This is a genomic window from Sphingobacterium sp. GQ94, from assembly GCF_059758715.1.
In genome coordinates, this window is sequence record NZ_JCAXEC010000009.1 from 1 (window position 1) to 115,343 (window position 115,343).

Annotated in this window: 97 protein-coding genes and 5 tRNA genes (1 of these 102 running past the window's edge); 51 read left to right on the forward strand and 51 right to left on the reverse strand. The window is 36.4% G+C overall.

Features of this window, described 5'->3' with window-relative positions; translation table 11 throughout:
• From AC6CHH_RS09660 to AC6CHH_RS09670, 3 genes are all read right to left on the reverse strand, one after another.
• Positions 1–425 (reverse strand): hypothetical protein (locus tag AC6CHH_RS09660; protein ID WP_498282235.1); only part of this gene is annotated, 425 nt, incomplete at its 3' end.
• A 122-nt stretch (positions 426–547) separates the two neighbouring features.
• A complete protein-coding gene (locus tag AC6CHH_RS09665; RefSeq protein WP_498282237.1) occupies positions 548–1,273 on the reverse strand; it encodes a YebC/PmpR family DNA-binding transcriptional regulator in 726 nt (241 codons plus the stop codon).
• 1 nt (position 1,274) lies between these two features.
• Complete coding sequence (locus AC6CHH_RS09670; RefSeq protein WP_498282239.1) at positions 1,275–2,225, reverse strand: NAD-dependent epimerase/dehydratase family protein; 951 nt, start codon at positions 2,223–2,225, stop codon at positions 1,275–1,277.
• A 426-nt stretch (positions 2,226–2,651) separates the two neighbouring features.
• On the opposite strand from AC6CHH_RS09670, the gene AC6CHH_RS09675 reads away from it, so the two are divergent.
• Positions 2,652–3,641, forward strand: coding sequence for an aspartate-semialdehyde dehydrogenase (locus AC6CHH_RS09675; RefSeq protein ID WP_498282241.1), 990 nt, complete (start codon positions 2,652–2,654; stop codon positions 3,639–3,641).
• A 252-nt stretch (positions 3,642–3,893) separates the two neighbouring features.
• Here the strand turns inward: AC6CHH_RS09675 and AC6CHH_RS09680 are convergent, their stop codons facing one another.
• Both AC6CHH_RS09680 and AC6CHH_RS09685 read right to left on the reverse strand, forming a co-directional pair.
• Entirely contained in the window at positions 3,894–4,886 is a 993-nt protein-coding gene (locus tag AC6CHH_RS09680; protein ID WP_498282243.1) for a Kelch repeat-containing protein, read from the reverse strand.
• Positions 4,887–4,889: 3 nt separating this feature from the next.
• Entirely contained in the window at positions 4,890–6,251 is a 1,362-nt protein-coding gene (locus AC6CHH_RS09685; RefSeq protein WP_498282245.1) for a DUF4270 family protein, read from the reverse strand.
• A 272-nt stretch (positions 6,252–6,523) separates the two neighbouring features.
• Here AC6CHH_RS09685 and AC6CHH_RS09690 point away from each other — a divergent pair, with 272 nt between their 5' ends.
• The 3 genes from AC6CHH_RS09690 to pncA are packed head-to-tail and all read left to right on the forward strand — an operon-like array spanning position 6,524 to position 9,239.
• On the forward strand, positions 6,524–7,951 hold the full coding sequence (locus AC6CHH_RS09690) for a sensor histidine kinase (protein WP_498282247.1): 1,428 nt from the start codon (positions 6,524–6,526) through the stop codon (positions 7,949–7,951).
• Positions 7,948–8,646, forward strand: a complete 699-nt coding sequence (locus AC6CHH_RS09695) for a response regulator transcription factor (protein WP_498282249.1) — start codon at positions 7,948–7,950, stop codon at positions 8,644–8,646. Before AC6CHH_RS09690 ends, AC6CHH_RS09695 begins: the two co-directional genes overlap by 4 nt.
• Before the next feature lie 2 nt (positions 8,647–8,648).
• On the forward strand, positions 8,649–9,239 hold the full coding sequence (gene pncA, locus AC6CHH_RS09700) for a bifunctional nicotinamidase/pyrazinamidase (RefSeq protein ID WP_498282251.1): 591 nt from the start codon (positions 8,649–8,651) through the stop codon (positions 9,237–9,239).
• A 1-nt stretch (position 9,240) separates the two neighbouring features.
• Here the strand turns inward: pncA and AC6CHH_RS09705 are convergent, their stop codons facing one another.
• A complete protein-coding gene (locus AC6CHH_RS09705) occupies positions 9,241–12,018 on the reverse strand; it encodes an outer membrane beta-barrel protein (RefSeq protein WP_498282253.1) in 2,778 nt (925 codons plus the stop codon).
• A gap of 125 nt (positions 12,019–12,143) precedes the next feature.
• Between AC6CHH_RS09705 and AC6CHH_RS09710 the strand changes: the two genes are divergently transcribed.
• From AC6CHH_RS09710 to AC6CHH_RS09725, 4 genes are all read left to right on the forward strand, one after another.
• Entirely contained in the window at positions 12,144–12,686 is a 543-nt protein-coding gene (locus AC6CHH_RS09710; RefSeq protein ID WP_498282255.1) for a TetR/AcrR family transcriptional regulator, read from the forward strand.
• 90 nt (positions 12,687–12,776) lie between these two features.
• Complete coding sequence (locus AC6CHH_RS09715) at positions 12,777–14,486, forward strand: glycoside hydrolase family 3 protein (protein ID WP_498282257.1); 1,710 nt, start codon at positions 12,777–12,779, stop codon at positions 14,484–14,486.
• Positions 14,487–14,712: 226 nt separating this feature from the next.
• Positions 14,713–16,140, forward strand: coding sequence for an L-serine ammonia-lyase (locus tag AC6CHH_RS09720; protein WP_498282259.1), 1,428 nt, complete (start codon positions 14,713–14,715; stop codon positions 16,138–16,140).
• Position 16,141: 1 nt separating this feature from the next.
• A complete protein-coding gene (locus AC6CHH_RS09725) occupies positions 16,142–16,978 on the forward strand; it encodes an MBL fold metallo-hydrolase (RefSeq protein WP_498282261.1) in 837 nt (278 codons plus the stop codon).
• 19 nt (positions 16,979–16,997) lie between these two features.
• Here the strand turns inward: AC6CHH_RS09725 and lipB are convergent, their stop codons facing one another.
• The 5 genes from lipB to AC6CHH_RS09750 all read right to left on the reverse strand — a co-directional run bounded on the left by lipB (position 16,998) and on the right by AC6CHH_RS09750 (position 22,119).
• The gene (gene lipB / locus AC6CHH_RS09730) at positions 16,998–17,696 is read right to left on the reverse strand and encodes a lipoyl(octanoyl) transferase LipB (protein ID WP_498282263.1); all 699 of its coding nucleotides are present in this window, start codon (positions 17,694–17,696) and stop codon (positions 16,998–17,000) included.
• A 12-nt stretch (positions 17,697–17,708) separates the two neighbouring features.
• The gene (gene hflX / locus AC6CHH_RS09735; protein WP_498282265.1) at positions 17,709–18,899 is read right to left on the reverse strand and encodes a GTPase HflX; all 1,191 of its coding nucleotides are present in this window, start codon (positions 18,897–18,899) and stop codon (positions 17,709–17,711) included.
• Between the two features lie 85 nt (positions 18,900–18,984).
• Entirely contained in the window at positions 18,985–21,090 is a 2,106-nt protein-coding gene (gene recG, locus AC6CHH_RS09740) for an ATP-dependent DNA helicase RecG (protein WP_498282267.1), read from the reverse strand.
• A 94-nt stretch (positions 21,091–21,184) separates the two neighbouring features.
• A complete protein-coding gene (locus AC6CHH_RS09745) occupies positions 21,185–21,583 on the reverse strand; it encodes a hypothetical protein (RefSeq protein ID WP_498282269.1) in 399 nt (132 codons plus the stop codon).
• Between the two features lie 149 nt (positions 21,584–21,732).
• Complete coding sequence (locus AC6CHH_RS09750; protein WP_498282271.1) at positions 21,733–22,119, reverse strand: RidA family protein; 387 nt, start codon at positions 22,117–22,119, stop codon at positions 21,733–21,735.
• Between the two features lie 100 nt (positions 22,120–22,219).
• Here AC6CHH_RS09750 and nagA point away from each other — a divergent pair, with 100 nt between their 5' ends.
• The 12 genes from nagA to AC6CHH_RS09810 all read left to right on the forward strand — a co-directional run bounded on the left by nagA (position 22,220) and on the right by AC6CHH_RS09810 (position 41,933).
• Positions 22,220–23,332 (forward strand): N-acetylglucosamine-6-phosphate deacetylase, encoded by a 1,113-nt coding sequence (gene nagA / locus AC6CHH_RS09755; protein ID WP_498282273.1) that lies wholly within the window; start codon positions 22,220–22,222, stop codon positions 23,330–23,332.
• Between the two features lie 109 nt (positions 23,333–23,441).
• Positions 23,442–25,040 (forward strand): glycoside hydrolase family 10-like protein, encoded by a 1,599-nt coding sequence (locus AC6CHH_RS09760; protein WP_498282275.1) that lies wholly within the window; start codon positions 23,442–23,444, stop codon positions 25,038–25,040.
• A 432-nt stretch (positions 25,041–25,472) separates the two neighbouring features.
• On the forward strand, positions 25,473–26,690 hold the full coding sequence (locus AC6CHH_RS09765; RefSeq protein WP_498282277.1) for an exo-beta-N-acetylmuramidase NamZ family protein: 1,218 nt from the start codon (positions 25,473–25,475) through the stop codon (positions 26,688–26,690).
• Positions 26,691–26,867: 177 nt separating this feature from the next.
• On the forward strand, positions 26,868–30,350 hold the full coding sequence (locus tag AC6CHH_RS09770; RefSeq protein ID WP_498282279.1) for a SusC/RagA family TonB-linked outer membrane protein: 3,483 nt from the start codon (positions 26,868–26,870) through the stop codon (positions 30,348–30,350).
• A 10-nt stretch (positions 30,351–30,360) separates the two neighbouring features.
• A complete protein-coding gene (locus tag AC6CHH_RS09775) occupies positions 30,361–32,220 on the forward strand; it encodes a RagB/SusD family nutrient uptake outer membrane protein (RefSeq protein ID WP_498282281.1) in 1,860 nt (619 codons plus the stop codon).
• Positions 32,221–32,284: 64 nt separating this feature from the next.
• The gene (locus tag AC6CHH_RS09780; RefSeq protein WP_498282283.1) at positions 32,285–34,114 is read left to right on the forward strand and encodes an outer membrane protein assembly factor BamB family protein; all 1,830 of its coding nucleotides are present in this window, start codon (positions 32,285–32,287) and stop codon (positions 34,112–34,114) included.
• A gap of 11 nt (positions 34,115–34,125) precedes the next feature.
• A complete protein-coding gene (locus tag AC6CHH_RS09785; protein ID WP_498282285.1) occupies positions 34,126–35,910 on the forward strand; it encodes a glycoside hydrolase family 9 protein in 1,785 nt (594 codons plus the stop codon).
• 56 nt (positions 35,911–35,966) lie between these two features.
• Entirely contained in the window at positions 35,967–36,590 is a 624-nt protein-coding gene (locus AC6CHH_RS09790; RefSeq protein ID WP_498282521.1) for a polysaccharide deacetylase family protein, read from the forward strand.
• Positions 36,591–36,674: 84 nt separating this feature from the next.
• Positions 36,675–37,493: an N-acetylmuramic acid 6-phosphate etherase gene (gene murQ / locus AC6CHH_RS09795; RefSeq protein WP_498282287.1), complete on the forward strand. Its 819-nt coding sequence runs from the start codon at positions 36,675–36,677 to the stop codon at positions 37,491–37,493.
• A gap of 7 nt (positions 37,494–37,500) precedes the next feature.
• Positions 37,501–39,012, forward strand: a complete 1,512-nt coding sequence (locus AC6CHH_RS09800; protein ID WP_498282289.1) for a sodium:solute symporter — start codon at positions 37,501–37,503, stop codon at positions 39,010–39,012.
• 65 nt (positions 39,013–39,077) lie between these two features.
• Positions 39,078–39,893 carry a purine-nucleoside phosphorylase gene (locus tag AC6CHH_RS09805; protein WP_498282291.1) on the forward strand — a complete coding sequence of 272 codons (816 nt, stop codon included), beginning with the start codon at positions 39,078–39,080 and terminating at the stop codon, positions 39,891–39,893.
• 51 nt (positions 39,894–39,944) lie between these two features.
• Positions 39,945–41,933 carry a putative porin gene (locus tag AC6CHH_RS09810; RefSeq protein WP_498282293.1) on the forward strand — a complete coding sequence of 663 codons (1,989 nt, stop codon included), beginning with the start codon at positions 39,945–39,947 and terminating at the stop codon, positions 41,931–41,933.
• Positions 41,934–42,032: 99 nt separating this feature from the next.
• Here the strand turns inward: AC6CHH_RS09810 and AC6CHH_RS09815 are convergent.
• From AC6CHH_RS09815 to AC6CHH_RS09830, 4 genes are all read right to left on the reverse strand, one after another.
• Positions 42,033–42,110: transfer RNA gene (locus AC6CHH_RS09815), tRNA-Val, on the reverse strand.
• Between the two features lie 50 nt (positions 42,111–42,160).
• Positions 42,161–42,235 (reverse strand) — tRNA-Val (locus AC6CHH_RS09820).
• Positions 42,236–42,494: 259 nt separating this feature from the next.
• Complete coding sequence (locus tag AC6CHH_RS09825; protein ID WP_498282295.1) at positions 42,495–43,196, reverse strand: 3-keto-disaccharide hydrolase; 702 nt, start codon at positions 43,194–43,196, stop codon at positions 42,495–42,497.
• Positions 43,197–43,245: 49 nt separating this feature from the next.
• On the reverse strand, positions 43,246–43,767 hold the full coding sequence (locus AC6CHH_RS09830) for an NADPH-dependent FMN reductase (protein ID WP_498282297.1): 522 nt from the start codon (positions 43,765–43,767) through the stop codon (positions 43,246–43,248).
• Positions 43,768–43,983: 216 nt separating this feature from the next.
• On the opposite strand from AC6CHH_RS09830, the gene AC6CHH_RS09835 reads away from it, so the two are divergent.
• From AC6CHH_RS09835 to lepB, 5 genes are read left to right on the forward strand one after another with little or no spacing between them, the layout of a single operon-like run.
• A complete protein-coding gene (locus AC6CHH_RS09835; protein ID WP_498282299.1) occupies positions 43,984–44,781 on the forward strand; it encodes a ParA family protein in 798 nt (265 codons plus the stop codon).
• A gap of 1 nt (position 44,782) precedes the next feature.
• Complete coding sequence (locus AC6CHH_RS09840) at positions 44,783–45,706, forward strand: ParB/RepB/Spo0J family partition protein (RefSeq protein WP_498282301.1); 924 nt, start codon at positions 44,783–44,785, stop codon at positions 45,704–45,706.
• Positions 45,706–46,449 (forward strand): DUF5683 domain-containing protein, encoded by a 744-nt coding sequence (locus AC6CHH_RS09845; RefSeq protein ID WP_498282303.1) that lies wholly within the window; start codon positions 45,706–45,708, stop codon positions 46,447–46,449. Before AC6CHH_RS09840 ends, AC6CHH_RS09845 begins: the two co-directional genes overlap by 1 nt.
• Positions 46,450–46,473: 24 nt before the next feature.
• On the forward strand, positions 46,474–47,217 hold the full coding sequence (gene dapB, locus AC6CHH_RS09850) for a 4-hydroxy-tetrahydrodipicolinate reductase (RefSeq protein ID WP_498282305.1): 744 nt from the start codon (positions 46,474–46,476) through the stop codon (positions 47,215–47,217).
• A 3-nt stretch (positions 47,218–47,220) separates the two neighbouring features.
• Positions 47,221–48,663: a signal peptidase I gene (gene lepB, locus AC6CHH_RS09855; RefSeq protein ID WP_498282307.1), complete on the forward strand. Its 1,443-nt coding sequence runs from the start codon at positions 47,221–47,223 to the stop codon at positions 48,661–48,663.
• A gap of 80 nt (positions 48,664–48,743) precedes the next feature.
• Here lepB and AC6CHH_RS09860 read toward each other — a convergent pair whose 3' ends face one another.
• Complete coding sequence (locus AC6CHH_RS09860) at positions 48,744–49,460, reverse strand: pyridoxine 5'-phosphate synthase (protein WP_498282309.1); 717 nt, start codon at positions 49,458–49,460, stop codon at positions 48,744–48,746.
• A 106-nt stretch (positions 49,461–49,566) separates the two neighbouring features.
• Between AC6CHH_RS09860 and cdaA the strand changes: the two genes are divergently transcribed.
• The 3 genes from cdaA (at position 49,567) to AC6CHH_RS09875 (ending at position 54,295) form a co-directional block, all read left to right on the forward strand.
• Positions 49,567–50,361: a diadenylate cyclase CdaA gene (gene cdaA / locus AC6CHH_RS09865; protein ID WP_498282311.1), complete on the forward strand. Its 795-nt coding sequence runs from the start codon at positions 49,567–49,569 to the stop codon at positions 50,359–50,361.
• Between the two features lie 100 nt (positions 50,362–50,461).
• Positions 50,462–51,370, forward strand: coding sequence for a DUF1338 domain-containing protein (locus AC6CHH_RS09870; protein WP_498282313.1), 909 nt, complete (start codon positions 50,462–50,464; stop codon positions 51,368–51,370).
• A gap of 3 nt (positions 51,371–51,373) precedes the next feature.
• Positions 51,374–54,295 carry an FAD-binding and (Fe-S)-binding domain-containing protein gene (locus AC6CHH_RS09875; protein ID WP_498282315.1) on the forward strand — a complete coding sequence of 974 codons (2,922 nt, stop codon included), beginning with the start codon at positions 51,374–51,376 and terminating at the stop codon, positions 54,293–54,295.
• A gap of 214 nt (positions 54,296–54,509) precedes the next feature.
• Here AC6CHH_RS09875 and AC6CHH_RS09880 read toward each other — a convergent pair whose 3' ends face one another.
• A complete protein-coding gene (locus AC6CHH_RS09880; protein WP_498282317.1) occupies positions 54,510–55,376 on the reverse strand; it encodes an AraC family transcriptional regulator in 867 nt (288 codons plus the stop codon).
• Positions 55,377–55,784: 408 nt separating this feature from the next.
• On the opposite strand from AC6CHH_RS09880, the gene AC6CHH_RS09885 reads away from it, so the two are divergent.
• Genes AC6CHH_RS09885 through AC6CHH_RS09900 form a run of 4 tightly spaced genes read left to right on the forward strand, consistent with a single transcriptional unit; the run spans position 55,785 to position 64,300 of the window.
• A complete protein-coding gene (locus AC6CHH_RS09885) occupies positions 55,785–59,078 on the forward strand; it encodes a SusC/RagA family TonB-linked outer membrane protein (RefSeq protein WP_498282319.1) in 3,294 nt (1,097 codons plus the stop codon).
• Between the two features lie 31 nt (positions 59,079–59,109).
• Positions 59,110–60,783 (forward strand): RagB/SusD family nutrient uptake outer membrane protein, encoded by a 1,674-nt coding sequence (locus AC6CHH_RS09890; RefSeq protein WP_498282321.1) that lies wholly within the window; start codon positions 59,110–59,112, stop codon positions 60,781–60,783.
• A 2-nt stretch (positions 60,784–60,785) separates the two neighbouring features.
• Positions 60,786–62,132: an alpha-L-fucosidase gene (locus tag AC6CHH_RS09895; RefSeq protein ID WP_498282323.1), complete on the forward strand. Its 1,347-nt coding sequence runs from the start codon at positions 60,786–60,788 to the stop codon at positions 62,130–62,132.
• Positions 62,133–62,191: 59 nt separating this feature from the next.
• Entirely contained in the window at positions 62,192–64,300 is a 2,109-nt protein-coding gene (locus tag AC6CHH_RS09900) for an alpha-L-fucosidase (RefSeq protein WP_498282325.1), read from the forward strand.
• A 200-nt stretch (positions 64,301–64,500) separates the two neighbouring features.
• Here AC6CHH_RS09900 and AC6CHH_RS09905 read toward each other — a convergent pair whose 3' ends face one another.
• The 5 genes from AC6CHH_RS09905 to AC6CHH_RS09925 form a co-directional block, all read right to left on the reverse strand.
• Complete coding sequence (locus AC6CHH_RS09905; protein ID WP_498282327.1) at positions 64,501–65,349, reverse strand: DUF2911 domain-containing protein; 849 nt, start codon at positions 65,347–65,349, stop codon at positions 64,501–64,503.
• A gap of 86 nt (positions 65,350–65,435) precedes the next feature.
• Positions 65,436–66,710: a sugar MFS transporter gene (locus tag AC6CHH_RS09910; RefSeq protein WP_498282329.1), complete on the reverse strand. Its 1,275-nt coding sequence runs from the start codon at positions 66,708–66,710 to the stop codon at positions 65,436–65,438.
• A 192-nt stretch (positions 66,711–66,902) separates the two neighbouring features.
• Positions 66,903–67,331, reverse strand: a complete 429-nt coding sequence (locus AC6CHH_RS09915; protein WP_498282331.1) for a hotdog fold thioesterase — start codon at positions 67,329–67,331, stop codon at positions 66,903–66,905.
• The gene (locus AC6CHH_RS09920) at positions 67,318–67,854 is read right to left on the reverse strand and encodes a DinB family protein (protein ID WP_498282333.1); all 537 of its coding nucleotides are present in this window, start codon (positions 67,852–67,854) and stop codon (positions 67,318–67,320) included. Before AC6CHH_RS09920 ends, AC6CHH_RS09915 begins: the two co-directional genes overlap by 14 nt.
• A complete protein-coding gene (locus AC6CHH_RS09925; protein WP_498282335.1) occupies positions 67,835–69,070 on the reverse strand; it encodes a sensor histidine kinase in 1,236 nt (411 codons plus the stop codon). The genes AC6CHH_RS09920 and AC6CHH_RS09925 overlap by 20 nt, the downstream gene beginning before the upstream one ends.
• A gap of 80 nt (positions 69,071–69,150) precedes the next feature.
• Between AC6CHH_RS09925 and gltX the strand changes: the two genes are divergently transcribed.
• On the forward strand, positions 69,151–70,680 hold the full coding sequence (gltX, locus tag AC6CHH_RS09930) for a glutamate--tRNA ligase (RefSeq protein ID WP_498282337.1): 1,530 nt from the start codon (positions 69,151–69,153) through the stop codon (positions 70,678–70,680).
• 25 nt (positions 70,681–70,705) lie between these two features.
• On the forward strand, positions 70,706–71,572 hold the full coding sequence (locus AC6CHH_RS09935; RefSeq protein ID WP_498282339.1) for a sugar phosphate isomerase/epimerase family protein: 867 nt from the start codon (positions 70,706–70,708) through the stop codon (positions 71,570–71,572).
• 64 nt (positions 71,573–71,636) lie between these two features.
• Here the strand turns inward: AC6CHH_RS09935 and AC6CHH_RS09940 are convergent, their stop codons facing one another.
• Together AC6CHH_RS09940 and dapF are read right to left on the reverse strand one after the other, a co-directional pair.
• Positions 71,637–74,516, reverse strand: coding sequence for a DEAD/DEAH box helicase (locus AC6CHH_RS09940; RefSeq protein WP_498282341.1), 2,880 nt, complete (start codon positions 74,514–74,516; stop codon positions 71,637–71,639).
• Positions 74,517–74,590: 74 nt separating this feature from the next.
• Positions 74,591–75,376, reverse strand: a complete 786-nt coding sequence (gene dapF / locus AC6CHH_RS09945) for a diaminopimelate epimerase (RefSeq protein ID WP_498282343.1) — start codon at positions 75,374–75,376, stop codon at positions 74,591–74,593.
• 200 nt (positions 75,377–75,576) lie between these two features.
• Between dapF and AC6CHH_RS09950 the strand changes: the two genes are divergently transcribed.
• The 8 genes from AC6CHH_RS09950 to AC6CHH_RS09985 all read left to right on the forward strand — a co-directional run bounded on the left by AC6CHH_RS09950 (position 75,577) and on the right by AC6CHH_RS09985 (position 82,475).
• Positions 75,577–77,115, forward strand: coding sequence for a Do family serine endopeptidase (locus AC6CHH_RS09950; protein ID WP_498282345.1), 1,539 nt, complete (start codon positions 75,577–75,579; stop codon positions 77,113–77,115).
• A 146-nt stretch (positions 77,116–77,261) separates the two neighbouring features.
• Entirely contained in the window at positions 77,262–77,699 is a 438-nt protein-coding gene (locus tag AC6CHH_RS09955; RefSeq protein ID WP_498282347.1) for a low molecular weight protein-tyrosine-phosphatase, read from the forward strand.
• A 15-nt stretch (positions 77,700–77,714) separates the two neighbouring features.
• Positions 77,715–78,065 (forward strand): hypothetical protein, encoded by a 351-nt coding sequence (locus AC6CHH_RS09960; protein ID WP_498282349.1) that lies wholly within the window; start codon positions 77,715–77,717, stop codon positions 78,063–78,065.
• Positions 78,066–78,827 (forward strand): peptidylprolyl isomerase, encoded by a 762-nt coding sequence (locus AC6CHH_RS09965; RefSeq protein ID WP_498282351.1) that lies wholly within the window; start codon positions 78,066–78,068, stop codon positions 78,825–78,827.
• 2 nt (positions 78,828–78,829) lie between these two features.
• Positions 78,830–79,594 carry an exodeoxyribonuclease III gene (locus AC6CHH_RS09970; protein ID WP_498282353.1) on the forward strand — a complete coding sequence of 255 codons (765 nt, stop codon included), beginning with the start codon at positions 78,830–78,832 and terminating at the stop codon, positions 79,592–79,594.
• Positions 79,595–79,788: 194 nt separating this feature from the next.
• Entirely contained in the window at positions 79,789–80,820 is a 1,032-nt protein-coding gene (proB, locus tag AC6CHH_RS09975; protein WP_498282355.1) for a glutamate 5-kinase, read from the forward strand.
• A 9-nt stretch (positions 80,821–80,829) separates the two neighbouring features.
• Entirely contained in the window at positions 80,830–82,083 is a 1,254-nt protein-coding gene (locus AC6CHH_RS09980) for a glutamate-5-semialdehyde dehydrogenase (protein ID WP_498282357.1), read from the forward strand.
• A 2-nt stretch (positions 82,084–82,085) separates the two neighbouring features.
• Positions 82,086–82,475, forward strand: coding sequence for a hypothetical protein (locus AC6CHH_RS09985; protein ID WP_498282359.1), 390 nt, complete (start codon positions 82,086–82,088; stop codon positions 82,473–82,475).
• A gap of 10 nt (positions 82,476–82,485) precedes the next feature.
• On the opposite strand, the gene AC6CHH_RS09990 is transcribed toward AC6CHH_RS09985, so the two are convergent.
• Positions 82,486–83,625 (reverse strand): acyl-CoA dehydrogenase, encoded by a 1,140-nt coding sequence (locus tag AC6CHH_RS09990; RefSeq protein ID WP_498282361.1) that lies wholly within the window; start codon positions 83,623–83,625, stop codon positions 82,486–82,488.
• 249 nt (positions 83,626–83,874) lie between these two features.
• Here AC6CHH_RS09990 and AC6CHH_RS09995 point away from each other — a divergent pair, with 249 nt between their 5' ends.
• A complete protein-coding gene (locus tag AC6CHH_RS09995; RefSeq protein ID WP_498282363.1) occupies positions 83,875–84,510 on the forward strand; it encodes a peroxiredoxin in 636 nt (211 codons plus the stop codon).
• A 483-nt stretch (positions 84,511–84,993) separates the two neighbouring features.
• On the opposite strand, the gene AC6CHH_RS10000 is transcribed toward AC6CHH_RS09995, so the two are convergent.
• The 9 genes from AC6CHH_RS10000 to AC6CHH_RS10040 all read right to left on the reverse strand — a co-directional run bounded on the left by AC6CHH_RS10000 (position 84,994) and on the right by AC6CHH_RS10040 (position 90,342).
• A complete protein-coding gene (locus AC6CHH_RS10000) occupies positions 84,994–86,064 on the reverse strand; it encodes a S1C family serine protease (protein ID WP_498282365.1) in 1,071 nt (356 codons plus the stop codon).
• Positions 86,065–86,077: 13 nt separating this feature from the next.
• Entirely contained in the window at positions 86,078–86,659 is a 582-nt protein-coding gene (locus AC6CHH_RS10005; protein ID WP_498282367.1) for an RNA polymerase sigma factor, read from the reverse strand.
• A gap of 187 nt (positions 86,660–86,846) precedes the next feature.
• Positions 86,847–87,209, reverse strand: coding sequence for a DUF4870 domain-containing protein (locus AC6CHH_RS10010; protein ID WP_498282369.1), 363 nt, complete (start codon positions 87,207–87,209; stop codon positions 86,847–86,849).
• Positions 87,210–87,550: 341 nt separating this feature from the next.
• Positions 87,551–87,624: transfer RNA gene (locus tag AC6CHH_RS10015), tRNA-Asp, on the reverse strand.
• A 41-nt stretch (positions 87,625–87,665) separates the two neighbouring features.
• Positions 87,666–87,739 (reverse strand) — tRNA-Asp (locus AC6CHH_RS10020).
• 80 nt (positions 87,740–87,819) lie between these two features.
• Positions 87,820–87,893 (reverse strand) — tRNA-Asp (locus tag AC6CHH_RS10025).
• A gap of 73 nt (positions 87,894–87,966) precedes the next feature.
• Complete coding sequence (gene prfA / locus AC6CHH_RS10030; RefSeq protein WP_498282371.1) at positions 87,967–89,040, reverse strand: peptide chain release factor 1; 1,074 nt, start codon at positions 89,038–89,040, stop codon at positions 87,967–87,969.
• Between the two features lie 95 nt (positions 89,041–89,135).
• A complete protein-coding gene (locus AC6CHH_RS10035) occupies positions 89,136–89,465 on the reverse strand; it encodes a DMT family transporter (RefSeq protein ID WP_498282373.1) in 330 nt (109 codons plus the stop codon).
• Positions 89,466–89,568: 103 nt separating this feature from the next.
• Positions 89,569–90,342 carry a UDP-2,3-diacylglucosamine diphosphatase gene (locus AC6CHH_RS10040; RefSeq protein WP_498282375.1) on the reverse strand — a complete coding sequence of 258 codons (774 nt, stop codon included), beginning with the start codon at positions 90,340–90,342 and terminating at the stop codon, positions 89,569–89,571.
• Between the two features lie 82 nt (positions 90,343–90,424).
• On the opposite strand from AC6CHH_RS10040, the gene AC6CHH_RS10045 reads away from it, so the two are divergent.
• Positions 90,425–92,572 (forward strand): prolyl oligopeptidase family serine peptidase, encoded by a 2,148-nt coding sequence (locus AC6CHH_RS10045; protein ID WP_498282377.1) that lies wholly within the window; start codon positions 90,425–90,427, stop codon positions 92,570–92,572.
• A 125-nt stretch (positions 92,573–92,697) separates the two neighbouring features.
• Here AC6CHH_RS10045 and AC6CHH_RS10050 read toward each other — a convergent pair whose 3' ends face one another.
• The 17 genes from AC6CHH_RS10050 to AC6CHH_RS10130 form a co-directional block, all read right to left on the reverse strand.
• Positions 92,698–93,879, reverse strand: a complete 1,182-nt coding sequence (locus AC6CHH_RS10050; RefSeq protein WP_498282379.1) for a C1 family peptidase — start codon at positions 93,877–93,879, stop codon at positions 92,698–92,700.
• Between the two features lie 287 nt (positions 93,880–94,166).
• A complete protein-coding gene (locus AC6CHH_RS10055) occupies positions 94,167–95,222 on the reverse strand; it encodes a TerC/Alx family metal homeostasis membrane protein (RefSeq protein WP_498282381.1) in 1,056 nt (351 codons plus the stop codon).
• A gap of 3 nt (positions 95,223–95,225) precedes the next feature.
• Entirely contained in the window at positions 95,226–96,200 is a 975-nt protein-coding gene (locus AC6CHH_RS10060; RefSeq protein ID WP_498282383.1) for a polyprenyl synthetase family protein, read from the reverse strand.
• Positions 96,201–96,254: 54 nt separating this feature from the next.
• On the reverse strand, positions 96,255–96,821 hold the full coding sequence (locus AC6CHH_RS10065) for a DUF3109 family protein (RefSeq protein WP_498282385.1): 567 nt from the start codon (positions 96,819–96,821) through the stop codon (positions 96,255–96,257).
• Position 96,822: 1 nt separating this feature from the next.
• Positions 96,823–97,614, reverse strand: a complete 792-nt coding sequence (locus tag AC6CHH_RS10070; RefSeq protein ID WP_498282387.1) for a DUF3108 domain-containing protein — start codon at positions 97,612–97,614, stop codon at positions 96,823–96,825.
• A 30-nt stretch (positions 97,615–97,644) separates the two neighbouring features.
• Positions 97,645–98,160, reverse strand: a complete 516-nt coding sequence (locus AC6CHH_RS10075; protein ID WP_498282389.1) for a DUF2480 family protein — start codon at positions 98,158–98,160, stop codon at positions 97,645–97,647.
• 65 nt (positions 98,161–98,225) lie between these two features.
• Positions 98,226–100,316 (reverse strand): peptidylprolyl isomerase, encoded by a 2,091-nt coding sequence (locus AC6CHH_RS10080; protein WP_498282391.1) that lies wholly within the window; start codon positions 100,314–100,316, stop codon positions 98,226–98,228.
• Between the two features lie 162 nt (positions 100,317–100,478).
• Positions 100,479–101,045 carry an LPS export ABC transporter periplasmic protein LptC gene (gene lptC, locus AC6CHH_RS10085; RefSeq protein WP_498282393.1) on the reverse strand — a complete coding sequence of 189 codons (567 nt, stop codon included), beginning with the start codon at positions 101,043–101,045 and terminating at the stop codon, positions 100,479–100,481.
• 36 nt (positions 101,046–101,081) lie between these two features.
• Complete coding sequence (gene bamG / locus AC6CHH_RS10090) at positions 101,082–102,446, reverse strand: BamG family beta-barrel-assembly machinery protein (RefSeq protein ID WP_498282395.1); 1,365 nt, start codon at positions 102,444–102,446, stop codon at positions 101,082–101,084.
• 163 nt (positions 102,447–102,609) lie between these two features.
• The gene (locus AC6CHH_RS10095) at positions 102,610–103,593 is read right to left on the reverse strand and encodes a DUF6427 family protein (RefSeq protein WP_498282397.1); all 984 of its coding nucleotides are present in this window, start codon (positions 103,591–103,593) and stop codon (positions 102,610–102,612) included.
• Positions 103,594–103,606: 13 nt separating this feature from the next.
• Positions 103,607–103,813: a CcmD family protein gene (locus AC6CHH_RS10100; RefSeq protein WP_498282399.1), complete on the reverse strand. Its 207-nt coding sequence runs from the start codon at positions 103,811–103,813 to the stop codon at positions 103,607–103,609.
• Between the two features lies 1 nt (position 103,814).
• Positions 103,815–104,477: a cytochrome c biogenesis protein CcsA gene (gene ccsA, locus AC6CHH_RS10105; protein ID WP_498282401.1), complete on the reverse strand. Its 663-nt coding sequence runs from the start codon at positions 104,475–104,477 to the stop codon at positions 103,815–103,817.
• 12 nt (positions 104,478–104,489) lie between these two features.
• Complete coding sequence (locus AC6CHH_RS10110) at positions 104,490–105,149, reverse strand: heme exporter protein CcmB (RefSeq protein WP_498282403.1); 660 nt, start codon at positions 105,147–105,149, stop codon at positions 104,490–104,492.
• A gap of 62 nt (positions 105,150–105,211) precedes the next feature.
• Entirely contained in the window at positions 105,212–105,589 is a 378-nt protein-coding gene (locus AC6CHH_RS10115) for a hypothetical protein (RefSeq protein WP_498282405.1), read from the reverse strand.
• Positions 105,590–105,689: 100 nt separating this feature from the next.
• Positions 105,690–107,525, reverse strand: a complete 1,836-nt coding sequence (locus tag AC6CHH_RS10120; RefSeq protein WP_498282407.1) for an ABC transporter ATP-binding protein — start codon at positions 107,523–107,525, stop codon at positions 105,690–105,692.
• A 57-nt stretch (positions 107,526–107,582) separates the two neighbouring features.
• The gene (locus tag AC6CHH_RS10125; RefSeq protein ID WP_498282409.1) at positions 107,583–108,143 is read right to left on the reverse strand and encodes a hypothetical protein; all 561 of its coding nucleotides are present in this window, start codon (positions 108,141–108,143) and stop codon (positions 107,583–107,585) included.
• Between the two features lie 210 nt (positions 108,144–108,353).
• Complete coding sequence (locus tag AC6CHH_RS10130; protein WP_498282411.1) at positions 108,354–109,142, reverse strand: SAM hydrolase/SAM-dependent halogenase family protein; 789 nt, start codon at positions 109,140–109,142, stop codon at positions 108,354–108,356.
• Positions 109,143–109,594: 452 nt separating this feature from the next.
• On the opposite strand from AC6CHH_RS10130, the gene AC6CHH_RS10135 reads away from it, so the two are divergent.
• The 7 genes in view from AC6CHH_RS10135 to hisH are tightly spaced (at most 57 nt apart) and all read left to right on the forward strand, a layout consistent with a single transcriptional unit that may run on beyond the window.
• On the forward strand, positions 109,595–110,566 hold the full coding sequence (locus tag AC6CHH_RS10135) for a PhoH family protein (protein ID WP_498282413.1): 972 nt from the start codon (positions 109,595–109,597) through the stop codon (positions 110,564–110,566).
• A gap of 57 nt (positions 110,567–110,623) precedes the next feature.
• Complete coding sequence (locus AC6CHH_RS10140; protein ID WP_498282415.1) at positions 110,624–111,568, forward strand: phosphoribosylaminoimidazolesuccinocarboxamide synthase; 945 nt, start codon at positions 110,624–110,626, stop codon at positions 111,566–111,568.
• 22 nt (positions 111,569–111,590) lie between these two features.
• Positions 111,591–111,968, forward strand: a complete 378-nt coding sequence (locus tag AC6CHH_RS10145; RefSeq protein ID WP_498282417.1) for an STAS domain-containing protein — start codon at positions 111,591–111,593, stop codon at positions 111,966–111,968.
• Positions 111,969–111,972: 4 nt separating this feature from the next.
• The gene (locus AC6CHH_RS10150; RefSeq protein ID WP_498282523.1) at positions 111,973–112,884 is read left to right on the forward strand and encodes a ribonuclease Z; all 912 of its coding nucleotides are present in this window, start codon (positions 111,973–111,975) and stop codon (positions 112,882–112,884) included.
• Positions 112,885–112,939: 55 nt separating this feature from the next.
• Complete coding sequence (hisC, locus tag AC6CHH_RS10155; protein ID WP_498282419.1) at positions 112,940–114,001, forward strand: histidinol-phosphate transaminase; 1,062 nt, start codon at positions 112,940–112,942, stop codon at positions 113,999–114,001.
• Entirely contained in the window at positions 114,001–115,140 is a 1,140-nt protein-coding gene (gene hisB, locus AC6CHH_RS10160; RefSeq protein WP_498282421.1) for a bifunctional histidinol-phosphatase/imidazoleglycerol-phosphate dehydratase HisB, read from the forward strand. Before hisC ends, hisB begins: the two co-directional genes overlap by 1 nt.
• A gap of 40 nt (positions 115,141–115,180) precedes the next feature.
• Positions 115,181–115,343: the beginning of an imidazole glycerol phosphate synthase subunit HisH gene (gene hisH, locus AC6CHH_RS10165; protein ID WP_498282423.1), read on the forward strand. It continues 428 nt past the right edge of the window; the window shows 163 of its 591 coding nt (coding positions 1–163); the start codon lies at positions 115,181–115,183; its stop codon lies beyond the right edge, outside the window.

Genomic DNA, 115,343 nt, shown 5'->3' on the forward strand with positions numbered 1-115,343 from the left:
GGTTTGAACCCAGTTGGAGGGGTTGCTGTTATCTTTTCTGGAGTCTCTTGCTTGTCCGGTCTAGTTGAATCTTCTTTTAAATTCTCAACGCCGGAATCCTGGCTATTCTCAGAAACCGCTTTAGTTGTAGCCTTGAATCTTGGCTTGAACCCTGTTGGAGGGGTGGGTACTTTCTGACCTTCGACCTCCTGCATTTTATCAACTGGAGCATTTGATTCGACTTTTTTTATAGAGACTGTTTCAATTTCATCAAGAATATATTGTCTTCTAAGTTTATTAAACCAAAATTTTTTGGAATGGTCGAAGCTCTTTTGACCCATGAGCATATAATCTCTATTGAACTCGCTATATAGTTCAGGTTGTGCTTTTTGCAAAGCCTCTAGGTCTATTTTCTTTTTTGTAAAAAACTCTGCAAACGTAAGCATATTACAAATGTAATCAATCGCAAATAAAAAAAGAGGGATATTTAGACATGCCCCAAAATGTATCCACTTTTTTGGGGTCAGTCCATATTACCCTCTTTTGATTTCACAATAATTTATGAGTATTAATCCATATTATGGTATACTGCTTGAACGTCATCGTCCTCCTCAATCTTATCAATCAATTTCAATACCTCGGCTGCTTGTTCCTCTGATAAGGTTGAGTGTGATAAAGAAATGCGTTCTAATTTTGCAGAACTTACTTCAATGCCTTTTTCTTCTAAAAGACGCTGCATATTTCCGAAATCTTCAAAGGAAGTTTGAACAACTACAATATCATTCCCTTCTTCATCTGCTTCAAGGTAAAGTTCTTCTAAACCACCATCGATCAATTCTAATTCTAACTCTTCAACATCTAATTCATCGGCTGCGGGAAATCTGAAAATTGATTTTCTTTGAAAAATGAAATCCAGTGAGCCGGTCTTTCCTAGAGAACCACCTGATTTTGTAAAATAACTTCTAATATTTGCGACGGTTCTGTTGGTGTTATCTGTAGCGGTTTCAATAAGCACGGGGACCCCATGAGGACCATAACCTTCATAAACATATTCTTCGTAGCCTTTAGAATCTTTTTCAGAAGCTCGTTTAATAGCCGCCTCAACTCTGTCCTTTGGCATGTTTACTGCTTTTGCGTTTTGAATAGCTGTACGCAAACGGGAGTTATTCTCGGGATGAGGACCTCCTTCTTTTACTGATATTGCAATTTCTTTACCAAGGCGCGTAAACTGAATAGCCATTTTGGCCCAGCGCTTAAATTTTCTTTCTTTTCTAAATTCGAAGGCTCTACCCATTTTATTTTAGTTTTATTGTAAGATTATCCAGCATATCCTTGGTCATTGCTGCAAGATCAAAAGTTGGTTTCCAGCCCCAATCTTGTTTTGCTTGTTCATCATCGATGCTTTTAGGCCATGAATCTGCAATTGTCTGACGTGGATCATTGCTTGAATAAGAGATTTCAAAATTAGGTAGAATTTTTTTAATTTCTTCAGCAATTTGTTTTGGTGTGAAGGATATTCCTGCTAAATTATAACTTGAATGTATTGTTATTGTTTCTTTTGGAGCGTCCATAAGTTCAATTGTTCCCCTAACAGCATCATCCATGTATAACATTGGCAAGGCAGTGTCCTCGCTTAAAAAAGAGGTGTATTTCCCATTTCTGATAGCTTCAAAAAAGATATGAACTGCATAATCAGTTGTTCCACCTCCTGGTTCCGTTCTCCAGGATACAATTCCAGGATAGCGTATACTTCGAATATCCAAATCGTATTTACTTTGATAGTATTCTACTAGTCGTTCACCTGCTAATTTACTGATTCCATAGATGCTATTGGGATCCATGATGCAATATTGAGGTGTGTTGATTTTTGGCGAGTGTGGTCCAAATACTGCAATTGAACTTGGCCAAAATATTTTTTTCACACCCAATTCAACGGCTAAATCAAGAACATTTAACAATCCATTCATATTTAGGTCCCATGCCTTTTGAGGATATTGTTCTCCTGTTGCTGAAAGCATTGCCGCGAGTAAATAAATTTGAGTTGGTTTATATCTTAGGAATAATTCTTTAATAGAATCTTTATCCAATACATTTAGGGTTTCAAAAATTTCTCCATTACCAATTTCACTTGGTGGTCTTATATCTGAAGTAATTACATTTTCTCTACCAAATTTTGTTCTTAGCGCTGCAGCTAATTCGGAGCCAATTTGACCATTGGCACCGATCATCAAAATGACCTCTTTCATTGGTGCAAAGATAGTTTTGTTTAAAAAGATAATGTCAAGAACAATATGCTTTGACAAGTGCGAAATTAAGCATTAAATGCTTGTAAATAATGTATGTTTGGTAATTTGTGCAATCGAATGATTTGATTTTTTTTCGAAAACTTCTCATTGTAAGGTGTTTTGGATTTCAATAGTTTAAAAAAATGTCGAAGAAATAACATTCTCTTATATAGAGACTATATTGATATATTGTCAATATAAAATGAGTTATGCTGAATGAATTTCATTAATTATTCAATATTGTTGAATATTGTTTTGAAATACTCTTAATGTATTGATAATCACAGAAAATTAATCCTTTAGATTCGACATTATTTAGTAAGTTTGTTGATTATTCATATTAGATAAAATCTATAGTTATTAACAATTAAAAGCAAATATTAAACTATGAAAGTTGCAGTAGTTGGCGCGACAGGTCTTGTCGGGTCGGAGATGTTGACAGTATTGGCGGAGCGTAATTTCCCAGTAACAGAGTTAATTCCAGTAGCCTCCCTGAGAAGTAAGGGTAAGGAAATCGACTTTATGGGTAAAAAGTATAAGGTAGTAACGCCCACTGAAGCTATTGCACTCAAACCTGATGTTGCTTTGTTTTCTGCAGGTGGATCAACCTCTACAGAATTTGCACCTTTATTTGCTCAAGCTGGTATCACCGTTATTGATAACTCTTCAGCGTGGCGCATGGATCCGAATAAGAAATTAGTGGTTCCTGAAGTTAACGGGGATGTTTTGGGCGCAGATGATAAAATCATTGCCAATCCGAATTGTTCTACAATTCAAATGGTCGTTGTTCTAAAACCTCTACACGAAAAGTACAAAATTAAACGTGTCGTAGTTTCTACCTATCAATCAGTAACTGGAACCGGCGTGAAGGCTGTTGAACAATTGATGAATGAAAGACAAGGAATAGAGGGCGAAAAGGCCTATCCTTATCAAATCGATTTAAACGTAATACCACAGATTGATGTCTTCTTGGAAAATGGGTATACCAAAGAAGAAATGAAGATGATTTTGGAAACGAATAAAATTATGGATGATAATTCTATAAAGGTTACCGCAACCACTGTTCGTATTCCTGTTGTTGGGGGACACTCAGAGTCTGTAAATATAGAATTCGAAAATGAGTTTGATGTAGCGGAAGTTCGCTCTCTTCTCTCGGCTCAAAAAGGAATTATTGTAGTGGATAACCCAGCTAAATTAGAATATCCTATGCCTAAGGATGCCCATGGAAAAGATGAAGTTTTTGTGGGACGTATCCGTCGTGATGAAACGCAAGGGAAAACCCTAAATCTTTGGATTGTTGCTGACAACTTACGTAAAGGGGCTGCAACTAATGCTGTTCAAGTTGCAGAATTATTAAAAGAAAAGGGATTAATTTAATTGGTACTCTAAATAATATTTTAACCTCTCTGAATAACTTTCGGGGAGGTTTTTTGCTTCTTAGTTATATTGAGTTTTGATATAATCGTGATAAAACCCAGCTCTTGGCTGTAATCACTCTAGTAGCATGACTTGGTCATTAAGGTAGACAGGTAGGTGAGGGGAGTTTGATTTTGTTCTGCCTTAATATTTTGCATATAAAACAAAAAAGGATAGCAATCGCTATCCTTTTTTTATGATTTATTTTGCGGATTATCTAACCGGAGTAAATAGGTAAGTGTTGTCGAAAAATGTCGTTCCATTAACACCTGTGGTGATATAGCCTTTTCCATCAATTGAAAAACCTATCGCTTTTTCTCGTGCAGAAGGTAATGCTTCGCTGTCGTCAGTCCATGTTTTTGCGGATGCATCATATTTCCATACCGCAGAAGATAAACCAGATACGGTACGTCCACTTACTACATAACCATTGTTGCCAATTGTAAAAGCTGATGCATTAAATCTTCTTGCATCATAAGTATCTGTTTTAAGAGATTGTTCTTCTTTCCATGTGGTTCCATCAAATGAATAGAAATCATCTGAAGGAGTTCCGTTTGAGATACCTCCTCCTACATAAGCTACATTATTAATGACAAAAGCAAATGCGAAACCTTTCTTGTCAGTGAATGAAGTAGGGACATTCGTCCATGTATTTGAGGACGGGTTGTATTTGTAGAAATCACTGAAAGTTTTATCAGTAGAAGTTGTTCCTAAACCAACATATGCGTTATCCCCTATGGTAAAAGCAACCGCTCCAAAACGAGCCTCGCCAGGGAAATCAGCAATTTTAGTCCATGTATTCTGAGAAGGATTGAATTTATAGAAATCTTTCAATGCGGATTGTGAATCCCCTTCACCACCATATCCTAATCCTACATAACCATTTCCGCCAACGGAGAATCCTACGGCACTGTGTCTTGCAGATCCTTCGAAAGGAGCCTTCTCAAGCCATGTGGTTCCATCAAAGGAATACGTGTCATTTAAAACTTCGTTTGTTTTAAGGTATCCACCAATCAGATAGGCAACATCACCTATCGTGAAGGTCGCTGCTCCATTACGTGGCTCATCTTTAAACACGGTAGATTTATCCCATTCTGTTGGACCTGTGGGTGTCTCTTCTGTACCTTCATCTTTTTTGCAGGAGTTAAAGGAAGTAATTGCTAAGGCACCTACTAAAAGTAGTACAAGCCAATTTCTCTTCTTCATAAATTATTTAAATTTTGTATATACGATATTTAATTTAACTTTCGGTTTATTGTTATGCGCGGCTATAATACTAGTGCTCGCCTTGTTGAATAATTCAGATGGTGAAAGGGATAAAAATAGCGATTTATCCTCTTGTCCAATTTCGTTAATCCTTTTGATGTATTCAATTAAGTTAAATACATACTTACCATTTTTACCGGTATTGTTTCCTAAATAATAAGTCCCGATTTGAATCTCTGTGGGGTTAAAAGGAATACTTACGAATGTCGTTGGTATATTTTCATCACCAACTAATAATATTGGAGTAGGTGAGGGCTGAAACATCCCAAGATGTGAATTGGATATTTCAATTTCTAATTCAGCTTTGTTAATTGCTATTTCTGGTTGTTGTATAAACTCTTTCAGGGCAGGAAAGGATATTTTAGCGGCAACTCCAGTTCCAGACTGGATATAACTTACACCATTTGTTGCAGAGCTGCTAATTTCTTTTGATGTACTTAAAGCCTGAAAAGGTGTTCCTGTGCGGTCCGTTTGATAATGATTGTATTGGTAGGTTTTTTCCGCCATTACTAATGATTTGGATCCTCTTTTCTTTAAACCGTCATTACCCATGTAAGAATAATTTAATTTAAGTTCCAATGTATCCGAAAAACCAACCATGGCTGTATTGGACTCCTCAGCAACCAAAGTCAAACCTTTAAAATATTCTTGAAAATTTTCAGCTGAATTAAATGCAATATCAGAATTTTTAATTTTATTGAAAAATTCCTTTCCTAGAGCATCATTAAAACGTATCGAAACAGAATCTTTTTTATTCATATGAGGAAGGAAACGAACGGAACCCAATGCCACCTCTTCATAATTGAATTTTTGATTACCAAAAATGGCGGCTCCTGTTACATACCAAGGATTGGTTCCCCCTGTTTTTGAATTATCAATTGTTTTAGTCTCTAAAGTTTGCGTTAAACGATGAGCAGAGATGGTTTGAAACTTGGTTGTATCTCCGTATGTATATCTTGCATTATTTGGTCTTAGTACGAGGTTGATGGAGTCGAAGACTGCAGTAGCAGGTAATTCACCAGTGATACTCGCTGGATTCAAACGGAAAGACGAAGATGATTGAATACTTCCAATTAATGACTGGTTAACCTTTCCAACTAATAATGTTCCAAATCCTGAGGTTGGGATATTTGGCATTTGAACAGTAGTAACCAGTGCCGATAATGTATCATCAGTTGTCACATTTAGGTTATCAATGTTTTCGTTATCTAACGAGATTGCCATATCCTTATCGCAACTCGATATTAATAAAGAGGCGCCTAAGCTAAAGGAAGCAATGAAAATAAATCGTAAATTCTTAATCATAAAGTTACTAGTCTTGCAAAAATAGGAAAGTATCTTTCTTAAAACTGTTATATTCTGTTAAAACCCTTAGCCTTGAGAATAAAAAAGTTCCAATAAGTGACTTTCATGCAGATCCTTAAAAATACAAAGCCTATCTTAGCTTATGTGTCTAACGTATTAATAAGCTAAAATGCGACAATATAGCCTGAGAATTGTTAATCAGTGTTATATTTTGTTAAAAGCATCTATTTTTCTATGCGGAGCAAATCTACTAATTTAAATTTGTTTTAGTTATGTTAAAAAAGTATAAAATATTGATGCTGGCTATTGTGCTAACTGCTACTGGATTTATTCTGGTCTTGAGTTTTTGGCTTTATGGCAGCTATCAAGGTAAAAAACAATTTTTCCTAACGATCAGTGAACATGAATTGTTTAATGTGATGCAAGACTTTTATAATGAACAGCTCATTCAAAAGGAAAGTCAAAATCAACGATATAACAGAATTGAAAAGTTTACAGAACTCCTACAAGAAAAATACCCAAATGTTAATAGAGATACAGTCAACAAAATGCTGGATAAACAGGCCCTTCGATATAAGGACGAGTTTACTAAAAACTCTTTGATCGATAGTTCACGTACTAAGCAGAAAATGAGCCGTCATTTCATCTCTACTTTTGTATTTAAAAGTATCACATGGAATAAACAGGTTGTTGATTCTTTGCAGGCTAGGTTAGTTGTTGAACTCAAAGAGAGAAATATGTACACCCCGTTTGAGGTTAATATTGTGAAGCTCCCTCATGAGAATGATCGAGATAGGAGCTTTTATCATCAACGTTATAAAGAAAATAAAACCAGGGCAATAATGATTGATCCTAAGGAGGACTTGTATTTGGAAGTTGATTTTAAAGACCCGGTGCTTTATCTTCTAAAATCTATAGGTTGGCAAATTTTAGCCTCACTTTTGTTAGTCTGTACCCTTATTGGAACTTTTTTAAGCTTGTTGTCTACCATTAAAAAACAAAATCAACTGGCTAATCTGAGAAAATCCTTTGTTAATAATATGACCCATGAATTGAAAACACCTGTTTCTACCGTTATGGCCGCGATTGAATCCATCCAACGATATGGGGCGCAAGACAATAAGGAACGGATGGACAGGTATCTCTCCATTTCAAGGCAGGAACTGGAGCATCTTTCTGATATGATAGAGCGGGTATTACAAGTTGATGTTGCAGAAACTAACGGTATTAAATTGGAGAAAGCTTGGTTTGATTTGAATCAAACTATTCGGGAATGTGCTGAAAATGCACAATTGTTTTCCAAGAAAAAGGTCCAATTAAATTTGCAATTAATGCAATCAGAAGCTTTGATTTTTGCAGATCAGTCCCATATAAAAAATGTGATTAGTAATTTACTCGATAATGCGCTTAAATATTCTTTGGAAGAGGTGAAAATAAAAATTCAGATCAAAGAAGTCAATTTAGGTTATCAAATTGCGATCAGTGATAATGGTCTTGGGATTCCGGATTCCTATCAAAAAGGGGTTTTCGATCTATTTTTCAGAGTTCCTTCAGGAAATATCCATGATGTCAAAGGGTTTGGTTTAGGGCTTGCTTATGTGAAGCAAATTATTACGCAGCATGAAGGAACAATCAGCCTTAAGAGTGCGCTAGGAGAAGGCAGTACATTTATGGTTTTTTTACCAAAACAGACGATATGATAAATATACTGTACGTAGAAGACGAGGAAAGTTTAGCGATGATCGTATCGGATAGCTTAGAGGCACATGGGTTTACGGTACATCATGTACTCAATGGACAACAAGCGTTAGTTTTTCATCATAAATATAACCCTGATATCATTATATTGGACGTGATGTTGCCGTTAATGGATGGATTTACAGTAGCCAAGGAAATTCGAAAAATAGATGTTCTCACGCCCATCATTTTTCTTACGGCGATGACCCAAACGGAGGATCTCGTTAAAGGATTTAAACTAGGCGGAAATGATTACATCCGAAAACCGTTTAAAATAGAAGAACTCATTGTTCGGATTGATGCCGCATTAAAAAAGGGGGGACTTGAGGTCTCTGCTCCTAAATTAATTATCGGAGAATTCACGTTGGATTCGGGTAAACAAGTTTTGAGTATTAACGGATACAATGAAAAGCTTTCCTATCGCGAATCCGAACTACTCAAAAGATTAATTCAGAGCAAAGATAAAGTTCTACCAAGAGATGAAATTATTAGGACATATTGGAGCAATGACACTTATTTTACAGGACGTAGTTTGGATGTTTTTATTAGCAGAATACGTAAATACCTCTCCCAAGATGAGCGAATTAAGATAAATAATATTCGTGGTTTAGGGTATATGTTAACATTGGATGAATCCATTGAAAAAAACGAACAATAGGGATGAAAGCATTGATAATTGTTGATCTCCAGAATGATTTCTTGCCAGGAGGATCATTAGAAGTCTCTAAGGGTGATGAAATTATTCCCCTTATTAATCAAATTCAAAAGGAATATGATTTAGTCGTGGCTACCCAAGACTGGCACCCCATTAATCATCAAAGTTTTGCTAGTCAACATAAAGAATCTTCGGTTTTTCAAACAATCGATTTAGATGGGTTGGACCAAGTTCTATGGCCAGATCATTGTATACAAGGCACTTTTGGAGCAGAGTTTACCAAAGCATTAGATAGTCGTCGCATTGAGGCGATTTTCAGAAAAGGAATGGAAGAGCGTGTGGATAGTTACAGTGGATTTTTTGATAATGGGAAAAGAAAAGATATCGGTCTTTCCGCTTATCTGAGGTCAAAAAATATTGATGAAGTTCATGTTTGCGGATTGGCTGCTGACTTTTGTGTGTTTTACACAGCGATGGATTCTTTGTCCGAAAATTTTAAAACGAGTATTATAACCAAAGCGACAAAAGCCATTGATAAAGGCGTTTTTATAGAGAAGAAGAATATTTTCCTTCAACATGGCGGGAGCCTAATTTAGATTATTGCCGGTGCCTTCTGCCTCTGGAACTATCTGTTGATGATTCATTTCCTCCCCTTGAGCCAAAACTTCTTAAGTTGTAGCTAAAGCTTAATAAGAAATACCTGTTAAGCGTGTTTGATTGGATGTCAGCTATGGAGGTTGTGTTCACTCTTCGGTTGATATTGGTTGCATTATTCAATATGTCAAAAGCCTTTATTTCGATAGATGCATTTCTTTTTTTCAAAATCTTATAACCCAAAGATGCATTTAATAGGGTTGTTGATATTCCTGGGGAATTCAAAATTCCACCATTGAAAATGTAAGACAGATCATACTTGAGCACCATGTTCTTCAAAAATTCTAAATTTAAGGAGTTGCTTAAACGATGGTCAGTCACTCGATAATGCTCTACTTCTGCCGTTGGGTTGTTGTTTAATTTCATGTTGATGTTGTAGTTTAGTCCAATGATAATCTTTCGACTAAAATTTGTAAAGACACCCACATGCTGATGAAATCCATACTCAATACTTGGTGTTAGCTCTTCATTCAATAAGGCAAAGTTTTTGTTATAATACAAATTGTTGTTTAGGTTTAGGTTAAATCCTAATTGTTTTAGTGGCAAGCCATAATGGTTATTGACCCTTAATTCATACACGCCATCAATGTTTTCGGGCACAGTATATTGACCGCCAGCCCCTAAAATGATCTCATCAAAAAGTTGAATGGTCGAATCTGTTGTCAATGTTGAGTTGATGATTTTATTGTTGATGTAGGCAAAGTTTATGCTACTTGTTAAAGTTCTCGCATTTTCCCGATTTACATCTCGGTACTGAAGTCGAAGACTATGTCGGTATTCTTGCTTTAGATTTGGATTTCCATTCCTGATGAAAAGCTCATTGGAGTTGTCTATATAGTCTTGTAATTGTTCAATAGAGGGGGTATTGGTTGCTGTATTGTAATTAAATTCCAGGTTTATTTCTTTCGTAAAGAAATAAACGGTCGTAAAATCTGGTAAAAAACTGCCAAAATTTGCAGTAGTTTTTAGGTCATAAGGTACAGTCCTGTCATTAATTCTTATACCTTTTTCATAATTTATTCCAATTTGCACTCTGAATGTATCCCGCTTGTTGTAACCATACGATATTCCAGTGTTGTGATGGCTGAAGTCGTTTTCAAATTCATTCGAGAGTCGGTCGTTTAATTCTTCGTATTGACCTGTTTCTGCAAGGAATTCAAGTGTTTTTCGGTCTGAATAATTATTGGTTGTTCGGTAACCGTAGTTCGCCTGTAGTCTGGAATATCGTGAGATGGATTGTGAATAGGAAATTCGGCTGTTTAAACCGGATCCATATCCAATGGTTACACTTTCCCGATCATTGGTGTCAATCCTGTTTAAGACCGCATCTCTATAGTATTCATTATAAGCTAACGTCTTCGCAAGGGCATCGTTATTGCTTTTGTTACCATCGATATGTACGGATATGGATTTGCCAGATCCTTTGAAACGATGCATATAGGTAAGCGATCCTCCAATGTTTAAATTGCTATTATTATTTATGCTGTTCCGGTCTGTCTGATTTAGTAGGTCTTTGGCTTCCCCTTTTTTCATGCTGCTGGTTGAATTGTTCTGGCGATCCGAGGAATTAAATGACAGATTAGGTTCGATATCCAACTTGTTCATACTATCGATATCCCACTTTAAACGGCTTCTAAAATTATGTTCATTATTGCCATTAGTTGAAAGTTGATGTTGATTTTGAAATTGATTTGCCCTATTGCCGGTAATAAATTCAATGTCAGAGAGCGTATTGGTAAAAGTGGAAGAATTTCTGAAGTTATAGTTTCCGTTTAGTTCAAGTTTTTTATTTAAGAAGGTATTGGTATAATTCGCTGCTACAGCATATGTGTCAGACAGACCGCGTTCCGTGTTGCTGTTGCCTCTTCGTGAGCGTCCTCTTCCCTGTTCGGCAAAATTAGTTTCGTTGATGTTATTGGCCATCAAATTAATAGAAATTTTTTGATCGCCATTAAAAGAGTTTATACCCGAATGGAGTGAAAATTTATCTGAATCACCTTTCCCGGCATTCAATTTGCCAAAATAGCCTTTTCTTTTGTCTGGTTTGGTGACAATATTGATTACTTTATTCCTTTTTCCATCATCAAACCCTGAAAATTTAGCCTGTTCGCTTTTCTCATCAATTATTTGAAGTTTATCAATCATATCTGCCGGAAGTGACCTGAGGGCTACCCTTGGATCAGTGCTAAAGAATTCCTTACCGTCCACTAAAATCCGGTTCACTTTTTCTCCATGAGCAGAAACGTTTCCCTCTTCGTCAATAGCTACCCCAGGGACTTGAGCTACCATCTCATCTGCATCGGCATATTCACTGGTAGCGAAATTGCGCGCATTGAATTCAATGGTGTCCCCTTTTACCGCGACATCGGGAGAGCCAACTATTGAGATCTCCTCTAGCATAATCTCTGCGGGTTCCAGTGCGAAATTTATTTGCTGGACTTTATCTCGCACTTCTATGGTTTGAGAAAATTTCTTATAACCAATGGAGGAGCTACTTAGTATGTATTGCCCGTTACTAACTTTATTAAAATTATATTCTCCGAGGTGGTTTGTTTTAGAGCGATGAATTGTTGAATCTTTGGTGTTTAGTAACTGAACTGTAACCTCTTCAATCGCATGGTTTTTTGTTTTATGAGAAATTAATCCGTTTATTTTTACCTGTGCTTGTACTATATGGATTGCACATAACAATAATAGAGAGAGGACCAAAAACGGTTTCATGGTTGGTATAATTAATTGATTGTCCAATATTATTGTTTTTTACTGATAGCCATATGATAATCACAAAAAAGATACATTTGTGCACTGTAATTGAAAATGGATATATTTGTTGTGGCAAACAATAAATGAAAGAAACAACAGTAAGTAGAAAAGAGAAGATTGTGCAAACTGCTTTGCAGTTATTTGCAATCAATGGATTTTTAGATACCTCCACTAAAGAAATTTCGGCCCAAGCTGGGGTTTCAGAGGCTTTAATATTCAAGCATTTTGGGAATAAGGATGCTCTGTTGGCACATATCGTGAAATCAGGCTATCGAAGGGTTCTATTGCACCATAAGGGAATGATGACCTACCGTGGAGCGAAGGACTTTTTACGTAAAATGGTCCTCTTGCCTAGTCAACTTGTTGCTGAGGAACCGCTGTTCTGGAAATTACAAGAGCGTTTGTCTCATCATAATTTTTCCAAAGCCCAGCATGAACAATTTATAAAACCGGTGACAACAATTGTTTTAAAAGCTTTTAAAGAGCTTGGATATGAAAACCCGGATCTTGAAACTCAATTTTTATTGTTGATTATCGATATGCTTTGGAAGAAGGAAGCGTGTGGAGAAATAGAAAATGCTGAAGATTTGGCCAGGTTGATCGAGCATAAATACGATCTAATGTGATGCGTTTTTTTGCATGATTTAAAAAAAAAGCGCAAAAATATTTTATTTAACAACCTAAAATACCGAATTTCGTTTTCAAACTAATTTGTGATGAGCATAAAAAAAATATTTAGTGTAGGATTATTAAGTCTGTTGTTTTCAACGGCAATTTTTGCACAGAAGAAACCTGATTTTATTCCATTTATCAACCAACAACATGATTGGGTTGATTCTATATTCAATCGTCTTACCCCAAAAGAAAGAATTGCCCAATTGTTTCTGGTTCGTGCGCATACGAACTTGGGGCAAAAATATATTGATTCGGTTCAACGAATCATAGAAACAGAACAGTTAGGGGGGTTGGTGGTTTTTCAAGGAGGACCGGTACGTCATGCACAGATGTTTAACAAATACCAAAAAGTTAGTAAGGTTCCCCTATTAATTACTTTTGATGGAGAGTGGGGACTAGGAATGCGCATGCCTGATTCTACCATTTCTTATCCTTATCAAATGACCTTAGGTGCAATTCAGAATGACAACCTTTTGTATGAAATGGGTCGTTCTGTTGCCAAAGATTTCAAAAGAATTGGCATGCACTTTAATTTTGCTCCGGTAGTTGATATCAACAACAACCCTAAGAATCCTGTTATTAACTTTAGATCATTTGGAGATAATAAGGTTAAGGTAACCAGCAAGGCAAAGGCGTATATGGAAGGTATGATTGATGGCGGAATATTGGCCTCATTGAAGCATTTTCCAGGACACGGTGACACGGATGTGGATTCACATCACGATCTCCCGCAATTGAACTTTGACAAAAAAAGATTAGATAGCCTTGAAATATATCCATTTGCACAATTGATCGCTGCAGGCGCCCCCTCTGTAATGGTTGCTCATATGAATATTCCTTCACTGGATCCAACACCAAATATTCCCTCTTCTATCTCTAAGAAGATTGTGACTGATATACTTCGTAAGGAATTAGGTTTTAAGGGACTTACTGTTACCGATGCCATGGATATGAATGGCGTTAAGAAAAACTTTCCTAATGGAGAGGCTGATGTAATGGCTATTGAGGCGGGACATGATTTATTGGAAATCTCTGAAAACAGTGCGAGAGCAATACGTTTGATTGAAAATGCTATCAAAACCGGAAGAATCTCTCGGACAGATCTTGATGCACGTGTTAAAAAAGTATTGGCCACAAAACTTTGGTTAGGGTTAGATAAATTACAACCCGTTAATACGGGAAATCTCTACCCCGATTTGAATGCGCCGAGCTCGCAAACTTTAGTCCAGAAATTGGCTGATGCCTCTATCACTGTTTTGAAATCGGACAAAGGTATTCAACATTTCAATGTAAAATCAGAAGTAGCTATTGTGAGTGTAGGTATAAATAAAAGTCAGGATTTTGAGAGGGGATTGGCCTCACAATTAAGTAATTACAAGCAATTTTTTGTCCTTGGAGACGAGGATGAAGAAACGTTGAAAGATGTATTGAAACAGGCACGCAAGCATAAGCAAATTGTTTTAGCTATACACGACAATCGGAGCAGACCACGGAGCGAACTTGCCTTCAATGAGTTTACAAAAACCTTTATCGATAAATTAGCGGGTAAAAGGACTATAAGTGTTTTGTTTACCAATCCATATGCTATGAATTCTGTCGATGTATTAAGAAGTTCAGCAATTGTTTTAGGCTATCAAAATGATTTCTTCATGCAGAAGGCTGCGATTAAAGTTTTAGTGAAGCAAATTAAAGCTACTGGTAGGTTGCCAGTTCGGATTTCAGAAGATTTTGAAAATGGAGATGGGATTTAAGATCTCCTAGAAATAATTAAATACTAAAACCAAGCGACAGCTTGGTTTTAGTATTTCTTGCCCCAATTATACGACTGTTGTGATTTAATTTTAGGAGCTTTTAGCGGAATTAAAGGCTTCATAGGCATGCTTGAGAGCAACTAAAAGTGAGCATCAGGAAATATTCCCCACTTTCCTATCTGTTTGATAAAAGAAAACCTATTTTTGCTATGTTATATTTACCATCATGGCACAAGAACAAATATCTATTTTTGACATGTTTAAGATTGGAATTGGTCCATCTAGTTCCCATACTTTAGGTCCTTGGCGTGCGGCACAACGTTTCGTTCAAGTCTTAAAGGATAGAGGTGTATTGGAAAGCGTTAATCAGGTCAATGTCCTTTTGTATGGTTCACTCGCTAAGACCGGTACAGGGCATGGAACAGACATCGCTGTGATCTTGGGGCTAAGTGGAGATGATCCGGTCACTTTTGATATTCATGATGTTCTGCCTAAGGTACAGCGGATAAAAGAAAATAAAGAGATAGATTTAGGAGCATTGCATAAAATACCTTTTTCATACGCTGAAAATTTATTATTTCTGTTTGATCAAAGTTTGTCTTTTCATCCCAATGCAGTTACGTTCCAGGCATTTTTGGACAATGGTACCGCAATTTCAGAAACGTATTATTCTATCGGAGGGGGTTTTGTGGTTCAAGAAAATGATTCTTCCGGGGCGCTCTCTGAAATTGACCTACCCTTTCCCATTGATACCGCACAACAGCTTATGGTCTCTTGTATGCGTACAGGACTTAAGATATCGGAACTTGTGTTAGAAAACGAATGTTCATGGCGGTCTGAGAGTGAAACTAGAGAAGGGGTTTTAAAAATTTTTGAAGTAATAAAGGAATGCATATATAAAGGGTGTCATACGGAAGGTGTTTTGCCTGGGGGCCTACATGTGGAGCGGCGAGCAGCAAAATTGAACAAGCGTATTCTGAAAGGCAGACCCTATATTGATTTTAATTCTTGGGTAGAGGCGATTCGTGAAGGAGGTAGGGATTTCGGATACATCTTGGATTGCGTAAGTTGTTTCGCTTTGGCAATAAATGAAGAAAACGCTTCCTTCGGTCGTGTGGTTACTGCGCCAACGAACGGTGCTGCAGGAGTTATTCCAGCCGTATTACAATATTATATCGTCTTCCATGATAGTTATAAGGAGGATAAGATTATTCAATTTCTTGCAACGGCATCCGAGATTGGGTCAATTTTTAAAAAGGGAGCAACTATTTCTGCTGCAATGGGTGGCTGTCAGGCGGAAATAGGAGTGTCGTCTGCTATGGCTGCTGGCGCTCTGACAGAATGTTTGGGTGGTTCACAACGACAAGTTTTGATGGCTGCTGAAATCGCTATGGAACACCACTTAGGATTAACATGTGATCCTATTGGTGGGTTAGTTCAAATTCCTTGCATAGAGAGAAATACTATGGGTGCTATTAAGGCTATTACCGCTGCTCAATTGGCTTTGCAGTCTAATCCCGATAAGGCGAAAGTTAGCTTGGATGCTGTGGTGAGCACAATGTGGGATACAGCGCAAGACATGAATGTGAAGTATAAAGAAACTGCTGACGGAGGATTAGCTATTAAAGTTCCATTGAGTTTACCAGAATGTTAATATGAGATATTGTGCTTTAGCTTCGGGGAGCAATGGAAATTGCTATTATATCGCAAAAGATGATACAGCCGTGTTAGTCGATGTCGGGATTAATAACAAACATGTTCATTTAAGGATGGATAGACTTGGAATCAATCCTTCGGGTATCACTGCTATATTTATAACCCATGAACATGTAGACCATATTCGAGGTTTAGCTGTTTTTTGTAAACGTTACCAAATTCCGGTTTATATGACCAAAGGATCTTATGAGGGTTCTAGATTGGATTTACCGAGACATTTAATTCATTTTATCGAGTCAAATTCTATGGTTCAGATTGGACCCCTGTGGATTTATGGCATTCCCAAATTTCATGATGCAAAGGATCCTTGTAGCTTTTTAGTTTCTGATGGAATTTATAATATTTCGGTACTAACGGATATAGGAAGAATTTGCAATAACGTAAGAAGAGCTATTCAGCTTGCTGATGTGCTGTTGTTGGAGTCGAATTTCGATGAAAATCTTCTCGAAAATGGAAGCTATCCTTATTATCTAAAAAACAGAATTAGAGGGGGAGCCGGACATCTTTCCAACAGACATTCTTTGGAGGCTTTATTGGAAAATAGGACTGAGCGTTTGAAGCATTTAATTCTTGGTCATCTTTCCTCAGAAAATAACAGTTTAAATTTAATTCAAAAAACGTTTATTCCCCATTGTACTAACATCAAATTTTCGATAGCAAACCGTGTTGAAAGCACAGAACTTTTTGAGTTGAATTCTCCTGAAGCTGAGTATATAATATCGGTTAAAAGCATTTGTTATCAATCTATTTCGACGGATGTTTATACCTCAAAATAATTAGAAATAAAGTATACTCTTAAACAAGTTTCATCTCTAAGAGTGCCGCCAGATTCATCTTTAGTTTTTCTTTTACGATTGTAATATCAACAGGATGGCCTAGTTCTTTTTCCATAGAGGTCACCTCTTTATCATCAATTCCGCAAGGAATAATGTTCCCGAAATAGCTTAAATCTGCATTCACATTGAACGCAAAACCATGCATGGTAACCCATCTTGAAGCTCTGACGCCCATAGCACAGATTTTTCTGGCCTTATCATTATCGGGGTCCAGCCAAACTCCTGTAAAACCTGGATATCTTCCTGCTTGAATCCCATATTCCGCTAAAGTTAAGATAACGGCTTCTTCCAATTTTCGTAAATACAAATGTATATCTGTAAAAAAATTATCTAAATCCAAAATGGGATAACCTACAATTTGACCTGGACCATGATAGGTAATATCACCACCTCTATTGATTTTATAAAATGTGGCATTTTTTTCTTTAAGACCCTTTTCATCCAATAACAGATACTCCATATGTCCACTTTTTCCTAGCGTATATACATGTGGATGTTCGGTGAATATCAGATGATTTGGAGTAGGGAAATGCGTCCCATTTACTCTGTTATCATGTTTGATTGCTAAGGATTTGGCAAAGATTTTTTCCTGTCTATCCCAAGCTTCTTGATAATCAAGTAATCCCCAATCGGCGAAGTGAACTTCTTTATTCTGCATGTTGTTTACTCCTTAATAAAGCAAATTGTTGTATGGATAACGTTCATTATGCATTTTTACAATAATTTGGTAAAGTTTTTCCTTAAATTCTTCTACATTTATTTTATCGGTTGCTGATATAAATATAGCAGGATCAGCATTCTTTGCCATCCAAGAATTTCTAAAATCATTCAATGTGATCTTAGTCTCTTCACCCTGCGCATCGACCTCTACGGGAGCTTTATATGCATCTATTTTATTGAAAACCGTAATAATAGGTTTATCAATCGCACCAATTTCTTCTAAAGTTTCATTTACAGCATGGATATGATCCTCGAAATAAGGATGGGAAATATCGACAACATGAATCAATACATCAGCCTCTCGAACCTCGTCTAAAGTTGATTTAAAGCTTTCCACTAAATTGTGCGGTAGTTTGCGTATAAAACCGACCGTATCTGAGAGTAAAAATGGTAGATTGTCTATGACGACTTTACGGACGGTTGTGTCTAGGGTAGCAAAGAGCTTGTTTTCAATCAAAACATCTGATTTTGAGATCATATTCATGATCGTCGATTTGCCCACATTGGTATAACCGACTAAGGCAACGCGTATCATCTCAGAGCGATTTTTTCGCTGAGTTTCGTTTTGTTTGTCGATGTTTCTTAAGCGTTCTTTAAGTAATGAAATTTTATTTAGAATCATTCGTCTATCACTCTCCATTTGACTCTCTCCTGGACCACGCATTCCAATACCACCTCGTTGTCTTTCTAGGTGAGTCCACATGCGTGTCAATCGAGGTAATAAGTATTGTAATTGAGCCAGTTCAACCTGATTCTTAGCCTGAGCAGTTTTTGCGTGATTTGCGAAAATGTCTAGAATAAGATTTGACCTATCCAACACTTTAATTTCGAAATACTTTTCAATATTTCTTAGTTGAGAAGGTGATAATTCGTCATCGAAGACGACCATGTCAATCTCTTCAGCCTTGATATACTCTTTTATTTCCTCCAATTTTCCACTCCCCACAAAGGTGGCTCGATCTGGGAAGGCGAGTTTCTGAGTGAATATCTTCTTTGTCACTCCGCCTGCTGTTGTGACTAAGAATTCCAGTTCTTCCAAATATTCTTTTGCCGTTTGATCTGAAACGCGAGGCGTAATAACGCTAACTAAAACAGCGGTTTCAGGTTTGACTTCAGTATCGTGTATTTTTATTCGTGCCATTTATTTGTTCTGATTTTTTCTTGAAAGAATCCAGTGTCTTTCAAGTTCTATTTGATATAGAAACAAGTTAACAAAGGTAAGGTTTTTACGAGATTTTATCCCATAAAATGGTGGGTGCCCCTTTGTGTAAATAATGTAATAATAATTGATGTTCCTGTTGTTGAAGATCAGGATCTTGATTGAAAATTTCTATGACCGAAGCTCTTGCTTGGCTTAGAAGGACCTGATCCTTTGCTAAATCAGCAATCTTCATCTCTAAAATACCTGATTGTTGGGTGCCAGAGATATCTCCTGGTCCCCGCAATTGAAGGTCAACTTCTGCGATTTCAAAACCATCGTTTGTTCTTACCATAGTCTCTAAACGAGTCCGTCCTTCTCTACTGAGTTTGTTTGATGACATTAGAATACAGAAGGATTGTTCTGCGCCGCGCCCAACTCGTCCTCGTAATTGATGTAATTGAGACAGCCCAAAGCGTTCAGCATTCTCAATAATCATCACGGAGGCATTTGGAACATTTACCCCCACCTCAATCACCGTTGTGGCAACCATGATTTGGGTTTCACCTTTTACGAATCGCTGCATTTCAAAATCTTTATCCTTTACCCGCATTTTTCCGTGAACTATACTTATTTGATAATCAGGTCTTGGGAATTCTTGTAATAGGCTCTCCAGACCTGCTTCCAGGTAGAGTAAATCCATTTTTTCACTTTCTTTAATCAACGGGTATACCAGGTAGACCTGTCTTCCTTTGGCAATTTCTTCCCTAATGAATCCAAAAACCCTTAAACGTTGGCTCTCAAAAAAATGGACCGTTTTAATGGGTTTACGACCTGCTGGTAATTCGTCAATGATAGATATATCTAAATCTCCATACATGGTCATGGCCAAGGTTCGGGGGATTGGAGTTGCGGTCATGACTAACATATGTGGAGGAATACTGTTTTTTCGCCATAGTCTAGCCCGTTGTTCTACACCGAATCTGTGCTGTTCGTCAATCACGACAAACCCAATATTTTTAAATTTTACCTTATCTTCTATAAGAGCATGCGTTCCAATTAGGATATCCAAAGTTCCCTCTTCAAGATTCTGATGAATCACTCTACGGGCTTTGGTTGTAGTTGAGCCAGTGAGCAGTTCTACTCGACAAATTTCATCGCCTAATAAAGTTTTCAGACTTTGATAATGTTGGATTGCCAAGATTTCAGTGGGAGCCATCATACAGGCCTGGAAACCGTTATCGATTGCAAGAAGCATACTCATTAGAGCTACAACGGTTTTTCCAGAACCTACATCTCCCTGAACAAGTCTATTCATTTGGGCTCCGGAATTGGTGTCAATTCTGATCTCTTTGACAACCCTTTTTTGGGCGTCAGTTAAGGGGAAAGGGAGTCTGTGCTGGAAGAATTTATTAAACTTTTCCCCAACTTGTCCAAACCGATGTCCCCTGTATTTTTTAGTGTTTAATTGTTTATTTCTTAATAATCGTAATTGGATAAAAAACAACTCTTCAAATTTTAGCCTTTTGATCGCAGATTTCATGAGGAGTTCATTCTCTGGAAAATGAATGTTGATAATCGCTTGCTTATAGGGCATCAAGGCATGTTTCTCCAAAAGATATGTTGGCATCGACTCCTGGATACTATTTATGATAGTTCCTAAAGCTGTCTGTTGAAGCTTTTGGATACCTTTGCTATCCAAATTAAACTTTTTAAGTTTTTCATTTGATGAGTAGACGGGTTGCATGGTCAAATTACCAATCTTTTTTTCTTGGCTTTGATAGTGTTCCATTTCGGGATGGGTAATTGAAATGGCACCATTAAATTCTGTTGGTTTTCCATATATGATATAAGGAGAACCTACTTTTAAGGTTTTTTTTATCCAGGACAAACTTTGAAACCAAACTAATTCTATTTGTCCTGTTTCATCCTTGAATTGACCTTTTATTCTTCTAGTACGTTTTTCACCAATTTCTTGCAGACTAACCAGTCTTCCCAAAACCTGAGCCCCTACCATATCTGCGTGTAGTTCTCTGATCTTGTGAAACTGAGTTCTATCAATATATCGGAAAGGGTAATAGTGTAAAAGATCACCAATAGTAAAGATTTGCAGATCCTTTTTGAGTATATCTGCTTTCTGAGGTCCTACACCTTTTAAGTATTCTATTGGAGTTATTATTGTTAATTCAGCCATGGGATAACCCTACTAAATTAATAAAAAATGATTTACTTACCCCTTTTCTGGATAATAGTATGTGATATTCATCGCTTTTTTTTTAAAAAAAATCTTAATTCAGCTTGGAATAGATCAGTTTTGGTTTTCCTTGAACGCACTCTATTCCGTCTGGAGGTAGAATTGCCATACAATCTGACTTTAAATTATATTTTATTTGGTATTCTTTTTCAGCGAGTGTGTAGGCTTCTACTAAATTCGTGAATAAGGCTGTATCTATCGTATGGGGATAGGCTATATAGCCCTGAGGTCCGCCACAAGCCTTGTGTCCGATTGCGGAGAAACTCCATTCATTCGGATTTATACAGGCTACAGTATCTACCATATCTTGAATTTCCGCTCGCAATTCATTCAGCTTTAACTTATCTGCATCTTGTAGATCAGAATTTGTTGATTTCTCACATGAGGAATTACCTAAAATCACTGCCGATAATATTAAAATGTAAACTTTCATAAGTCTTATTTTTGCATTTACAAATGGATATAACTTATAAACGAAATTTTTAGACAAAATGTGACAGTTGGGTTTTAGTCTAACAAAAAGAAGCAACGAATATTTTAGAATACTTATTGCTCCTTTTTGTTTCCAAAGAAATATTTTGATTATGATTTCCAGGCGATAACCGAAATTTCTACATTGACTTCTTTTGGTAAAGTTTTTACAGCAACACATTCTCTAGCAGGTTGATTCTCTTTAAAATAACTTGCATAAACTTCGTTCACTGTTGCAAAATAGTCCATACTACTTAAGAAAATGCTCGTCTTAACAACATCTTTGAATTCATATCCTGCATTTTTTAGAATGGCTTCAATGTTTTTTAATACCTGGTGGCTTTCATCAGCCACACCTGTGGTAATTAAATCCATACTACCTGGTATCAAAGGGATTTGTCCAGAAACATATAGCGTCTTGTCAGCTTTAATAGCTTGATTATATGGGCCGATTGCCGCTGGGGCTTTATCTGTGTTTAAAATTTCTTTTTCTGCCATGAGTTTTATTTTTTTTTATACGCTTTACTACTTTTAGCGACTAATATACGATTAGGGCCGTAAATTTTCAACATTTCAAAACAATAAGTATATTGGCTACATGAAACTGAAAACCGCCTTGAAAAATGGTCGAATTTTTACTGAATACGCCGTTTTAGATCAACACGTCTTATTAATTGAAGGGGATAAAATAGCAGGTATTGCTGAACAAGGAAATATCCCAAAGGATTTCGCTGAATTGGATGTTCAAGGAGCCAATATATGTCCTGGTTTAATTGATCTACAAATATACGGAACAGGAGACGACCTATTCTCGGCAAATTTGACGAAGGAATGTCTTTACAACATTGAAAATAATTTATTGAAACAGGGTTGTACTTCTTTTAACCTAACGCTCGCTACCAATACTTTGGAAGTATTTAAGGAAGCGATTGCTGTATTCAAACAAGCTGATCCAAAAGTAGCTTTGGGCTTACATCTTGAGGGGCCGTTTTTGAATGCTAAAAAAAGAGGTGCACATCCCCAAGAATTGATTTGTCAAGCGACCATTTCATTATTAGAGGATCTGCTTAAGGATCATCAGCAGGCCGTAACCATGATGACCGTGGCCCCGGAACTTTTAAGCAAGGAATGTTTAGCGTTTTTGAAAGAAGAAAAAATCTTAATTACGGCAGGACATAGTGATGCTACATTTGATCAAGCTACCGAAGCTTTTAATAATTCAGTTACTGCAGTAACCCATCTCTGGAATGCGATGTCAGCGTTACATCACCGCGAGGTAGGTTTACCAGGCGCAGCATTCAATCATGAACACGTATGTGCTTCCATTATTGTTGACGGAATTCATGTGGACTATCAGGCTGTTAAATTGAGCAAGGAATTGATGAAAGAGCGGTTATTTCTAATTACAGATGCTGTCGCAGCATGCTCTTCAGGAATTTATCAACATGTTTTCAAAGGTGATCACTACACCCTGACAGACGGAACGTTATCGGGTTCCGCCTTAACAATGTTGCAAGCAGTAGCTAATTGTGTTCATCAAGTGGGTTTAACTTTGGAGGAAAGCATTCGAATGGCTACTTTATATCCTGCTACCCTAATGAAAAGGAGTGATATTGGGGTTTTAAGAACGGGTTCACAAGCCAATGTTTTAATCTTTGATGAAGAATTTCAGGTTCAGCAGGTTGTTTTTCAAGGAAATTTTGTTTTTTAATATAAAGAATAGGTTACAATTAGATTAAAAGAGTATAAAAACCGTAGTTTTGAAGGCTATGATTGAGTATAAGATGATAAAAATTTTAAAGCTATGCTTTTTAACAATAATGGTTCTAAGCCTTGTAAATTGTGGTTCCCGAACAAAAAGAAATAAATCGGTTAAAACAGCCACAACGGGGGTTGTCGCAGAAACCAAAAATGACATACCCACCGCAACAGAGAAACTTCCTGAAAAGATCGTTGAGCCTAAAGAAAAGGAGCCGATAAAGAAAAAAGTTGAAATAACTGAATATAAAGTAAATTTACCTATTGTTCCACGTGAATTCCGTGCAGCTTGGGTGGCTACCGTGGCTAATATCAATTGGCCAAGTAAGAACAATTTAAGCACAGATCAACAGAAAAAGGAGGCTATATTTTTGTTGGATTTACTCAAGGAAAATAATTTTAATGCGGTCATCTTTCAAGCGCGTCCATCAGCGGATGCTTTATATGATTCTAAATTTGAGCCATGGTCTTACTTTTTAACGGGCCAAGCTGGCAAAGCCCCTTCACCATATTATGACCCTTTAGAGTTTTGGGTTCAAGAAGCTCATAAACGTGGACTTGAATTGCATGTTTGGTTAAATCCATATAGAGCTCATCATTCCTCTCAAGGGCCTGTTAGCAGTGAATCGATGGTCAAAAAGGCCTCAGATCATGTTGTGCGTTTAAGAAACGGGATGTACTGGTTTGATCCCGCAAGCCAGAAGACCCAGGATCATGCTTCTGAGGTTGTAAAGGACATCGTTAAAAGGTACGATATAGACGGTGTTCATTTCGATGATTATTTCTATCCATATGCCTCTTATAATGGTGGTGCCGATTTCCCAGATGGCGCTACCTGGGCCGCTTATAAAAAATCAGGTGGTCAGTTGAGTCGTCCAGACTGGAGAAGGGATCATGTCAATAAGTTTATTAAACGAATTTATTCTGAAATAAAAGCGGAGAAACCTTTTGTAAAATTTGGCTTAAGTCCTTTTGGGATTTGGAAACCAGGCTATCCGGCAGGGATAACCGGGTCTTCACAATATGATGAATTGTATGCAGATGCTAAATTATGGTTAAATGAGGGATGGATTGATTATTTTACTCCTCAATTGTATTGGCCAATTGATCCCCCAAGACAAAGCTTCACAACCCTATTGAAATGGTGGCAATCTGAAAACACACACAATCGTCACTTATGGCCAGGACTAAACACGGTTGAGGTTCGCGCTTCAAACAGGGCCACTGAAATTAACCGTCAGATTGAAGCAACACGAGAAATTATACCCAATAGTGTAGGAGCAGTTCATTGGAGCATTGCTGGATTAACGAAAAATCCGGTGCTCTTAAAAGGTCTTCACGAGGGTCCATATAAAAATATGGCCTTGGTTCCAAGATCACCCTGGTTGCCAGCTAACCCAATTCTCAAACCAACTTTATTACTGACAGATCAAGGCAGTAGTTTATTTGTTAAATGGTTGCATAAACAGCCCGAACAAATTTTCAAATGGGTTGCCTACGCACAATACGGTGAGGTTTGGGAGTTTAAGATACTTGAGGCTTCCCAATCCGAGATTAGTTTCCCTAAGAACAAGGACGGTAAGAAACTTAAGGCTGTGGCTCTGAAGCCGATTGACCGTTTGGGAAATGAAGGCGCATACGCCGCTCAGGCAGTGCAGTAGAACATGCTCATACTTGAGTCATTGTATAAGAAAGCTGGGAAGAAATATTCCCAGCTTTTTCTTTTTGACGCCCCTTAAAGATAATGTCTTAACAGTCAATTCTTATCTTTTAAATTATCTTGATTGAGATTATTACAAAGCCCATAAATCTCACCTTTTGTCACATAAATATTACTAAAATGTGTAATTTGTACACTAACGTATGCAACCGTTTGCATCATTAAAATGGCTCAAATGCATGGTTTATGCATTTTTATGCAATTTTTAAACGGAAGAAAATGAGAAAACACGTTCTGTTTTATGCGTGTTTTAATAATTGTTTCGCTAAATATGACATATTTCCCCCAATACCTTGCTTTATTGTGCGTTATTTGTTTTATTTTTATCCTTGAATTATTGATTCACCATTCGTATAGAACAAACCATTCATCGATGAGATATTTTTTATTACAAACAGCTCTGTTAGGTTTATTACTAGTAAATAGTTGTGGAGCAACTAAGCAGAACCAAGTCATTGCTAAGAGCACTATCACCTCAGCTGAGATACTTCCAGCTGCTGATCAATTATCAGCTTATCTACCTAAATTAAAAGGAAAGAAAGTGGGAATGATGGGGAATCAAACCTCCGTGGTTGGGGCAAACAAAGACCATTTGGTAGATGTTTTGATTCGTGAAAAGGTGGATCTTAGATTTGCTTTCGCACCAGAACATGGTTTCAGAGGGGATATTGAGCGTGGAGAAAAAGTGAGTAACGATAAGGATTCTAAAACAGGCCTTCCGCTTTTTACATTATATGGTAAAAATGATAAGCAAGATTCAATCGTTAAATCGATTGATGTGATGATTTTTGATCTTCAGGATGTTGGGGCAAGATTTTATACATACATCACTTCGCTGCATCGTGTAATGGAATTATGTGCCAAACATGGCAAGGAACTCATCGTACTAGATAGGCCTAACCCATGTGGAGATCAGGTTGATGGTCCGGTTCGGGTAGATGATAAATTCAAATCTAATGTTTCTTTTCATAAAATAGCGATGATTCATGGACTTACAGTTGGTGAACTAGCAAAGATGATTAATGGTGAGAAATGGTTAGAGAATGGAAAACAATGTAAATTATCGGTTATTCCTGTTCAGAACTACACACACAGTAGTCAATATGAATTGCCAGTAATCCCATCTCCAAGTTTACCCAATCAACTTTCAGTTCGCTTGTACTCTTCTCTTTGTTTATTTGAAGGAACAGATATTTCTGTAGGTAGAGGAACGGACTGGCCATTTCAGGTTGTAGGATATACAGATCCTGTATATGGCGATTTTACCTTCACTCCAGGAGAGAAAGCCGGTATGGTAAAACACGTAGAAGGTAAAGGAGTCGTAAATTACGGCTTAGATTTAAGGGGATTAGCACCTCAAGATCAAAAGTTTACCTTAAAGTATATTTTGGATTTTTATCAAAAGATGCCAGACAAGTCTAAATTCTTTGCTCGTGCCGAGTTTTTCGATAAGCTAGCCGGAACAGATGAATTAAGAAAACAAATTATTGCAGGAAAGACTGAACAAGAAATACGTGAGAGCTGGCAACCAGAGTTAAAAGCGTATAAAGAAATGCGTAAACGCTATTTAATGTATCCTGACTTTGAATAACAAACTGAATTGGCTCAATTACTTTTTTTGGGCCAATTCATATTTATATTAACCTTCTGAATTTTGCAATTAGTTGAATTCTGAGGTTTGAAAAAAAAACGGAACCTTCATTTTGAATACATGTAAAAAAAGGTCCTAATTATGATAAACAAACTATTAACTTTTAATCAATAAGCTATGCGAAGACTTCTACTCTTTTCTCTCGCTCTAGGCTTGACAATGCCATCATATGCGTCTTTTTCAGAGGCAAGAGGTGTTAAAGACCTAGGAAAACATGCTAGCTGGACGAAAGCTTCATCGGTTTTGCAACACACTGTAACAGGAACTGTGAGCGGACCAAACGGAGCAATTTCGGGTGCTACCGTGTCTGTGGTTGGATCCACAGTAAAAACTGCAACAGATAATAATGGTCGTTATACCATTGATGCTCCCGTTGGTTCTACCTTAAGATTTACCTTTGTGGGTTTACAAGCAAGGGAGGTAACCGTTGTTGGAAATACTTTGAGTGTAACATTAGAAACCACCAGTGACCTCTTGGATGAAGTTGTAGTGGTTGGTTATGGTACGCAAAGAAAGGGTAATCTGACTGGTGCTGTTTCCTCTATTAGTGTTAAGGACAACTTAGAGGGTCGTCCTATTGCTGATATTGGTCGTGGTATTCAGGGTACTACCCCTGGATTAACCGTCACCATTCCTAGTGGTGAAGTTGGATCAGATCCACAGATTAAAATTCGTGGTGCTGTTGCATCCATGCAAGCGAATGGTAATCCTCTGATTCTATTGGATAATGTGGAGATTCCGAGTATTCAATATGTAAATCCAGATGATATTGAATCCATAACGGTTTTAAAGGATGCCGCATCTTCTTCCATCTACGGTTCAAAGGCTGCTTTTGGCGTAATTTTGATTACCACAAAAACGGGTTCAAAAACAGAAAAAGTTGAGCTTAGCTATTCCAATAACTTTTCGTTCCAAAATCCATTCAAAACATATGAAATGGGTAGAATCAATGCATTGAAATATTCCAAAGATGCAATGGAAAGAGTAGGTTCTAATATTTCTGGTGCTTTTTATTATTTAACGCCAGAGAGTTATAAATTGGCTAAAGAATGGGATGATAAATATGGAAGTTCATTAGGAAAAGATGATCCGACCGTCTATGGGCGTGACTGGATTGTCGATCCTACCAATTCTGCAAGGAAATTGGGACTTAGAACCTATGATCCCTACGAGTACATGATTAGAGAATGGGCTCCAACCATTACCAATAATGCTTCGGTAAACGGTAATGTCGGAAAAACCCGTTTTACAGGTACATTTGGGCATATTGCGCAAAGCGGTATGCTAGATGCTGGTAATTCAGATAAATTCAAACGAGCGAATGCAGCTGTCAGGATGACCACTGAACTGAACGATTATGTTACGCTGCGAGCAGGCGCTATGTTTGCTCAAAGGAAGAAAGTGTACCCATATGCTACGTCTTCAACAACGGCAGACCCATGGTACTATATGTACCGTTGGAGTTCAATCTATCCAATGGGCGCTGATGAGAATGGTCATAATATTCGTAGTCCTTGGAGTGAAAACGAAGCCGCTAACGAGGCTTCTATGAAAAGGAACTATATCAACATGAATGTTGGTACTACTGTAAATCTTACCAAGAACTGGAAAGTTGACGTAGATTATAATTTTACCAATGAAGATTATGATTGGTTTAGACCTGGAACACGATTCTCTGCAGCGAATAGCTGGGTGGCGCCAGTTGAGCGTCTAGATGCCTCTGGCAATACTGTGTACGTCGATGGAACTGGAGCAGTAGTTTCTGCAACTGCAGCAGGTGCAATGCCAGCTTATGATTTGAGTTTTCATGAATATACTTCACCTGGATCTAACCCTGATCACGTGTATGCAAGTGCTGCTTATGAAGCTAAACATACTTTAAATGCCTTTACGACTTACAATTTGAATTTGAAGGAAGATCATGATTTTAAATTTATTGTAGGAACGAATTTAGTGACCGATAATGGGAAAAGTAATTGGACACAAAAAACCAATCTCTTGGATATCAATAATCCGCAACTAAGTTTAGCCTCAGGGACAGTTACTGGTGATGGAGAAAGTTTTAGCAGCGCGCAGGTAGGTTTCTTTGGCCGGGTGAATTATGCCTATAAAAACAAGTATTTGCTTGAAGGTAATGCACGCTATGATGGATCTTCCAAGTTTACGAAAGATCTTGCTTGGCGATGGTTCACTTCTGCTTCCGCAGGATGGGTAGTCTCAGAAGAGAATTTTATGGAGTGGGCAAAGCCAGCGCTTTCAAATCTGAAATTCCGTGCTTCTTATGGTTTGATTGGAAACCAGGCCGTACCACCAAGTTTGTATAATCCGCAAATGAGCTCCTCAGAATCTAACTGGGTAGGTGGATCAAATCGATTCTATTCAATCGGTTCACCTACATTTAGTTTAAGAGATGTGACCTGGGAAGATTTAGAGACCAAAGATATTGGTGTTGATGCTCGTTTTTTAAACAACAAATTAGGGTTTGTCTTCGATTACTATATCCGTACAACAAAACATTTGTTTGCACCTATGGAAGGAACAACGTGGACAATTGGGGGAACCGCACCACGTGGTAACTTTGGTGAAATCGAAACAAAAGGTTATGAGTTAGCCGTGGATTATAATCACCGCTTTGAGAATGGTTTAGGCGTAAACCTACGTGCTAGTTTTGACGATGCGGTTTCTAAATTCTACAATTATACTTCTTCCCGTTTAACCTCTTCATATTATGACGGTAGTATTTATGGTGATATCTGGGGTTACGAAACCGATCGACTGTATCAATCTGATGATTTCGTTCTGGACGCCGATGGGAAGCCACAAATCATTTCCTTAACTGAGGACATGACAAAATACTTCACCAACGGGCAAGGATTGACGTATGAATTGAAGCCTAATGCTGATGGATCTAATCCGGTTTATCAACCACGTTTGGAAACAACTTCTACCTTTAATTTTGGTCCTGGTGACGTGAAGTTTAAAGATCTGAATGGCGATGGTGAAATTGATAATGGAGACGGAACAATTGACAATCCCGGAGACATGAAAATCATAGGTAATTCTACACCTAGATACAATTATGGATTGCGTTTAGGAGCAGATTTTAAGGGATTTGATTTCTCGATGTTCTTCCAAGGAGTTGGACAACGTGAAATCTGGGGAAATGGTGCCCTATCTATTGCTGGGTATAATACCGCTGATGGAGCGATGGCTGCAGCGATTGTAGATGATTATTGGACTCCTGAAAATACCGGGGCATTTTATCCTGCGGCATTCAATAATGCAGGAAGTAACAATGCGAACAACATGCATATTCAATCGAAATATTTACTGGACTTATCGTACTTTAGAATTAAGAATATCACGCTAGGATATGCACTTCCAAAAACCTTCATCGCGCCGGCAAAATTGAGCAATGTGCGTGTGTACGTCGCTCTAGAGAATTTCTTTACTTGGGATAAATTGAATGGCTTACCAATTGATCCTGAGGTTACTTCTGGTTTTTCTATGTTCAATGACAGTAATTATAATTCAGGAAGAACAGGAGTTGGCACGCCAACCTTTAAGAGTGCTTCATTTGGATTGCAGTTGAACTTCTAATTTAAAAACAATGAAAAAATTATCATATATAATTTTAGGCTCAGCCATGCTGTTCACAAGTTGTGAAACATTATTGGATAAACCTGAATTAAACACAACAGTGGATTCGGAATCCACTTATTGGAGAAATGAGAATGATTTGCGTTTGTTCGCTAATGATTTTTATATCAATTATTTTGTGGGGTATAACTCTGGTTTTGGAACCGCTTATACACCATTGAGAGACTATGATTTTTCGGATGATTTGACTTCCGAAAACCAGCAATTGGCCTTATTGGGTTCTTTGCCAACTGGGGCAGGAGGGAGTACGACTTCCACTCCTACAACCCTAAGACCAGAACATCCTGGACCGAACTGGAATTTCTATTGGGTTAGAAAGTCCAACATTATGATTGACCGTATCGAGAGGTTTGCCAAAGCAAAAATTACCGAGGAGGAATATCAGCATTGGAGTTCTGTAGCCAGATTCTTTAGAGGCTTTGAATACAGTCGTTTGGTTAGTAATTTCGGCGATGTTCCTTATTTTGATGCGCCCGTTGCACCTGATGATTTTGATACCCAATATAAAGATCGCGATGACCGTGGTTTTGTTATGGATAAAGTGTATGAGGACTTCAAATATGTCCTGGAAAACATGCGTGAGAGTGAAGGAACGGGGTATGTTCACCGTTATGCTGCAGCTGCATTAATTTCCAACATGATGCTTTTTGAAGGATCTTGGCAACATTATCATAATATTGATAAGGCAAGAGCGAAGAAATATTTAGAATTGGCCAGAGATGCCTCGCAGTATGTAATGGATAGTGGAAAATATAGTTTTGGATCTGATTTTAAAAGTTTATTTGCCTCTGAAAGTCTTGCCTCGAATAAGGAAGTTATTTTCTATAGAGCGTATGATGACGCATTAGCCATTAGGCATTCTATTGCTTCTTACAGTAACGGAACAGAAACGCAACCTAGATCAGCGAATTTGAATTTGATTCAGTCTTTTATTTGCGCTGATGGAAAAACGTACCAAAATTCTACCCTTGCTACTGCAAAAGACTTCAGACTTCAAGAATTGGTTAAAACACGTGACCCCCGTTTTGAGGCTACATTTATGGATACTGTAAACGCGCCAGCTTCTGGTACCTTAGTCTATGCGCATAAATTTGCAGGTCGGGAAGCTTTAACGTATTTGAACTCTGGGATTCCGTATCCAGCGAAATGGGGATCTAATACGAATACAAATGACGCTCCTGTTGCTCGTTTAGCTGAGGTGGTATTGAATTGGATTGAAGCCAAGCAAATATTGGCTGAATTCTATGGAGGTACTGCTGTATCTCAAGGTGATATAGATCTTTCGATTAATGCGATCCGCAATAGACCTTTAGATGATGTAGCCTCTAGCAAAGGGGTAACTAAAACAGCACCATTGAATTTAGCTGCGATTCCAGTAGATCCAAATAGAGACGCTGACGTATCTGCTTTAATGTGGGAAATCCGCCGTGAACGTCGCATGGAATTTGTTTTCGAGTATGCTAGAATCCAAGATATACGTCGCTGGAAAAAGTTGTCAAAAATGGACTTTGAAAAAGATTCATATAAATTGGGAGCTTGGGTGATTGGTCTAAAGGATTTTAAAGACAAAGATAAACCAGGTAAAATCCTGAAAGCTTACATTAACAGATTAAAAGTTCAGAAAGCAGACGGTACTATTGTAACGTATGATGGTACGAACGATGCTGCTATGGAAGGTTATTATGTCGTGAGAAACTTTACGAATCGTCCTAAAGTAAATGCAAGAGATTATTTATCGCCGGTGAGTGAAACCTTGGTTCAAGAATATGCTGACAGAGGATATACATTAACACAAACCCCAGGCTGGTAGTCTGATAACACGCGCAGAAGGTCAACGATCAATTCTTTGACCTTCTGCTTTTTATTTCCCTATTATGAGAAAAATCTTCTTATTTCTATTATTTTTTCCAATTGCTCTTTTTGCCCAAACTTTTAAGTTCGCTCAAGTAACAGATACCCATGTTGGTGGTTCTACTGGTGCTGATGACCTGAGAAGGACAGTCCAAGATCTCAATCAACAAAAAGATATTGATTTTGTTATTCTCTCAGGAGATGTGACAGAATTTGGTTCAGACTCTGAACTGGCTTTAGCCAAACAAATATTGGACAGCCTAAATTTACCTTTATATGTGGTCCCAGGTAACCACGATAGTAATTGGTCAGAGAGCGGAGCCAATAGCTTTAGAAAAATTTTTGGTGCAGAAACATTTTTCTTTAAACACAAAGGATATCAATTCATAGGTACGACCTCAGGTCCAAATATGAGAATGAGTCCAGGACAGATACCACGTGAAAATCTTGTATGGATGGATTCTGTCTTTAAAGCAAATCCAGATACACAAACTCCTCTAATTGCGATTAACCATTATCCGCTAGATTCTTCTTTAAATAACTGGTTTGAATCCATTGAGCGTATTAAGACTAGAAATGTTCAACTCGCACTTTGCGGTCATGGGCATCATAATGAACTCTATTCCTGGGAAGGTATTCCTGGGGTAATGAGCCGCTCAAATCTACGAGCAAAAGATCCTGTTGGTGGATATAATATTGTGACAATAAAATCGGATACTGCTTTTTTTCAAGTAAGAAAGCCTTTGTTGATCACCGAAAATTATTGGCTTAAAGTTCCTCTTAAAAAAATAGATGCTGGTAAAATAATTGATCTTAAAAGACCTGATTACAGCGTGAACAATTCCTCAAAAGCGAAATTGATTTGGGAATTTGAGGATCATGGAGATATTGGAGCTGGAATTAGTAGTGACGGTCATTTACTGTTTACTGCGAATACCGTTGGTGAAGTTTATGCACTTGATAAGAATACCGGATTAAAGGTCTGGTCTTTTAAAACAGATGGTAAAGTGTATTCTACCCCTGCGGTTCATCATTCTATGGTTATTGTGGGTTCGTCCGATCATTCAATTTATGGTTTAGAAGCTAAAACTGGTAAATTAAAATGGAAGGTAACTACCGACAAAGCGGTCTTGGGATCTCCAGCTGTTTCAAATGGAATAGCCTATATTGGCGGATCTGATGGGATATTTAGAGCGATACGTGTCAAAGATGGTAAAGTTCATTGGACATTCAATCAGGTAAGTGGTTATGTGTCAACGCTACCAACTTTAGCTGATGGTAAGGTAATATTTGGTAGCTGGGGAAATGGTTTTTATGCTTTAGATCAGAAGACAGGTTTTTTACATTGGAAGTGGGAGAATGGACATCAGAATCGAATGTTTTCTGCAGCAGCGTGTTATCCGGTTGTTGTTAAAAATCGAGTTTTTATTGTGGCGCCAGATCGTTATATGACAGCAATAGATATTAAAACAGGCAAAACTATATGGCGAGAAAAACAACCTGAATACCGCGTTAGGGAATCAATTGGACTTTCGCCCAACAAAAAACTTGTGTTTGCTAAAACCATGGATGGAGAAGTAATTGGCGTCTCAACGAAATCTGACCATATGGATGTGACTTGGAAAGCAAAACTTAAACTCCCTTACGAACTAGCACCAACTGCCCTTTACAGTCACTCTGGAATCACCTTTGTCCCAAGCGATAAAGGTTTATTGACGGCAGTAGATTCTAAATCAGGAGCGATACTTTGGCAATATAAAATTTCTAATGGTATGATAAACCCTATTTTGACGCTCAAAAATAAGGTTGTTGTGAGCACTATGGATGGAAAAGTTGTCATGTTAACTTACTAATAATCAATATAATGAAATGTTTTGCAGTTATACTTTTTTTGGTTTTTTCGATTAATTTATTTGCCGAAGAGAATTCATGGATCAGAATTAACCAACTTGGCTATCTCCCTCAGGCTAAAAAAGTAGCCGTTTGGGTTTCCAAAGCTGATCAGTCAATTAAACGGTTCTCGGTCGTAAATAACAAAAATGGTAAGGTCGTTTTAAAAAAGAAAACCGGAAAGGAATTTGGGAAATATGGTCCTTTTAACAAGGGGTTTCGATTGGATTTTTCTGATTTAGTTAAACAAGGGGAGTTTTATATTCTTACTGATGATGGAACTAAATCCCCTGTTTTTAAAATAAATCCAGAGGTATATGACGGTGCGGCTGACTTTGTTTTACGTTATATGCGTCAACAGAGAACGCTGTTTAATCCATATCTTCAAGATAGCTGTCACACACATGATGGATTTACAATGTATGCTGAATCAGTAGGTCTAGCAGACAGTACGCGAGTAGATGTCGGTGGGGGATGGCACGATGCCTCTGACTACCTTCAATATGCAACTACTTCTGCAAATGCAACGTATCATTTACTTGCTGCTTATCGTGATTTTCCATCGGTTTTTACCGATGAAAAGCAAGCAAATGGTTTGCAAGGGAAAAATGGAATTCCCGACATAATGGATGAAGCTAAATGGGGTTTGGATTGGCTACTCAAAATGCATCCTAAGCCTCATATGATGTTTAATCAAATTGCTGACGACCGCGATCATACGCAAATGAGATTACCATCTCAAGATTCGGTGTATGGTCGAGGACATGAAAGACCTGTTTATTTTATTGATGGAAATCCTCAACAACGAGGCAAATTTCTAAACAATACCACCGGAACTAGCTCAACGGCCGCCAAATTCGTAAGTGCATTTGGTTTAGGTTACGAGTTGTTAAAAACTAAGGATTCGGATTATGCAAAAACGCTAAAAGAAAAAGCTACAACAGCATATCAATTCGCCCATATTAAACCAGGTGTAACCCAAACAGTGTCTGTTAAATCCCCTTATATCTATGCTGAGGAAAATTGGAAAGACGATATGGAACTTGCTGAAGTTAGTATGTTTAACCTTAATAAAGATGCAGCACATTTAGAAAAAGCTCTCCAGTATGCTCGAGATGAAAAGGTAACCCCTTGGATGATTCGCGATACTGCAAATCATTATCAATACTATCCATTTATTAATTTAGGGCATCATGAGTTCGCTAAAGTTGCCCAAGGAGCTCAAAAAGATGAAGTACTCGGATTTTATCAACAGGGTATTGAACGTGTTTGGGAGAGAGCAAAGGAGAATGTTTTCTTGCGCGGAGTCCCTTTTATTTGGTGTAGTAATAACTTAACGACTTCTTTTGCCATTCAATGTATTTGGTACAGAGAAAATAGTGGTGATAAGCAATTTGAAGAATTAGAGCAGGCCAACATCGACTGGCTTTTTGGCGTGAATCCATGGGGTACAAGTATGGTTTTTGGATTACCTGAACATGGAGATACGCCAACAGAACCACATTCCTCTTTTACTTACCTTCATGGTTATCCTATAGATGGTGGATTAGTGGATGGACCTGTTTATGCGACAATTTATAATAATTTGATTGGCATCAAATTGTATAAACCAGACACCTATGAGCCGTTCCAGAGCGATTTAGTTGTTTATCATGATGATTTTGGGGATTACAGTACAAACGAGCCAACTATGGACGGTACTGCTTCGTTAATTTATCTATTGTCGGCAAAAGAAAGCGAATCAAAAAAAAAAGATTAATTGATTCATTTGGTGCCATCATAGCTGGAGATACCTCCAAGAAACAGGTCAGCTTAATTTTTACAGGTGATGAGTTTCGAGAAGGTTTAGCTCCCATAGCAAAAGTTTTGGCTAAGGAGAAGGTTCTGGGAAGCTTCTTTGTAACAGGAACTTTTCTAGAAGATAAAAACGCTGCTGATTTAGTAAAGAAGCTGTTTAAAGCGGGACATTATATTGGTCCACATTCGGATAAGCATTTGTTGTATGCCCCATGGGAGAATAGAGATAGTCTACTTGTTACAGAATCAGCGTTTAAAAATGATTTATTAAAAAATATAAAGAAACTTGAAACAATAGGTGTCAGCAATATTGATAAATTTGTAGCACCATTTGAATGGTACAATAAAAAGATCCAAAGCTGGACAAAGGAATTGGGCCTGGACCTTTATAATTTTACTCCAGGATTGAGAACTGCAGCGGATTACACCTATCCTGAAATGGATAAAAGATACATGAGTTCACAAGCGATAATGAACCAATTGAAGACCTATGAAAAAGAAAAAGGACTAAATGGACATATTATAATAGTTCATATAGGTTCAGACTCTAGAAGAACAGATAAATTTTTTGATCAATTAGATACGCTAATTGATACTTTGAAACAGAAAAATTATAAATTCGTCTCACTAAACGAGATATAAAAATACATTGCATGTTTTTGCGTTTTTTAACAAAAAGTCGCATATTTACGAAAAGTTATTGAAGGAAAGCAAATGCTGAATACTATGATCAACACAACAGAGAAGGATTCGAATTATCAAAATCTAGATAAAATGTCAGTTCTTGAGATCCTGACGAATATAAATAACGAAGATAGGACTGTTCCTTTGGCTGTAGAGAAAGTGATTCCACAGATCGAAGCTTTGGTGGAGGTGGTCGTTGACAGAATGAAATCAGGGGGACGATTATTTTATATTGGAGCAGGTACAAGCGGTCGTTTAGGTATTTTAGATGCTTCGGAATGTCCTCCTACTTATGGTGTGCCATTTGACTGGGTTATTGGATTAATTGCTGGAGGCGATACGGCTATTCGTAAAGCAGTTGAGTTCGCTGAGGATGATATGAATCAGGCTTGGAGGGATTTGGAAGAATATGCGATCAATGAAAATGATTTTGTGCTTGGGATTGCAGCTTCGGGTACGACTCCATATGTTATTGGAGGGCTGGAACAGGCCAATGAAAAAGGAATTGCTACGGGTTGTCTGGTATGTAATGGGAATTCACCTATTGCAAAACGTGCTAAGTATCCAATTGAAGTTATTGCTGGACCTGAATTTGTAACCGGGTCTACCCGCATGAAGGCTGGTACCGCGCAAAAGTTAGTTTTGAATATGATCAGTACAGCTGTTATGATTAGACTAGGGAGAGTAAAAGGCAATAAAATGGTCGATATGCAACTCTCTAATCATAAATTAGTAGGTAGAGGGGTCCGGATGGTAATGGCGGAGACAGGAATGGACGAAGATACTGCAGCTAGTTTAATCGAAGAGTTTGGTAACGTGCGCAAGGCTATCGATAATTACAATCTTAACAAAACTAAATAAGAAAACTATGTCACCAGTTATATTGTTAACGTTTATTGTTGTTTATTTTGCATTATTACTTTCGGTATCCTATTTTACTTCCAAGAATACCTCTGATAATTCAACATTTTTTGTGGCCAATAGAAATGCGAAATGGTACATGGTTGCCTTTGGTATGATTGGAACAGCTTTGTCTGGGGTAACCTTTATATCTGTGCCAGGTGATGTTGGAAATACGCCTGCAGGTTTAACAGATGCAAATAACTTTAGTTACTTTCAATTTGTCATCGGTAATGCAATTGGTTTTATTGTTATTGCTTATGTACTCTTACCTCTTTACTATCGAATGAATCTAACTTCCATTTATACTTATCTGGAAGAAAGGCTTGGCCATAAAAGCTATAAATCAGGTGCTATGATTTTCTTGATTTCTAGAACAATAGGTTCGGCGTTTAGATTATATCTGGTTGCCATCGTTTTACAGCGGTATATTTTTGATTCATGGAATGTACCATTTTTCCTGACTGTCTCTGTTTGCTTAGTGCTAATTTGGTTATACACCAATAAAGGAGGTTTGAAAACGATTATTATTACCGATACTTTGCAAACTACTTTTTTATTGCTAGCGGTTATCCTTTCTATTTTCTTTATGGCTGATGGCTTAGGCTTGAGTGTTGTTGAAGCTTTTGAAAAGGTAAAGGAAAGTTCTTATTCAAAGGTTTTTGTTTGGGAAAATGTATTGGGAGATACGCGTAATATTTGGAAACATATTATTGGAGGTGCTTTTGTTACTATTGCCATGACAGGTTTGGATCAAGATTTAATGCAAAAAAATCTGAGTATGAAAACCATAGGTGAAGCTCAAAAAAATATGATGACTTTCACCGTAATATTTGTATTAATTAATATTTTCTTCTTGTCAGTCGGTGCCCTTTTATATTTCTATGCCCAGGCCAACGGTATTTCAATAGCTGATCTTGGCAAATCAGATTTTTTATACCCGGAGATTGCCTTACGCCATCTATCGATAGTTCCCGGAATTATATTCATGATGGGATTAACTGCAGCAACCTTTGCAACAACAGACTCCGCTTTGACGGCTTTGACAACTTCGTATTGTGTGGATTTTTTAAACTTTAATAAAAAGGAAAACCCGAATGATCCCAAATTAGTGAAGAAGCGAAATATTGTTCACTTAGCCTTCTCGGTGGTTATGTTATTGGTTATCCTTTTATTTAATTGGATAAATGATGAATCTGTAGTGTCTGCAATCTTTAAAGTCGCTGGTTATACTTATGGACCACTTTTAGGTTTATTCTCATTTGGTATATTGACCAAACGCAGAGTGAATGATAATATTGTTCCATTTATTTGTGTACTAGCTCCAGTATTGATTTTTTTATTGAACCAATATGTGTTGCCATTCACAGCCTATAAAATTGGGTTTGAACTGATTGTTTATAATGGCTTAATTACATATTTATTATTGTTGGTTACCTCACCAGGCAAAATAAAGGAAGGTTTTCAATTGTCAAATTAGGTCCAATTGTTGATTTGTGTGTGCAAAAAAAATAAGTTAAGTTTGGTAAACGTATTTTTGCACACATGTATCAAATGATCGAAGAATCTATCCAAGCTATTCGTCGAAAAATCGGAGATTTCGTTCCTGAATTTGGAATTATATTAGGAACTGGATTAGGAAAGCTTGCCAATGAAATTCAAGTTGAATTTCAAATGATGTATTCCAATATACCTAATTTTCCAATTTCTACAGTAGAATTTCATTCAGGTAAACTTATTTTTGGGCAACTTAACGGACGAAATGTGGTTGCTATGCAGGGTCGCCTTCATTTTTACGAAGGATATTCCATGAAGGAAATTACTTTCCCGATTCGCGTTTTGAAAGGATTAGGAATTCAAAAACTCTTTGTCTCTAATGCTTCCGGATCTCTTAACCCTTCGATTAAAAAAGGTGATATAGGCATTATTGAGGATCATATTAATTTGTTAAACGATAACCCTTTGCGTGGCGCGAACGATGATGATTTTGGACCACGTTTTCCGGATATGAGCCAACCTTACAATTTTAAAATGATTGAACAAGGAATGGATATCGCTCAAAAACATAATATACGAGCACATAAGGTCGTTTACGTTTCAGCTCCGGGTCCTAATTTAGAAACGCGAGCAGAATATAAATTTATGCATATTATCGGTGGAGACATTGTTGGGATGAGTACAGTTCCTGAGGTGATTGTAGCAAACCATATGAAACTTCCTGTTTTTGCAATTTCAGTGATTACAGATGAAGGATTTCATCCGGATCTTAAACCTGTGTCAATCGAGGAGATCGTTACCGTTGCTACGGAGGCTGAACCTAAAATGACCCAAATATTAAAAGAATTGATTGCATTGCAATAATTGTATTTTTTTGCATTATTTTTGGAGATATAAATTTTGTTGCTATCCTTCATGAGTCTACTGTATAGATTGTTGTTTGTTCTTGTATTATTGGGCTTTGCCCCGGAGCTTCGGGCACAGGTTGAAGAAGAGTTTAGCTCAGCCTTAGATTCTGCCAGGGCAAAAGAAGATAATAAAAAAGATTCTGTTGTGTTTACAGCAAAATTCGTTCGCTATACAAATCTAGCAACGATGAGTAAAATGACCAAAACTTTCCAGATAGATACCTCTCATGTTAATTTTCAGTATTATAACAAACAAAATCTTCCATGGGATCCATCCGTTAATTTAGGTTCTTATGGACTAGCAACACGTGACTTACTCTTCAACCCAAATAAAACTATCGGTTTTCAATCTGGATTCCATGCTTTAGAGCGCTATTTAGTGCATCCTGATTCAATCCAATACTACCGAGCTCGAGCTCGGTATTCGGAATTGTATGCTGTCGGATTTTTTTTTGATGACCAGGTCTTTAGAGCGAAACTGGCACAAAATATAAACCCCAATTTAAATATAGGTGCTGAATATCATGCGACCAATACGGACGGGTATTATAACAATCAACAATATAGTGATCGTAAAGGTGCTGTTTTCGCTTGGTATGAATCACCAAATAAACGGTATAATTTACTCTCTAATGTGACCTTTAACACCTTAGATGCTACAGAAAATGGTTCTATTTTAAATGATACTGTTTTCAGAGATACCTCAGATAATAATTCTCCATCACGTTACCCTGTAAGATTAGATGGTGGGCAAGCCAACAGGCCTTTCAACAAATGGAAGGATTTAGGTTTTTTTCTTCGTCAATCTTATTTCCTTGGAAGGATAGATACTGTTAGTGGAGAGGGACCTGATGCAGAAATCCATCCTACTAATGTAATCTCACATAATTCCAGATTCCGTCAGCAGAAGTATATCTTTTTTAAAAACCAGGCGGATTTATACAATGCGCTTCCATTTAATAACCTAATTGAAGTTCACGATACCACTAAAGTCACAACCATCTCTAATGATTTTAATTACAGTTTTTATTTGCGTGGGAAAAGCATGAAAAATGAAGCGAAAGTAGAGTTGGGTTTTCAGAATGATTTAATTTGGTATGCTGATTCTATAATGAGCAAATTTTATCAAAACAGTATGGTAAAAGGAGCTATAGGCTATAAATTTAGTGATAAGGTCGATGTTAATTTCTCTGCAAACCAAATTATTTTAGGAAGGAATTTTGGTGATTTTATTTACCATGCTTATGCAGATATCCATCTTAGCGAGTCTATTGGAAAGATACGAGTGGGGGCATATTCTCAAAATAAATCCCCCGAGATGATTTACGAAAATGCAAACCTTTCCTATCATAGCTGGAATCAGGATTCTCTTAGTTTGGAAAAGATTAAGACTCAAAATCTGTCTTTTTCATATACCAATAGTAAAATTGGGTTTTCTGGTAAAGTGGAATACTTTTTAATGAATAACTACACATACTTTAAGGAAAGAGATAATCCAGGGAACGTTGTCATTCAATCAAAAATAATTGACCCAACCCAATTTGGCTCCCTGAATTTATTAAAAGTTTCGATTGGTCAAAATTTCAAGTTTCGTAAGTTTCACTTTGACAATTTAGTGGTTTACCAGAAATCAGAGGCAATGGATGTACTTGCTACCCCTGAATTGTATACATGGCATAGTCTATATTATGCGAATATTTTATATAAAGTAATGGATTTCAGGATTGGTATGGATGTAAGATTCAATACACCATTTAATAACCCTAATTATGCTATAAATGCGGGGCAGTTTTATAACAGCAGCCAGCCGATTGAATTTTCTACCTACCCAATTGTTGATTTTTGGTTGACAGCCAATATTGATAGAGTGAATTTGTTTTTAAGTTATAATTTTGCGAACCAAAATATTTATCCAAGAGGTTACTATTCGGTTAGGCGCTACCCAATGAATCCCGCTTTTTTAAGATTTGGAGTTTCTTGGAAATTTTATGATTAATTGAGGAATAATTAAGGCTAATTTATTCACAAGTTCTAGTGAGCACCATCTGAAAAAGATATGAAACAAAAAAAGCATCAAAAATTGATGCTTTTTAAATGGTGGAGAATACTGGGTTCGAACCAGTGACCCTCTGCTTGTAAGGCAGATGCTCTGAACCAGCTGAGCTAATTCTCCATTGATCTTTCAAGTATTTCAAAAAGTTTTTAAACTTTTACTGTTTATTGTGGAGAATACTGGGTTCGAACCAGTGACCCTCTGCTTGTAAGGCAGATGCTCTGAACCAGCTGAGCTAATTCTCCTTTTCCCTATTGCGGTGTGCAAATATAGGTCTTAAATCTGATTTACAAAATATTTTATTGAAATTTTTCTCTTTTTTTAAGCAAATTATTAAAAGCCAATTAGATAAACTTACTTTGTTTTGCAATTGAACTGATACGTTTTTTAGTTAAGTCGGTCAACCTATCATTTTGTAAAATCGAATTTCTATTTGGTCGGAACATTTATAAATTTCAGCTCGATTGATTCTCTGAACAGGAGATGATAATTCAACCTCATTTGTTACAGTACTTTTATTTGTATATTTCTGAATAGTACTGAATCTGTATGATTTTGGAAGGCGATTTTGCCTTTGCTAAATGTGCCAAAAGCAGGATAATTTTTCATATTACTTACTGCCACTTTCTTTTTAAATTCAGTCCGGTTGATATGGTCCTGAAAAGTTATTTCACCATTAAGCCAATAAGTGACCTCTCCATTATGTTGTTTTATTCTAGCTGAGTTCCATTGCTCATAAGGTTTGGGTTTGGAATTACTCGACACGCAATCCACAGAATACAGGCAACCAGACCAATGTGTAGAATCCACTTGATGTCTTGGTTCTGAATTTAGGTTGTCAAGTAATTGCATTTCTAAACCAGTCGAAAATGTTGCAGCGTAAATGCTATCTTCTTGTACATTAATAAATACGCCACTATTTCCGCCCTTATTTACTTTATATTCAAATTTTAGATCGAAATTCTCATATTCTTGATCAGTAATAATATCACCGAAGATGCCACTGCTTTTAGGATCGCAAAGTAACTGGCCATCGAGCGCTTTCCATTTAGATTCCGTATTGCCTTTATTGTATACATGCAAACCTTCTAATGTTTTCTCGTTGAATAGTGGTGCCCACTCGGTTGATTCCCCTTTATTTTGATGACATGAGGTAATAAATAGAATTGAAAGGATTAAAAAACTAGATTGAATTAATCTACACATTGTTTTTAGGGATTAGATTATGAGAAACTAAGATATAATTTTTTCGGGTTTAAAACCGTACAATCTCCTCGATTTGTTCCATGACAAATTTCAGTGTTAATGGATCTTCGAACTCCTGATGTGTATTTAATTCTGTTTGAATTTGTGGAATATGGATTTTTAATGGTAAAACATACATTCTAAGGTAATTACATACTCCTGTGAAATGATCTACACCGCGGATGTTCCCATATTTCCCTGAAGAAAGGCCAACAAGAACTGCTTTTTTATGATGGAATGAACTTGGAAATGAACATGCATCAATAAATATTTTTAATACACCAGGGTAACTTCCATTATATTCAGGTATGATAAACACGAATTTTTTTGCGTGTGATACTTTTTCTTGAATTTCAGCGAATTCTGCACTTCTATTGCCATATAAATCAGTCGCAATTATATCTGCAGGTAGATCCTCTAAGGACATTATATCAAAATCCTCTCCCTTTTTGTGTAATTGTTTCTGATAAAACTCTGCTAGTTTGAGAGAGTTTGAGTGTTTCCTGTTTGTTCCGGAGATAATTAAATTCATTGTCTTTATGTTACTTATAAAAAGCATGTTAGAACTATATCTATACCTAAATCTATTTTTGTATCTTAGCTTCCTGAGTTAGTAGATAGAGTTTCGTTCCAAAATTAGCAAATTTAACATCATTTAAGAGTCTAATATCATTAAGGTGTAGTAATTTGCGGATCGAAATGCGTTTGTATTAACTACAAATTAGTTTTCATAATCTGAGGAATCAAAATGGGAAAAATTATTGCCATAGCCAATCAAAAAGGGGGAGTAGGCAAAACAACAACCTCTATCAATCTTGCAGCTAGTCTAGCCGTGTTGGAATATAAAACACTTCTGGTAGATGCAGATCCACAGGCAAACTCGACTTCGGGCATTGGCTTCGATCCTCGAAGTATAAAGGCAAGCATTTATGAATGTTTGGTTAACGACTTGGATCCTAAAGATGCTATTCAACATACAGATACACCAAATTTAGATTTGCTACCAGCACATATTGACCTTGTCGGTGCTGAAATCGAAATGATTAATTTGGAGGAACGTGAATTCAAGATGAAAAAATTGATGGAGTCGATTCAAGATGATTATGATTTCATTATTATCGACTGTTCTCCATCACTTGGATTAATTACCATTAATGCCCTGACTGCTTCTAATTCGGTTATTATTCCTGTACAGTGTGAATATTTTGCTTTGGAAGGTTTAGGCAAATTGTTGAATACAATTAAAATTGTTCAGAGCCGTTTGAATATAGCTTTAGAAATCGAGGGCATCCTATTGACTATGTATGATGTTCGTTTGAGGTTGTCTAATCAAGTTGTTGAAGAGGTAAGAACACATTTTAATGATTTGGTATTCGACACTATAATTCAACGTAATACAAGATTAAGTGAAGCGCCTAGTTTTGGAATTTCCGTAATTATGCACGATGCTTCCTGTAAAGGTGCGATCAATTATTTGAATCTCGCAAGGGAGATTTTGCAGAAAAATGGATTATTAAAAGAAAATACGCAAACAGTAACAGCATAATATGGCAGCACAACAGCGCAAAACAGGTTTGGGAAAAGGTCTGGGTGCTTTATTACAGCAGGACGATGTTAAGAGCGATTATGCCTCAGCTTCTGCAGCCACCTCAGTTAAGACACCCAGCTCTCCTGCCGGTAGTATAAATTTTATTAAAGTAGAGCAAATTTCCATAAATCCATTTCAACCTCGAACTGATTTTGACGAGCAATCCCTTCGTGAGCTTGCCGTGTCGATTGAGTTACAAGGTTTAATTCAACCCATTACAGTTCGTCAGGTTGCTAAACATGAATATCAACTGATCAGTGGTGAACGCCGTTTGAGAGCTTCTAAACTGGCCGGTATTACTGAGGTTCCAGCATATGTAAGGACTGCTAATGACCAACAAATGTTGGAAATGGCATTAATCGAAAATATTCAACGGGAAAACTTAAATGCGATAGAAATTGCGTTAAGTTTTCAACGTATGATCGAAGAATGCAGCCTAAAACAAGAGGAGCTCGGAGATCGAGTTAGTAAAAATAGATCTACAGTAACCAATTACCTTCGTTTATTGAAACTTCCTCCTGTAATACAGGCGGCAATTCGAGATGGGGATCTTTCCATGGGGCATGCTAGGGCATTGATTAATGTAGGTGAAGTTGAAAAGCAACTATATATTTTCCAACAAATTGTTGAAAGGGGTCTTTCTGTTCGCAAAGCCGAACAATTGGTCAGAGAAGTTCAACAGGCTAAGGAAAAAAAACAAAAAGGAGCCAAAAAGGAAACTCCTTTAGCTTTTCAATTCCAAAAAATTGAAGATGATTTAGCGTCTAAATTTGCGACAAGGGTTAAACTTAACGTGAAAACTGCAAAGGGTAAAGGGGCAATTGAAATACCATTTAACTCTGAAGACGATCTAAGTCGTATACTTGAATTGCTTGATTGGTAATGAATAGAATCATACTGCTATTTGGATTATTGATTTCCTTCTGCTGTGCATCTGGACAGGTACAGGATACAATTCCTGATTCCAGTAAGCGGGTTATCCTTCAAGATTCAATAAAGGAAAAGGCTGACCAAGATACTTCAAAAAAAGAAACTAAAGCTGAGAGAAAAGCACGTGAAAAGGCTCAAAAGGAGCGGGATAAATTTTATTATAAAGATATTCTGAAAGACTCGGCTCGTCTTGAAATTGAGCGAATCTCACGGGTGGCTTGGAAAAGATCATTAATTTTACCTGGTTGGGGACAGCATACTAATGGTGGTTTATGGTGGATCAAAGTCCCTGTCATTTACGGTGGATTTACGGCCTCTTATTTTGTAGTTAGTTACTGGCAATGGTATTATGATTTGTTTTTAGATGAACTTAAATATCGGGAAGAATTTGGACAGGGCTCTGATGGTGTCTTGGGTATGGACTCAAATTGGTCACTTGAAGGTTTGGTTCAACAAAAGGATTACGCTCGACGTAATAGAGATTTGACAATTTTGGTAACACTTGGATGGTATGGCTTAAACGTTGTCGAAGCTTATGTGGATTCGATTTTAAAAAATAGATGGAATATTAGCAATGATTTGTCATTCAAAATATCCCCAACAATGTTACCGAACCTCGCATATAGAACCCCAATGAGTGGGTTTTCCGGCAGTATGTTTACTCCTGGTCTGAAAATGACAATGACCATTAAATAATATTAATAACCTATTTTGCTAAGTATGAAAATTGTTTTATTGGGATATGGAAAAATGGGACAACTAATCGAGCGCTTTGCCTTGAAAAGAGGGCATGAGGTGGTTTTGATTGTTGACGATAAAAATAGAGAGTCTATTGAGCCCGAAGATTTATCACAGGCTGATATGGCTATTGATTTTAGTACACCTGCAGCTGCTTTAGAAAATATCAAACTATGTTTTCTGGCTAACCTGCCTCTGGTGGTCGGAACGACGGGTTGGTACGAACATTTAGATAAAGTAAAGGAAAATTGCTTGAGTTCTGACCAATCTCTATTATATGGATCAAATTTTAGTATTGGCGTAAATATATTCTTTCACGTTAATAGAATGCTCGCCCAGGCTATTAATCCATACAAACAATATGATGTTCAAGTCGAGGAAATTCATCATATCCATAAATTGGATGCGCCAAGCGGAACAGCAATAACCATCGCCGAAGGAATTATTGAAAATACTGACAGTAAGAAAAAGTGGGTAAACTCAGTTGAAGGTTCAAGAAATGAAGTAATACCTAAATCTGATGAATTGTTAATTGAAAGTTTACGTATTGAGGAGGTGCCTGGTACACATACTGTACTTTATAGTTCGGAAGTCGATCAGATCGAATTTAAGCATACCGCTCACAGCCGAGAAGGTTTTGCATTAGGTGCTGTAATTGCATCAGAATGGCTTTTTGGAAAGAAAGGATTTTTCCAAGTTACAGAAATGTTTGATTTTAATAAATAAAATATGTGGTATATATTCTTCGTAATTTTTCTCATTGGATCGCTATACGGCTTATATCTTTTGTATAAAAAAGCAGGTAAGCAGGGATGGGAAGCTATTGTTCCTTTTTATGGTCAATATGTTATGGCACAACTCGTGGGTAGACCAACATGGTGGGTCATACTGCTCTTAATTCCTATCGTGAATGTATTTGTGTTCTATGATTTGTTTTTGAATTTAATCAAAGCTTTTGGTAAGAGACGCTTTTGGGAAAATGCTGCCGCTGTGTTGGTTCCATTTATAGTTCTTCCGATCTGGGGAAGGGACTCAAATGTAAAATACTTAGGTCAACCTACATCTGAGGAATTTAAGAAAAAATACACATATAAGAAATCCGCAGCAAGAGAATGGGCTGATGCTATCATCTTTGCAACGGTTGCGGCCACTTTGATTAGGGGTTTCTTAATCGAGGCCTATATGATTCCTACAGGCTCAATGGAGAGAAGCTTATTAGTTGGGGACTTTTTGTTTGTAAGCAAATTGAATTACGGCCCACGCGTTCCCATGACCCCGATTGCCTTCCCTTTTGCACATCATACCATGCCAATCACTGGTGGCAAGGCGTACTCAGAGGCGATAAAGGTTCCCTATAAAAGGTTCCCTGGTTTTCAGGAAATTAAACGAAATGATGTAGTTGTTTTCAATTATCCCATGGAGGCGGATGCACCTTATAATAGACCCGTTGATAAGAGAGAAAATTACATCAAGCGATGTGTCGGATTACCTGGAGATGTTATCTCCATGGAAAGAACTAATCTATTTGTCAATGGAGAACCCGCCTTTACGAACGAGGAGTTCCAGACAAACTATTTGGCTATTACGGAACCAAATGGCCTGAATATGCAGAAACTTTTAGATATGAGGGTAGACATGGATCTATTATATACTGACCCTAGCCGTGGAGTGTACGGTATGCATATGACTAAAGAGGAAGCCGCTCAGGTGAAAAGCTGGTCCAGCATTAAAGAATTTAAGGAAATTGTGTATGAAACAGGAAGCTCTGATCCGAATTTTATTGCTTTCCCGCATTATACCAATGGCCTGATTTGGAACTATGATAATTTTGGACCCATTACCATTCCTTCAAAAGGGTGGACCGTTCAGCTTGATAGTTTAACTGTTCCACTTTATGAACGTGCTATAAGTGTGTATGAGGGTAACACCTTTGAACAAAAACAGGATGGCTATTATATTAATGGACAAAAAACGAACAGCTATACCTTTAATATGGATTATTATTGGATGATGGGTGATAATAGGCACAATTCGTTAGACTCAAGAGGATGGGGGTTTGTTCCTGAAAATCATATCGTAGGAAAGGCATTATTTACTTGGTTGAGTTGGGATAAGGATGGTTCATTTCTCTCGAAAATTAGGTGGAATAGAATCTTCAAAGAAATTAACTAAACATGGTTATTCCATTTTAATAGGCATAAAAAAAACGGGAAATAAATAAAATTTGTTTCCCGTTTTTTTATGAGAGTCAATCAGGCTAAAGCCTCCAAATAGCGTTTAATAGTTTCTTCTAAGCCCAAGTATAAGGCATCTGCAATCAAAGCATGTCCAATGCTCACTTCTAATAAATCGGGGATGTTTTGGTTGAAAAATTGAAGATTATTTAAATCCAAATCATGTCCCGCATTTAATCCCAAACCAACCTCTCTTGCTTTAAGTGCAGCTTGAATATAAGGTTCAATAGCTTCCTTTTTTTTAAAATCATACTCTTGGGCAAATGCTTCAGTATAAAGCTCAATTCGATCAGCACCAGTTTCTGCCGCAGCCTCAACCATATCTTCTATTGGGTCTATAAAAACAGAAACGCGAATCCCATGATCCTGGAATAATTTTACAGTATCCCTCAAATAGTGTTGATGAGTTATGGTGTCCCAGCCATGGTTTGAAGTAATTTGCCCAAGTGCATCTGGAACTAAGGTGACTTGGGTCGGTGTGTTCGCCAAAACGAGCTCAACAAATTTTGTTTCGAGGGGATTTCCCTCTATATTGAATTCTGTTTTTATATTAGCTTTTAAATCGTATACATCTTGATATCGGATATGGCGTTCATCGGGTCTTGGGTGTACAGTTATACCCTGGGCACCAAAACGTTCACATGCCAAAGCCGCATGGAGAACATTCGGTATGTTTCCACCACGAGAATTTCGCAAGGTGGCAATCTTGTTGATATTTACTGATAGTTTAGTCATCGCTTAACCGTTTTTACAAAAATACTGTTTTAATAAACCAATTTCCTATGAAATTCTGATTTTATATGAACAAATCAATGGATAATTTTTCTAAATTGCATCTAATATGGATGGACTGGATCTCAATCTCTTAAGTGGCTTTAGGCTTCTTGATTTCATAGATATATTGCTGGTTGCAATTATTATTTATTACGTGTATAGCTTAATAAAAGGCACCATTGCAGTTAACATCCTGATTGGTGTCGGTCTGTTCTATGGTATTTACCTGGTGGTAAAGCAAATGGAGATGAGACTGTTGAGTGAGATTTTTGGAGGTTTTATTTCTGTAGGATCCATTGCATTAATTGTCGTATTCCAACAGGAAATCAGAAGATTTTTGTTGCATATTGGTAAAAACATTTCATTACGTCGGAAGAAATTTTTTTGGACAATATTTGGCACCAAGAAAGCGAGTCATCGAGATAATTCGGAATATATACGCCCTATTGTTGAAGCCTGTCAGAATATGTCACGGTCTAAAACAGGAGCATTATTGGTCTTTTCTAGGTACTTCGATGAAGAATATTATCAAACCAGTGGAACGACAATAGATGCTCCTATTTCTAAACGATTATTGGAATCTATTTTTTTTAAGAATTCCCCATTGCACGATGGAGCAGTGATTGTGGTTGATTTTAGGATTATGACAGCAAGTTCTGTATTACCCTTATCAGATAGTGAAGATCTACCCCCTCAATTTGGTCTTCGTCATCGGGCTGCGATTGGTGTGACGGAGGTTTCGGAAGCTGTCGCGGTTATTGTTTCGGAAGAAACAGGTGAGATATCTTTTGCAAAAGATGGGAATATCAATATGAATTTGACAGCTGAAGAACTTCAGAAAATCCTTACTGAGGAATTGTAGATCTGAATATTATTTCCTTAAATATGTTTTTATTCGAATAATTGTTTTTGTTTTCGATTTTTTCGATAACTTTATTCAAATTACTGCTAAATTTTTGATTATGCATTTCGATGAAAAAAAACCAATTGATCTCGTGCTAAATGATCTCTTTGAGCACTATCGAGAACATGTTTCTGATGTAGATAAAATTACTAATGCTTTACTTCAGAATGGAGTGATCGAGAAACAATCCGATATTGTTAATGATCATATTGCCTTCCGAACTTTAGGAGTGGCTAATTTGGGAATTGCTTCTTTTGAGAAAATATTTTTGGCTTTGGGATATTCCAAGAAAGATTATTTTTACTTTGAGGGTAAGAAGTTAGATGCCTATTGGTATGCGCCTGAAAATCCAATTCACCCCAGAATATTTGTCTCCGAGTTGAGGGTTCACGAATTAAGCAAACAATCTCAAGATATAATTTATAAATATACTGCTAAAATCACGGAAGATCCAGTGAATAAATTGAATCTAAGCGATGGAAGGGAACTTGCACAATTTCTTCAAAAACCTTTATGGGATTTACCAAATTCAGATGAATATGAATTATTATTAGCAGAGAGCGAGTATGCAGCGTGGGTGATATATAACCGTTATTATCTGAATCACTATACCATCAGCATTCATGAATTAAAAGACGGGTATAATACCTTAGAAGAATTTAACGAATTTTTGGAAGGTATAGGTATTAAGCTTAATAGCTCAGGGGGTAAAATTAAAACAAGTGGAGATGGGTTATTAAGACAAAGCAGTACCGTGTCCGCTTTATATGATGCGAAATTTTCAGACGGAAAAACTTTGAAAATAGCAGGGAGCTATGTAGAGTTTGCCGAGAGGGGTGTATTGCCTGAGTTTCAGCAGTTAGGTAAAGATGAAATAGAAGCAAAACACAGAAGGGAGGGTTTTGAAACCAATAATGCTGATAAAATTTTCGAAAGTACTTACACAACTCAAATCAAAGGATCTTAAAAAATGGATGCAGAATTGGCCCTGCTTTCTCAAGAAATGCACGGTGAAATTTATTGGGACCAAAAGATGCGTCTGTTATATGCAACAGATGCATCTGCATATCGGGAGTTGCCCTTGGCAGTATCTTATCCTCGGGATGATCATGATTTAAAATTGTTGATTCATTTTGCCTTGAAATATAAGACCTCCTTGATTCCTCGTGCAGCAGGAACGTCCTTAGCAGGCCAAGTCGTTGGCTCTGGAATTGTAGTTGATATATCTAAATATTTCACCAAAATATTAGAATTAAATATCCAAGAAAATTGGGTCAAAGTTCAACCAGGAGTGATTCGGGATGAATTGAACCTATTTTTAAAACCTTATAATCTATACTTTGGTCCAGAAACATCGACGGCTAATCGGGCGATGATTGGCGGGATGGTTGGTAACAATTCTTGCGGATCAAACTCTTTAATTTATGGGAGCGTACGGGATCATGCTTTGGAAATGGAAGTTATTCTGAGCGACGGTTCCCAGGTTAAATTTGAACCTTTGGATTTTGAAACCTTTTCTAAAAAATGTGATCAACGAGATCTGGAAGGTCAATTGTATAAGCAGATTCGAAGTATATTAGGGAATTACTCAAATCAACAAAAAATCCGAAAGGAATTTCCTGCAAGTTCTATAAAAAGAAGAAACACTGGCTATGCACTAGATATTTTACTTGAAACAGATCCGTTTACGGCGGGAGGGGAAGCTTTTAATTTTTGTAAACTCTTGTGCGGATCAGAAGGCACACTGGCGCTTATCAGATCAATTAAACTTCATTTGAACACACTATCCAAATTACCTACTGGATTGCTGTGTGTTCATTTTGCCAGTCTTGAGGATGCATTACAGGCAAACTTAATTGCCTTAAAACACAACCCATTGGTAAGTGAATTAATGGATCATTATATCCTGGAATGTACCAAATCTAATCTAGGGCAATCCAAAAATCGCTTTTTCCTTCAAGGAAACCCACAGGCAATATTAATTCTGGAATTAGAGGGAATTGATGAGCAAGAAATTTTGCAAAAGGCCAAAAGTATTGAGCAGGATATGAGAACCAGTGGTTTGGGATATCATTTTCCAATGGTTTTGGGTAAGGATAAGAAAAAAGTATGGGATTTGCGTAAGGCAGGCTTAGGTTTACTTAATAATATACCAGGGGACAAGAAACCTGTCTCAGTTATCGAAGATACTGCTGTACGTGTAGAGGACTTACCGGCATATATTGAAGAATTCAATGTTATACTAAAGAAATATAATCTGTATGCAGTACATTATGCGCATGCAGCAACAGGAGAACTTCATCTGCGCCCTATCATAAATTTGAAAACTCAGCAGGGTAATCAACTGTTTAGAGAGATTGCATATGAGATTGCTCTTTTGGTAAAGAAATACAAGGGTTCGCTAAGTGGAGAACATGGTGATGGAAGACTACGAGCTGAATTCATCCCATTGATGATTGGTGATCATAATTACGATTTGCTTAAGCAAATAAAGAATAATTGGGATCCCCATGATATTTTTAATCCTGGAAAAATTGTGAATGCTCCTAGAATGGATCATTCTTTGCGTTATAAGCCATCGGATCAACCAAAAACCATAAATACTGTGTTCCGTTTTGCGAGTCAAACAATTTTACAGCATACTGAACAATGTAATGGATCAGGCGATTGTCGAAAAACGCATCTATCAGGTGGGACAATGTGTCCCTCGTACATGGCCACAAAAAATGAAAAGGATACAACACGGGCTAGAGCCAATATCCTAAGGGAAATGTTAACCAATTCTCCAAAGGAAAACCCATTTGATCATATTGAGATTAAACAGGTGATGGATCTCTGTTTGAGTTGTAAGGCATGTAAATCTGAATGCCCTTCTAGTGTGGATATGGCTAAACTTAAGGCAGAATTTTTACAAGCTTACTATGATAGCCATGGCGTTCCTATTCGCTCGCGTATGGTTGCTCATGTGGATGGACTGACCAAACTCATTCAGCCTTTTGCTGGGGTATATAATGCTTTAATCAGTAACAAAATTACCAGTTCCTGGATAAATGGGCTAATGGGATTTTCAAAGTATCGCTCTGTACCCAAAATTTCATCGATAAGTTTACGCTCTTGGTTTATCAATAAAGTTAAACCGGTTATAGAGGGGAATAAAACAGCAAAATCGGTTTATTTTTTTTGTGATGAATTCACCAACTTTAATGATGTTGAAATTGGTAAACAAGCTATTTTGTTACTTGAAGCTTTAGGGTATAGAGTATTAATGGTTTCTCATGAATCTTCTGGCAGAGCGCTGATTTCAAAGGGATTATTAAGAGAGGCAAAAATATTGGCCAATAAAAATGTTAAAATTTTTGCAAACTGTTTGGATAATCAAACAAAATTAGTGGCTGTTGAACCCTCGACGATTTTAACCTTTAGGGATGAATATCCTGATTTAGTGGACCGCGAATTGATTGAAGAATCTAACCGGATTGCTCCTTTAGCCTTATGCATTGAAGAGTTTATTTATGAAGAATACTTAGCCGGAAATATTTCCTCAAGTCAATTTGAAGATAAGAAAGTTGACATTCTTTTGCATGGGCATTGCCAACAAAAAGCATGGGGAATCCAACCAACGGTTGCGAAAGTTTTGGCAATTCCAAGACAATACCACATTCAGACTATACCATCGGGTTGTTGCGGAATGGCCGGGTCGTTTGGTTATGAAAAGGATCATTATGCACTTTCAATGCAGATTGGAGAATTGGTTCTTTTTCCTACGGTAAGGGCAAAGGCACACAATACAATAATTGCTGCACCAGGTTCTAGTTGTAGGCATCAAATAATGGATGGTTGCGCGCAAAAAGCAAAACACCCCATAGAGATTTTATACCAAGCCTTAGTATAAGTTTTTCCATTTTTTGAACACTTAATTAAGCTCAAAGTTGACTAAAAAAGTAGCTTCTCATATTTAATACTCTATCGATAAGGAACTAATTATGGTGTTTACCGCTTTAATTCAACTAATTATCTTGTGAAAATTTAATTTCAGACTAAATAAATGGAGCAAAAGTACTCCGGCAAGAGCACTAGGAATTGATTAAATTCCCGAACAACATTGTTTAACTATTTAGGTATTTCTTACGATAAGCTAACGGACTCATCTTGGTTATTTGTTTAAAATATTTGTGGAAACTTGCGAAGTTATTAAAACCACTTTCATAACATAATTCTTTAACATTCATCTTATTTTCAATCAATAATTTGCAAGCATGCCCGATTCTTATCTCTATTAAAAATTTGCTGTAGGTTTTGCCAGTTTTGGATTTAAAGAAACGACAGAATGAGTTAATACTTATATCTGCGAAATCAGAAACATCGTTTAAAGAAATTTTTTGTCTGAAGTTAGTCAATGTAAAGTTGTACACTTTATTGATGCGATCTTTTTCTTTGTCTTCTAAATTAAGATTATATTCTATGTTGGAAAGGAATGAGTATTCATCTGTTGTTGAGAGAAAAAATAGAATTTCATACAACAGAAGCAAACGCTGGGGACCATCGCAATTGATTATTTTTTCTAATTGTTTGGCAATGTGAGTTTTGGCTTTTCCTTCTAACTGAATGCCTAGCTTAGCCCTTTTTAATAAACTTTTAATTTCCCGATTTTCTGGGAGGTTAAGAAAGGTTTCTCCCCAGAAACATTCGTTGAAGTGAGCAACACGTACATCTGCCATGGAATTTCCATTATCAAAATAAGATTCGTCAAATCGCCAGTAATGAGGAAGGTTAGCCCCTAATAACAAAACATCTCCATTTTTGAAACGTGATATATCATCTCCGATAAACTGAGTGCCAGATCCAGTTCCAAAATGGATTAATTCTAACTCTGTGTGATAATGCCAATGATTGTTTTTATAAGGAACAAGGTCTCTTCGCACACTAAATGAGTGAGACAAGTTTGGTTCTACTTTTAGGAATTGCGGTTTCATTTTTTAATTAGTCTATTAAGTTACAGTAAATTCTTCGAATTTTCTATATTTTCTGCCAACATAACTTAATGAAATGCCAATATAATTGATATATGATTTTTCAGAATCAGTAATTTTGAGAAATGCATGATGTGAAGTCGGGTCGTGATCCTATAAGCATCTCCTAAATGTAAACCTAAATACAATTTTCAAAATTATGATTTCAACGAAAAGATATGTTAATAAATAAATAGATAAGTATGCCAGTTGCTAGCTGTAGGTCCTTTAACAAGAAAGGTGTCCTTAATAGGAGTCTTTAGTTACCTTGATTAAGACTTTTATTCTATGCTAATAACTGTAAATGAGACTTTTAAGTAAATAATTTTATCGTTTAATAATACAATTGGAAACATTTTAATTTCAGCTTAAATGCGTAAAAAACAAAGAAACAATAGCAATCAATTGAAATACCAGCCTTTAGGCGATAGCTGGTTCTTCCAGTTCTTTTTGATTTCAATATTCATATGGGGCTCCAGTGTGAAAGCCTCTACTACAGTGGCAACTACTGTTGGTCATGAGGTTTTAGGATCCGAAAGATCTTTAATAACCAATCCTTTAATTAGAATGGATGATATCGTAATTAGTGGGGTTGTTAAGAATTCTAAAGGAGACATATTACCTGGTGTGAGTGTTGTTGTTAAGGGAACTCAAGTTGCAACGGTGACAGATGAGAAAGGCTATTTCAGTCTGAAATCGACTAGTGATAATGTAACACTCGTCTTTTCTATGATCGGTTATGCCAATATGGAAAAATTGGTTAACGAAAATGCAAATTTGGAGATTGTGCTCCAAGATTTAACAAGTGATTTGGAAGAAGTTGTGGTCGTTGGATATGGTTCTCAGAAAAAAGAGAATTTGACAGGAGCGGTATCAACAGTAAGCGCTAAAAGGCTTGCTGATCGACCAATCGCAAATCTTGGCCAAGGATTACAAGGTTTGGTTCCCAATTTAAACATTTCATCTGCAAATGGTAAACCTGGTACCGGCTCTTCTTTTAATATTAGGGGTACCGGTTCAATTAATGGTGGTACTGCGACTCCACTCGTTTTAATTGATGGCGTACAGCGGGATCCAAATTCAATTGATCCATCTGATGTTGAAAGCGTAACTGTTTTAAAGGATGCTGCTGCGGCAGCAATTTACGGAGGCAGGGCTGCTTACGGAGTAATTTTGATTCAGACCAAAAGGCCTAAAAATCAAAAGCCTCAAATAAGCTATTCAGGAGAGTTTACTACGTCCAGACCGACAAGAATGGCAGAATACATCAACTCTGTTGATTATGTAAATATGCATCGCGAGGCAAACCGAAATGGCCAGAGAGATGGAGGGACTACTGCATCCGAAATTTTTACGGAGGAAGATTCTATTCGCACCGTTGCCTATTTTAATGACCCTGTAAATAATTTACCCGTATACGTTGATCCGGGGAATCCAGCAAAATACCGCTATGTAGGTAATACTGATTGGATAAAAGAACAGTATCCTAGCTGGGCTCCTATGCAAAGACATAATATTTCCTTACAAGGTGGTCAGGGTTCGACTTCTTTAATTGCATCACTTGGTTACTTGGGGCAAGATGGGTTATTTAAAGAAGCGGATCAAAAATACCAACGGTTAAATCCAAGTTTAAAGGTAAACTCCGATGTGACTGATTGGCTTACCTTAACTGGTAATTTTGCCATGACTCACATTAGTGATAAAGAAGCTGCAGGTGTAGTTACGGGCGGAACGTCTTCTGGATGGATATCAGGTGATTTGAGACCCATAATGCCGATAAGGCATCCAGATGGAAATTTCTCTGGGCAAGGAAGTTTTACTAATCCTTTTGCAGTTGCAGCACAGAATGGCCAAAGAAAAAGATATTCCAATGATATTTGGTTAACGGGGGGGATAAATTTGAAACCGATCGACCATGTCACCGTCACAGCTGATTATACCTGGAACACATATACCAATTTTAATCAAAGTCATCAAATACCGTTCAAAGAATATGGGGTCGATGGGATTTTGTTAGGAACGTTTCCTTGGACAAGCCCTTCCTCTGTGTCAGAAACAACAGATAATAATAATTATCTTGCATTTAATGCTTTTGCAACGTATGAAAATACGTTTGCTGAGAAACATTATTTTAAGGCAATGCTTGGGGTAAATCAGGAGAGTAGCCATTATAAGAGAATTGGAGTTTTTGCTAATAACCTAGTTGATCCTACTTTACCGGCAATCAATCTTAACAATGATCCCCGACCTAGCGTTACGGGAGCAGAAAATGAATGGGCGCTCTTTGGTACAGTGTTCCGATTGAACTATATTTTTAATAACAAATATCTACTTGAAGTTAATGGCCGTTATGACGGTTCATCTCGTTTTGCTCCAGATACAAGATATGTGTTCACCCCGTCTATTTCAGCCGGATGGAGAATTTCTGAAGAGGGATTTATGGAGGGTACAAGAGATATAATTTCTGACTTGAAATTAAGAGGGTCCTATGGCGAATTACCAAACCAAGGTTTTAATCAAAATCTTCTGTATACAACCTCTAATTTTTATCCGTATCTACCTACTATGCCGATTAATAATAGCATAGGTTATGTTTTTGGAAATCAAACCGGAGTAGGTGTAGGAGCTCCAGGATTGGTAAGTAATAATTTTACCTGGGAAAAATCAGCATCAACTAACTTTGGTCTAGATTTTAGTTTTCTTAATAGTAGATTGTCTGGTAGTTTTGATGTGTATGAGAGACGTACAACAGATATGCTAGTGGGAGGTGTTCCTCTTCCTGCTGTTTTGGGTACTTCATCTCCAAATCAGAATGCTGGAACCTTGGTTACAAAAGGTTGGGAGCTTAGCCTGGGTTGGAACGATCGGCTAGAAAATGATTTATCTTATGATATCCTTTTGTCTCTGGCTGATAATTATTCGAAACTTACTCAATACCCATTGAATACGAGTAAGTTATTTACTAATAATAATTGGTATGAAGGCAAATTAGATGGTGAAATATGGGGTTTTGAAACTATTGGTTTTTTCACCAGTCAGCAGGAAGTGGATTCTGCCCCTAAACAGGATCAGCTTTGGGGAGGATCTTGGAGACCCGGAGATGTACAATATGCGGATTTAGATGGAAATGGAGAAATCGATTTCGGAAACAATACGGTTGCTAGTCCTGGCGATAGGAAAATTATAGGAAATTCTACCCCTCGTTATACGTTTGGACTGAATTTAGGATTAAATTATAAAGGATTTGATTTTACTACATTTTTACAAGGAGTAGGTAAACGGGATGCGTGGATTGGTAATAGTGCTTTTTGGGGATTTACTAGTGAATGGAATGTACCTTTTGTGTACGCAACTGATTATTGGACTCCAGAAAATACCAACGCTTATTTCCCTCGTTTGAGATTTGGAAACGGGGGGAACGCTCAAGTTCAATCAGGTTATTTACAAAATGCTGCTTATTTAAGAGTCAAACAGCTCACCCTTGGGTATTCCCTTCCCAAAGCGTTAATCGAAAGAGCTAAGCTAAACCGAGCTAGGGTATACGTTTCTGCTCAAAATCTATTTACAATTACAAACTTATTTGATGCCTTTGATCCAGAGGTGCTTAACTTTCAAGATGCCCCACAAATGAAATCGGTGGCTTTTGGATTACAATTGGGATTTTAACAAAATTTGTTCACTTATTAGTAAACATGAAATGAGAACTTTTAATATAATTTTAGGCATTTTTTTTCTTTCAGTACTTTTTGGAGGATGTAAGAAGAGTGATTTCTTGGATAAATTACCATTGTCTGCTATAGCAGAACCTACTTTTTTTAAGAATGAAAATGATTTGCAATTATATGCAAATCAATTTTACACTTCATTACCTGCCCAGAACTTTATACAGGATAATCAATCTGACGACAAGGTGCCAAACAGTCGTAATACTTTTTTATCTGGTCAGTATGTTGTGCCAACTACAGATGACAGCTATAATTGGGTGAATATTCGTAATGTAAACTATTTTTTACAGCGATACAAAAATGCAGATGCTTCTCAGGAGATTAAAGATCAATATGCTGGAGAGGTCCGTTTGTTTAGGGCATTATTTTATTGGGGACTTTCAAAACGATATGGTGATGTTCCGTGGTATAGTAAGGATCTGACAGCCGAGAGTGAAGAATTGTATGCACCAAGAACGAATCGACTTACTGTGATGGATTCTGTATTAGCAGATTTAAATTTTGCTGTTGAACACATACCCTCAGATAATAATACAAGTGTAGGTAGGTTACATAAGTATGCTGCGGCAGCATTGAAAGCCAGGATATGCTTGTGGGAGGGAACCAGAAGAAAATACTTTGGACAGCAGGATAGTGAGAAGTATTTACGTGAAGCTTTAAATGCTGCAGAGTTAATTATGAAATCTGGAAAATATGCACTTTATTCTACAGGTGATCCAGAAAGTGATTATTATAATCTGTTTATTCAACAAGAGCTAAACGCTAATCCTGAAGCGATTCTTCCAAGACGCTATTTGCAAAGTATTTTAATGAATGGGATAAGCAGAACTTTGGGAGAATCTGGAACAGGTTACAGTAAAGATTTCGTCGATGCTTATCTTTGTACCGATGGAAAACCAATAAGTATTAGCAACTTGTATAAAGGAGATGATACTCCAGAGAGTGAATTCGCTAATCGTGACCCTCGGTCGTATCAGACTATAGCAACTAAAGGGTTTGTATTACTTGAAAATAGTGATGGGACAAAAGATATCATTGATTTACCCAGAATCGGGACTAATACTGCTAATACTGGTTATCAATTGATAAAAGGCAGAAGCTCAGATCCTGCGATGTGGCAAGCGAATCAATCTACTCTTGATTTTTTTATTTTTCGTTATGCGGAAACATTACTTATATATGCAGAAGCAAAAGCTGAACTAGGAGAAGTTACTCAAAGTGATATTGATAAAAGTATTAATTTATTAAGAGATAGAGTGGGAATGCCCCATTTAGAAATTTCTACCTTGGTAAAAGATCCCGATTCAGATTTCCCTGATTTGCCTGTGCTCATTGATGAGATAAGAAGAGAGAGAAGGGTAGAATTGGCAGATGAGGGTTTCCGATTTGATGATTTATTGCGATGGAAAGCAGGTAAAAGAATTGATGATCCAGCGACCATTTTAGGGATGAAGTTAACACCGGCTCTGAAGGCTCAATACCCTGCTTCTCAGGTTAATGGAATTGTTATAAATGATGATTCTTATATCCAGATTTATCCTAATATTGAGTACCGGACTTGGGACGATAAGATGTACTTATACCCAATTCCATTAGAAGAGATTAGTTTGAACCCTAGTTTAGGACAAAACCCCGGTTGGGAATAATTATGATTAAGTATTTATTTGTTGTTTATTTCTTTTTGTTGAGTTTCCTTGTCAAAGCTCAACAAAAAGAAATATTGCCCTCAGCTGCTCAAGTAGAATGGGCAGAAGCTGAAATTGGAGCATTGTTCCATTTTGATGTTGTAAACTATGTGCCTGATTATAACTGGAGAAATTGGGGATCTCATCCACCAGCCTCAGTATTTAATCCAAGCATGCTGGACACAGATCAATGGATTAGATCTGCAAAATCGGCAGGTGCTAAATATGCTATACTGGTAGCTAAACATGGATCAGGTTTTAGCTTATGGCCAACCAAGGCACATGACTATAACATTAGCGCCTCACCTTGGAAGGAAGGAAAAGGAGACCTAGTTCAAGAATTTATAAAATCATGTAAAAAATATGGACTTAAACCAGGAATATATGCAAGTGCTTCAGCAAATGGATATCTGCATGTAGATAATCCAGGGAAAGTACAAAAGGGAAGTCCTATAACGCAAGAGCAGTATAATCAAATTGTTGAAACACAACTTAAAGAATTGTGGTCTAACTATGGTAAATTATTCGAGATATGGTTTGATGGAGGGGTTCTGCCTGTGAAGGATGGAGGTCCTAACCTTGCGCCTTTATTAAAGAAACTACAGCCAGATGCAATTGTTTTTCAGGGTCCAAGTGATGCAGAGAATTTGATTAGATGGATTGGAAATGAAGAAGGGAGAGCCCCTTATCCAAATTGGAGTAAAGCTGACTTTACAACTTCAGCAACAGGAACGATTGAAATAGAAGGCCTGAGCGGAAATCCCGATGGTGAAATTTGGTGCCCTGGGGAGGCTGATTTTCCGTTAAGAAATGGTTGGCAAGGAGGCTGGTTCTGGAAAGAAAAAGGACAAGAACTGCTTTCTGTTGAACAATTATTAGAATCTTATTACACAAGTGTGGGTAGAAACTCTAACATGTTGTTAGGAATCGTAGTGGATACCAGTGGTTTAGTTCCAAAGGAAGATGTAGCTAGATTAGAAGAATTTGGTAAAGTTTTACATAATAGAACAAGTAATCCTTTAATGTCCGTCGAATCTAAAAAGGATAGTTTAATCCTTTTAGATCTACGAACAGAAAGAGATGTCAATCAAATCATAATCAGTGAGGATATAAGGCAGGGTGAAAAAGTGCGAAATTACGTTATTGAAGCTATGATAGCCGGTACATGGGTTTCTATTTGTTCCGGAAAATCGATCGGACATAAACGAATTCAAACTTTTAATAAGGTAAACACCTCAAAAATCAGATTGAAAATTATTGAAAGTAAAGGATCGCCTACTATTAAAAGTTTTTCTGCATATAATAATTAGGAGAAGAGATTTAAGAAAAAAGTGTATTAATCAGGATATCTATTTTAGAAAAATATTAAATGGTAAATAAGATTTGGACTACTGTCCTTAGGAAAAAAGGTACAGCTATATTTTTATTCGTGTTCTTTAGCTCATTCCATAGCTATGCGCAGAATATTTTACCTCCGGTACCATATGGTGTGATCCCAAATAAAAATCAGATAGAATGGCAAAAAATGGAATACTATATGTTTATCCATTTTGGACCAAACACATTTACAGATAAGGAATGGGGAGATGGAAAGGAAGATCCGAAGGTATTTAACCCTACGAACTTGGATGCAAGACAGTGGGCTAGGACTGCCAAGGAGGCTGGAATGAAAGCTATCATTATTACTGCGAAACACCATGATGGTTTTTGTTTATGGCCAAGTAAATACAGTACACATACTGTGCGAGAAAGTCCATGGAAAGATGGGAAAGGAGACGTATTAGAAGAACTTTCAGAAGCGTGTAAAGAGTATGGTTTGAAGTTCGGAGTGTACCTATCACCTTGGGATCAAAACCATCCAGATTATGGTACCCCTGAATACAATCAGGTTTTTGCAAACACATTAGAAGAAGTATTATCTAATTACGGTGAAGTGTATGAGCAATGGTTTGATGGAGCCAATGGTGAGGGACCTAATGGAAAACGACAAGAATATGATTGGTCTTTATTTAGAAGTGTGGTTTATAAGCATCAACCAAATACAGTTATATTTAGCGATATTGGTCCGGGGGCACGTTGGATCGGGAATGAATCGGGTATTGCGGGGCAAACCAATTGGAGCACGTTGAATACAACAGGTTTTGGGATGGGCAAAGATGCCCCAAGTCAGACGGTACTTAATACCGGCGATGAGAATGGAGAAAGCTGGATTCCAGGCGAAGCTGATGTTTCTATCCGACCTGGATGGTTTTATAGCCCGAAAACAGACGATAAAGTTAAGAGTTTAGGACATCTTTTAAAGATTTATTATGCTTCGATAGGTCGCAATGCCAATTTATTATTGAATGTCCCGGTTAATCGTAATGGATTGATTCATCCCACAGACTCAACAAGATTAATGGAATTTAAAAAGGTCATAGACGCTACATTTAAAACGGATCTTGCAAAAGGTAAAGAAGTACTTGCTTCCAATACACGAGGAAATGTTAAAAAGTATGGTTCTCATAACCTAACTGATAGTGATTACGATAGCTATTGGACTGTTGATGATGGAATTAAGAATGCTACTCTGACACTAGATTTTATCGAACAGATCGAGGTAAATCGATTGGTTCTGCAAGAGTACATCCCGTTAGGACAACGCATCAAGGCCTTCACTGTAGAGTATTGGGACGGCAAAGAATTTGTTTCCCTCGAAAAGCAAACAACGATTGGCTATAAGAGAATTTTGATTTTTCCAACAATTTGGACAAGCAAGATGAGAATTAATATAGAAGCAAATGCCGCACCAATTCTTTCCAGTATTCAGGCTTACAAGGCTTCTGAAGTCATTGAAACTCCTGTAGTGTCCAGAACTAAAGGCGGAAGTATTTCTATCAAAACCGATAGCCCGGATCCAATTATCACATATACTTTAGATGGAACGGATCCAACGTTTAACTCTAAGAAATTCAATGAACTATTTGACTTTAGAAAGGGCGGACTTGTAAAGGCTAGAGCATTTATAAATAATGGTGCGGAATCTAGTGATGTGGTTGCAACTGAATTTGATGTTTCGGTTGCTAAGTGGACGGTAGTAGAAAATCACCAAGCAGTGGGTGACTATAAAGCTGAAAATGCATTTGATGGTAATTCGAACACTTCTTTTGTTGTTAAAGGGGCCGTGAATTTCCCTCAAATTTTAATTGATATGGGTGAGGAATTAGAAATTAACAGCTTTACCTATACTCCTGTTGTTGATGGTGATCTCAGTAGAAACATTTATAAGTATAATTTCTATGTAAGCAAGGACGGTTCTAACTGGAATAAAGTTGTTGATAACGGAGTTTTTGGGAATATAAAGAACAACCCGGTTAAACAGATTGTTGAGTTAAATAAAAAGCAGAAGGCTCGTTTTATTAAGCTAGAATCGCTTTCCCAAGCAGATGGAAAAATAGATGGTTTATCCATTGCCGAAATTGGAGTAAGAGTGGATTAGCTATTGAAGAAATGGGTACCAGCTTAATTGTATAACACTCTTAGGGGGCGAGAATATGCTTGAAATCAAACAAAACATATTGGCTTTTTTGACTATATAGATTACGAAATATTGAAATAGTTGGAATCAATTAGAGGGTAAGGTAATACCCAGCAAAAAATAAAAACCAAGGCTGGGAAGCCTTGGTTTTTGACTTTCTTTTATTTTTTGGTAGCTTCTAACGCTTTAGTATTCAGTTTTATATACTCGCTATTGTCCAATGATTTAGCCATCGCTATACCTTCTAATGCTGCCTTTTCTGCTCCCGGTTTATCACCGGCCTTTGTTAATATTAAAGACTTCCAGTATTTTATGTGTGGGGCTTTTTTATTACCCTTGTCTGCCTGTACAACCCATTCAACTGCTTTTTTAATATCTAAATCGTGATTGTAATAATATTGAGCAGCTTGGAAGAAGGGTTGATTTTCCCCTTTCATTGCTTCATCGATTGCCGCTAGAATTTCTTCTTGCTGATCCACTTCAATTAAGAAGGTAACTTTAGTTTTCTCCCAAGCTAAGGAAGTAAGCATAGATTGGTCATTTACTTGATCAAAGCTGATTGTAAAAGATTCCACGTTTTGACTTAACTGCTCAGGTTTAACTTTAACACGCAGGACATCATCAGCCTTTTCGTAAGTGTATGCACCCCATTGTTTTGCATTTTTATTGAAAATAATGGTCCATTCATTTTTTCCAGGCAATGTGAACAATGCGTAAGTTCCAGCTGCCAAGGTCTGGCCCTCAATCTTTACTTCATTCTGAAAGGTGATATTAGTTGCATTGTTAGCTCCTGTGCGCCATATTTGATCGTAAGGAACGAGCCCTCCGAAAATGGTTCTTCCCTTCATACTTGGTCTTTGATAGATAATACTTACCTGAGAAATACCTAAGTCCTGTAAGATAAATTGTGTACTACTAACAGGGGGGAATATTTTTTCTTGTCCTTGTGCTGATTGATTGCTAAAGAACAAAGCTGAAGCTACAAAGAATGTTAATGCAATTTTTTTCATGATCATTTCACTTGAATTTTTCGAATATACCAAACAGCATTCAAAAAACAAATGCAGTTAGCGAGCTAACTGCATTTGTTTTTTGTTTATGCGCTATATTTTTTTTTAACTTTATGTCCACTTATGGCATAATATAAAATAAATAAATAACAAGGGAACGCTATCCAATACGCCTGGTGGGCGCCAACAGAATGGGAAATCGAGCCATATAATAAAGGAATGACTGCCCCTCCGGCAATACCCATAACTAGAATCCCAGATGCTGCACTCGTAAATTTACCAACTCCTTTAAGAGCCAAAGGCCAAATAGCTGGCCAAACTAAAGAATTTGCCAGACCCAATAGACCTACCAAAGTCAAGGACACGATACCATCTGTAAACACAATACCAATTGTCAAAATTAAACCTAAAATCGCACAGACTTTTAATGCCTTCTCCTGTGAGAAGTACTTAGGAATCGCTATAATTCCAACAATATATCCGGCTACCATTGATAACATGGTAATCCATGGGAAAAATTTAGACGTAGCTAATGGGATATTTAGGTAAGTGCCATAGGCTATAATTGTATCACCAGCTAAAACCTCTACACCAACGTATAGGAATAAAGCTACAAATCCTAATAATACGTGTGGAAAATCAAAAATGCTTTGTTTAGTATTTGACAATGCCTTTTCTTCTTCATTTTCTTCTCCATCGCCTTTAACATTTGGTAAGTTCGATTTGGATACCCAAAAAGCTAAAATCAATAAAACAACAATGATACCTATATAAGGATTAACTACCTCTAAAGCCATTTTATCTAATGCACTTGTAAATTCTTCTGCACTTAGGTTTTTTATTTCTTGTTGAAGTTTATCGACCTCATCTACTTTAAGTAGATAGCCGAAAAGGGTGGTAGCAATTGCTCCAGCTAATTTATTGCAGATTCCCAGAATACTTATCCGTTTTGCCGCTGTTTCTACAGGTCCAATAATTGTAATATATGGATTAGATGCAGTCTGTAAGATAGCTAACCCCCCTCCCATGATAAATAGACCTGCTAAAAATAAAATATACGTTCTAGAATATGCTGCTGGAATAAAACACAATGCACCAACAGCCATGATCCCTAAGGATACAGCCATACCGTTTTTAAAACCAAAACGATTAAGGACCCAGGTAGAAACCGGTGCCATAACTAAGTAGGCAATATAAAATGCGAATGTAACAAAGTACGATTGAATTTCTGACAATTCGCAGGCTATTCTCAAATATGGAATTAATAAGGAGTTAAGCCAGGTGACAAAGCCGAAAATAAAGAACAAGGACGCGATGATAATCATAGGTCCTACGGTTGATTGGTTATTTTGATTATTCATAAAATTGATTGATGGATTTTTTAAATTTAGATGATCACAAGGCTAATAAAATAATTTCATATTTGAAAGGATAAATTGAATGTCAATCGATTGCATAGATTTTAAAATATTGGGCCAATCTGGGATTTCTTAGGGTTAACGTTTATCAGGCGCACTTACAAATTAGCACATGATTGGCGATTAATTTATTTTTTAAATGGTTGGTTTTTTTATAATGGCTATTGTTAATCTGGAAATACAAACTAGTTGTTTGCGTTCGTTATGAATCTGAATATCCCACACATGAGTAGTTTTCCCTATATGATAAGGTTTACATGTGGCGGTAACAATTCCTTTTGTTACAGGTCGAATATGATTTGCATTCACTTCCAACCCCACGCCTGCAAAATACTCAGAATCAATTAGCATATTAGAAGCAATACTTCCAACGGATTCGGCCAATACAACAGAAGCTCCTCCGTGTAATAAGCCATAAGGTTGTTTCACTCTTTCGGAAATAGGCATTTCAGCCACGATCTGTTCCTGATCGATTGAAATTGCCTTAATTCCCAAAAAGCCGGTCATGTTAATCTTGAAAAGTTCATTAACTTCTTGGAGTGTATATGCTCTAAACCACATCATTATTCTTAATTTGATCCTTTAAATATCTTGCTTTTAAAAGTAGAACATGATGATTCAAATGTCCAGCAATGATGTATAGTAATGCTCGTACCGAAATTAAACGATCAGAAGCCATTCCTTTTCTATTTAATTCGGTTTGATCAAAAGAATTGAATAAATACATGTTTGCCTTTCGCAAATGCATAAATTCTTCTGCAATCTCACTAATGCGTCTATCATTGTGACGTCCATTAGCAACAAATTCATCCTGTTCAAATGGAGCCAATGCCGTCATATCATTTCGTGAAAAACGAAGAGCTCGATAAGTCATTATGCGTTCTGCATCGATTATGTGACACAAAACCTCTTTAATTGTCCATTTATCCTGTGCATAGGAAAAATCTCCTAAGGTCTCAGGTATTGAGTTGATAAATTTGGGAAAGGAGACAATTTGCTCTTCTAATTCTTGCATTATATCACCTGTCACAGTTTCAATATAGTCATTAAAAATTGCTGGATATTCGTCAGATTTGAGTGGGTTCATAGCGTAAATTACTTTTTAAGACAATTCTAAATGTCGTACCTTTTCCTATTTCAGATTCTTTTACAAAAATTTGTCCTCGATGATAAAAGACCATTCTTTTGGTCAAACTTAATCCTAGACCCCATCCTCGTTGCCTAGTTGTAAATCCAGGTTGAAAAACAGTTTCCCAATTAGATCTTGGAATACCCCGTCCTGTGTCACTAATGTCTATAAAAATTTCTTCTTTTGCAATGTTTTCAGAAATGTTGATGGTTATTTTTCCTTCTGCTTCAATTGCATTGACTGCATTTTTTAATAAGTTTTCGATTATCCAATCGAAAACCTGAACATTCAACATCGCTTCCACGTGTTGATCACCCGTTAAATCAAACGTAATTCGTTTACTGGTGCGGATTTTGAAATAGTTAACATAATCCTCAATTAACGAATATACAATTAAATTGGAGAGAGAAGGAGTAGATCCAATTTTAGAAAATCGATCGGCAACAATCTCAAGCCTGTTCACGTCTCTTTCCATCTCATTAATTAATTCATCTCCTTGTCCTTTATAGGTAACACGTGCTAATTCTAGCCAACCTAATAATGAAGAAATGGGGGTTCCTAATTGATGTGCAGCTTCCTTAGCCATTCCCACCCAAACTAGATTTTGTTCAGAATTTCGTATAGAATTAAATACGGAATAGGCTATAATCAAAAATATTGCTATTAAGGAAAGCTGTAAATAAGGGAATATCCGCAATTGATTTAACGCTTTAGAATCATGATAATAAACGAACCATTTCTCTCCTGTATCTAAGGAAATTTGAATTGGTGGATGTGATTTCTTCATTTTTGCCAGATGATTCTCAAAATAGATGGGATCAAACTCTATTTTTGAAGAAGTATCCATCTGGGTTGATGGGTGGATATTGGTTTTGGTGCTGTCTAAATCTCTCCAAAAAATTATCTCCCCATCTTCTTTGGTAATAATGGCAGGAAGGCTTAAACTGTCTCTTACTGCATATATAAAGCTTATAAATTGATCGTCAACATCAGGCATAGTTACTATGCTCTGCGTACTGATTGCCCAAACTTGAGCTTTAGTTCGTTCAGATTTGGAAAGACTTTTAACAAGATAGTTTGTATACAGAAGAGAAACAGCCGCAATAAGTGCTGCAAATAAAAACAAAAAAAACTTCCATTTCTGTTTGTTGTATTGATATGGATGTTGTTTCATAATTTTTAAAAATCAATCCAAAGTAATCATTTTCCTTTTGGTTCAAGAAACAAATGTAAGAAATGCTTAATTTTGCTGCTATGAGTTTACATAAAAAAGTAAGGGTACGTTTTGCGCCAAGTCCTACTGGCGGATTACATTTAGGCGGTGTAAGAACCGCTTTGTTTAATTATCTATTTGCAAAACATCATCAAGGAGATTTTATCCTTCGTGTTGAAGATACCGATCAAACTCGTTTTGTGCCAGGGGCAGAAGAATATATAATGGAATGTCTCAAATGGTGTGGTTTAAATCCTGATGAGAGTCCGAGCAATGGAGGTACATTCGGCCCTTATCGCCAAAGTGAACGTAAATCATCATACCGGAAATTCGCAGAGGAGCTAATCACGAAAGGTTATGCTTATTACGCCTTCGATACTGCTCAAGAATTGGATGAACAACGCAAAATTCATCCAAACTTTCGTTATGCACATGATAATCGGATGAATTTAAGAAATTCATTGAGTTTGTCTGAAGGGGAAACCAAGGAGTTATTAGATAACAATACACCGCACACTATTCGCATTAAGATGCCAGAAGAAGGTGTAGTCTCTTTCGATGATATGATACGTGGACGAGTTACTTTTGAAACAAATTTAGTAGATGATAAAGTTCTTTTGAAAGCTGACGGTATGCCAACTTACCATTTGGCTGTTGTGGTTGATGATAAGGCAATGGAAATATCGCATGTATTTAGAGGTGAAGAGTGGCTTCCTTCAGCTCCGGTTCATGTGTTGCTTTGGGAATATTTAGGTTGGAAGAATGAGATGCCGGAATGGGCTCACTTACCCCTAATATTAAAGCCAGATGGCAAAGGAAAATTAAGTAAACGTGATGGAGAGCGTTTGGGCTTTCCTGTGTTTGCAATGAATTGGAAAGATCCAAAAACAGAAGAAACGACAACAGGCTTTCGTGAACGCGGATTTTTGCCTGAAGCATTTGTCAATATGTTGGCTATGTTGGGTTGGAATGACGGAACAGAAAAAGAGATCTTTAGTCTTGATGAATTAATTCAAAAATTCTCAGTTGACAGAATCAGTAAAGCTGGAGCTAAATTTGATTTTGAAAAAGCCAAATGGTTCAATCAAGAATGGATCAAACGAAGTTCAAATATTGATTTCTTACCTAAAGTAAGAGCTGTTTTAACTCATTATGGTCAATCAACTGCGGATTTCTCGGACAATTTTATAAATTCCATTCTTGATTTAGTCAAAGAAAGATTAACTTACGTTGAAGATTTTTGGGATCAAGCTTCTTTCTTCTTTCAAAAACCTGAAAAATATGATGTAGATGCTGTTAAACCTAAATGGAATACAGATAAATCAATGTTTTTTGAACAGATTGCAGATATATTTAATGCCCAAGTGGAATGGAGCGCTGAGACCTTAGAACCCTTATTCAAAAATAAAATTGTTGAATCCGGAATGAAGATGGGGGAACTGATGATGCCATTCCGAATTATGCTTGTAGGGGGTAAATTTGGACCAGATGTCTTTAAAATTGCTGAGCTATTAGGAAAAGATGAGGTTGTTGAACGAATTAGATTAGCATCACCAAAATTTGAAAGTTAATAGAATCAAATCTAAATCCATTTATATGAAACGTATAACTAATTTTTTCACTAGTTGTTTAACTATTTCTGTCTTATTAATCTCTGTTTGTTCAGTTCAGAAAAGTGTTGCCCAAAGTTCCAAATCCTCTTCTGTTGAAGAAAAATTGGGATGGAAACTTGGTTCACAAGCCTATACCTTTCGTCTTTTCTCATTTGCCGAGGCGTTAGATAGAATTGATAGCGCTGGATTGCGTTATGTTGAGGCTTTCCCAGGTCAAGCCGTTACTGCCGGAAGTTCCGATAAAATGACGTATGAACTTTCTACTGAAGGAAGAGAGCGTGTAAAAAAAATGTTAAAAGAAAAGGGGATTACTTTATATGCGTATGGTGTTGTTGGTGCAAAAGATGAAGCTGAATGGGAAAAGGTGTTTCAGTTTGCAAAAGATTTGGGCATTAAGGTGATTACATCTGAGCCCGCTGAAGACCAATTAAATTACATTTCTGACCTTTGCGATAAATATGATATTCGTCTGGCAATTCATAACCACCCAAAGCCTTCCCATTATTGGGATCCAGAAATTGTTCTTAAAGCAATTCAGGGGAAAAGTAAAAGACTAGGAGTGGCAGCTGATGTTGGGCACTGGATGCGCTCAGGTTTAAATCCATTAGAGAGTTTAAAGAAAGTGGAAGGACGGTTATATCATTTACACTTTAAAGATTTGAACGAATTCGGTGATAAAAAAGCTCATGATGTGCATTGGGGGACGGGAAAATTAGGAATGAAAGCAATTCAGAAAGAGTTAAAACGTCAAAAATTTAAAGGGATGATTTCCGCTGAATATGAATATAATTGGAAAAACAATATGAATGATGTGAAAGTGAGTGCAGAAAACTTTAGATCGGCACTTTAACACTATCCCATAAATAAAACACATTAAGCGTAGAGGAGGAAATCTTCTCTACGTTTTTTTTATTCTAAGTAAAAAGTTCGTTAATGTCGGATTTTGTTAAAGATTTCACAAAGGATTCCTCTGTTGTAATCAAAGAGGTTGCGATAGATTTTTTCATTCCTTGTAAGGCTAATATCTTTTCTTCGATCGTATCTTTAGCTATAAATTTATAAATAAATACATTTTTCTTTTGTCCAATTCGATGACTTCTATCTATGGCCTGTAATTCTACTGCTGGATTCCACCATGGATCAAGTATAAAAACATAATCAGCCTCTGTTAAATTTAATCCCACCCCACCTGCTTTAATAGAAATTAAGAATACTTGAATGTCTGCACGTTCTTTAAAGGATTTTACTGCGGTATTTCTATCAATAGTTGCACCATCTAAATAGGAGAAATTCAGTTGATGTTTTATTAAATAATCTTTAAAGATTTGTAAATGTTTTACAAACTGAGAAAAAATCAACACTTTGTTCCCTTCTTTTAAGATAGAATGCATTGTTTCAATTGCCGCATCGAATTTACCTGAACCATCTTTATATCCCTCGTCAATCATCAATGGATGATTGGCCAATTGCCTAAGTTTGGTCAAGCCCTGAAGCAAAGCAATCTGAGATGCTTTTCCTGAAAAAGCACCATCCATGATTGCGTTTCTGTATTCCGATTTTACTGTTTCGTAGTATTCCTGTTGCTCCTCTGTCATGCTGCAATAGAAAATTTGCTCCGATTTCGGAGGTAATTCAGTTGCAACCTGAGTCTTTGTTCTGCGTAACACGAATGGTTTAATAATCGCTTGCAATTTATGTGCTTTTTCTTCATCTTTTTTCTTTTCGATAGCTTGGACAAACTCTTTTTGGAAATAAGTGTAGCTTCCTAATAGACCAGGATTTACGAATTGCATTTGTGACCAAATATCGGCAACAGAATTTTCTATTGGAGTCCCACTTAGAGCCAATTTATGCATTCCTTTGATGTGTCTTATTGCAGCAAATGATTTAGATCTTGGGTTTTTTATATTTTGACTTTCATCTAAAATAATATAGTTGAAAAAGTAGGAACTTAATAATTCTTCGTCGACTCTTGAAATTCCGTATGTTGTAATGATTAAATCATAATGAGTGAAAGCAAAATTATCTTTGCTTCTATTGGTTCCTGTGTGGAGCAATATCCTTAAATCTGGCACAAATTTTTCGGCTTCTTTTTGCCAGTTGAAAATTAAGGAGGTTGGTACAATTAGCAGTGAAGTGTTCGCGTGTTCATCTTTTGTTTTCTTTTCTTTCTGGTTTTGTAGAAGCGCTAGCGTTTGAACAGTTTTACCTAGTCCCATATCATCCGCTAATAAACCGCCAAACCGAAACTCTTGAAGAAAATGAAACCAATTATATCCAGCTTTCTGATAAGGGCGTAAAGAACCATTGAATTTATCTGGCGATGGAATTTCTGCGATTTGATTAAATTCACCTAGCTTGTTTAATTTCCTTTGTAAACTTACCTGCGTGTTTTCTGTAATATCACTTAATAATCCTACATGAGTTTTGCTTAAGCGCAGATTATCTTTTTTTGTAGAAAATTGAAATAGATGTTCATATTGCGAGAACCATTCCAGAGGGATAATGGCTATTTGGCCATTTGGTAACTCAAATTCTTGAACTCGATTAAGAATATTTTCTCTAAGGGCAATGAACGGAATCTCAAAATCTCCAAATCGAACAATTGCCTTGATGTCAAACCAATCATTCTTTTCATCAACTTCGATACTCAAGGTGGTTTTGCCAACTTGGTAGATTTTCTGATTTGGATCCTGAATAATTTCAAATCCATTATCATGAAGTTCTATAATGTTCTCGTTAATCCACTCAATAACTGATACTTTATTTGTCGTCTCCGCTGTATTTACAGTATAGGTATCAAACATTGCGTCTGTTTTTTTTAATCCCATCTGAATCAAGAGCTCGGCCTTCGCTTTTTCCCACTGTATGGAGCGCTTAATTCGAAAGAATTGATGTCGATTGCTCTGTTCATCGTATACATAGCGTACTGTTAAAGGTTTTAGTCCGCTAGATGGGAAAAAATATTCTCCGTATTGGAAATATACCTGTATTTGTGTTTGTTGTTCAGGCGAATTAATGATCCTAAGTTGCGGTTTAGCTTGTTCTTTGAATGTAATGATATCTAAGCCTTCAGCATAAACATTGTGTTTTTCAATTAAGCTGGTTACAAATGTTTCGAAATATTTTTTTTCTGTATTTCGGGGGATAGATATAAATCTTTTATTTAGAAATGGAGTCAACTTTTTACCTTCGAGTTCCTGTTCAAAATGATAAAGAGTATTGTCCAGCAACAACCATGCTTGTTGATTAATTATGATCTCAGCATTTTTGAACATAAATTCCATTCTATTTCCATCATACTTTAGTGTTGGAAAGTAGCGTGTTTCCGTTTCGTTCCTTCTAAAATGAAAAAGGACAGAAGTAGGTTTTGGAGCAATCTTTAACTCTTGCTCTGCAGGATAGCCATCTTTGCTCATTAGAAAAAGAGGCTTATCTCCAATTTCGCTTAAAATTCTTAAAAGGTTTTGCTCGATCTTACCCCTGATGTAATCATGAGTTTTTTGATCAAATATTTGGGAGAAGTAGTCTGCCGGTCTGATTACTTTTTTGTGAAATTTTTTTATCAAATAGGTTTGTTCTATTTCATCTGCTAATTTGATCAATTTATAATCTGTTAGATCTAGAACCTCTGCAAATTCATCAGCTGTATTACTAAAAATTCGTTTATAGGACAACGAATATGAGCCATTAGGGTTTAAATAAACGATATGTGGTTCAATTAGATATCCTAAATAAGGATGCTTGCCCAAAGAGTAAACTAATCTAAATGAAGAAGTGACTGGCTTTTGCATTGAAATTTTCACTAGAAAAAGCTACTAATATACATTTATTCGCTCTTTTCCTCTAATTTCTGATATAAGAATTGCTAAATAATAATTTTACCCTGGAAAACTTGAATTGCTGGTCCAGATAGAATAACATCGGTGAATCTGTCACCTTGTTTGTGAAATGATACCTGTAATTGTCCACCGAGTACGCGAATTGGAATGTTGAAATCACCATCCTTTTTGCTCTGGATCGCCACACTCATCGCTGAGGCTACTGCGCCAGTTCCACAAGCATAGGTTTCATTTTCAACACCGCGTTCAAATGTTCTTACAAAATACCCTTCACTTTCTGTTTGGATAAAGTTTACATTGATGCCTTTCTCTTTGTAAGTTGCATTATTCCGTATAGCGTAACCTTCTCCATAGACATCCATTTTTTCTAAGTCATCTGTGAAGGTGACATAATGTGGCGAACCGGTGTTTAATACGTAAGCCTGACCATCTCTATTGAACTCAGAGACATCAATCATTCCTAGGTTAACTTGGTTATCCTGGATAGTTGCGGTGTGAGAGCCGTCTACTGCCAAAAAGACAGTGTCTTTTCTGATAATGTTCAAATCTCTGGCAAAAGCAACTATGCATCGTCCACCATTTCCGCACATGGTTCCTTCATTTCCGTCTGCATTATAGTAAAGCATTTGGAAATCAAAATTATTTTTTGACTGAAGCAACATTAATCCATCACCACCAATTCCAAATCTACGATCACATAATTGTTTAATTAAATCGTTATTATTTGTGTCAAATACTGAATTTCTATCGTCGATAAGGATGAAATCGTTGCCTGCTCCTTGGTATTTGAAAAAGTTTATTTCTGTACTCATTTTATTAAAAAAGTTCTGTAAATTTAATATTTTTGTTACAATTAACAGCGAGATTGTTAAATCTTGTTAAAAGGTTCTCCTGACCACTTCGTGTTAACATAATTTAACTGACAAAACTTGCGACTAGGTTCTGAATGGTCTTACATTTGATCTAATCAAGTATGAAATTAAAGTAATTGTTAGATTATTCAATAAAGTATATGAAAAAAATAGGAACAACATTATTAATAGCCATTGTAGGAGGTGCCATCGCCATTGGGGGATTTAAGCTCTTTGAAAACAAAAAGATGGATAATATGACGTTCGAGGAACGTCAGAAAGTATATTATGCAAGTAACCCTGAGGCAGGATCTTTAGTTTCTTCTTCAGGCAACCCAGATTTTACTCAAGCCGCCGCTGCGGTTTCACCAGGTGTGGTTCATATCACTGTAACAATGAGCGGCCGTCAGGCACAAGGTGGAGGGCAATCTCCATTTGACATGTTTGATGATTTTTTTGGTTTACCACAACAAAGACGCGGTCAGCAAGCTCCAAGAACAGCATCAGGTTCCGGAGTAATTATATCCACAGACGGATATATTGTGACAAATAACCATGTCGTGGAAGATGCTGATAAAATTGAGGTGATTCTGACTGACAAGAGGAGATTTGAAGCTAAGGTAATTGGTCGTGATCCCAATTTTGACCTGGCTTTATTAAAAGTGAATGGTTCTAATTTACCAATGGTAAAATTAGGGAATTCAGATGCCGTACAAATTGGAGAATGGGTTTTAGCGGTAGGTTATCCACTTGGTCTACAGTCTACAGTCACTGCTGGTATCATCAGCGCAAAGGGACGTCGTATTGGTATTTTGGATGAACCAGCACAACGCCAAGGTGGTTACGGGCAGCAGGAACAGATGATTAGCAATGCAGTGGAGTCATTTCTACAGACAGATGCTGTAATTAACCGAGGAAATAGTGGTGGAGCATTAGTCAATACCAAAGGTGAGTTAATTGGAATTAATTCGGCAATTGCATCACCAACAGGTACTTATGCAGGTTACGGATTTGCTATTCCAATTACCCTAGCAAAGAAAATTTTGGATGACTTTAAAGAATTTGGAAGCGTAAAACGTGGATACATCGGTGTAACATTTAACGAAATCGATGAAAGGGTTCGTAAAGAAGAAGGAATCGATGATGTAAATGGTTTATTTGTTCGAGATGTTGTGAAAGGTGGAGCAGCTGAAGAGGCTGGGATTAAACCAGGTGATATCTTGAAGAAAATTGAAGGCCAGGTGATATATGGTTCACCAGTACTTCAAGAACATATTGCACGTTTAAGGCCAGGTGATAAAGTGAAACTTACTTATGAGCGTAATGGTAAAGAAAAAGATGTCACCATTACCCTAAAAGGTGAAGAGACAAAAAAGAAAGCAGAGGAAGAAGGATCAAGTGCTTCGGCAACTGAAATATTCAATAAACTAGGTGCTAGTTTTGCCCCTGCCAGTGCGGGAACCAAGAAAAATTTAGGAATAAATTCTGGAGTGGTTGTTTCTCAAGTTCATAGAGGTGGAATATTTGAATATTTTGGTGTAGAAAGAGGGCTGGTGATTACCCATGTAAATGGAAAGCCAGTAAACAATGTGGATGATGTAGAGGCAGCCTTAGGAAATACACAAAGAAATATTGTTCGTATTACAGGCGTTCCTGAAAAAGGAAGCACACTTGAGTTAAATGTACCATTGAAGTATTAAATTCAAATAATGTAATCTCCAAATGGGGCGCTTCGAAAAGAACGCCCCATTTTTATTCTTATGTTTTTTGCGCGTCATTATTTAACTTATGTAAGTTTTGTGCCCTTAACTGATAAGATTTTCAAATATATGTTATCTTTGAAATCATGAAAATACTCATAGTGTGTTTAGGGAATATTTGTCGTTCTCCTTTAGCTCATGGCATCCTGGAGAGGATGACAAAGGATGCTGGATTACCCTGGGAAATCGATTCAGCAGGTACAGGCGATTGGCATGTTGGTCATGCCCCGGATAAAAGATCTATTCAAGTGGCAAAAGAGCACGGAATTGATATTTCTAATCAAAGGGCTCAATTATTTAACGCTAGCTTTTTTACAAAATTTGATCGAATATTGGTCATGGATCATCAAAATTATTCTGATGTGATCCAAATGGCGAATAATCAAGAAGATCGCGATAAAGTATCTTTGTTTTTGCCGGAGGATATAGTTCCAGATCCTTTTCACGATTCCAACCTGTTTTTACCAGTTTACAAGCTAATTGAGAAACGCTGTGAAGAATTCATTGCGGAATGGAAAAATTAATTAAGAATAGAAAATATGCAACCAGCAGAAATAAATAAAAAGTGGAATAATCTTCAGAAAGTAATTGCTGAGAGCTTCGATACGGACATTCCTGATATGAAAGTGATGTTATTTCTTATCGGTGTACAAGAACTTGGCAAGGGACCAGGTACCTTTTCAAAAAGGGAAAAAGAAGAGTTAATGCATATCGCAAATTGCCGCTTGTTTAGCAGCTTAGGGTTCTATGAATTAAGTGGTCTTGATGAACAAGGTTGGCCACATTGGGAATTAAAAAAACCAATTCCTAATTACACGTTAATGGAACAGGAGCTTATCATGAAGTCCTTAATTGTAGATTATTTCGAAGAGTTAAATTTTGTTTCATAGATGAGAATAGTTAGTCTATTAATAATCTTGATTTTTGGTTCATCCAATCTTCATGCGCAAACACCTCAACATTATTATGTCATAGTGCATACTAATAAAGGGGACGGTGTTTTAAAATTGTATAATCAAACACGTAAACATAGGGATAATTTTGTCAAACTTGTACGAGAGGGCTATTATGATTCTTTGTTGTTTCACCGGGTAATAGAAAATTTCATGATCCAAGGAGGAGATCCTGATTCTAGGTATGCTGGAAGCAGACAGCAACTAGGGAATGGGGGACCCGACTATAAGATTCCTGCAGAAATCTTGACCGATTTAATTCACAAAAAAGGTTCAATAGGTGCCGCTAGAGATAATAATCCGGCTAAGGAATCTTCTGCATCCCAATTTTATTTTGTTCAGGGACGAGTGTTTAGCCAGTCAGCTTTGGATTCACTAGAAAAGTTTCGATTTAAAGGTGTAAAATTAACTCCATTGCAAAGAGAAGTTTATTCTACAATTGGAGGTACTCCGCATTTGGATGGGGATTACACCGTCTTCGGAGAATTGATTGAAGGAATAGATTTTATAGATGAAATAGCAAGAGTAAAAACCGATGATAATGACAGACCTCTTCAAGATGAGCGTTTTGCGCTGAAGGTCTTGGATAGAAGAGAGGCTTTAGATTTTGAACGTAAACTAGAAGGTTTACCTCCGAAAAAGGGAATATTCACTAAATTGTTTGATTCATTTAAATCCAGAGTGTATAAATTGCCTTAACCATGAAAATAATAACTTATAATGTGAACGGTATTCGTGCGGCTTTGAAAAAAGGTTGGCTAGAATGGCTAAAAATAGAAAATCCTGATGTGGTATGTGTACAGGAAATTAAAGCGACCCCAGATCAAGTACCAGAACTTATTTTTTTAGAACAAATGGGATATGAGCATTATTGGTATCCTGCTCAAAAAAAAGGATACAGCGGAACAGCTATCTTTACCAAAATCAAACCTAATCACATCGAATATGGGTGTGGGCATGAAGATTATGATTTCGAAGGCAGAGTGATTCGTGCTGATTTTGATGAAGTTTCGGTGATGAGCGTTTATTTCCCTTCAGGAACTACAGGAGGTATACGTCAAGAATTTAAATATAGATTTCTGGACGATTTTAAGACCTATTCTACAGATTTAGTGAAAGAAAAAAGTAAATTGATTGTATGTGGTGATTTTAATATTTGTCATCGTGCAATTGATATTCATAATCCCAAATCGAACGCAAATAGTTCAGGTTTTTTACCACAAGAAAGGGAATGGATGGAGAGCTTTGTTGATTCAGGGTTCATTGATACTTTCAGACATCTAAACCCGGATCCAGATCATTATACATGGTGGTCCTATCGCGCTGGAGCTAGGTCAAGGAATCTAGGCTGGCGTATCGATTACAACATGGCGTCCGACGCACTGAAAGATCGTATAGTGTCTTCGAAAATTCTTAATATGGCGATACATTCAGACCATTGTCCTGTCGAATTGATTTTGAAATAAACAGAAAAAGCAAATCGGATTAAGATTTGCTTTTTTTTTCTGATGATTTTAAATTATTTATAATTGCTCCGATTATATTCTCTTTGGTTTCCCCTTTTTATAATATCTATGCCTTTAATAGAATTTTTATACCTAATTTTATTAAGTGTTTAACCTTTAATAATTTTTTGGCTATTTTATTGCTTTAATCATAAATGAAAAGACCAATTCTCGTTATAAAATTTGGATCAGCGGCTATTACTCTGAATGGCGAAGTAGATGAGCGAATAGTTTTGGAAATTGCTCGCCAATGTGCTCAATTACAACCTAAGTATAATATCGTATTGGTCTCATCAGGTGCAGTGGCGGCAGGAAAAAAATATATTCCAAAGTTTACCGGAAGTCTAGCACATAAAAAAGCAGCTGCGGCAATTGGTAACCCATTGCTGGTTAGAACTTATGCGAATTATTTTAAGGCATTCAAGATCGCTCTCGCGCAAAGTTTATGCGAACGTCACCATTTTGCTAATCGGGATCAGTTTCTTCAATTAAAGAGTACCTATGAGACTCTTTGGAAAAATAATGTTATTCCTATTGCTAATGAGAATGACGTTGTCAGTAACAAGGAATTAAAATTTTCAGATAATGATGAATTAGCTACTTTAATTGCTGTTGGATTTGGCGCTGAACAACTCTTGTTTAGCACATCTGTTCCTGGTGTTTTGGATGGAAACGGAAGTGTCATTCCTGAACTGAAAGCAATCGATAAATCAGTACTCTCTTTAGCGAAAAAGGAAACATCTACGGTTGGTTTAGGCGGAATGATTTCTAAACTTAATTTTGCACGCTTAGCTACTCAAATGGGAATTAAAGCGGTTATTTTTTCCATGCAGACCGAGAATGGTATATTAAAGGCAGTTAAAGGAGAAACTGGCACTGTATGTCACGCCCAACAGAAAAATGTATCGTCACGAAATAAATGGTTGGCAAGCGGTAGCTTAATTACCGGTTTGGTACAAATTGATCAGGGTGCTTTAATTGCTTTAAATAAGAGGAAGAGTCTTTTGGCAGTGGGAATAATAAAGGTTATTCAAGATTTTGAAATTGGTGAAGTTTTTCAAATCGCAGATGAATTTTCCGTTATTCATGCTGTTGCTAAGTCGAAGGTCGATTCTGTATTGTTGAAATCGCAATCAAAAACTAAAAATTTGGAAATAGCCCATGCTGATGATATAGTCTTATTATAAGGATGAAAAATGAATAAAAAATCAATAGAATCTCAACTTAATAATAGCAGAAATGCTAAGTTAGCTTTCCGTGATCTTAATCTGGAGAAGAAAAAAGCTCTTCTTTCTGCTTTGGCAGATAAATTACGTCTGAATATAGAGGTTATCTTGTTGGAGAACAAGAAAGATTTAGATCAAATGAATCCTAACGATCCTAAATTTGATCGACTCAGGTTAAATGAACAAAGAATAGAAGAGTTAGCAAAAAGTATAATTGATGTCTCTAGTCTGGAAGATCCCTCAGGGAGATTATTGATGCAAAAAGTTTTGCCAAACGGCTTGACCATTGAAAAGAAATCTGTATCCTTAGGCGTCGTTGGCGTAATTTATGAGTCCAGACCTAATGTGACAATTGATGTTGCGTGTTTATGTATTCAGTCAGGAAATGTCTGTCTTTTACGAGGGGGGTCAGATGCTTGGTACAGTAATTCTATCTTGGTCGGGTTGATTCGAAATACCTTAATTGAATTTCAAATTGATCCAAACATTGTACAGCTACTCCCTGTAGATAGAGAATTGATAATTGATCTGTTGAATGCGACATCCTATGTGGATATTATAATTCCTCGTGGTTCGCAATCTTTAATTAAATTCGTTAGAGAGAATGCTATGGTTCCTGTAATAGAAACTGGGGCAGGAGTTTGCCATACCTATGTTGAGAAATCCGCAGATCTGGATATGGCAGCAAAAATAGTTGCAAATGCAAAAATTTCAAGACCATCGGTTTGCAATGCCCTAGATACAGTTTTGGTTGACCGGGTTGTAGCGGAAGAGTTTATTAATAAGTTATGTCCTTATTTTGAGCAGGAAGATGTGGAAGTTTTTGCTGATCCGGAAAGCTATTCTTTTTTTCATAAATACGGATTTTCAAATTTGAAAAAGGCACAAAAGGATGACTTTGGGAGAGAGTTCTTGGATTTGATATGTTCTATCAAAGTTGTGGAAGGACTAAATGAAGCTCTAAATCATATTGCTTACTATTCTTCTAAGCATTCTGAATGTATTGTATCCTCAGATTCAAAAAATATTTCAATCTTTATGGAATTGGTTGATGCTGCTGCAGTTTACGCCAATGCCTCAACTCGTTTCACGGATGGAGGAGAGTTTGGTTTAGGTGCAGAAATTGGTATTTCGACTCAAAAGCTGCATGCTAGGGGACCATTTGCATTAGAAAAGTTAGTTACAGAAAAATGGTTCGTGACTGGGAACGGTCAAATTCGATAATTATGGGTATACGGTATGAAAAGGATACGATCCTCAACTGGGTCAATGAGATTGGCAAATACCTACGTTTATTGGTCGATCATGATCAGTTAATCGAAAATCATACCACCAAAATCGATATTGAACAAGGGTATCTGGATTATTTTTTAGAAAACAGAGATTTTTTTATAGACGCAAATCAACTGAAACTATTTGATTTTTTAGAGACCTTAGCGCCTGAAAAGATTCGGCCACTAGCTCAATTGTTGATGTACGATGGTTTGATTCAAAAAAATAAGAACTTGTTAACAAAATCAAAACAGATCTTTGAGCGTAATATGCAAAAGACTGAAACATTTACTTTTGAGGATTATGAGTTCCTAGCCAAAATAGACAAGGCATTATCGGAATAGCTGGTTATTTCTATTCTTTTAAAATTTCTCGTGCGATGACTAATCTTTGTATTTCTGAAGTTCCCTCGTAAATCTGCGTTATTTTCGCATCACGCATCATACGTTCCACATGATATTCTTTCACGTATCCGTATCCACCATGAATTTGAACAGCCTCGACGGTATGTTTCATGGCTACTTCAGACGCATTTAATTTTGCCATAGCAGCCACTTTGCTGTATGGTAATCCTTGGTCTTTTGTCCATGCTGCTTGGTAAGTAAGTAATCTTGCGGCTTGAATATCCACCTCCATGTCGGCAAGTTTGAATTGAATAGCTTGATGATTAGAAATTGGCTTATTAAAGGTTTTGCGTTCTTTGGAATAGGCTAGTGCAAGATCATATGCGCCACTCGCTATTCCCAAAGCTTGGGCCGCAATGCCTATCCTACCTCCATCTAAAGTTTTCATTGCAAAAGTAAATCCAAATCCATCGGCGCCAATTCTGTTTTCTTTTGGCACTTTCACATCCATAAACATCAAAGAATGTGTATCGGAGCTACGAATCCCCATTTTGTTTTCCTTTGGACCTATTGTGAAGCCTTCTGTTCCCTTTTCCACTATGAACACATTGATTCCCTTATTTCCTTTTTCTGGACTGGTTTGAGCAACAACAAGATATATGTCAGCATTTCCACCATTTGTTATCCAGTTCTTTGTTCCATTTAACAAATAATGGTCTCCTTTGTCTTCTGCTAAAGTATGTTGAGAGGACGCGTCGGACCCCGCTTCGGGTTCGCTTAATGCGAATGCACCTAATTTATCGCCTTTGGCTAGAGGAATTAAAAATTGTTGTTTTTGTTCTTGTGTGCCATATTCGTTTAATCCAAATAAGACTAATGAATTGTGTGCAGACATGATTACAGCTGTAGAGGCATCAATTTTAGCAATTTCTTCTAACACGATTACATAGGATAGGGTATCCATGCCTGCGCCTCCGAATTCTTCTGGGGTCATGATGCCCATAAAACCTAAATTGCCCATTTCCTTGACAAATTCTGCTGGAAATATAGCTTGTTCATCACGTTGGATGACTCCCCGCTTAAGCTTTTGAGCAAATTCACGAGCTGAATCACGGATCATTCTCATTTCTTGGGTAAGTTCAAAATGCATACTCTTAGTTGTATTGGTTAACCAAATATACTAAAATTTATTATGCAAGCATAGTAAATAATTCACTTACATTATTTTGTTTTTTGTAAACCCTTTAAATACTCAAATTAAGTCAAGCTTAATTTTTACCTTAATAAAACAAAGAATCATTATGGTAAGAATGTCATTTTTAACGGTATATAGTTGCATAAATAAATTAATACTACTATATTGGTAGAGTAAATGTAACGTAAATTAAAAAATAAAGATATGAGTTTAAAACTAGGAGATATAGCTCCAAATTTTCAAGCAAACACCTCTGAAGGTGAAATAGATTTCTACGAGTATATTGATGGCAAATGGGCTGTATTGTATTCTCACCCTTCTGATTTTACCCCAGTGTGTACAACCGAGCTAGGTCGGACTGCTCAATTAAAATCAGAGTTCGATAAACGGAATGTAAAAGTTTTGGCTTTAAGTGTAGACTCAGTAGAGGATCATAAAAGCTGGATACTTGATATTAACGAGACACAAAATACAGAGGTCAATTTTCCCATTATAGCGGATCAAGATAGACATGTTTCTGAATTATATGATATGATTCATCCAAACGCTTCTGCAACGGCAACTGTGCGTTCTGTATTTGTGATAGGTCCTGATAAAAAAATCAAATTAAGTTTGACCTATCCGGCATCAACTGGCCGTAATTTCAATGAAATTTTAAGAGTGATCGATTCATTACAGTTGACGGATGAACATCAGGTCGCCACACCAGCTGATTGGCAAGATGGGGACGACGTGATCGTAGTTCCAGCAATTAAGACGGAAGATATTTCAGCTAAATTTCCTAAGGGATTTACAGAAATTAAGCCTTATTTGCGGACTACTCCTCAGCCAAACAAATAGAAGTAGCCTTGATACTACAAGAAAAACCGACTATTTAGTTGGTTTTTCTTGGTTAAAAGGATTTTTCTTTTTCTTAGGAACTATATAGGATGCTACCAAAGCGATTATGGTAATCAATGACAATTGTATTAATATACCTTGGAGATCAAACGAAACCATTGAACTGGAAAGGAAGTATTGAAATAATTGAATAATGATGACCAATGTAAGAAAAATGAAAAAATAAATCCAAAAGGTTTGCATATTTTCTTTTTTTTACTAAATGTAAGTATTAAACATTTAATTGTCAATGAATTAAATACTTAAATATATATTTGACTCGATTTGGCTAAAGTTCCAATTGGTAATATGTTGTTTGTAACAAATCTTGTTTTTATTTCCAGGAAGAATTTAATTCATAAAAAGAGCGATGGAAACTTTCCATCGCTCTTTTTATGAATTGCTTAAAAATATAATTTTCTTAGAATAATCAGAAAATATTAATTAATATACTTTAACCATGTATATGTAATCCTGCATTTTCTTAATTTGTTCAGTTCTAGGTAATTTCGATAGAGAATTTTTTGTGCTTAAATTAATTTCACCTTTCAGTGAGTCCTTTGGAATATCATTTAGTGTTTCCAGTAAACCCTTGGTTTTAATGGCAAATGCAGCTCCGTCCAAACCTTTTTGTTTTCCTGAGATAATTCCTATAATGTGACCATCTTTGTCTAATACTGGTCCACCACTATTTCCCGGATTTACTGGAATGGAAATTTGGTAGGCCGTTGTGTCTCCTGTGTAACCCGTTGCGGAGCTTAAGTAACCTTCTCCATAAACAGCTTCATCTCGTGGATAACCAATCGTAAATATACCCTCTCCTAAATCTATATTTTGTTTGTTAAAAGTATAAGGTAAATTCGATAATCTATTAAAGCTAGAGTCAGATATATGAAGGATTGCTAAATCTTTTTCCGGATCAACATGAATGATGGAGGCGCGGAAAGTTTTTCCTTGACTGTTCTGAAGCTGTATAGAATCAGCCCCAGTGACCACATGATAATTCGTAACCACATAACCATCTTTTGTCAGCATGAAACCAGTAGCGCCATATTGCAAAACAGCCTGATTGTTTTGACTCTCTTTATTAATATTCCTAAGGGCATTATTATGAGCGTTAACATTGCGCTTGACATTGTTAATTTCACGTTTTAATGCGCTGTATTCTGATGTTGTTTTTCGAAGTGTAGAAAAATAACCTGTTAAATATAGGGTGAATAAAGAAGAAAAAATAGCTACAGCTGCTGCCGCGACTGCATTAATTTTTAATTTCTTCCACATCTTTACGATTGTAGTACCTGATGTTTTTTGATTAGCAATTTCAGCTAAATTTGATTTGAATGCAGCGCGCTTATCATACTTTTTTAAAGTATCAACAAAATCTTTGTGGGATAAGAACAAAGAATTCAATTCTTCGTCTTGTTTGCACAAACTTTCAAACTCCCTTATCTCTGGAGCTGAAAGCTGATTTTGCAAATAGCGATCTACTAGTTCTATAAAATCTTTTTGTTTCATTATTAACGTCAACTTATCTATTTTGATTAAAGAATAGTTTCTTTAATCGTTGTAAACACTTATACTTTTGAGTTTTTACATTATCAGAATTGGTATAACCAAGTTTCTCACATATTTCTTGCATAGATTGATCTTTTAAATAAAAATCTCTCAAGATTGTACTACAAGGTTCTCCTAATTGTTGAAGGGCAGCCTCCATCTTGTCGAATTTTATTTCCTGATCTAAATGGGACTGAATATCAGGCTCTATATCTGGAATTTCAAATTCATTTGATTCATAAATTTGATATGATCCATTTCTTCGACTTAGATGTTTTAACCACAGCCTTCTGGAAACTGCATATAAGAACGTGCTCAACTTACTATTTAACTCAAAATCTTGATGAGTAATTTTATCATACAATACTACAACGGCCTCTTGAAAAATATCTTTAGCTTCTTGTTTATCACCATTGTTATTTTGTATCATATGAGATACCGGTGGAAAACAGGATTTATAGATGAATGATATCGAGTTGTTGTCTCCATTTTTGAGCCCTTCTAACAACTCTTTGTCTTCTGGCTTCTCTGGTAATATCTTTTTAATTCTACTCACTTATTAATACCCTAATTTTCAAATAGTAACCCAAGTCTTGGAAAAAATAAATCTTTTTGCGGATTTGTATTCAAACCTAATGGAATTTTTATGCATTATCAAAATAAAATCAACTCTGTTTGAAATTCTTTAATACAAAATAAGGCACCATTTATTAATGGTGCCTTATTTTATGTCGCTATTTTTTTTAAATGCCGGATAACAAGTTATTAATATATTCTCCTATAATTGGAACTGGTTTTTTATTTCCGCCAATGGCATTAAATAGTCCCATTACCCAAAATATAACTAATAATAAAGCACCGATTGCTGATAAAATACCCCCAATCAAAGGGAGGTATCTTAATGCGCCAACAATAGCTAAGCATAAGAATATTCCTAATGATTGTCGGATATGAAATTTTGCGAAATCATTCTTCTTCTCATTATTCATGAGAAAGGCAATAATTAAACCTATTATGGTAATGTAAGCAATTATAGCTATGGTTTTGCCATCTTCTATAACGTTGTTATTACCTGAATTTCCGGTTGGGTATTGTGAAGGTTCCATAGTTTGAGTTTATAATTTGATTAAATATATTTTAAATTTAATACAAAAAAACCAATAGATCTAGTCTTTTCTTATTGGTAATCAGCTAAATTGGATCTAGCGATTATTTAGTTTGCCTGTTTTTTGTTCATAAAGATTTACAAAACAATGGTTGCTCTCACCTCTATTGGGAAACGTAATATTCTAACGACTAAAAATAGAAATATCTGATGTTTAGCTTAATCTTTTTATTACAATAGACTTTTTAGGATATCCGAATTAGTGATTTAATACATATTGAGTAGGAAAGACAATAAACAACAAAAGGTATCATTTTTTTAAATGATACCTTTCCTCGTCAGCGGTCTGGACGGGATTCGAACCCGCGACCCCATGCGTGACAGGCATGTATTCTAACCAGCTGAACTACCAGACCAACAATGTGTATATATTATCATCCAAAGTGGATTATATTAGCGGTCTGGACGGGATTCGAACCCGCGACCCCATGCGTGACAGGCATGTATTCTAACCAGCTGAACTACCAGACCTAATATTTATATACGGTTTTAAAGAACAAGTTGAAGTCGAAACTTCGGTACATTAATCAAATTAATCGATTAAATTTTAGCGGTCTGGACGGGATTCGAACCCGCGACCCCATGCGTGACAGGCATGTATTCTAACCAGCTGAACTACCAGACCGTTTTCCTTCTTTTTAGAAGGTGTGCAAATATAGTGTTTATTTCTAATTCTGCTACTAAAATTTTTAAAAATCTTATTCTACAGTGCCTTCTTTCATCTTTTCAGCGTTCTCAGCGAATTGTAGTGCATCGATAATGTCTTGAATATCACCATCCATAACTGATGGAAGATTGTACATAGTTAATCCAATTCTGTGTTCGGTTACGCGACCCTGTGGGTAATTATATGTCCGAATTTTAGCCGATCTGTCACCTGTTGACACCATTGTTTTACGTTTTGCAGCAACATCACCATGTTTTTTCTGTACTTCTAATTCATATAACTTGTTGCGAAGCATTTCCATGGCAAGTTCTCTGTTGGCCAGTTGAGATCGTTCTACTTGACAAACAACGACAATTCCAGATGGTTTGTGAGTTAATTGCACTTTAGTTTCCACCTTGTTCACGTTTTGTCCTCCAGCTCCTCCGGAACGCGAGGTCTGCAATTCAACGTCGGCAGGATTGATCTCTACATCAACTTCTTCCGCTTCTGGCAGAACGGCTACAGAAGCTGCCGAGGTATGTACGCGTCCTTGTGTTTCAGTATCAGGTACACGTTGAACACGGTGTACGCCAGACTCATATTTTAGCTGTCCATAAGCATCATCGCCAATTACCTTTAGAACCACCTCTTTATAACCTCCCGAAGTTCCCTCTGTCACATCCATTACTTCATTTCTCCAACCCTTGGTTTCAAAAAAGCGTGTGTACATACGGTATAAATCGCCAGCAAATAAGGCTGCCTCATCACCTCCACTACCACCACGAATTTCGAGAATTGCATTTTTAGCGTCTTCAGGATCTTTAGGGATTAACATTAAACGAATCTCGTCCTCCTTCTCGTCCTTCTGAGTCAATAAAATATCAATCTCCTCTTTGGCCATTTCACGAAGTTCTTGGTCCTTTTCGTTTGCTAGGATATCTTTATTGGTGTCAATATTGCTAACAATATTTTTGTAGATATGATATTGATCCACAATTTTTGACAAGTCTTTATATTCCTTGTTAAGTCTTGCGAAACGTTTCATGTCTTTTATTGTCTCGGGATTGCTTAGCTCAGCCTCGACCTCTTCCCAGCGTCCTTTTATAGCTTGTAGTTTCTCTAACATAATGAGTTTCTGATATTATACTTTTTACAGGTTTAAAAATTAAATCTCTGTAATCAATCGACAAAAATAAAGATTTTTATGCTCTTTTAATGAGATTAATGAGAAGAAACTACTTTTAGTCCAATAATGGAGGCTATAAGAGTAAAAATAAAGAAAATTCTCCAAAGATCTGCTGGTTCTTTGAATATAATTATGCCCATTAAAACGGTACCTACGGCCCCAATACCCGTCCATACGGCATAGGCTGTACCTAATGGCAAAGTGCTCGTGGCTTTAATTAATAATCCCATGCTTATCGAAACACTTATTATAAAACCGAGATACCAGATGAACATTTCAGTTCCCTGTGATTCCTTTGCTTTTCCAATACAATAGGTAAATAATACCTCAAATAATCCACCGATAACGAGTATAATCCAATTCATAAATTAGGTTGCTTAATTAAGTTCATGTCAAATGTGTTCAGTTTATTCAAGAAAATTTAACTTGTATAAGATATCACCTGGAGTTTTTTTATTGTGTGAAATATTAATTCTTGGATTCCCATGTTTCCAAATTTAGATTTACTCCATCCCATACAGCATAAGTATGGTAATTCATCCATTCTCCTAAATTAATAATTCGGCTGTTTTCATTTATTTTTACATCATAGGGTAGGTGTCTATGTCCAAAAATAAAATAATCTACATGTTCTTGCTTGAGGATTTCCCGAGCATACATGATGAGCCATTCGTTATCTTCTCCTAGAAATTTTTCCTCTTGATTATTTGCAATCCGACTCTTTTTAGACCATGCTTTGGCAATCCCTATGCCGATATCTGGATGTAGAATGCCAAATAGCCATTGGCAAATTGAACTTCTAAATATTTTTTTTAAGAATTTATATTTTTTATCACCTGGACCTAAACCATCTCCGTGGTGTATATAGAATTTTTTTCCGCCTAATTCTATTCTTTTCTCATTAGAGATGATCTCCGCATTGAGTTCTTCTGTTAGGTAACCAAACATCCACATGTCGTGGTTGCCTTTAAAAAGTTTGATTCTGACCCCAAGATCAGAAAGCTCGGCTAATTTCCCTAAAAAACGCAAATACCCTTTGGGAATTACCGTGTTGTATTCAAACCAAAAATCAAATACATCTCCTACCAAATATAATTCAGATGCGTCTTGTTTAATATACTCTAGCCAGGAAACAATTTGCATCTCCCTGCTTATGGAATTTTTTGAAGGATAAGAGCCTAAGTGAAAATCAGAGGCGAAATATATTTTGTTTCGTATGGCCATTCCATCCAAAATTACCATAATTAATAATTATTATCAAGATATGGTAATTTTGAAGTGTAAATTAATTCATTAGTTTTGTTTTAACTAATTGAATTCAGATATGAAAAAATATTTAAGTTTAAGTATTCTTGTAATCGGCATGAGCTCTTGTCAACAAGAAAAGGTGATTGAATCAAACCCTGATATAAAAGTGAAAGCATATCCAGAAACCCAAAAAGGGAACCAACAAGACGATTTTTTTGGAACTATTGTAGAGGATCCTTACAGGTGGTTAGAGGATGATTTGTCCTCTGAGACCAAGAAATGGGTGGCAGCTCAGAATGAAGTAACTGAAGATTATCTAAATCAAATACCTTTTAGAGAAGAAATCCGTCGAAGATTGGAACATCTATGGAATTACGAAAAGGAAACCGCACCTTTTGAAGAAGGCGATTATACATACTACTATAAGAATGATGGATTGCAAAATCAATACGTTCTCTATCGGGTTAAAACTGGTGAAGAAAAGGAGGAAATATTTTTAGATCCAAATAAATTTTCAACGGACGGGACAACCTCTCTAGCGGGGCTTTCCTTTAGTAAGGATGGTTCTCTTGTTGCTTACCAAATATCTGAAGGTGGTTCCGATTGGACCAAAGTGATAATCTTAAATGCTTCTGATAAGTCTGTTGTTGGAGACACCTTACAAAATGTTAAGTTTAGTGGATTAGCTTGGAAAGGCAATCAAGGTTTATATTATAGTTCTTATGATAAACCCAAAGATGCTTCTGCTCTCTCCGCAATGACGGATCATCATAAATTGTATTTTCATAAATTAAATACAGATCAAGGAACAGATGAACTTATTTTTGGAGGCTTACAAACACCTCGTCGGTATGTGGGGGCATATTTGACTGAAGATGAACGATTCTTGGTCATCAGCGCAGCCAATACAACCTCTGGAAATGAATTATACATAAAAGATTTGCGCGCAATTGAGTCTGGTTTTATCCCTGTGGTAAACAATATGGATAAAAATCATCACATCATAGGCAACCAAGGGAATAAATTATTTATATATACTGAATTGAATGCACCTAATGGTCGCGTGGTGCACACCGATTTTTCAAAACCAACTGTTGATACGTGGACAGATTTAATTCCAGAATCTCAACATGTGCTATCAGCCTCCACAGGAGGAGGAAAGATTTTTGCGAAGTACCTTAAGGATGCAAGTTCGCAAGTCAAACAATTTGACCAAAACGGTAAATTAGAACGTGAAATTGAATTACCAGGTTTAGGCTCTGTCTCTGGTTTTAGTGCAAGACAAGAAGAAACTAGCTTGTATTATTCATTTACTAATTATGTGAACCCAGGTACGATTTATAATTATGATATAGCAACAGGGAAATCTGATATTTATAAAAAACCAGATGTTCAATTTGACCCAAGTAAATACGAGTCAAAACAGGTGTTCTACTCCTCAAAAGACGGAACTAAGGTTCCCATGATTATTACCTATAAAAAAGGGATTAAGCTCGATGGTACCAATCCAACTTTGCTTTATGGGTATGGTGGCTTCGACATTAGCCTAACACCATCTTTTAGTGTGAGTAATGTAATTCTATTGGAACAAGGAGGAGTGTATGCTGTAGCTAATTTAAGAGGCGGTGGTGAATATGGTGAAAATTGGCATTTGGCGGGAACAAAACTTAAGAAACAAAATGTGTTTGATGATTTTATTTCAGCAGCTGAGTATTTGATTAATGAGAAATTTACCTCGTCAGAAAAGTTAGCCATCGCTGGGGGATCTAATGGCGGATTGTTGGTTGGAGCCTCAATGACGCAAAGACCAGATCTATTTAAAGTAGCTTTTCCTTCGGTAGGTGTATTGGATATGTTGCGTTATCATAAATTTACTGCAGGTGCTGGATGGTCTTTCGATTATGGTACAGCAGATGATAACGCTGAAATGTTCGCTTATCTTCATAAATATTCGCCATATCACGCTTTAAAAGAAGGTGTGAATTACCCTGCAACAATGGTGGCAACGGCAGATCATGACGATCGGGTCGTGCCAGCACATTCATTTAAGTTTGCTTCAAGACTTCAAGAATATCATAAAGGGAATAATCCAGTTTTAATTCGAATTGATACTAAAGCTGGCCATGGGGCTGGTAAATCCACCGAAATGGTTATTGCTGAACAGACCGACAAATGGGCGTTTATGTTGCAAAATATGAATTTAGGGTATAAAATAATCGAATAAAATAAAGTTCTGTAACAATACTTTAAAATTGAATGTAAGAAAAATAAGGTTACTGTTAATTTGAGCCTTAAAACAGAAAGGCCCTTGCAAAACGCAAGGGCCTTTCTGTTTTCACCAATATCGAATTATATTCCTAATTGAGTTGACATATTTTTTGTTAATGCTTTTTTATGAAGCAATAAAGAGATTGTTTTATAACGAACAAACTCTTTTGTTGCATACATATACCCTTTATAGTCATTTGTCGCGCCCCAAGAATTTTTAATAATGTAATACTCCTTGCCATTTTGATCTTTAACCAATCCCACTATATGCATTCCATGATCATCAGTAGTGGAATAATTGTCAAATCCTTCTTGCCTTTGTTCTTCTGTAACAGTTGCTTCCTTTTTGGGACCATTGAATAAGGCATCAATTTCCTCTTTACTCATCTTTTCGATCGGTTTTTCGGGAACAAAAGCAACTCCATTTTTCCAACTAAATGTTTTTTCTGAAACATCGGTTGCCCATGCAATTGTATATCCATTTTCCAATGCATTGTCAATGATGTCTGTTATGTCGTTCATTTTAACGTTATAGAAACTCTCAAACGACCAATTATCTGGGATTAATAACACGAATGGTTTGTAGTACTCTTGGTCTTTAAAAGACGATATCCCGACATAATCATCTGGGTTAATGCCAATAACCTGATCGGCAAATGTTCTAGGTGTATAGTTTTTGCCTTTGTATTCAAAAGTTTCAGGGACCTCTCCCAAATAAGAATCCATAGCACTGGTAAAGGATGTTAACCAATTTTTAGATGGTTTTTTGCTTTTAGCTACGTTTTCCGTGATAGACTGTAGTATGGGACTCATTTCACTAAAGTTATTTCGGGTTTCTCCATCCGGTAGGCCAGTATAAACTTCGTATGGAACAGCTCCGTATTTTTTGAAGATTGTCAAAACATCATGTAGTTGACCACCATCTCCTTGTGCTTGTTTTCCATGTAGTCTAACAAAGTTTTTAGCTTTTTCTACATATGTATTACGAGCGGTATAAATTTGAGAAATTTCTACAGGTTGTTTGCCCATACGAATCATTTCTGATTCCAGAAATGAATTACCAGAGTAAGACCAGCAAGTGCCTGAGGAACCTTGATCCTTAATGGAGGTTTTACCTAGATTTAACACCTCTGTAAATTGAAATCCTGCCTTGCTGTTATCACTAGCATTTCCTTTTAAGGCATTGATTAAATTATCTTGTGCTTGAGTATGCGAAACTGCTAGAAAAGCAATCGCAAATAGAATCGATTTACTCCAATTCATGTGATTTGAAAATTTTGTTTGTTAAATGCACGAATTTATTAAAATTTAAATAACATACCGGGGCGATCGTGTAAAAATTTTACCACAAAAAATAGGGGTGTCTCATAAGCCAAATCAAAATTATTAAATAGTGTTTAATTTGGATATATTTCCCTAGAACATAGAAGGTTAATAAAAAGGGCAAATTTCAAATCGAAAATTGCCCTTTTTATTAACCTGAAAGTTGTTTTAAAATTTAATTCGACACTTTAGGACCAAAATGATTTCTGATATAGTCCCGTTTTGTCTTATTGTTTCTCAAAGTCTTCTTTTTTTGGAAACATCAATGAGGCAACGATACTGACTAATAGGATTCCTAAAATAATGATTAAGGAATGAGTGGTCGTGAAGCCCCAAGCACTTAGCCAATGGTGTAAAAGCATTTTCAAACCAATAAAAATAAGTAAAAAAGCTAACCCAACTTTCAGATAATGAAATTTATGAATAATGTTTATTAATAGGAAGAACATTGATCTTAATCCTAAAATGGCAAAAATATTAGAAAAGAAAACAATGTATGGGTCTTTAGTAATAGAGAAGATTGCGGGAATGGAGTCTACTGCAAAAATTAAATCAGTAAATTCGATTACAATTAAAACCAAAAAGAGAGGTGTCATGTATTTTACGCCATTTTCAATATGGAAAAAATTGCCATGATCTAACTTATGGGTGACTTTAAAATGTTTTGACATAAACTTCACAACCTTATGGTTTTCTGGATCCACCTCTTCCTCCTTATTTCGGTTGATGTACATGTTGAAGCCCGTAAAGACAAGGAACGCCCCAAATAAGTAGAGGATCCATCCGAATTTGGTAATTAATGCTGCCCCTACAAAGATAAAAATACAGCGCATGATAATTGCTCCTAGAATTCCCCATACCAAGACTTTATGGTAGTATTTTTCTGGTATGCCAAAGGAGCTAAACAACAATACCATCACAAAAATATTGTCTACAGAAAGGGCATATTCTACGACATATCCTGTTAAATATTCTAGGGTTAAGTTTTTATTATAGATATGTAGACTTCCTGCGAGATCACCTTCATTAATGGTAATATTATGGAAATGGCTTGCAACTATTTCTTTTAATCGAGGTATATCATGAACATTATGAAGTTCATTTCCCCAATAGTAGAGTAATAAGCCAAAAAGTAAGGCAAATGCAACCCAAATTGCACTCATAATAGCCGCCACTTTTAAGGATACGGGTTTATCGCTCTTGGAAAATAGTCCTAAATCTATTGCTAACATCAGAATTATAAAAATTATAAATCCGATCATGAATAATGCTTCGTGGCTCATGTGTTATTTTTTTCTTTCTGTTGTAAATCTTACTAATTGTTCTAATCCAATTTTATATTCTCCCCCATCGGGAATTTCTTTAAGAATTTCAAAAGCTTCTTGTTGATATTGAAGCATTCTTTTGGTCGCATAATCTAGGCCGCCATTGAGTTTTACAAAATTGATGACCTGGGCGACCTTCTCTGCATCATCATTGTGATTCTTGACCAAGTTTATGATTTGTCTCTTTTGGCTTTTACCCACAGTAGACAATGCATAAATCAATGGTAGAGTTAATTTTTTTTCTTTAATATCGTTCCCAACAGGTTTTCCCACATCGTCTAATCCGAAGTCAAATAAGTCATCTTTAATTTGAAATGCAATACCAACTTTTTCGCCAAATAGTCGAAGTTTTTCGATCGTTTTTTCATCGGCACCCGCCGAGGCGGCTCCACATGCACAACAAGATGCGATTAAGGAAGCTGTTTTCTTTCGAATTATCTCGTAATAAATAGATTCCTGTATATCAAGGTGTCTTGCCTTTTCAATTTGAAGCAGTTCTCCTTCGCTCATTTGTTCAACAGCTTCTGATACAATTCTTAATTGTTCAAATTCTTTGTGTTTTACGGATAATAATAAGCCTTTAGATAATAAAAAATCACCTACTAAAACAGCTACCTTATTTTTCCATAATGCATTTATTGAGAAGAACCCACGACGTTCATTCGCATTGTCTACGACATCATCATGAACCAGCGAGGCCGTGTGTAATAATTCAACCAAAGAAGCTCCGTGATAAGTAGATTCAGTAATCCCGCCAGTCAATCCAGCTGAAAAGAAAACAAACATTGGACGCATCTGTTTTCCTTTTTGCTTGATGATATAACGAGTAATTCTATCTAATAATGGTACCGAACTTTGCATCGAACCTTTGAATGTTTTTTCAAAGCGATTGAGATGTTCTTTTATAGGAAGTTGTATTTCGTCTAACGTTAACATGAAAATGGTTTATGCCCATCAGTAATCACTGAACTCGCTATAAAAATAGTAAAATTATGGTTGAGAAGCTAAGGTATTTTCTAGCTTAATGAACCATTCTTCACCATATTCTCTAATCAATGGATCTTTTAGGAATTTATAGACTGGAATTTTGAGTTCTTGTCCAAAGCTACATGCATCTTTGCAAATAGACCAACGGTCATAATGCAAGACATCAAACTCTGGATAATGGGTCGCACGAATAGGGTATAGGTGACAAGAAATTGGCTTTTTCCAAGTTATATCTCCCATTTCATAGGCTTTTTCGATACCACATTTTGTAACACCATTTTCCCAAGTTACATAAGCACATTCTTTATTCCCTTCAACACAAGTCGTGGTTAAATCACCGTCAAGATCAATGACAGACTTTCCTTGTTCTTCTATTGCTTTGATTCCTTTTTGAGTTAAATAAGGTTTTACCTTTGGATATATCTCCTCTAATATTTTTGTTTCAGCTTCTGTTAATGGAGCGCCAGCATCTCCTTCTATACAACAGGCACCCTTACATTTACTAAGGTTACATACAAAATCATTGTTTATGATATCCTCATGAACCAGGACATTATCTACTTCTATCATTTTATTTTGAATAACTTACTCGTTCGCCCAGAGGGTATTTCAATCCATCTGCACTTACCAATTCCATCGTTACTGAACCAATTAAGATCTCAACCTGAGCTTTTACGGGTATGCGATTGCCATCATTGGTGACCCAAAGATACAAACGGCTACTCTTTTTGAAAATTCTTCCAGGGGTTATTTCAGGGCTTAGTTTGATACATTCGATTTCTCCGATAACCGATTTGATCTTTTCAACTCCAATATACTCAATGCCTAACTGAGCTACTTCATCATTTAAAAAATAGGTTATTTTGAATTTGTCGCCTGATTTCAACTTTGAAAAATCTAAATTTCTTGAAAAATAATACGCTGACACTAAATCAAAAGTTTGTGAACTAGGACTACTGAATGTTCCTTTCTTTCCGCTTACTTTTTTGTTTTTTTGATCAAAAGTTGCATATTCTACGCGTCGATAATTGTTTTCCCTGATATTCTCGGTATACAAAATTGGGAGAAAGTTACTTTGATCAATGTACGAGTCGTATTGATTTTTTACAGTAAATAACTTGGAAAACGCTCCAGAAGTCTGGCCATTGGCAGATAAATGGATGGCATTTTTTACCCCAAAAGTATACTTCGACTTTTGAACCGATAGAGTTCCTGTTGCGGCAGAAATAAAGCCATATCGTAATTTATACTTAAGGACCTCTCCAGGATTGAAGGTAGGCTCTTTTAGATAAGGAAGTGTTTGAGCGAAACCTGCGGTTGCAAAAAATAAACAAATCGTAAGGAAAGTAATGATTTTTTTCATATTGTTTTGACCCTTCTTAAGATGAAAAGTTTAAGATTTTCTCTTGAATACTGGTACTGTTGAACAAGGCTCTCCATACATGATACTTTTTGCATATTTGCTTAATTGGGCTGTAAAAGTAATAAAAGCCGATTCTGGTATAAAAATATCTCCACAACCCTTTATAACCAGACGTGCATCTTGAAATGAGCTATAATCTATTGATTGTATAGCTTGATTGAATAATATTCTTCGAACTTCTTGCTCGTCTCCAAAATTAACGGACAAGGCATGCCCCACAAGTTTGGTACTTAAAAGCATGTAAGCCCAAGTTGGAATAATTGCATCCGCAGAGCAAATGATACCGATATGTTTATTCTCATATTGAGTCCAGTCGTGATTTTTGATAAATTCTCGGAAATCCTTCTCCTTTAGAATTATTCCATGGAAAAGATTCTCTTTAATATCATAGGTTTCTATGATACCCTGCGGTGCATATTTCGCTAAATCTATGGTAATTAAACCACTTTGTGCAACCTTGTTTATTATTGTCTCTTGAATTTCCATTTCTGTAAAAATAAAAAAAGCTGGGTAACTTGACATTACCCAGCTACAAATTTAACTATTATATGTTAATAGAATTTAATTCGATTGTCAACAATTTTTGCTTTGTCTTGTAAGGCTGTGAAAATTGTTCCCCAAGAACGTTGCGCTTTAGCTTGAGAAATTTGTTTCTGTTGAGCATTTAAGTCTGCGCCAGATAAGGCTTTTGGATTTACAAACCCTGTTACCTGTACGGCGTATACGCCTTGTTTACCTTCAATTGATTTCGAAGGTTTGTTTGGTTGTAATCCAAATACTGTACCCACTACTGCATTCTCAACAGCTACCCCAGGAATAACTGGGTTTGCCAATACTACGTTTTCTACAGTTTGTGCATTCTTTCCTAATTTCTGTGCAACTTGATCGATAGAAGTAGCGCCGTTTAAAGCGTTGGACATTTTTTCTTTCAGCATCCGAGCCTTTACTAGGTTTTTAACAACGGGTTCGATCATTGTTTTTACAGATTCCATCGGTTGAATTCCTTTAGGTTGAACCTTTGTAAGACGAGCAATAATAAAATTGTTCTCGGTTTCATATACCTTATCGGTTACATCATCAACTTTTGCTTCGTATACCCAACGCACTAGGTCACGAGGAACTTCAACTGCTCCAAACGTATTATCCATAGCTAGAGTACGATCATTTTTAAGAACAACTATGTTCTGTTTTTTAGCAACCTCTTCGAAGTTGGTTTTATTCGCTTCTGAAAAGAATTTATTCGCTTTAGCGTATGCCGCATCTGTCGTTTCTTTAGACGCTAAAATAGGTTTATTCACAATAGCCAATTTTGCAATTGGAGAATTTCCTATTTGTTTATTTATCTTGACAATATGAACACCCATGTTTGTAGAAACGACCTTAACCTCTCCAGTTTTACCATCAAAAAGGGTTTCATCCAATTCTGGTACCATTCCACGAGTCAATGTGCCTATTTCACCAGCATTATTTTTACTATTTGGATCCGCACTAAATTCAATTGCTAAGGCAGCAAAGCTAGCCCCGTTTTGAATTAGGTTTTTAATTGAATCCGCTTTAGCTAAAGCGGATTGCACACCACCTTCGATTGCAGGATTTAGCATGATGTGACTAGCATTAACTGAATCTGGGCTCGTTTTTACCTCAAGCACTTTAGCGATCTCATAGTTGTTTTGAGAAAGGAAAGGTCCAACAGTAGTTCCAGGAGCGGTCTTAAAGACTACAGAATCAAGGGCAGGACTTATTTGACCTTTGCTGTAAAATCTTACCGGATATTTGTTTTCTGAATTGATCGAAACAAAATTAGAATCGTTGGTAGATGTTTGTAACTCAGCTTTTAATTTTTGAATGCTACTTAAAGCTAATGCAGAGTCTGCTCCATTTGGGGATGCATCAAATAAAAGGTATTCAACACTACGAATTTCTTCCTTATTTTTGAACGCATTCTTGTTTTTAGTGTAGTATTCATTGTAATCAGCGTCTGTTAATTTGATTTCAGAATCATTCACAGAGGCATAATCTAGCATGACGTATTTAAAGTTTGCTAGTTTGTTTTGAGCATTATAATCGTATTCAGCCTCTAGGGAAGTTGTGTAAATACTGTTACTGATTAAGTTGGTGTATTTTTGGTTTAAGCGTTCATTCTTTACGCCAACTAAGAATCCTTCCCATTGTTGTTTTATTTCTGGATTAACTTTTGATTGCTCAACAAATCCATTCAAATAATTGCGGTCAAACTGTCCAGTTTGTGGGTTTACAAATGCTTGAAGAACTTGTGGCGAAGGGTTGTTCCCAAAAATTAAGTTGTTTAATTCTTCTTTTCCTAAAGTAAAACCGATTTTCTCTAGTTCTTGATCAATTACATTTTGTTGTAAGAATTGGTTCCATACTTGTTGGACAGCAAAATTTTTCATTTGTGGAGAAACAGCACCACCCATTTGTTGTTGAAACATAGCGTTAGCTTGATCAACCTGAGCATTAAATGCTTGATAATCTATCGCTTTTCCATTAACTTCCCCCACCTCGTTTTGACTACTACGCCAAAATGGAGTACCCATATTAATGATATCTCCCAATAAAAACGCAACGATTGCCAAACCGATCACGGTAATTACTAACCCCGCATGGTTTCGCAAATAGCTCATTAATCCCATAATTGTATACTCTATTTTATTAAATTCTTAACTTTAGTTACTTAATTGTCGTTTCTTAAAAACAAGGCGCAAGATACAATTTTTATGAAAAAAAGCGTAACATTTTATTTTTAGTGTTATCTATTTTTTTTCAGGAAATTAACTCAATACCTGTTAGTTCCCAAATGATGGAAATGATGAATTTGCAGATGGGTAATATATTGCTGTACCAGATGTGAAAACGATATCGTTGAAATTTTCGTCTGAGGTAAATGAAGTCCCCTGAGCTGAAGTTCTACCGTCGGTATATTCCGCGGTAATAGGTTGGCTTCCGTAATATTTCTTGTTCTTTTCGTCGTGAATTAACTCTTCGGTCTTAACAATCATGCCATCCTTCTTTGTGATAACCACGTTTTTTCTGAATTCAGTACTATTTTCTTTGGGTTTTTGAATAGCATAATCTGCGGTAATTCTTTGGCTTTCTCTTGCTTGTTCGTCAAAGAAAATAATGGTCACTCCTTTTTTAAACTCATAGTTCCCTGTGCTATCGTGATAAACACGCATTTCAGGCGCCCTAAGTTCGGCTTTTACCACTGCAGAATCGCTGTATATCACTACCACATCCTTTGAAATATCTACAGCTTCCTCTGGAGTAATGTTTGCTAAACGATCAATATCCTTGGTGTCATTTTCACAGGCAAAAGACAAGACAGCCCCTATCAAAATAATTGTTAAGGGCATTATCCTTGATATTTTTACGCGTGTTAACATCTTTTATTAATCATAACTCCTTCTCATAAACCATGCATCATTGATGGTAAATCCAAGATTGATATTAATATAACGCTCTCTGACTAAATTACTCTTTAGCGTTCCTTGTTGACCAAATTCAGCAGAGATATTCACGTTGGAAAATGTTCTACCAAAGTTTGTTTCTGGCAATGGGATACCAAGACCAACAGTGACTGCCATATCCGTAATCCTATTGTTGTTTACGCTAATATGTGTTTTGTTGTACCTAAATCCTACTCTATAGTCGATAACGTTTAGATAGTTCAATGATGTTGGGTCTGGTTTAAACTGACCACCAACAGCAACGCCGATATTTTTTCCAAGTTCTGGTTCACCTAAACGGGTTTGAAATTTGGACCAATCTGCATACTTGAAATCAGCTCCTACCATCCAATTAGCTCCTTTACTTAGGGTAAATCCCACATTGTGTTTTAATGGTAAATTAATTTCGCGATTGGATACTAAGCTCATGGCCGAGGTATCAATAGCAACTTGATCGTTTATACTTCCTGAATTGGCATCCGTTTGAGTCCGGGTTACCATCGAGGTAACTTTACTGTTAACAGTATTGTCTAATGAACCTGAATAGCCTATGGTCATATTCATTTTATTGCCTAGCGGCTTGAAATATTGAGCACCATAATCAAAAGTAATACCACGGGTCTGTCTTGTCATGGTCTGCACCGTGTTGTAATATCCTACTTGATATGGGAATTCTATCATTGCCTTGTCATAAAGATTTCCAAACAAAAATCCAACATTAGCCCCGATACTAAATCCTTTAAATGGTGAGACACCATAACCTACATACGCTTTATTTATTCCGCCCTCACCTACTAGGCTTGTTTTATATGGGATGTTTTCAATTTCACGAGTTGCTGCTATGTTGTAGCCTACATCTGAATAAGGTAATAATCCAAATGATATTCCACCTAATTTTGGGCCATTTGATTTGTTGAGTGAGAAACCAAATGCGAAATGACTAAATGCAAAATCAGCTGTATTATCAGTGTTGTTCCCTTTTGCCAGTTGTGTAACATTTCCATATAAACCTGCATCTAAAATTGCTCTATTGAAAGTCGAATAACTAGCAGGGTTAGCGATGTTAAGAATGGGAAGTCCACTTTGATATCTCACTCCGGCAGAGATCCCGCCCATGCTACGGGTTTGTGGTAATAAGTCCTCCCTCATTTGACCAATTCCATACTGGGAATAAGGCGAATGAGAGGTTGATGATTGAGCGTAGCTGCGCGTGCTAGTTAGTATCAATGAGCCTATTCCTAATACGATAAGCAGTTGCGTGAGTGGGTATGTAAATTTCAATTGTTTCAATATTTTAAATTGATTCATCGTAATTGGAACCTAATTAAAGGTCTTCTTTTGCCAATTGTGATGAGGTAAATCTTCTAATTCGGGTATATTCTCGCTAATTTTTGCTACAAAACTATCTATTTTTTAAATATGTGAAGAGTATTAGTTGTTAAAAAAGGTTAAACAGCTAATTTTCAGTTTTTTAGAAAAATTGAAAATACACAATCGTTAATAAAATTACTAGATACAATGTTTCGTAAAACCATTTAATTTTTGCGTGTGTAAAAAAATAGGCTAAATAGATGCTTATTGCTGGTACTGATAATAAGAAATGATTGACCGATTTTTCTTGATTGAGATAGAAAGAGCCAATAATTAGAATTAACATGATAAATAAGAGCTGAAAACTCTTTCTAACCTGAACTATGCTTTTGAAGAAATTATCTTTTAGAATAAAGATAAAACCACCCAAAGCAATTAGAACAGGAATTAATACAAAATAATCGTACATATCCATGTTCAGTCTTGTCGGGATCGAATAGGTAAAGGGGATAAAAATTTGGTAAAATTCATCTAATCTATTCAACCAAAAATATGCCACTGCCAATAAGAAGTAGACCACAACCACACCTAATAAAGGAGTAATCCATTCTCTCCAATTAAAGGGTCTATAGATTATTAAACTCGCCCAAATTAGGACCAGCATAACGATAAAGGGGAAGTAAATCAGACTCCCTAAAGCAACAAGAAGCCCCAAATCAAGCATGATCGATTTTACGTCAACATGCTTATAAATGTTGAATAATTTTTGCAACATCCATACCGTAATAAAATTACAAATCAAAGTAGGGGATAATACCAAAAAAGGAATGAATAAACTCACCAATGTCATAAACATTAACGCTGTTAAAAAATTTGGTTTACCTAGTAGATTATAATGATTTACGACTCTATTTAGTGAAAAAGCTTGTAAAAGTGTTAACACCAAGGTGATAAAAACATTGGTTTGCGGGTTAAGGTTTGAGCCTATTTGAAAACCTAAGAGTTTCCTTAGACCAGGTTCTACCAATATCGGAGTTAATTTTTCCGGGAGATGTATATAAACAGCCAAACAAAGTAGCGTACCAACAAGGGAGACAAGAAAAATATTTAATCCCGATAATGAACGATGTTGGTTAATTAGCATATAATCAAATTGATTATTTATCTTTTTCTAACTTTGATATTTTACGATCAATTGAGAATAAATAAACAGCCACAGCACAGAAAATGACTAACATGACCAAAACAACCACATAAATTTTTCCTTGCGAACGCAATCCATCGGCCATTTCAACCTGGTTTTGCGCACAGATATGCCCAATGCTAATGATTAAGGCTAAAAGGGAAGAGATAAACTTTTTCATTTTATAAACTATTTTTTTTGTCCTCAATTAACCTTAGTCGGTAACCCAAGGTAGCTATCCATGTTCCAATTAATATCCAGCCCAAGACAGCTGTGTAAAAAACGGGTCTTAGATTATTGTCTAGATCCAAGTTTCCAAAACCTGAATTCCCACCGCTTCCAGGGTGTAATGAATCAGTCATCTTGGGTAAGATGTACAATAAAACAATCATGATTGGAAAAGCAAAAATATTATAGATAGCGGAAATTTTCGCGCGTTTTTGTTCTTCCTCCAGGGCATTTCTTAATATTAAATAGGCTAAGTACATTAAAGTCGTAATAGCGGCTCCGTTGAGTTGGGGATCGTTTGGCCAAGGATCCCCCCAGGTTATATTAGCCCAGAGCATTCCTGTCATCAATCCGCAGGCGCAGAATAGAATACCTGTATTGACAGCCTCTACGGCAATCAAATCGTGTTTTCGTTTTCCTCCATTTAGAAATTTAATACTATAAATTACCGAAATTAAATAGAGGAAAACCATTGTAAACCACATGGGCACATGGAAATATACATTTCGGATAGTTTCATTCAATATGGGTAACTCAGGTACAGGACCTAATAAGCCTGCAACAATGGTGCTTGCAACCATCACAATCCCTAAGATTTTCCACCAAGACTTTTTCATAAGAACCTAAATTCAATCTCGCCAAAGGTAAGGAAATAAGAGCAAAGAAATAGCAATTGTAACGACATTAATTGCCAATAAAACAGCTATATCTCCCCAGCTCGCAGAGATTGTTCCACCCATAACAGCATTTTTTGAAAGCTTAATCAGAATTATTAAAAGAGGAATAATGACTGGAAAGCTCAGAATAGCCATGATCGTGCTGTTATTGCCTGCTTTTGCACTTATGCCAGCGACCATGGTGAAAACAGTTGCAAAGCTTATACTCCCTAATAAAATACTCAAAAGATAGATCGGTAGGTTTCCAATTTCACTGTTAAATATCAAATTATAGACGACAAAAGCGATTGACGTTAGCAAAATCATCAACAAAGAATTGTAAATTATTTTTGCAAGTATAATTGCCTTAGGATTGATTAAAGAGTAATAATATAATTGCCTTGAACCAGTTTCTTGAATAAAACTGCGATTCATAGCATTTATTGCGGCAAACAATAAAATAATCCAAAACAGTGTATTCCAAACAGTAGTATCTACAGATTTGAAAGATTGAAAGCAAACAAATACTGTAGATACTACGTAAAGTAATATGCTGTTGATAGCGTATTTGGAACGCCATTCCAAAACAACATCTTTATAAATAAGTGTCTTTACTTGGGTAAACAAATCCATGGTAGGCAAAGATACAAATCAATCTTTGACGGATACATTTTGTCCTAAAATAAAGGTCGATATTATACGTTTTTAATATCTGATTTTGCTTTATTAGCTAGATCCTCAGATTTTGAGATGACGCTGTCAGCCGCCTCTGATGTTCTAGTTGCCCATTCGTTGGCTTTTTCTGAAGCTTTATCTAAGACTTCCCTACCTGCATGTTTTGCCCGGTTTTTTAAATTTTCAATATCTGATTTTGCAGATTTTGCTAATTTTGCAGCTCGTTTCGCTTCTTTTTCAGATAATTCCTTAATGGTTTTTGTCAGATTTCTTACTCCTTCATTAGCACGGTCGAGCTGTTTTTTACCATCCTCTGTACCTAATAAGTAATATGCTGCTGTTCCAATGGCTAATCCTAAAAGTGCGAATGCTACTAATCCATTTTTGTTTTTTTCCATGATCGTATTTTTTTTTCGATTTAGTCTTTGAATCTTTTACTGTTTAGTTTTAAACAAGCCATAAGCCAAAAGGTTTCAAGTTAATTGAAATTAACACTAATTAACTTACTACTACTTGTAGGGATTGTAAAGTGTATAGATGACGGTAAAGACCATTGTCCTTTTCCATTAATTCTTGATGGGTGCCTTGATCTGAAATTATCCCATTCTCTACAATGATAATTTTATCTGCTTCCTTAATCGTAGATAATCGATGGGCGATTATTATGGAAGTTCTATTACGCATCAGTTCCTCTAAGGCTAATTGAACCAAACGCTCCGATTCTGAATCAAGAGAGGAAGTTGCCTCATCCAATATTAAAATTGCAGGGTTCTTTAATAGGGCCCTGGCTATGGCAATACGTTGACGCTGTCCGCCAGAGAGTTTAACTCCTCTTTCACCAACTATGGTGTCATATGCCTCCGGGAAATTCAATATAAAATCATGAGCATTTGCTCTTTTTGCTGCTTGTTCTATTTCTTGATGACTTGCATTTAAATTTCCATAACTAATATTGTCTCTAATGCTACCTCCGAATAGGAGTACATCTTGAGGAACAATCGCTACCTGATTTCGGATATCTGTTAATAGTAGGTCTTCAGAAGAAATCCCATCGTAATATATTTTGCCTGAAGTCTGTTGGTAAAACTGTAAAATAAGATTAGCAATTGTGGATTTACCTGTTCCACTTGGGCCAACAATGGCAAGTTTCTTGCCGGCTGGTACCTGGAAGGTAATGTCCTTTAAAGTTTCAATGTCTGGACGTGAAGGATAGGTGAAACGAATATTTTCAAATCTAATTTCACCTTTTAAATGGTGTTTAATTTCTTTATCCGTATGGTCTACTTTGATGTTCTCTTGTTTTTCGTTCAGTATTTCTAAAACCCTCTCGCTAGCGCCTAATGATTTTTGAATACTTGCGTATAATTCAGGGAAACTTCCCATTGAACCAGCAACAAACATAGAATACAATATATAAGTCGTTAAATCACCGACTGAAATTTCATTGCTGGAGACCAATGTTGCCCCATACCAAATAACGACAATCACTGCTCCGAAAATTGCAAATATGATAAAGGAGGCAAAAACTCCTCGGAAAGTTGCACCCTTGACAGCTAAGCTTACTGCTTTACCTAGTTTATCTGCATACCTTTTGGATTCAAAAAATTCATTTACAAATGCTTTTACATTACTAATACCCAATAAAGTTTCCTGAACTATCGCATTTGAATCTGCAAGTTGATCTTGAGACTCTTTAGATAGTTTACGGATGAAACGTCCAAAAATCAATGCAACAATTATGATTAAAGGTAAAATACTGAGGTTCATTAAGGCCAATTTAGGAGAAACTAGAATCAAAAGTACCACGCCAAAACTTAAACTAATGGTCTGCCTTAATAATTCAGCTAAAGTAGTTGTCATCGTATCTTGTATCTGAGATAAATCTGAAGATAGTCTACTATTTAACTCACCAACCCGGCGATTTGCGAAGAAATCTACAGGTAGCGTTATTAATTTATGATAAGCATCTTTTCTAAGATTTGCCAATGCTCTTTCAGAAATTTCAACAAATAACCGAATTCTAAAGAAAGAGATAATGGACTGGACGGCTAATATTGAGATAGAAAGTGTACCGATGAACATGATGTCCGCTGGTAACCATGGATGTGTTTGTTTTCCATTTGCGGCATCTATCATCGAACCTAACAAGGCCGGAAATGTTAACATCGTTAGACTCGATAATATCAGAAAAATCATTCCTATTATAAATTTCCATTTGAATGGTTTTATATAGGAAAAGATCTTTAATGATTTTTTAAAGATATCTTTATTAAGTTTCGGCTTTGGTAATTCTTCAGAATGTGTATCACCACTGTTCAATCTCGGTCTGGCCATGAATTATTTATATATGACTTTGGGCAAAAATACTGATATATCTAAGTCTTCTTATCACTATTGGGTCAATTTTTTTGATTTTGTATTTCTATATTGTGTATACAGAAGAAATAATAAACCCAAAATAACTAGAATTGCAATATAAAGTAGGATGCCGTTGCCTGTATCGACATTTTCTAATACACTTAATTCTTTACGCAATTTATCATTTTCAGTCTGCAATTTAGTGATGGTCTTCATATAGGCGGACACCTGATGATCATATTCTTTCGCTAATCGCTGATAACGTTCACTTTGAGCATCTTTTAAATCAAGAAGCTTTCTAGTTTCAATAAAAATATTATTGTCATTTAAAACAATTTTTCTTAGGATATCAATGGATTTTTGCATATCGGCTTTCGTTTTGAATAAGCCAAAAATTCCGGTTTTCTGTCCCAATGAATGATCATAATCTCCAAAACGCTTACTTCTATCAATAAGTAATTTATTTACTCTCTCTCTTTGGAATTCAAAAGATAACGAGTCCGTTTTCGACTCATTGCTGTCTTGAGCGTAGAGACCCAAAGTCACAATATTGCTTAAGAGTATAATGGAAATGATTTTAATGATATTTTTCATATGTATTATAACCTTATAATTATCAAGTTAAAACTTGATAAGAGGGTTCAAAAGTAATTAATTTTTGAATATATTAGTCATTTTCGTTCCTTATCTTGGTTGGTCTGAGTCAGTTGCTTTCAAGGTAAGTTTATGCTGAAGTGGTATTTATTCTAAATTCCACTTCAGGATTAAATGTAATCGGATAAATTTTTCTAAAATTAAGGAGTACTAGTGTGGGTTCAGGAATTCGACCAAAATCGTTTCATCCTGATATAATCCTAATAACTGGCTTGCATTTCCTTTGTTGATTGCGATTTCTAAAAAATTGCTGATACCGAAAAGACATAATTTCTCACCCTCGGCCACTTCATTATAATGCCAGCTTAAATTACTTATAGTTTCATTTCTTTTAAACCTTAAAATGAAATCTCTTCCGTTTTGAATTTTATTGAAGAGTTCTTTACTTATATTACTGATTACATTTCCAAAAGCGTCAATGAATGTTACATGACCTTTAATTGAATTTATATTGTAAATAGGTTGAAAGGTAACTTTAATTACAGGATTATCAATAGGTATTCCTATATCGTTTAGTTTTCCTCCATTCGCGATATGACACGCTGCTTTTGTTAAAATATCAGCCAGGGGAAAGTGTAAATACCTTAAGTCCTGCATGATATTAATTTCAACAAGTTCTGAAGGTCTATCCTGGCCGGTAATAATACTAAATATGCCATTATCTGCTCCAACGAAATACTGGTCTTTATAAGCCATCGCCAGATATCTAGAACCCTCTTGAAAAACTGTGTCAATGCCAATTAAGTGTACCGTGTCCTTTGGAAAATATGGATAAGCGTTATTGATGACAAATGCTGCATGTTGAATGCTAAAGGAAGGAATATTGTGTGAAATATCCACCAACCTAACATCGGGTAATTGTGAAATTATGCTGCCTTTTAACGCTGCTTGATAAAAATCGCGGTGACCTAAATCTGTGGTTAACGTAATTACTCCCATATTTTTCAGCGTGCCGATAGCTGTAATTATTAAATGATTTATTAAAAAGCGAAATACAAAAATATAAAAACTAAACCGATTGCTAAATGATATATGAATTAATACTTGCAAATGCTTTTAATTCTGTTCAATTAGTTTGTATTTTTGGTATAAATAAGATTTCAAAAGACCTAAAAATGGTTTATTTTTTTGATATCTTTATGCAAGCTTCAGGAAGTCTAATGGATTAGTCTCAGGTTTTAGTAGTAGGATGCTATTATTTTGCTTACAGGAATTCTGATAAGCATTGAATTGAACTATTTTTCTTGTTGTAATGCATCTATAGTAAGGATTTTTTTGTTTATTTTTTCACATTTAAATAGATACTTTATTGATAAACTAAGGGTTGAGAAAACAATACAATTTAAAAACGGTGAGGTAATAAATTAATTCAAAATTAATAAGGAAACAAGTTGAGTGAATTAGAAATCGATTTAGAAGTCTACAATTTAGCAACGCTATGGGGCGCTCAAAATGAAAACTTTGAGTATATAAAAAAAAGCTTTCCAAAGGTTCGTTTAGTGGCAAGAGGAAGTATTTTAAAAGTATTGGGTGAGGAGGTGGAAAGAGTACATTTTCAACAATCATTTAATGACGTGTTGAATCATGTAAACAAGTATCACTCGCTTTCTATATTAGATTTAGAAAGTATCCTATCCAATGTGACGGAACTTAAAAGTCCAATTCAGAATAATTTGGATCCGGAGAATAAGGCAGCAATTTTTAAAGGAGAACCGATTGTATATGGTCCAAACGGGATAATAGTCAGGGCACGCACTGCCAACCAACGTAAAATGGTTGATAGTATAAATAAGAATGACATCTTATTCGCTATTGGACCTGCTGGAACAGGGAAGACTTACACAGCGGTGGCCCTAGCAGTTCGTTCTTTGCGAAACAAAGAAATCAAACGTATTATCCTGACAAGGCCTGCCGTTGAGGCTGGTGAGAATTTAGGTTTTTTACCGGGAGATCTAAAGGAGAAAGTGGATCCGTATTTACGACCATTATATGACGCGCTGGACGACATGATTCCTGCAGAAAAATTAAAAGGTTATTTGGAAAACAGGACTATTGAAGTTGCGCCATTAGCTTTCATGAGGGGAAGAACTCTAGACAATTGTTTTGTAATTTTGGATGAGGCTCAAAATGCCACTGATTTACAGCTTAAAATGTTTTTGACCCGCATGGGACCAACAGCAAAGTTTATTGTAACCGGGGATATGACACAGGTAGATTTACCTAAAAAGACACAATCTGGTTTGGTGAATGCTGCAAAAATACTGGATGGTATTCCCGGAATAGATATGATTTATTTAACGGGAGATGATGTAGTCCGTCACAAATTAGTAAAACGTATTTTAGAGGCATACGGTGATATTTAATAGGAGATGAACCCTCCAAAAATAATTTAAAATAAAAGCGTATAATACGCAAATAGTATGAATACAATAAAGGAAACAAATTTTAATTTCAAGAATCAAACTTCATTTTATAGAGGTAAAGTCAGAGATGTGTATAGCATTGGCGAGGATTATTTAGTGATGATTGCCTCAGATCGCATTTCGGCTTTTGATGTCGTTCTGCCACGTGCAATACCCTATAAGGGGCAAGTGTTAAATCAAATTGCATCCAAATTTTTAAAAGCTACAGCTGATATCCTGCCAAACTGGGTTATTTCAGTTCCAGACCCTAGCGTGACTATTGGTAAAAAATGTGAACCATTCAAGGTGGAAATGGTAATCCGTGGTTATGTATCGGGACATTTATGGCGAACCTATAAAGAGGGAGGAAGAGTATTATGTGGTGAATCGTTGCCCGAAGGACTAAAGGAAAATGATAAACTTCCTGAGCCAATCATTACTCCGACAACAAAGGCTGCTGTTGGGCACGATGAAGATATTTCAAGAAACGATATTATTGCGAAGGGAATTGTGACAGAGGCGGACTATTCTGCATTGGAAAAATATGCTAAAGCCTTGTTTCAAAGGGGAACTGAAATCGCTGCAGAACGAGGATTGATTTTGGTTGATACCAAATATGAATTTGGTAAAATTGATGATGTAATTTATCTTATTGATGAAATTCACACGCCTGATTCTTCTAGGTATTTTTACGCTGATGGATATCAAGAGCGTCAAGAAAATGGCGAGCCCCAAAAACAACTCTCAAAAGAATTTGTTCGCCAATGGTTAATAGAGAACGGTTTTCAAGGAAAGCAGGGCCAAGAAATTCCTGAAATGACAGATGAAATTGTAAACAAAATTTCGGAACGTTACATTGAGCTCTATGAAAAAATTACTGGAGAAACATTTATTTTTCCTGAACAAGGGAAAATAATAGAAAGAGTGCAAAGGAATGTAGATAATGCATTGATAAGTTTATAATTTAATTTTAATTGAAACTATTATGAAATTTACGGTTGATAAATATGAGCGGTATGTCGTGATTGAACCACTTCAACATAATTTAGATGGGGAGACAGCTGCCAGTTTGAAAGGAGAACTATTACTACGTAATACGGGTGGTCATCGTAATATTGTTTTAGATTTGAATAAAGTGTTCCTTACCGATGAGGTAGGAATTAGGATTGGATTACTTGCAAGAAGGCTTTGTAAGTCTATGGGTGGACTGTTTATATTGACTAACTTAAATGATGATGTTAGACAATATATTGAATCCTTAGGGCTTGATAAGTATTTAATTATTACACCTAATATTGAACAAGCTAAAGATTTGATTTTTGGAAATGAAATCAGATTGGATTTAAAAAATGGACAGTCGTGAAATGATCCGATTTGAGGTTTTGATTTTAGGAAATAGTTCAGCAACTCCAATGTTTGAGCGTCATCCAACTTCTCAAGTCGTTAATTATAACGAACAATTGTTTCTGATTGACTGCGGGGAGGGGACACAAATGCAACTTTCACGCTACGGGATAAAAAGTAATAGAATAGATCATATTTTCATCAGCCACTTACATGGGGATCATTATCTTGGATTGGTAGGTTTGTTGTCCTCAATGCATTTGATTGGTCGAAAAGCGGATCTTCATATATATGGGCCGGCGCCTCTCCAAGAAATTTTAGAACTACATTTCTTGCATTCACAAACGGTTATTCGTTATGCTATTATTTTTCATGTCACCAATCCAAATAAAGAGGAACTTCTTTTTGAGTCTAGGATGATGAATATTAGTTCTTTTCCTCTGATTCATCGAGTTCCATGTACTGGATTTCGATTTGATGAAGGGAAACGAAACGCAATATTGAAGGCAGACCTAGTGACTAAGCTAGGAATTCCACCCGTTTATTACAATGCCATAAAAAAGGGAATTGATTATGTAGACCCTTCTGGAAAGGTGTATTCTGCGGTCGATCTGACTGATGAACCTCCAGAGACAAGAAGTTATGCATTCTGCTCTGATACAGTTAGAAACCCTATTTATTTATCCGCAATAAAAGGTGTCAATATGCTTTATCATGAAAGTACTTTTCTACATGAAATGGTTGATCGAGCCTACGAAACCTTCCATACGACGTCCAAACAAGCCGCAGAGATAGCTTTGGAGAGTCAAGTCAATAAACTTCTACTTGGACATTATTCTGCCAGGTATAAAAACCTTCAGCCATTATTGGATGAGGCACAGTCCATTTTTCCAAATTCTGAGCTTTCTGAGGAAGGGAAATGGTTTTTAGTTTAGTGATTTTGTAGAATTTTGTCCATATTTACAGCTCGTAATTTTTTAGTCTAATATAATGTCTTTCAACTTAAACGCTCTACTTAGAGACAATATCAAAAACTTAGTTCCGTATTCTTCGGCACGTAGTGAATTTAAAGGTAATGCTTCAGTTTTTTTAGATGCAAATGAGAACGCTTTTGGTTCGCCTGTTTCACATGATTACAATCGATACCCGGATCCACTCCAGCTGCAACTGAAAAATAAGCTGTCAAAAATAAAAGGAGTGCCTAGCGAAAATATGTTTTTGGGCAATGGTTCGGACGAAGCGATCGATATCCTTTTCCGTGCATTTTGTACACCAAGGATTGATAACGTCATATTGGTTCCGCCAACCTATGGTATGTATGAGGTTTCTGCAAACATTAATGATGTAGAGGCCAGAAAAGTAAATCTGACTAAAGATTTTCAGTTGGATTTGGATGGAATAGCTGAGGCGATAGATACACATACAAAAATTATTTTTGTGTGTTCTCCGAATAACCCAACTGGTAATAGCATTGATCCTCTAGATATTGAAACGTTGTTAATTAATTTTAAAGGATTAATTGTTGTGGATGAAGCATATATTAATTATTCAAAACAATCATCTATTACGCAGGGACTATCTGAGTTTCCTAATTTAGTTGTTTTGCAAACCTTGTCGAAGGCTTGGGGGTTGGCCGCTTTAAGGTTGGGATTGGCTTTTGCAAGTAAGGAAATTATTGAAATCTTTAATAAAATTAAACCACCTTACAACATTAACCAGGCAACGCAAGATCTGGTTATGGAGGCTTTGGATCATCTCGATGTGGTTAATGAGTGGATAAAGGTGACTATTGCCCAAAGAGAGTGGCTGATCGATCAACTTAATCAATTGGATCAGGTAGAGAGAATTACACCTTCCGATGCAAATTTTATATTGGTCAAGTTAGAAAATCCAAACGAACTTTACACTCATTTGGTTGAATTCGGGGTAATTGTAAGGGATCGTACAAAGGTGACCCTATGCGAGGGGTGCTTACGGATAACAATCGGAACGCAAATAGAGAATAAGAAACTTTTGGAGCGAATTTGTGAGTTTTATAAACTAGAGAAATAATGTCAGATAAACTAAAAAGAATATTGTTTATTGATAGGGATGGAACGCTGATTCAGGAGCCTGAAGATGAGCAAATAGATTCTTTTGCAAAATTAAAATTTTATCCAGGCGCCCTACAATACTTACCTAAAATAGCTGAAGAATTGGATTTTGAATTGGTTTTAGTTACCAATCAAGACGGTCTGGGTACAGACTCCCATCCTGAAGAGAATTTCTGGCCGGTGCATCATTTTGTCATGAACACTTTTGCTATTGAAGGGGTTCATTTCCTAGCTGAACATATCGATAAAACTTTTCCTGCAGAAAATGCTGAAACGCGTAAACCTGGAATTGGAATGTTGAGTTCCTATTTTGATGAGAAAAAATATATTCTTTCTGAGTCTTTTGTTATTGGTGATCGACTGAATGATGTTAAACTAGCGCAAAATCTTGGCGCTAAAGCAATCTGGTTAAGAAACAACGACGAGCTAGGTAAACACGAAAACTTAGCAATATCTCAGGATGTTGTTGCACTTGAGACATCGAGCTGGAAAAGTATTTATGAATTCTTAAAGCTGGGTTCTCGCGTTGGAGAACATCGTCGAAAGACTAACGAAACGGATATCTATATTAAATTAAATCTAGATGGCACCGGTAATTCAAATATTGATACCGGCTTACCTTTTTTTGACCATATGTTGGATCAAATTGCTCGGCATGGTTCATTGGATTTAACAATTCAAGCGAAAGGGGATTTACACATTGACGAACACCATACCATTGAGGATACAGGTATTGCCCTGGGAGAGATTTTTCTGTCGGTTTTGGGTGATAAAAGAGGTATAGAACGATATGCTTATACCTTACCGATGGATGATTGTCTAGCGCAAGTTGCTATGGATTTTGGTGGACGGAATTGGATTGTTTGGGATGCTGAGTTTAAGCGTGAAAAAATTGGCAGTATGCCTACTGAAATGTTTTTTCATTTTTTTAAATCCTTCTCAGACGCATCAAAGTCCAATATCCATATTCAAGCTTCTGGAGAGAATGAACATCATAAAATTGAAGCAATTTTTAAAGCCTTCGCCAAAACAATCAAGAAGGCTGTCCGTCGTGACTCAGAGAACATGCGGTTGCCAAGCACGAAGGGTTTATTGTAAAACTATTTAGCGTCCATTTGGTTATATTTAAAATGATTTCATGATTGGGATAGTAAATTATGGTGCAGGAAATATATTTTCGATTTCTGCTGCATTGAAGCGTTTGGGGATTTCCTATGGGATGATTGATCAAGTAGAAGACTTTGATTTGTATGATCGAATCATTATTCCAGGGGTTGGTCATGCAGGGGCCGCAATGAAAA

Excerpts from the sequence above, each read along its gene's own strand:
- AC6CHH_RS09665 (WP_498282237.1), bottom strand. The coding sequence starts at position 1,273 with ATGGGTAGAGCCTTCGAATTTAGAAAAGAAAGAAAATTTAAGCGCTGG.
- AC6CHH_RS09670 (WP_498282239.1), bottom strand. The coding sequence starts at position 2,225 with ATGAAAGAGGTCATTTTGATGATCGGTGCCAATGGTCAAATTGGCTCC.
- AC6CHH_RS09675 (WP_498282241.1), top strand. The coding sequence starts at position 2,652 with ATGAAAGTTGCAGTAGTTGGCGCGACAGGTCTTGTCGGGTCGGAGATG.
- AC6CHH_RS09680 (WP_498282243.1), bottom strand. The coding sequence starts at position 4,886 with ATGAAGAAGAGAAATTGGCTTGTACTACTTTTAGTAGGTGCCTTAGCA.
- AC6CHH_RS09685 (WP_498282245.1), bottom strand. The coding sequence starts at position 6,251 with ATGATTAAGAATTTACGATTTATTTTCATTGCTTCCTTTAGCTTAGGC.
- AC6CHH_RS09690 (WP_498282247.1), top strand. The coding sequence starts at position 6,524 with ATGTTAAAAAAGTATAAAATATTGATGCTGGCTATTGTGCTAACTGCT.
- AC6CHH_RS09695 (WP_498282249.1), top strand. The coding sequence starts at position 7,948 with ATGATAAATATACTGTACGTAGAAGACGAGGAAAGTTTAGCGATGATC.
- pncA (WP_498282251.1), top strand. The coding sequence starts at position 8,649 with ATGAAAGCATTGATAATTGTTGATCTCCAGAATGATTTCTTGCCAGGA.
- AC6CHH_RS09705 (WP_498282253.1), bottom strand. The coding sequence starts at position 12,018 with ATGAAACCGTTTTTGGTCCTCTCTCTATTATTGTTATGTGCAATCCAT.
- AC6CHH_RS09710 (WP_498282255.1), top strand. The coding sequence starts at position 12,144 with ATGAAAGAAACAACAGTAAGTAGAAAAGAGAAGATTGTGCAAACTGCT.
- AC6CHH_RS09715 (WP_498282257.1), top strand. The coding sequence starts at position 12,777 with ATGAGCATAAAAAAAATATTTAGTGTAGGATTATTAAGTCTGTTGTTT.
- AC6CHH_RS09720 (WP_498282259.1), top strand. The coding sequence starts at position 14,713 with ATGGCACAAGAACAAATATCTATTTTTGACATGTTTAAGATTGGAATT.
- AC6CHH_RS09725 (WP_498282261.1), top strand. The coding sequence starts at position 16,142 with ATGAGATATTGTGCTTTAGCTTCGGGGAGCAATGGAAATTGCTATTAT.
- lipB (WP_498282263.1), bottom strand. The coding sequence starts at position 17,696 with ATGCAGAATAAAGAAGTTCACTTCGCCGATTGGGGATTACTTGATTAT.
- hflX (WP_498282265.1), bottom strand. The coding sequence starts at position 18,899 with ATGGCACGAATAAAAATACACGATACTGAAGTCAAACCTGAAACCGCT.
- recG (WP_498282267.1), bottom strand. The coding sequence starts at position 21,090 with ATGGCTGAATTAACAATAATAACTCCAATAGAATACTTAAAAGGTGTA.
- AC6CHH_RS09745 (WP_498282269.1), bottom strand. The coding sequence starts at position 21,583 with ATGAAAGTTTACATTTTAATATTATCGGCAGTGATTTTAGGTAATTCC.
- AC6CHH_RS09750 (WP_498282271.1), bottom strand. The coding sequence starts at position 22,119 with ATGGCAGAAAAAGAAATTTTAAACACAGATAAAGCCCCAGCGGCAATC.
- nagA (WP_498282273.1), top strand. The coding sequence starts at position 22,220 with ATGAAACTGAAAACCGCCTTGAAAAATGGTCGAATTTTTACTGAATAC.
- AC6CHH_RS09760 (WP_498282275.1), top strand. The coding sequence starts at position 23,442 with ATGGTTCTAAGCCTTGTAAATTGTGGTTCCCGAACAAAAAGAAATAAA.
- AC6CHH_RS09765 (WP_498282277.1), top strand. The coding sequence starts at position 25,473 with ATGAGATATTTTTTATTACAAACAGCTCTGTTAGGTTTATTACTAGTA.
- AC6CHH_RS09770 (WP_498282279.1), top strand. The coding sequence starts at position 26,868 with ATGCGAAGACTTCTACTCTTTTCTCTCGCTCTAGGCTTGACAATGCCA.
- AC6CHH_RS09775 (WP_498282281.1), top strand. The coding sequence starts at position 30,361 with ATGAAAAAATTATCATATATAATTTTAGGCTCAGCCATGCTGTTCACA.
- AC6CHH_RS09780 (WP_498282283.1), top strand. The coding sequence starts at position 32,285 with ATGAGAAAAATCTTCTTATTTCTATTATTTTTTCCAATTGCTCTTTTT.
- AC6CHH_RS09785 (WP_498282285.1), top strand. The coding sequence starts at position 34,126 with ATGAAATGTTTTGCAGTTATACTTTTTTTGGTTTTTTCGATTAATTTA.
- murQ (WP_498282287.1), top strand. The coding sequence starts at position 36,675 with ATGATCAACACAACAGAGAAGGATTCGAATTATCAAAATCTAGATAAA.
- AC6CHH_RS09800 (WP_498282289.1), top strand. The coding sequence starts at position 37,501 with ATGTCACCAGTTATATTGTTAACGTTTATTGTTGTTTATTTTGCATTA.
- AC6CHH_RS09805 (WP_498282291.1), top strand. The coding sequence starts at position 39,078 with ATGTATCAAATGATCGAAGAATCTATCCAAGCTATTCGTCGAAAAATC.
- AC6CHH_RS09810 (WP_498282293.1), top strand. The coding sequence starts at position 39,945 with ATGAGTCTACTGTATAGATTGTTGTTTGTTCTTGTATTATTGGGCTTT.
- AC6CHH_RS09825 (WP_498282295.1), bottom strand. The coding sequence starts at position 43,196 with ATGTGTAGATTAATTCAATCTAGTTTTTTAATCCTTTCAATTCTATTT.
- AC6CHH_RS09830 (WP_498282297.1), bottom strand. The coding sequence starts at position 43,767 with ATGAATTTAATTATCTCCGGAACAAACAGGAAACACTCAAACTCTCTC.
- AC6CHH_RS09835 (WP_498282299.1), top strand. The coding sequence starts at position 43,984 with ATGGGAAAAATTATTGCCATAGCCAATCAAAAAGGGGGAGTAGGCAAA.
- AC6CHH_RS09840 (WP_498282301.1), top strand. The coding sequence starts at position 44,783 with ATGGCAGCACAACAGCGCAAAACAGGTTTGGGAAAAGGTCTGGGTGCT.
- AC6CHH_RS09845 (WP_498282303.1), top strand. The coding sequence starts at position 45,706 with ATGAATAGAATCATACTGCTATTTGGATTATTGATTTCCTTCTGCTGT.
- dapB (WP_498282305.1), top strand. The coding sequence starts at position 46,474 with ATGAAAATTGTTTTATTGGGATATGGAAAAATGGGACAACTAATCGAG.
- lepB (WP_498282307.1), top strand. The coding sequence starts at position 47,221 with ATGTGGTATATATTCTTCGTAATTTTTCTCATTGGATCGCTATACGGC.
- AC6CHH_RS09860 (WP_498282309.1), bottom strand. The coding sequence starts at position 49,460 with ATGACTAAACTATCAGTAAATATCAACAAGATTGCCACCTTGCGAAAT.
- cdaA (WP_498282311.1), top strand. The coding sequence starts at position 49,567 with ATGGATGGACTGGATCTCAATCTCTTAAGTGGCTTTAGGCTTCTTGAT.
- AC6CHH_RS09870 (WP_498282313.1), top strand. The coding sequence starts at position 50,462 with ATGCATTTCGATGAAAAAAAACCAATTGATCTCGTGCTAAATGATCTC.
- AC6CHH_RS09875 (WP_498282315.1), top strand. The coding sequence starts at position 51,374 with ATGGATGCAGAATTGGCCCTGCTTTCTCAAGAAATGCACGGTGAAATT.
- AC6CHH_RS09880 (WP_498282317.1), bottom strand. The coding sequence starts at position 55,376 with ATGAAACCGCAATTCCTAAAAGTAGAACCAAACTTGTCTCACTCATTT.
- AC6CHH_RS09885 (WP_498282319.1), top strand. The coding sequence starts at position 55,785 with ATGCGTAAAAAACAAAGAAACAATAGCAATCAATTGAAATACCAGCCT.
- AC6CHH_RS09890 (WP_498282321.1), top strand. The coding sequence starts at position 59,110 with ATGAGAACTTTTAATATAATTTTAGGCATTTTTTTTCTTTCAGTACTT.
- AC6CHH_RS09895 (WP_498282323.1), top strand. The coding sequence starts at position 60,786 with ATGATTAAGTATTTATTTGTTGTTTATTTCTTTTTGTTGAGTTTCCTT.
- AC6CHH_RS09900 (WP_498282325.1), top strand. The coding sequence starts at position 62,192 with ATGGTAAATAAGATTTGGACTACTGTCCTTAGGAAAAAAGGTACAGCT.
- AC6CHH_RS09905 (WP_498282327.1), bottom strand. The coding sequence starts at position 65,349 with ATGAAAAAAATTGCATTAACATTCTTTGTAGCTTCAGCTTTGTTCTTT.
- AC6CHH_RS09910 (WP_498282329.1), bottom strand. The coding sequence starts at position 66,710 with ATGAATAATCAAAATAACCAATCAACCGTAGGACCTATGATTATCATC.
- AC6CHH_RS09915 (WP_498282331.1), bottom strand. The coding sequence starts at position 67,331 with ATGATGTGGTTTAGAGCATATACACTCCAAGAAGTTAATGAACTTTTC.
- AC6CHH_RS09920 (WP_498282333.1), bottom strand. The coding sequence starts at position 67,854 with ATGAACCCACTCAAATCTGACGAATATCCAGCAATTTTTAATGACTAT.
- AC6CHH_RS09925 (WP_498282335.1), bottom strand. The coding sequence starts at position 69,070 with ATGAAACAACATCCATATCAATACAACAAACAGAAATGGAAGTTTTTT.
- gltX (WP_498282337.1), top strand. The coding sequence starts at position 69,151 with ATGAGTTTACATAAAAAAGTAAGGGTACGTTTTGCGCCAAGTCCTACT.
- AC6CHH_RS09935 (WP_498282339.1), top strand. The coding sequence starts at position 70,706 with ATGAAACGTATAACTAATTTTTTCACTAGTTGTTTAACTATTTCTGTC.
- AC6CHH_RS09940 (WP_498282341.1), bottom strand. The coding sequence starts at position 74,516 with ATGCAAAAGCCAGTCACTTCTTCATTTAGATTAGTTTACTCTTTGGGC.
- dapF (WP_498282343.1), bottom strand. The coding sequence starts at position 75,376 with ATGAGTACAGAAATAAACTTTTTCAAATACCAAGGAGCAGGCAACGAT.
- AC6CHH_RS09950 (WP_498282345.1), top strand. The coding sequence starts at position 75,577 with ATGAAAAAAATAGGAACAACATTATTAATAGCCATTGTAGGAGGTGCC.
- AC6CHH_RS09955 (WP_498282347.1), top strand. The coding sequence starts at position 77,262 with ATGAAAATACTCATAGTGTGTTTAGGGAATATTTGTCGTTCTCCTTTA.
- AC6CHH_RS09960 (WP_498282349.1), top strand. The coding sequence starts at position 77,715 with ATGCAACCAGCAGAAATAAATAAAAAGTGGAATAATCTTCAGAAAGTA.
- AC6CHH_RS09965 (WP_498282351.1), top strand. The coding sequence starts at position 78,066 with ATGAGAATAGTTAGTCTATTAATAATCTTGATTTTTGGTTCATCCAAT.
- AC6CHH_RS09970 (WP_498282353.1), top strand. The coding sequence starts at position 78,830 with ATGAAAATAATAACTTATAATGTGAACGGTATTCGTGCGGCTTTGAAA.
- proB (WP_498282355.1), top strand. The coding sequence starts at position 79,789 with ATGAAAAGACCAATTCTCGTTATAAAATTTGGATCAGCGGCTATTACT.
- AC6CHH_RS09980 (WP_498282357.1), top strand. The coding sequence starts at position 80,830 with ATGAATAAAAAATCAATAGAATCTCAACTTAATAATAGCAGAAATGCT.
- AC6CHH_RS09985 (WP_498282359.1), top strand. The coding sequence starts at position 82,086 with ATGGGTATACGGTATGAAAAGGATACGATCCTCAACTGGGTCAATGAG.
- AC6CHH_RS09990 (WP_498282361.1), bottom strand. The coding sequence starts at position 83,625 with ATGCATTTTGAACTTACCCAAGAAATGAGAATGATCCGTGATTCAGCT.
- AC6CHH_RS09995 (WP_498282363.1), top strand. The coding sequence starts at position 83,875 with ATGAGTTTAAAACTAGGAGATATAGCTCCAAATTTTCAAGCAAACACC.
- AC6CHH_RS10000 (WP_498282365.1), bottom strand. The coding sequence starts at position 86,064 with ATGAAACAAAAAGATTTTATAGAACTAGTAGATCGCTATTTGCAAAAT.
- AC6CHH_RS10010 (WP_498282369.1), bottom strand. The coding sequence starts at position 87,209 with ATGGAACCTTCACAATACCCAACCGGAAATTCAGGTAATAACAACGTT.
- prfA (WP_498282371.1), bottom strand. The coding sequence starts at position 89,040 with ATGTTAGAGAAACTACAAGCTATAAAAGGACGCTGGGAAGAGGTCGAG.
- AC6CHH_RS10035 (WP_498282373.1), bottom strand. The coding sequence starts at position 89,465 with ATGAATTGGATTATACTCGTTATCGGTGGATTATTTGAGGTATTATTT.
- AC6CHH_RS10040 (WP_498282375.1), bottom strand. The coding sequence starts at position 90,342 with ATGGTAATTTTGGATGGAATGGCCATACGAAACAAAATATATTTCGCC.
- AC6CHH_RS10045 (WP_498282377.1), top strand. The coding sequence starts at position 90,425 with ATGAAAAAATATTTAAGTTTAAGTATTCTTGTAATCGGCATGAGCTCT.
- AC6CHH_RS10050 (WP_498282379.1), bottom strand. The coding sequence starts at position 93,879 with ATGAATTGGAGTAAATCGATTCTATTTGCGATTGCTTTTCTAGCAGTT.
- AC6CHH_RS10055 (WP_498282381.1), bottom strand. The coding sequence starts at position 95,222 with ATGAGCCACGAAGCATTATTCATGATCGGATTTATAATTTTTATAATT.
- AC6CHH_RS10060 (WP_498282383.1), bottom strand. The coding sequence starts at position 96,200 with ATGTTAACGTTAGACGAAATACAACTTCCTATAAAAGAACATCTCAAT.
- AC6CHH_RS10065 (WP_498282385.1), bottom strand. The coding sequence starts at position 96,821 with ATGATAGAAGTAGATAATGTCCTGGTTCATGAGGATATCATAAACAAT.
- AC6CHH_RS10070 (WP_498282387.1), bottom strand. The coding sequence starts at position 97,614 with ATGAAAAAAATCATTACTTTCCTTACGATTTGTTTATTTTTTGCAACC.
- AC6CHH_RS10075 (WP_498282389.1), bottom strand. The coding sequence starts at position 98,160 with ATGGAAATTCAAGAGACAATAATAAACAAGGTTGCACAAAGTGGTTTA.
- AC6CHH_RS10080 (WP_498282391.1), bottom strand. The coding sequence starts at position 100,316 with ATGAGCTATTTGCGAAACCATGCGGGGTTAGTAATTACCGTGATCGGT.
- lptC (WP_498282393.1), bottom strand. The coding sequence starts at position 101,045 with ATGCCCTTAACAATTATTTTGATAGGGGCTGTCTTGTCTTTTGCCTGT.
- bamG (WP_498282395.1), bottom strand. The coding sequence starts at position 102,446 with ATGAATCAATTTAAAATATTGAAACAATTGAAATTTACATACCCACTC.
- AC6CHH_RS10095 (WP_498282397.1), bottom strand. The coding sequence starts at position 103,593 with ATGCTAATTAACCAACATCGTTCATTATCGGGATTAAATATTTTTCTT.
- AC6CHH_RS10100 (WP_498282399.1), bottom strand. The coding sequence starts at position 103,813 with ATGAAAAAGTTTATCTCTTCCCTTTTAGCCTTAATCATTAGCATTGGG.
- ccsA (WP_498282401.1), bottom strand. The coding sequence starts at position 104,477 with ATGAAAAAGTCTTGGTGGAAAATCTTAGGGATTGTGATGGTTGCAAGC.
- AC6CHH_RS10110 (WP_498282403.1), bottom strand. The coding sequence starts at position 105,149 with ATGGATTTGTTTACCCAAGTAAAGACACTTATTTATAAAGATGTTGTT.
- AC6CHH_RS10115 (WP_498282405.1), bottom strand. The coding sequence starts at position 105,589 with ATGGAAAAAAACAAAAATGGATTAGTAGCATTCGCACTTTTAGGATTA.
- AC6CHH_RS10120 (WP_498282407.1), bottom strand. The coding sequence starts at position 107,525 with ATGGCCAGACCGAGATTGAACAGTGGTGATACACATTCTGAAGAATTA.
- AC6CHH_RS10125 (WP_498282409.1), bottom strand. The coding sequence starts at position 108,143 with ATGAAAAATATCATTAAAATCATTTCCATTATACTCTTAAGCAATATT.
- AC6CHH_RS10130 (WP_498282411.1), bottom strand. The coding sequence starts at position 109,142 with ATGGGAGTAATTACGTTAACCACAGATTTAGGTCACCGCGATTTTTAT.
- AC6CHH_RS10140 (WP_498282415.1), top strand. The coding sequence starts at position 110,624 with ATGAATACAATAAAGGAAACAAATTTTAATTTCAAGAATCAAACTTCA.
- AC6CHH_RS10145 (WP_498282417.1), top strand. The coding sequence starts at position 111,591 with ATGAAATTTACGGTTGATAAATATGAGCGGTATGTCGTGATTGAACCA.
- hisC (WP_498282419.1), top strand. The coding sequence starts at position 112,940 with ATGTCTTTCAACTTAAACGCTCTACTTAGAGACAATATCAAAAACTTA.
- hisB (WP_498282421.1), top strand. The coding sequence starts at position 114,001 with ATGTCAGATAAACTAAAAAGAATATTGTTTATTGATAGGGATGGAACG.